This window comes from Paraburkholderia fungorum (genome assembly GCF_046027605.1).
Classification (GTDB): domain Bacteria; phylum Pseudomonadota; class Gammaproteobacteria; order Burkholderiales; family Burkholderiaceae; genus Paraburkholderia; species Paraburkholderia fungorum_F.
This window is the reverse complement of sequence record NZ_JAQQEF010000001.1, coordinates 690,190-773,681: the sequence shown is the minus strand read 5'-3', so window position 1 is coordinate 773,681 and position 83,492 is coordinate 690,190. Positions and strand designations below refer to the sequence as shown.

The following is an 83,492-nucleotide window of genomic DNA, read 5'->3' as shown; positions in this document are numbered from 1 at the left end:
TAGGACTGCGCTGGGGGAGCGCTGTAATACGGATCGTCTTCGAGCGGAAACGTCACTATCATGAAGCGGGGATTCCTTGATGAAAAAAGTCAGGCCGTGCTAGCCGGGCACACGCCTTAACCGGAAAACGGGGAAAATTCCGGGGTGAACGTGCGTTGCCGGAACGCTGCGCGCAGATCCAGCGAGTTATTGATCCAGCCCAATCAGGCCGAACACCGCGCCACCGCCGCCCAGATCCGCCTGAACGCCGTGCATCGTTGCGTAGCCCTCATCGACCATTCGCTCATTGAGCAATTCCCCGACACGCGACCGGACAGGACCCCTCGAGTCAGCTGCTTTCTCCTTTGTCGACTCAATACGCGCTTGCGCCGGATTACGGCATCCAAACAGGCTGATTATCCGCATTCGATTGACTGATGGCGATGGAGTTGGATCGTAAATTACAGGTTAATAACACGAAGAATAACCTGCCGTCCATTAAAACAGATATATATCGAGCTTGATTGCCCTGCATTTTTTAATGAGATAAAAATATTTAGAGCAATCATTCCACGACAAACCCGGCCGGGATGGCAACCTTGCTGAATCATTAATATTCATTAAAATCAATGCATTAAATCATCTCCAAATAGCTTGGGATGGAAGCAGAAAATAGCGTTCAAAGACACAAATTGACAATCACAGACAATTTTTAACCACACCAATCATTGACACAATATTTGCGAGTTGGTGATAATCCATCGCCTGAGAAACCTCGATGAAATTCGCGCAATAGAAGCGCGCAACATTAACCGATATATTTCGATTAATGTGACTATGTCTGCCCGGCCGCGCAACAAAGAGATCCACTGCGGCATTGCTGCACTGGGCGAATTAGCTGTATCGGCACGAATAAACGAAATACAAACACGCTATGACGATTTCGGCAGGCACTATTCGGCAATCCTGGGGCTACGCCTAGGAAGCAAGAGCGGCTAGTCAGTGCACTAGAGCGTGTTGGGCACTTTGGATAATCGGTCCAACATGCACGTGCATGAGGATGGCGAAGACGATGAAGTGCAGGCCTGCCAAGGTTTCAGGCAGGCGCTTTCGCATGTGGATGCAACGTGCGTCCATCCTGGATAACCGCGCTGGGCTGGGCTGACGCTTTTGCGCCGCGCGCAGCATCGAACGCAAATCGTTGACCGTCGCCTCGAAGCAACCTGCGTTCAGCCATCGTTGCGTTTGCTGGTAGACCAGTTCCCACAGCGAAATTTACGCTGCTGAAGCGATATCACGCCGGAACGGCTGACAATTCCGAAGGCGCGTATTTCGAGGTCGCAAGGACTTCGGCGGGAACGGGAACGTGCGCGCGCCGCACCAACGCGCCGCTGCGGAACATCAGCAGATCGCCCGGCTCGCAGGCGGTCCAGACTTCATCGGTGAGCGGCGTGGTAGCGATCACCGCCGTGCGATCGGCCGGCGTGCCACGCTCGGAGAAATCCACCGTCAGGTCACCGTCGACGAGACGCGCGCTCGAAAACGGCCAGTGACGTATCACGTACGACAACCGCGTCGAGCAATACGCGAATTGCGCTTTGCCGTTCGAGAGCACGAAGTTGAAAATGCCATACGGGTTCAGCGTGCGCGTCGCCTGTTCGATCACGTCGAAGGCGGCGTCGATGTCGTCCACGTCCGCGTCCGCCTGAGTGGCGAAATGCGCGTAGAGGCGATTCATGATGAAGCAGAATGCCGCTTCGCTATCGGTCGTGCCGACCGGTGCATACGGACCGGCCTCGGGTTCGCCGAGCGGTTGCAGGTCGCCGTTATGCGCGAACACCCATTGCTGGCCGCGCAGCTCGCGCATGAACGGGTGGCAGTTCTCCACGCGTGCGCCGCCTTGCGTGGCCTTGCGAATATGCGCGACGACATTGCGCGACTTGATCGGATAGCTCTTCAGAAACTGCGCCACCGGCGACTGATACGCGGGCTTTTCATCGACGAACACGCGGCACGCGCGATCTTCGTAGAACGCCACGCCCCAGCCGTCGACATGATGGTCGGTGAGCCCGCCACGTGCGGCAAACCCCGTCAGCGAGAAACTGACGTCGGTGGGTTCGGCGCAGCTGAGGGCGAGCAATTGGCACATGTTCGCAGACTAGCGTGTTTCCAGCGCCGCCGTTATAGCGAATCATGCTTTGCAAATCACCTGCGCATGCACCCGCGCACGGGCTCCCGAAAAACCTCACCTTTGCGCGCGGCCGCCCTGCTTGCCGTGTTTAGCTCGCCAGCTTACGGAACGTTTCCAGCACCGCTTCGCCCTTGAACGGCTTGACGATCCAGCCTTTCACGCCGGCCGCCTTGCCACGCTCTTTCATCGCCGGGCTGCTCTCGGTCGTCAGCATGATCACGTTGACGCTCGTGTTCGCGAGTTCGCCGCGGATCTTCTCGACCATCGTCAGGCCGTCCATGTTCGGCATGTTGACGTCGCTGATCACCAGCTTGATGCCGGGGCTGGCCTTCAGCTTGGCGAGGCCGTCCTTGCCGTCTACAGCCGTGTCGACGTCCAGACCGTTCTTCTTCAGAAAGCCGGCCACTTCGTCGCGCACCGTGCTCGAATCATCCACCACGAGAATTTTCGACATGTTTTTTCCTATGACAACATTCAGAACAGATCCAGTTCACCCGCTTCGACCATTGCGCCGACGTCGTCGTTGACTTCCTTGAAGTCCTCCGGCGACCAGCTCAGGCTGAACACGAAACGTTGATACAACTTGACCGAGCGGCCCGAATGCGGGTCCGTCAGCGAGTACATGAAACACAGCTGCGGATTGCCGCTGCCGAACGAGATGTACTTATGCTTGTGATTCACCAGCAGCGGCACCTGCACCTGGCTGCGCAGCGATGCATCCGCGTCGCCGACATAGCGGTTCCTGAACGAACCCCAAATCAGATTCGTCACTTCGCCAAGCACGCTATTCAGATCGCGGAAGTCCGCTTCGCCGTCCTTCGGCTGGTCGATCATCTGGTAACGGTCGAGCAAGTCGAGAATCGGCGCTTCTTCGGCCTGCATCATCATGTAGCCGCGGCACCACGCGCTTTCCAGCGGAATCAGGCTTAACACCTCGCCGAAGATGATCCGGTCACGCACGATATAAGGCGTGTCGCTCGTGATGGTCAGGTCTTTGAAGACGTCGCCGAGAATCGCCTGGGTCAGGTCGGAGATGCCGCGCACCAGCGCGTTCGGGTAATCCAGGCTGAAGATGTATTCGTCGATCACCCGGCGCAACGGCGCCATATCGTGCGCGACGTAGGCGGCACAGATCACGCGGCGCAGGCTCTCCGGCAAACTGTCGACGCCCGGATCGCGGTCCCGCCGCATGATGATCGGCAGCTCGGGACGCACCGCGTTGATCCTGATCGCGATCTCGGCGCTGGCCTCAGGCGAGCCGCCGTAACCTTCCGCGAACAGCACCGCGCCCAGATCGATATTCGAGCGCAATACCGACTGCAAGCGGTTCTTGCCAACTTTCACACCGACCAGATTGTTCTCGTCGCAGAAGCGCTTCAATGCGTCTTTATGTATCGGACAATCGTCCAGCACCAGCACCTTGCTGACCGGCTTATTGATGTTCATGTCGCGTCCCCGCTCTTTGCGGATATCAATTCGATGATCAAAACAACTCAAGCTCACCGCTGGTTTCTTCGACAACACTCGTGTCCGCCACGAAGTCGATCGGCGCGTGGGCGCAGACGCAAACCGTCGCGGCGAGTTGCACCGAGCCGTTAAGCGTGACCGAATACGACGATAGAAACGCCGGCTTCAATTCCCGCAGATGCGGCAGGCAACGCGCGCTCAGCACATAAGGCGTCGACATGCCGAGGTCCGGAAAATAACGCAGCAGTTCCTGATTCATCGCGCCGCTGCACAGATTGCAGATTTCCAGAAAGACTTCCTGAAACGGCTGCTCGTTGGCCTCTTTCAGATAGTAGTTGCGAGTGTTGTCGGTTTCGTCGAAGTGAAGGATCAGCAGCATTCTGAACACGATCGACGAGATGGTCAGCACGACCACCTGAGTGTCCTTCGTTGCGCCCAGGCCGGCTTCGTCGAGCGGCACGATCTCGCAGGTATCGGCACCATTCATCGGCAAACGCGCCTGCGCCGCCTTGCGAAAAATGCGATCGAAGCTGTCCTTCGCGTTGCCCGAGATCACGCCGGCACCTGGTGCAGTTTCGCCTGAAACTGATTGGCCAGCGACTCGACCGTGGCAAGCGACGCCGCGATCATCTTGCCGCCCGCCTGAATGTCCTGGAACGTGGAGGTCGTGGTCAGATCGTTGCGGTGCAGGCTGTCGCGATAGCTCTTCGACAATTCCTCGGACCGCGCCGCAAGCGCCCGGACCTCGCTTGCCACCACCGCGAAACCGCGTCCGGCCGATCCGGCGCGCGCGGCTTCGATCGACGCATTCAGCGAAACGATCACCACATGCCGAACGATCGAGGACAGCTCCTGATTCTTCGCGTGCATGTCGTGGTTCTGCGTCATCAGCGAGATCATCTGCTCGTGCCAACGCTCGAAGGTTGCGCCGAGACCTTTCAGGCGCGCGGCTTCGCCGGCGATCTGATGCGCCTGATACGCCCACTGGTCTTTATCGTCGGTCGCTGCTTTCAGCGTTGCGCGAAGCTCGTCAAGACTGGTCGATTGCTGCATCAGTTCTTCGCGCAATTGCGTGGCCAATGCTTCCATATCTTGCGCGGCCTGTTCGCGTTCGCGGATCGCTTCATCCTGCTCGGCGCGTTCCTCCGACAACGCCTTGATCCTGGCATCGGCATCGGCGCGCAGGCGCGCCGTCAGCTTCGCGCTACGCAGCTTGTGCGCGACAAACGCCAGCAACGCGGTCACCGTACTGCCTGCCACTGCAGCGAATACATACTGTTGAATCACAACCCACCCTTCCTAAGTCCGTCGACTCGCGTTCAATCCGCCATCGCGTCGAGTTGCAGTTCGCCGCGATGGCTAGATTCGCCGCGCGCTTGCGCACCCAGCGTATCGACAGCGACGCTATCCGGCAGGCAGACGATCACCTGGAACTGGCGGAACGATGCGCCCTTGTGATCGTCGGTGAAGCGCAGTTCGATGTGGCCGTGCTCGCGCTTGAGGAATTCGTGCACGGCGTCCATGCCGACGCCGCGGCCCGATACCTCCGTGACCGTGGCGGCCGTCGAGAAGCTCGGCCGGAAAATGAATTCGGCGATGGCTTCGTCGCTCAGGTGCTCGCCGCTGCCGATCCAGCCGCGCTCGAGCGCAATGCCGCGAATCCGTTTGAGCGCGAGGCCGCGGCCGTCGTCGCTGAGCGTGATCTGCAGCGCACCGCTGTCGACGCCCACTTCGATATCGATCGCGCCGGCCGGCGTCTTGCCGTATACGCTGCGCTCCTCGGCAGTCTCGATGCCGTGATCCATCGAATTGCGCAGCAGATGCATGAACACGTTGTTCAGCATGGCACCCGTCTGGCCACGCAGACGATAGCCGTTGTCGTCAATGCGCACCGTCGGCGCCGGCTTGCCCAACTCCTGCGCGAGCGAAGGTAGCGAGTCCAGCACGCCGGACAGCGCATCGCGCACGCTTTCGCTACCGAGGGCGCGCAAGGTTTGGCGCATGGCATCGCGCATCGCCTGCAAATCGTGGAGTTCGCCTGCGTTGGTCTTATCCAGCATGTTCAAGGTCTGCTGAATCTGTTTCTTCTCGACCATGACGTAGCGGCTCGCATTGCCGGCGTTGTTCGCGCCGCCTTTGCTCTTGCGGCCGAGGCTTTGCTCGTTGATGTTCGCGTAGCTCTCGATCGCCTCGCGCACGCGCGTCAGTTCCTGCATCAGGTGTTCCTGATCCCACGAGCGGTCCGCGTCCGGCTGGCGCAGTTCGTGATAGCTCTGTTCGGTTTCGTGGACGACGTTCGTCAGATGCGCGAGATTGTAGGTCCGCGCATTGCCCTTGATGGTGTGCATGTTGCGGAACAGCTCGGCGATCGCCGCGTGATCCGCTTCCGAATGCTTGCGAATGATCCGCTCGTTCTCGCTGACAAAGCCCGCTGAGCTTTCGATGAAGTGATGGAACTTCTCCTCGCTCACCGCGAGAATCTCGCCGATCATGTCGAGACGGCGGCGCTGTTCGCTGGCTTGCGCGGCGAGCTTGCGCAGTTCGGTGACGTCGCGCACGCACAGCATCAAACGCACGATGACGTCGTTCTCGTCGGTGATCGCCGACCAGCTGAGGTCGAGAATCTTCACGCGGCCATCGGGCATGCGCTTCGAAATTTCGCCGACCAGCAAATGCTGATTGAACGCGAAGTTGATGCAGTCTTCGCCGAGGCACGCGTGCGCGGCTGCATCGACTTGCGAGAGCTCGTCCGAGCCGAGATCGGTATCCGAGAACACCAGGTCCATCAAACCGCGCCCGGCAATGTCTTTCGTTTCGAAGATGTCTTGCAGATACGCCGAATACTCCGAGTGAATCACGGCGCCGTCGATCACCGTCAGAATCCCTTGCTGCATGTTCTGCAACATCGCCTGAATGTCGGCGGTCTTCTGCTTGAGTTGCGCCGAGCTTTCCTGGATCTTTTCGATCATGCCGTTGAAGGCGACGATCGAATGGCCGATCTCATCGAGCCGGCCCACCGGCACACGGCGCGTGAAATCCTGGCTCGATGCGATCTCGCTCATCATGGCTTGCATGCGGCTGAGCGGGCGAGTGATCTGACGGTAGAGCAGGGAGCCGAACGAAGTCAGCAGAATAATCGCGATACCGGTGACGATCGCGATGGCCGTCGTGGTGGTGGCGAGCGTGGCGTTGAGTGTGCTGATCGCTTCGTCTTTCTGGCGATTCTTTTCGACGCGCAGGGTTTCGACGATACCTTCGAGTTCGTCGCGATACTGTGCGACGTTGGCGAACAGATACGCCTGGGCGAGTTCGTTCTTGCCGTCGGCTTTCATTTTCGCCGTCTCGGTGATCGCCGAGAAGTAGTTCTCGAGGCTGTCTTTGGCCTGGGACACGAGACCTTCCTGCGCGTGGCTCGCGGCATCCTTGGCTTGCAGTGCGAGGCCTTGCTGCAGCAGGTCTTTTTTCTTCTTCAGTTCGTCTTGTGCCTGGGCGACCATATTGGCGTCCGGTGCGTAGACGAGGGTCATGGTGGCGAGTTGCACGTCCTTGACCTGCGAGACGAGATCGGCCGAAGCGAGCGCGCTAGGGACGACGCCCTCGGTCACTTTACGCACTTCGGCTGCGCTTGCGCGCGTCTGATACATGGCGTAGCCGCCGATCGCCGACAAGGCGACGAACATTAAAACCACGAGTAATGTGATGCGCTGACGGATAGTCATGTGAACCCCCCGAGGGTCTGGCCTTCGCGTCAGCTCTCGATCGGAGCAGCGCGTTTTTTACGAAATCCAAATCAACCTTACAGCGCTGCCGAGTATTGCTGAAGGATATTACTAAGCGATGACTACACGGTTTTTCGCCACGCCCGTGGGGTTAACTATTCCGCTAAAGTTTTTGATTTTGATGTCGTTAACTGACGCTCTTTGATTTGCGTGCTGCAATACGCCGCGCTTTTACAAAAGCGTGCGGTGTGCTGGCACACACCGCAAAATGGACGGCAAACGCATGGCGTTAGAAGTGTCAGCGGATCGAGGGCAAATGCTTCGACGTCTCACGCAGAGTGCCGCCTTGATTTCTTCGCCACAGCGCTGGGTGTCATTGGGGAAAGTGCTCGACGTGAATTTCGCCGCGCCGGCCGAGATACTGCACCTGGCGTCCCGCGATCCAGACGAAATAACCCACGCATCCCGCCGCCATCGTTCGGCGCACGAACTCCGGATATTTGACCGCTCCGCTTTGTGCGCCGCGCACGGCCTGATTAACTGCATCCGCATCGAATGCGTCGGCGATAGCGGCCTCCGCGATCGGCAAAGCGATCGAATATGTCTCGCCTCCGGACGCATAGTAAGCGTGCTCGCCGCGCCGGTAATCGGTGAAATACGATTCAATGCCAGTCTCACCGAGCGCGCGGACGATCGAGCCGAAATCGATCGAACCGGCGTGCGAGCGTTGCGCGCAGTCTTCAGCAATGCGGCGGCTTGCCTCGTTCAGGTTTGCGGACATGTCTATCTCCAACAGGGTTGCGTATTTACTCGACGGGAACGGCCTTCAGACCATGGACGGCGACGATGTCTTTCATCACGCCGACAAGCGTCGCCTTGACCGAGGCGGGCAGGTGGCCGAAAAACTCTTCATCGTTTTGATCGGCCAGTTGCGCCAGTTCGGGCACGAGCTTCTTGCCTGCCGCGCTCAACGCCACAACGTGATTGCGGCGGTCTTCTTCGACAGTCGCGCGTTCGAGGAGCGCTTTGGCCTCGATGCGCGCCAGCAGTTTTGATACGGCGCCTTTGCTCATGCCGGTGCGCGCGGCCAATGCCGTGGCGGATGTCGGGCCGGAACCGTAAATTTCACGGAGCAGCACCCACTCGGAAACCGTCACGCCATGCGCCTCTACTTTCATCTGGAAACCATGCGACACGTGATTCGACACGAAGCGCAACCAGTAGCCGACATGTGCTTCGAGGTCGCTCACCGGTTTCTTGCGAGATGGGCTAGCGACGTTGTCTTTATGGCGGGAACTGGGCATCGAAGGATGGGTATCTGATGAGCGTTGATCGAATATTAGTTTCCTAGGAAACCAATGTCAAGCTCGTCATAAACTTGATCGGGGAAGGCCCGGGCGCGGGCTCCCGAATTCCCTCACCTTAGAGGTCAAAGTGCGCAGACAGGTGGCGATATTTTCACCTCGCCGGCTCCTGAATATTCTCACCTATGGATTTTTGCGTGCTTCTTTGAAGGCTGTTTGAATGGTGCTTCGCGGTCGGCTGCCAAGAGGAGGATTTCCTGGAAATCCTCACCGTTTTTCAGGTGCGGGTTCAACACGGCAGTTGCTCACCTCCTGGAAGCGCTCACCTTTTGTGAGTGATCTCCTGGAACGCCTCACCTTAAATGTCTTGGATGCTTCCACGGTGCTGCTCGGCTATTGGAATAACTCACCTTCGGGCAGTGTGATGTGTTGCCAATGACGCAGCTCACCTTTAATTGATTTAACGGCATCTCCTGGAATCGCTCACCTTTAGCCGTGGTGATGTTATTTCCTGGAATTCCTCACCGTTTGAGCGAGACAGCGCCATCTCCTGGAATTCCTCACGGTTGAGTGAGACAGCACCATCTCCTGGAATTCCTCACCGTTGAGTGAGATAGCGCCATCTCCTGGAATCGCTCACCTTTGGCCGTGGTGATGTCATTTCCTGGAATTCCTCACCGTTTATCACCTGCCACATGAAGCGAGGTGGCGCCGTCTCCTGGAATTCCTCACCGTTCTGGGAATCGCCCACGTTTTGACTCGACGGTTGCGCAAGACGGTTGACGTCAGTCACGCGTCCCGTTTTCCGTTTGCCCCTTATTCTCCGCACGGCACCGATGTTTGTTAACTCCCACCGAAGAAGATGTTGCATTGCGGATCGGTGCTGCACGGCTTCGTATGTTTCCAGCCGCTCTGCATTTTAGTGTCCGGCATGCCGCCGTATGCCTGCGTCCCGGTGTCGGACGGCGAGGCCGCGGGCTGAGTCGCTGCGTTTTCCTGTGAGTTGGGTTGCTGAGGCTCCGGCATGTTTTGCGAATGCGCGAAGCCGGCCATGACAAGCAGTCCGGCGGCAGAAGCCGCCATTAGTCGTGTTTTCACTTTTAGCTCCTTGATTCAGGGTGGATTTTTCACTCGTGCGAATAGTTAGCCGCATGCCCGGAAGTCAAACAACAGAGATACGGGATTTTCGAACGCGCGAAGGCGCGCTTCGGTCTACGGCCGAATTGCCCGAAGCCAAAGTTTTAGGTCGTGATGAGCATGCGGAGAGCAGTGCGCCGAGCCGAGGTCCCGGGGCGCAAGATGGCGTGCGAACTGGCAGTGTCAACGGATTTTGTGGACCCTACGACACGTAATAATCGCCCTGCAAATACGTGTTATAGCGCGCGGGATGCCGAAGCGGTAGCGAATCTTTTCAACGGGTACCAGCCACGCACCCGCAAGCGGCTTTCTACGCCAGGCCCAGCGCTAATTGCGCCAGATCAGAACTTCACTTTCAATTGAAAGCCGATCGTGAATGGAAGATTGTCCGAGGGGATCGGCGGAATCACAATAAAGTTGGCCCCTACACGCTTGTATTCGAGCATTACGATCGGCGCGACGACCGGTCCGATCGTATGGTTGTGCCCCAGACCCCAGTTGCCGTAGTTATAGCCCGAGATGATCCCGCCGATCGCCGCGATCCGCACGATGCCCCAATGCGCGAACTCAGGCGCCCAGACGGCGCCGCCGTAGTACGAGGGCCGCCGCAGTGAGTTGCGAAAGCCGCCGCCGGTCACCGCCCATTGATTGTTGAGCCAGCATTCGACGCCAAGGCCGGGATTGAACTCGTTGAAATGGGTATTTGGGTCAGGATTGATGTGATACGAGCCAAGCATGGCGTCGACCCATACGCCGCCATCGCACCAGTTGCCCGCGTGCGCCGCGGAGGCCGCAGCCAGGCTCGCGACAAGCGCGACGACCGTGTGTCGAATCTTTTTCTTTAGCTGCCGAAAATGCATGTGTTCTCCGTCACCGGTCGAGCGCCGGTGTCATCCACGTTCTGAGTATTCTTGCTTGCCGTCCGTCGCGCACTGTACCTCAACCCGCACAGGCCATGTTGAGGACACGCTCGGGCGCGCGGGCACAGGACGTGCCCTGCGGGCTGGAAATCAGAACAATAACGGAGAACCCATGGCGGAACGGTGAACACGCGACAAGCGTCTACCTTTTAATGTTCGTGAAAGGTCAGAGGCCGAGGTCGGACAGACCCGGATGATCGTCGGGACGGCGGCCGAGCGGCCAATGATAAAGACGGTCGGCCTCGCGGATCGGCAGATCGTTGATGCTGGCATGACGGTGCGCCATCAGTCCATGCTCGTCGAACTCCCAATTTTCGTTGCCGTAGGACCGGAACCAGTTGTTCGAATCGTCGTGCCATTCGTAGGCAAACCGAACGGCGATACGGTTGTCCGTGAATGCCCAAAGTTCCTTGATCAGGCGGTAGTCGAGCTCTCTCGCCCATTTGCGGCGCAGCAGTCCGACGATCTCGGCGCGTCCATGCGTGAATTCGGCACGGTTGCGCCACACGCTATCCGGCGTATAGGCGAGCGACACGCGCTCGGGGTCACGGGTATTCCAGCCGTCTTCCGCGGCGCGCACTTTCTGGATCGCGGTTTCGCGCGTGAATGGGGGCAGCGGTGGGCGGGTTTCGATCGGGTCAGCCATGGTGGTTCCTCAGTCAGGTTGTGGTGCGCCGGGATGGCGGTCGTTTGCTCGGGGATCTGCTTGCAGTTTTGCGGGCGGGTTTGGGTGCGCGTTTGGGTGTGACTTTGGGTGATTCGCTTGCGGTTTCCGTGTCGAGCAAGGCTTCGGCGGCGGCCTGCGCGTCGAGCGCGGCGTCGGCCTCGCCGCTCACCAGCGCCACGGCGATGGCACCGTCGAGCAGGATTAGCCATTGGCGCGACAGGCGCGCGGCGCGGCGGGCGTCGATGCCCGATTCGGCCGCGTATTCCTCGCACCGGGTTCGCACGAACGCAAGCAGGCGTTCCTTGTGTTCACGCGCGACGATCCGGATCGGATCCTCCGCGGAAGCGATTTCACCGGCCGCATTCAGAAACGCGCAACCATGAAAGTCCTCCGACGCAAACCATCCGCGCAGCACGTCAAACATGCCGAGCAGGTGGCTGCGCGCAGTCTTGCCGTGTTGCAGCGTGCCCGCGATAAACCAGTTCATCCAGCGTTCGTCGCGCCGCTCCAACGCGGCAGCGACCAGCGCGTCTTTCGATTCGAAATGCGTGTAGAAGCTTTTGCGCGCGGTGCCGGATTCCTTGACGATCGCGTCGACACCGGTTGCATGGATGCCGCCGGCGTAGATCAACGCTTCCGCGGCATCGAGCAGCCTTTCACGCGCGCTGCCTGACGCAGCCAATTCAGGTGGGTTTCGAGTAGCCATATGCGAAGGGTAGAACGATCATTCTCCTTCGTCAAGTTTTTGTGCGCGCCGGCGGATTGGTATGCTTACTGCTATCGTGGTGGCGATTCATCAAATGGAACGAATCTCATGAATCGCTCTACCTTCCGCGCAACGTTGGTACGCACACTGCTCAGCGCAACGCTGTTGACGGTAATGGCCTGTACGCCTGTGCAAGTACTCACGCACACAGTCAGCCAGAACGAAGCGCGCGTGCCGGTTGGGCGCTACGACCTCGATCGGGACCATTGCAGCATCACCTTCGACATCGATCATTTCAAGTATTCGCGCTTTACCATGCGTTTCGACCGCAAGCAGGGCCAGCTCGACTGGAACGAAGGCGGTCTGGACAAGAGCAGCGCGACGATCACGATCGACGCCGCAAGCATCGACACGAATGTGCCGCTGCTCGACAAGATGGTGAAAAGCGCGAGCATGCTGGACGTGGAGCGCTATCCGGAGGTGCGCTTCACCAGCACGCGCTTTGAGCGCACCGGCGAGTCGCGTGGCACGTTGACCGGCGACCTGGCGATTCACGGCGTCACGCAACCTGTCACGCTCGACGTGACGTTCAACGGTTTCGCGCCCGATCCGCTCACGAAAAAAGACACGCTCGGTTTTTCCGCGGACGGTCATTTCAGCCGCGCGAAGTTCGGTTTGGCGACGTGGTATCCGGCTGTCGGCGACGATATTCATGTGCGCGTCCAGGCCGAGTTCGTTAAAACGCCCGCAGGCGCGTGAGCACGATGCGGGCGTTGTGTTTAAGGCGTTTCATTTTCAGCGGCGGCACTCAAGTGCGCCGCTTTTTTCACTCATTCAACTCAAGCAGCAGTCCAGTCGAGAATCACCTTGCCGCTCTCGCCTGAGAGCATTGTGGCAAACGCTTCCTGATAATCGTCGACCTTGAAATGATGCGTGAGGATCGGCGACAAGTCCAAACCGCTCTGCAGCATCGCGACCATCTTGTACCAGGTCTCGAACATCTCGCGGCCGTAAATGCCCTTGATTTCGAGGCCTTTGAAAATGACCTGGGTCCAGTCGATCGCGGTCTGCGCGGGCGGAATGCCGAGCAGCGCAATCTTGCCGCCATGGTTCATCGCTTCCAGCATGCTGGTGAAGGCACTTGGCACACCGGACATTTCCAGTCCGACGTCGAAACCTTCAGCCATGTGCAAATCGGCCATCACGTCGCGCAATGATTCACGCGAGACGTTCACGGCACGCGTCGCTCCCATCTTGCGCGCGAGTTCGAGGCGATAGTCGTTGACGTCGGTAATCACCACATTGCGTGCGCCGACGTGTTTCGCGATCGCCACCGCCATGATGCCGATTGGCCCGGCACCGGTGATCAGCACATCTTCGCCGACCAGGTTGAATGACAGCGCGGTATGCGTGGCGTTGCCGAACGGATCGAAGATCGCGGCGAGATCGTCGGAGATTTCAGGCGGAATCTTGAACGCGTTGAACGCGGGAATCACGAGGTATTCGGCGAACGCGCCTTCACGATTCACACCGACGCCCACCGTATTGCGGCACAAATGCCGGCGCCCTGCACGACAGTTGCGACAAAAACCGCAGGTGATGTGCCCTTCGCCCGACACGCGATCGCCAATCGCAAAGCCGCGCACCTCCTGGCCCATTTCAACGATTTCGCCAACGTATTCGTGGCCGACGTGCATCGGCACCGGAATCGTTTTTTGCGCCCAGTCGTCCCATTTCCAGATGTGGATATCGGTGCCGCAAATCGCCGTGCGCGTGATGCGGATCATCACGTCGTTGTGCCCGACTTCGGGCTTCTTCACATCCGTCAGCGTGAGGCCCGGTGCGCGTTCGAGTTTTGCCAATGCTTTCATGTGCGCCTCTCGTTTTAGATCACACCGAGTTGACGGCCGATACGCGCGAATGCGTCGACGGCCCGGTCGATTTGTTCGGGCGTGTGCGCGGCGCTCATTTGCGTGCGGATTCGCGCGCGGCCTTTTGGCACAACCGGAAACGAGAAGCCGATCACGTACACGCCTTCTTTCAGCAACGCGTCAGCCATGTTCGATGCGAGTTGCGCGTCGCCGAGCATGACCGGAATGATCGGGTGTTCGCCAGGCACGAGCGAGAAGCCGAGCGCGCTCATCGCGCTACGGAAATGCGCGCCGTTTTCGCGCACGCGCGCGCGCAGTTGCGCGCCTTCGTCGCTTGCGAGCAGTTCGAGTACTTTCAGCGACGCGGCAGCGATGCTCGGCGTCAGCGTGTTCGAGAACAGATAAGGACGCGAGCGCTGGCGCAGCAAATCGACCACTTCCTGGCGCGCGGCGACGTAGCCGCCCGATGCGCCGCCGAGTGCTTTGCCAAGCGTACCCGTGATGATGTCAACGCGCGACAGCACACCGCAATGTTCCGGCGTGCCGCGTCCGTGTTCACCGACAAAGCCGACCGCGTGCGAATCGTCGACCATCACCAGCGCGCCATAGCGGTCGGCGAGATCGCAAATGCCTGCGAGGTTGGCAATGATGCCGTCCATCGAGAACACGCCGTCAGTTGCGATCAGCTTGAACCGCGCGCCCGCGGCCTCGGCTTCTTTCAGTTTCGCTTCCAGATCGGCGAGATCGTTGTTCTTGTAGCGAAAGCGCTTCGCCTTCGAAAGCCTCACGCCGTCGATGATGCTCGCGTGGTTCAGTTCGTCGCTGATGATGGCGTCGTTTTCGTCGAGCAGGGTTTCGAACAGACCGCCGTTCGCATCGAAACAACTGGAGTAAAGGATGCAGTCGTCAGTTTGCAGGAATGCGGCGAGCGCTTTTTCGAGGTCTTTGTGCACGGTTTGCGTGCCGCAAATGAAGCGCACCGACGCCATGCCGAAGCCGTCGTGATCCAGGCCTTGCTTCGCGGCCTCGATCAGCCGTTCGTCGTTAGCAAGACCGAGATAGTTGTTCGCACAGAAATTGAGCACTTCCGTGCCGTTCGCGAGACGCACGTCAGCCGACTGCGGGCTGGCGATCACGCGCTCGTTCTTGTAGAAACCGTCGGCGCGGATCTGCTCGAGAGTGCCGCGCAGATGGGCGAGGTAAAGGTCACGCATGAACCAGACTCCTGAAAGGGGGTGCGCCCACAGGCGACATGCCCGGTGCTTGCGGCATGTTCGACGTCGAGGCGGCCTGTTATAGTCGGCTGTCAGTTTTATCGGATATTTTCGTTTTTCCGAACTAAAATCCGGTATGTCGAACAACTCTAAACGATAGGTCAGTAAATGGCAAGTTCGGGAATCCGCCGCGCAGCAGCCAATGCGGCACCCACGTCAGGTACCGGCACGGTCCCGGCGACCGCTGCGCCGCCTCGTGTCGGCGAGCAGATTCAGCGTCTGCGCGCCGAACGGCGCATGACGCTCGACGACCTGTCGCGCGCGGCGGGTGTGTCGAAATCCATGCTCTCGGAAATCGAACGCGACAAGGCTAATCCGACGATCGCGGTCGCCTGGCGTTTGACGAACGCGCTTGGCGTCAGTCTCGATTCGCTGTTCGCGCCACAAAAGGCGCCGGAGGCGATTGCCGTCTCCGGTCCGCACGACATCCCGACTTTGAGTGGGCACGAGGCGAAGTATCAGCTGCGCGTGTGGGGGCCGATCGAGCTGGCCGGCAAATTCGAGTGGTACGAGCTGACGCTGCAAGCGGGCGGGGCGCTAGTGTCGAACGCGCACGAACCCGGCACGCGAGAGCATCTGACCGTGTTGCAGGGATCAATCGAGATCGAGGCGGCCGGCACGACGAAGCGGCTCAAGGCCGCGGACACCGCGCGCTACGTCGCCGACGAGCCGCACGCCATCCGCAACGCCGGCAAGGGCGAAGCGAAAGCGCTGCTGGTGGTGATTCACGGCTGAGTTGCAGGCGCACCATTGCTGGCTGTTGGCGGTTTTGGGCTGAATTGTCCGTTCGGCCGAGGTTGCGCGAGACACTGTATATTTGTACAGTACAGGGTATCGACTGGAGCCGATGATGAACGACCTGACCACCGAACAAGCCGAGCATGCTCTGGCCGCGCTGCGCTATCAAACCGCGGCGCGCGATCTTGAACACATCGTGCGCAATATCGCTGCACGCTACATCGTCCAGCAGGTGCCACTCTCGTGGCGGCTGCTACATGCCATCGAAGCCGAAGCATTGGCGGATCTTGGGTTTGCCAGCCGGCACGACGCGATCATGCTCGGGCTGTTCCAGCGGCCGTCCGACCTGCCGTATCCGGAAACGGACGAGGCGGTGAACTTCGGCACCTCCACCGCGCTGCCGGCGGTGTTCGCGTTTGCCGTCTCGGCCTATGAAGAGGCGGCACGCCGCGCCGCACGACCTTCGTCTAAAGCTGCTCCGCTAAAGCATGCGCGGGCGTGGGGCGACTGACTTAGACGCTGTACTTTCATCGGTTGCCACCTACAATAGGCGCAACTAACGGAAGAATAGCGTATGTCACCTCCTCATCTGTCCGACCCGGTGCCGCGTCCCGCCCCATCAACCGATCTCTTCGATCAGGAACGCGAAGACTGGCGTCGCGATCCGCAAATCGCATTCGACGCGTGGCTTGCCAAGCAGCATTTCAGGCGCTCTTCCGCTGAAGTCTATCAAGCGCAGTGGGGGCTTTTCCTCGACTGGCTTGCCGTTCGTCAAAAGAGCCTGGTCACGGTCGATACGCAAACCATCGCTGAATTCGCGGGCGGCCTTGCAATCCGAAAACCGCAACGCGTCAGGTATTTGCGGCTCATTGAACGCGTGCTTGACCATGTGCGCGAAATTGAATCAGCGTCGACCAATCCAGCCCGCTTCATTGCTCAGGATGGCGAAGCAGCATGGCGAAATGCACGCGATAACGAGCCGACCGGTTTTCTCAACCATGCCGAACGAGCCGCGCTCATTGCGCATCTGTTTTCTCCGTTGCCGGTCTTGTCCATGGCGCAACGCTGGAGAGAGCGGCGCGACCGTGCTTTGATCGCCGTGTTTCTGGGCGGCGGACTCAAGACGGGCGAAGCTGCCACGCTTACGGTTAGTTGCGTGAATGCCGGCTCACCGTGGGTCACGATCGAGTCCGCGAATCCCATGCTGATGCGGCGTACCCGGCTCGCGCCCTTCGCGGCGGCCATTCTCGATGCCTGGCTCGCCGAACGGCGCCTGTCCGAGCTAGCCGGCAATCTGGTGTTTCCCGCTTCGCCGTCCGGGCGCCCCATGCACAAGGCCACCATGCTGCGCGCCGTCGACGCGTTGATCGATGCGGCGGGAATTGCCGCCTCGCGTACCTCACGCGCCAGTCCGCAAACGCTGCGCAACACCTTTGCGGCCGATCTGTTCGAGAGCGGGGTAGAAGCAGAACTGGTCGGGCAATGGCTGGGATTTGTACAGGCAGTGTCGGCCAACCGTTTGTATCGGGCGTGGCAGAATTGGATGGATCACCAGGATTCGCCCGTCATCGACGAACCCGATCCAGCCGCACCGCCCTTACCCACACCTAGGCGGGACGGGCGTTTGACGAGATAAGGGTGATTCGGTAAGCCCTGCAAGTCCTCACCTTTGAGGTCCCGAATTTCCTCACCTTTGGCGATTTCTCCACTATTGCACCGCGTCGGCAATCATGCCGATGCGGTAATCGAACCACTTGATAAAAACCGGCTAACCGCCTCCAGCCTTGATTCGCCGGGGCCTGAAGAGTGATCACATTCTGGGCACTGCAGTTCGAAGCGGTGATCCACTTGCGATAGCTCCGGCTCACCTTCCTCACATTTTGGGCAGCGCAGCGGCAACGCGACATGGCCATCCGCTGCGGTGCCGATCACGGTCAGTTCATCGGTTGTGAGCCTGCCCGCTTCGACCAACGAACACAGCAGGCTTGCGATCGCGGGGTCGATGCCTTGTTGGCCACGCAGCCTGGCGACTTCTTTCGTCAAAACGTCCACTTCGTCCGATTGCTCGCGCAGTTGCGCGTCGAGCCGGTCTCCGCGCGCCTTGGCGGCGGCGATCTGCTGGATAAACTCGAATTCCTTCCGGCTTGCGTCACGCACGCCCGACTGATAGGTGGCCGCCATGCTGCGTAACGAATCGAGTTCGACCAGCATCGGCTTCACACGCCGCTCGGCTTCGGCTACGGCGTCCTTGATCTGTTGCGCGTAATGTTCTGTGCTGTGGCGCAATTCGACATGAAGTGCATCAATTCGGTCGCGAAGCGCCGCATTGGTTGCCTGTTCGGTGTCAAGACGTTGACGCAGCGTCTCGTTCTCGCTGTCGAGTCGGCGTGCCGTTGCCTGCAAGCCTTCCTGGTGAGCGGTCCCGTGTGTGGTGGTGCTGGATAGCTCCGTTTCGAGCGCGCGGACGCGCTCCCACGCGGCTTCAGCTTTCAGTTCGCTGCGCCTGATCGCTTCTTCCGACATGCTGTGGCGAATTTCCGCTTCTCGTGCGCGTTGCTCGGCGGCGGCGACTTGAGCGCGAATTTCCTCGCGTTCGTCATCCAGGGTCGAGCGAGCATGCATGACGGCGTCTTCAAAGAGTGCGCCCAATAACTCTCCGGCGCGATCTTCCAGTGCTTTAGGTATCGCGCCGGCCCCTACTTTGACGCGCGACACCGTTCTGAGGCGTTCCCAGAAATGGTCGATGTCCTTCGGTATGTCGCTTGCGCTGCCTGTCTGGGTCAGATCGCGAACAGCCGCCATGGACGGACGGATCCCCAAGTCAAAGAAAAGCCGCTTGCAAGCATGCAATGACAATTCCTGCCGCCGCGCTCCGCCGGCTCTCAGCGATTCAAGCTCATCACGGATGGCTTGCCGTTCCTGATCCAGATTCATGTAGACCTCGATGTTGCTCGAATTGGATTAATCATAACAATTTACGTATTGTTCGATACATATTTGTGTGAGGAGCGTGTGGTTTGACGAGTTGGGCCGTTTTAGGGTTACTAGTACCACACCAGATCCGAACCTGTGGGCTTTGTCCGTGAAACAAAACGAAGATTAGCCAATAAGCTGTTGTAAATAAAGAGATTTCGAAGGTTTTGTTCTGATCGCTCACTGTTTCACGAACGTGTCGTAGGGACGATGTGGTTGGAAAGTTCTTGTCCGAAGGACACGCGGGGAAATGCTAGAGAGTAATAAAAGTAAACACCTTTGAACCCATGTTAAAAACGTTAACGCCACGGCAAACCCTTGCCTGGATGGCGTTTCAGCCCGGTAAGGTGAAGCTTTGCGGGAGAGGTGGTGAGATCTTGCGGGACTGTCGAGTGATGAGGTTCGGGGGCCTCGGTGAGCGGGTCCGGGACAGAACGTGAGTGGGTTCAGGAGCCGCCCCAAAAGTGTGGTTTGGCTAGAGGTGAGATTTTGCGGGACCCGAACGTCCGGGATCGCACGGCAGCTCTCAAAAATCGGTTCAGTGCCCGCCCGCCCGCAAGGTGAGCGCTTTCGGGACCCATGCGAACCCCAGATTTTGGCCTTATTTGGGCCTCGTAAACCCCATTGGTGAGTCAAGACGGGAGAAAACGCGAACCGAAGGTGAGACTTTTCGGGGACGAGACATCATTTTTGCCTCATTTCTGGGCAAACAGACGCTTAAGGTGAGTGTTTGCGGGAGCCGGGTTGGAATTTCGCCTGAGATTCCATTCCTCCCATTGCAGAACTTCTGGACCACCTTCCACGAAAGGTGAGCGAATTCGGGAGACCTGGGACGGAGCGATCATCGGCTCCTCAAATTGCCTGTTTTGGGCTAAAGGTGAGGATTTTCGGGAGTGTTTTGGGAGCCTCGAGATCGTTAAGGTGAGGAAATACAGGACCAAAATCGCTTCGATAGGGCGGAAAAGCCCTACGGACGCTGTCAGAGCAATTCCTGTTTCGCGCTTGCTGAGATCTTAAGGTGAGGTTTTTCGGGGCTCATCGAGTTGGGCCCGAAAATGCCGGATTTCACGGAAAACCCGTTAAAGGTGAGAATTTACGGGAGATATACTCCACAGCTCGACTCGAGGCACTGCTGTAACCCAATGAAATCGTTGAAGTATTTTCGTGCGCTGCGCAAAGGTGAGGTTTTTCGGGGACCGTTTTGAAGCCTTCGCAAACTTCCTCAAGGCTCATTGGTGAGGTTTTTCGGGAGCGTTTATCGGTGCGTTTTTAGACTTCCAGGTCTGGAGGCCGCGTCGTTCCAAGCGCTCGGCTAACGTTAAGGTGAGCTTTTTCGGGGGGAGTGCGTCGCGTTCGAATCACTCTTGCGAGAATGAGGTATCTGTTTGCCGCGTTCAGCGCCCTTTGCTTGAGACGGCACGCGCAGCGATTGCCGCGCTTACCCGCGTAGCGGAGGCCCACGGGGCCGCCACTGACGGGTGCGCAGCCCTCTTCCCCTTCCCTATCCATTGAAATGGGCCAAGGCGCGTTCACACCGCTGACGTTCACACGACCGACTAGTGCGGGTGCACCGGCTTGCAACGTGCGCGCGTCCAAAATCAACGAGAATTTTTTGAGGTGAGAAGATTCGGGATCGCTTGGCGTGCGTTCACTGCTAGTCGGAAAACGGTGCGTATTTCGGGAGGCCGCGACCTGCAAGGACGCCCCGAACCTGGCGTGAAACAGATGAGGTGAGGTTTTTCGGGAGCTGCTCGAGGTGAGTCGCGCGTCGTAAACTCACTTCACCGGGAACGGTGAGACTCGCGCTATAGACGTGTATCACCACAGCCGGTATGCTCTCGCCAAATCCCTCCTCGACCAGACGCATGGCCACGAAGCGCGCGAAGAAGACCGATGTAGTCAGCCCGAGTTCAGCCGAATTGCGCAAGGCCGTCGAGGCGATTGCCATCCAGCCCAAGAGCGGCAAGATCACGCTCCTCACCCGCAAGCTATTCAACGTGCTGCTCGCGGTTGCTCAGCAAGCGGACGAGTCCGGCGACACTTATCGGGCCTTGCTGTCGGACATCGTCGCCAATTCGGCGTTCGATTCGAACGACACGGCGCTCGTCAAGGAGCATCTGCGGCGCATGGTGTCGGTGCAGGTCGAATGGAGTACCGGTACATCCAGTCAGAAGCCAGGCCGCAAGTGGGGTATTTCGACGCTGATTGCCGACGCGGAAATTCTCGAAGACCCGACTACGCGCCGCGTCTGGGTGGAGTTCTCGTTTGCGCCGAAGATCAAGAAGAAGCTGCTCGATCCGGTCCAGTATGCACGCCTGAGTTTGCAGTTCCAAAGCCAGTTGCGTAGTAGCGCGGGTCTTGCGCTTTACGAGATTTGCGTTCGCTATCTGACCAATCCGAGCCATCTTACGATGCGGGAAACGTGGGAATGGTGGCGTCCTATCCTCTCCGGCACGCCGGATACGGAAGCGGGCGACGAGGCGAAACGCGAGTACAAGTACTTCAAACGCGATTATCTGCGCCCGGCCATCGCCGAGGTGAATGCTGTCACCAACATCTTCGTCGAGTTGATTGAGCACCGGGAAGGGCGGCGTGTGGCCGAGATCCAGTTCCGCGTGACCGAGCGCAAACAGCCCATGCTTGCACTCGACGAACACCCGAACGTGTTCGACAGCACGCTGGTTGACCGGATGGTGAAGATCGGTATTCCGCTGAAGGAAGCGCAAACGCTGTACGCCGATAGTGAAGAAAATCGGATTCGCGCAGCGCTGCAGATGACCGAGCAACGCATGCGCAGCACGTCGTTGCCGGCCGTGCGCAGTGCGCCCGCGCTATTCAAGGATGCGTTGAAGAAAGGCTATGCGCCGCCGGTCGAAGCGCTGCCGTCCGGCAGCGGTGGCAAGGCCGCCGTGGCCGCGCCGGCAGACGATCTGAAAGCGCGTCTGCTCGGCGAGTATTCGGCGTATCGCCGCAAGGAAGCGCGCGAGCTCTACGACGAGCAAGGTGAGTCTGAACGGGAGATCGCGCGGAAGTCGTTTGAGGAAGATCAGCTGCCGGATCTCGGCACTCACATGCGAGATGATTGGCGCCGCCGTGGGCTGGATTCGAAGATCGTTGAAACGGCGTTCTTCGATTGGCTGGCTCGCAAAACATGGGGCGAACCCACAGATGGCGACTTGCTCGCCTTCACGCTGAGCCAATCGCGCGCGGCATAATCGCCAAGAAAAACGGCGGCCACTCTCGTGCGCCGCCGACTCTTTTCTGCCTGATACTTCCCTCTGTTACTTCAGCATCTTTTCAATCTGCCGAAGAATGTCGTCACGTTTTTCGCGCGTGAGGCCCTTCAGGCGCAGTTCGATTCGATCGTCTCCATACGATTTGAGATCGCCGACTGCGACACCGCCAAGCTTGATTTCCAAACGTTGCGCATAGCGCTGCCGTCCCGCCGACTTGGTGCTTTCCTGGGCGCTTGCCCTGCCCTTCACGATGTCCGCGACCTGTCGCGTGCTCAGGTCGTCCGAGAGAATCTTGTTGATCAGGCGCAGCGTCGCGTCAGCGCCGCGGGCGGTGTGATAACGGCCTACCTGATACGCCATGTTCGAGCCAAAGCGGTCGGGCCTTGCGACCATCTCATGCATCACCGCTTCGGGAAGCTTCGCAATCGACAAGGCGACCGCGACGGTCGACTCGTCTAGCCCGAGATGTTCGGCAAGCTCCTTCTGGCTCTGGAAATGTCGATCGTCGAGAAAGCGTTTCCAGACGACTGCGTTATCGAACACCGTCTGCGAGTCGCGCTGGACGTTGAGGTCGTAACCGAGCTTATAGCTTTGGATGCCGATCGGCAGATCGATGACAATCGCCTTCACCGATTCCTTGTTCGCTTCTTTCAGCGCTCGCACACGCCGGCCGCCGTCGCTGACGAAGTAGGTGCCAGGATTGTCGTAATCGGGGATGACGTGAATCGCTTGCTGCTGTCCCTGCTTCGCGAGATTGACGGCAAGCTCGGCAATCGATGACTTCAGATAGAAATGGCGTGGATTGAACGGGCTCGGCTTGATCGTCTTGAGCGCGAGCTCGATAACTTGGCCCGGCCGGTATGCGTGCTCGATCCGCCACATACGGTAAGCCGCCGACTCATTGGCGTTATCAGCGGTTTCGACTTCCGCGATGTCGGGCGACATGACCGGCTGGAGGGTGCGGCCCGGTGCATCGCCAGTCGGAGTGCCATTCTTGACCAAACCATCAATCGCATTCAAACGATCGAGGGCGGTTCGCTTTTCGCTGCTGGTCGTATCAGGACGTGCTTGAAAGCCTTTGGCGAATTGGGAGGGTTTCATTCAGGGTCCTTTATGCGCATAAATTCAGGGGAGCAGGGCGGCGATCTCGTTGGCGCACGCCCGTACTTCGATGGCGGCGAGCTTGGCGCCGCGATCGTTCATCTGAAGCACTGTCTGCCCTAACGCCATTGCCTGCTTATAGGCTTCGCGCGTCGGGATCTGGGTTTTGAGCAGTGGGAAACCGAGCTCTTCCAACGCGCGCTTCAGTTCGCGCGTCAGCATCCGTTTCTCTTCGGTCTTATTCAGCAGAAAGACTGCGCGCAGGTCCTCGTTCATCACTTGAGCTTGCTGAACGAGCTTCACTAGTCCGACGCTCGACCAGTAATCGGCGGGTGACGACGAGGTCGGCATAATCGCGACGCTCGCCGCGAGCAAGACGACGCCGGATACTTTCTCGGTGATGGAAGGGGGGCAGTCGACGACGATGATGTCGTAGTCCGCCACGAACTTCTTGATCTCGCGATGGATCTGGCTGCCGGCTTCGGAGAGATTGACGACCGGAAAGGGGATACCGGTTTCGCCGTCTGAAGATGCGCTGGCCCAGTGGACTAGCGTATTTTGACCATCTGCGTCTACGACAAGGACGCGCTTGCCTTTCTCATGGAATGCAGCGCCGAGGTGCATCGCGATTGTGCTCTTCCCGACCCCACCCTTCTGCTGAGTTACCGCGATGATTTCTGCTGCCAAACTTCACCTCCTCTTTTTAGACGCAAATGGATTTTACCTGGATGAATTCGCATTTCAATCGTTTTTGTGTAAACGCGAGAAAAATTAGCCATTCGGGTTAGGTTTATGCGCATAAAGGGTGTGGGCGGTGGGGAGGTCCGGCGTAGTGGCTGCGATGCAGCTATGAGCGGTGACAGATTTTGGCTGTGGCCGCAAGATCTTGGGCCCGATGGGGAATATCGGAAACGATTGAGGTGGTCACTCAAACGAAGGTGAAGCGACGCTAAGCGCTCGGAATAGCGGGGGCGTCATTTTGGACTTGGCGCTTCTCTCGGAGTGTCACGCGCTCCGCTTTTGCGTGGCTAGACCGTTTGGCGTGACCTGCGTCTTCCGATCGCGCTTGCGCTCACGAGGCTTTCGTGGGCGTTTGCCTTTATGCGCATAAACCCATCAAGCCGTAGTCTCAGAGCGAGTCGTCTCGGCCGCCGGATTTGACTTCAGCAGACGGCGTTACATGATCCCGGCGGCACGGCACGGCACGGCACGGCACGGCACGGCACGGCACGGCACGGCACGGCACGGCACGGCACGGCACGGCACGGCACGGCACGGCACGGCACGGCACGGCACGGCACGGAGCACGGCTCCGGGACTTGCGAAGGCGAAGGCGAAGGCGCCCGAAGCAAAACGCTTATGTGTCCAGCGGCAAACCACACAACCACACAGTATGGGTCGAGGCCGTTCCGCAGCGTGACGCGCCCCGTCCTAAGCGAGGCGACCCCATCGACCCGCAGCCGCTTTATGCGCATAAACCGGACGCCCCCGTTTCCGAGAGCCAATGCCCCTTCCCAACACCAAACGAAATCGGACCGCCCGGCCCCGCCACGCCCAGTCCATGCGCCCACCGAACGCCCAGCACCCGTTAAAATCCCGGCCAAACCTCGTCCTGCAATCCACCCAACCAACGCCTTCCAACAACCATGATCACGATCTACCACAACCCCCGTTGTTCCAAATCGCGAGCCGCTTGCGACCTGATCGCTAGCACCTACAACACTGCAAACGAAGCGACGGAAATCGTCGAATACCTGAAGCAGCCGCTCACCGTCGCGCAGTTAAAGCAACTCAACGCCCAGCTAGGCTGCACAGTCCGCGAGATGATGCGAGACACCGAGGCCGAATACAAAGTACTCGAACTGTCGGACACCACGCTGAGCGACGCTCAGTTATACGAAGCATTGGTAAAGCATCCCGTTCTCCTGCAACGTCCGATCGTCGTGCGAAACGGGCGAGCCGTCATTGGCCGCCCGCCGGAAAATGTCGAAGCGCTATTCGCTTAAGCGTCGAAACATCGCGGCTCCAGTGCCTGAATGCCTTAAGCCTTCTCAGGCAACGCAGCGTCCTTCGTCACAATCCTCGTCGGGATGATGCGAAGTTCGCTAAACGTGTCAGCAATACGTTGTTGCTCCGCAAGTACATTCGCGTCGACGGGTTTGTAGATGTGCGCGTAGTGCCGCAAACCCGCTTCGATTACGCCTGCGTCGAGCCCTTGAATCGGCGCGAGCTGAGCGGCTGCTTCGCTGTAGTGGCCGCGGACCCATGCTCCCTCTTTACCCACCTCATCCATCGTGATCGCGAGCACGTCACCGTTCTGCTGCGCAAACGGCCGTGCGCTCAGGAAGAACTGATGGTGACTCACGATACCTTCGGCGTCGGCAAGCAAGCGGGCATTCGACTGGCGTTTTGCCGCCTCGAGGAACGGATCCCAGATCGCCCATGCATCGATCGCGCCGCGTTCGAAGGCCGCGCGCGCATCGGCGGGCGCCAGAAAAACGGGCTGGATGTCGCTGTACTTCACGCCATTCTTCTGCAACGCGGCGACCAGGAACCAGTGAACATCCGATCCTTTGTTAAAAGCGATTTTCTTGCCCTTCAGATCGGCCAGCGTTTTGATCGGCGCATCCTGATGGACGAGGATGCCTTCGGCATGCGGCGTCGGAATTTCATAAGCGGTGTAGACGAAGTTCGCGCCGGCAGCCTGGGCGAACACCGGTGGCGCCTCGCCGACATAGCCGAAGTCGATCGCGCCGACATTCAATCCTTCGAGCAACTGCGGCCCGGCGGGAAATTCAGTCCATTTAACCGTGATGCCGAGCGGCGCGAGCCGCTTTTCAAGCGTGCCGTGCGCCTTCAGCAGCACAAGCGTGTTGGCCGCTTTCTGATAGCCGATGCGAAATTCCTTCGCGTGGGCGTCCGCGGCGAAGACAGACGTGGAGACAACGGGCAAGGCCGCAGCGGCCAGCGTGGCGCCCACGCCGGCGATAAACGCGCGGCGCTTGAGCAGCGGATGATGGGACATAAAAGTGCTCGTTAAAAAGACGGACGCGAAACGGACCGATTGGCTCCGACAATAATTCGTCTGCAAGCCTGGACGAACCGATAAATTTGCATAAGCAAATCACGCCGACGTGCCCGGGACATAGCAGCGCTCGCTCGCTGCATGTCAGGCTGCGTGAAGGCGCTGCGTCCCGCTACAATCCGTCATCCGCGCGCAGTCGCGGCTGCGTCAATCGAAAAAAGGGACATCGTGCATCTGACGACAACACTCGCGCCGTGGTCATCCCACGACACTCAACTGATTTTGTCGTGCGCGCTCGGGCTCGCACTGATCATCATTTTCATCAGCGTTCTGAAGCTCGCGCCGTTTCTGTCGATTCTGGTCGGCACGTTCGCGGCGGGATTTTCGGCCGGTCTGCCGCTGGAAGCGGTAGCCAGCGCGTTCAGCAAAGGCGCCGGGGCGTTACTCGGCGACGTCGGCATCATCATCGCGCTCGGCGCGATGCTCGGTGCGCTGATGGCCGAATCGGGCGCCGCCGACCGGCTCGTCTCGACCATCCTCAAACATTCCACGCCACGCACGCTGCCGTGGATGATGGCGCTGGTGGCGATCATCGTCGGGTTGCCGCTCTTCTTCGAGGTGGGTCTGGTGATGATGGTGCCGATCATCTTCGTGATGGCGCGCCGCTCGCAGCAGCCGATCTTGCGGATTGCGATTCCCGCGCTCGCCGGCATGACCACACTGCATGCGCTGTTGCCGCCGCACCCGGGTCCGCTGATCGCGGTCAGCGCGCTGCACGCCGATCTCGGCCTGACGCTCGGTCTCGGTTTGATCGTCGCGATTCCGGCGGTCATTCTCGCGGGCCCGGTCTACGGCATCTGGTTGTCGAAACGGATGCACGTGGTCGAGCCCGAAGAAATGGGCAAGCTTTTCACCGCGCCGCAGAGCACTGGCGAGCCGCCGAGTTTCGCGATCTCGCTCAGCACGATCCTGTTGCCGGTCGTGTTGATGCTGGGCCGCACGGTTGCCAAGCTTCTGCTTCAACCCGAGACTTTCCTGTTCAACGCACTCAATTTCCTGGGTGAACCGTTGGTCGCACTCGGCCTCACTGTGCTGTTCGCGGTCGTGGCGCTGGGCTGGTCGCGCGGCATGGCGCGTGACCGGGTCGGCGGCATTTTGCGCAAGAGCTTGCCGCCGATCGCCGCGCTGCTGCTGACCATCGGCGCAGGCGGTGGACTCAAGCAGGCGCTCGTGGTGGCCGGTATCAGTACGACGATCGGCAAGATCGCCGTGGGTGCGCACATGCCCTTGATTTTGCTGGCGTGGCTGATCGCTGTCGCGTTGCGCCAGGCCACCGGTTCCGCGACGGTCGCGACCACCACCACCGCCGGTATCGTTGCGCCGGTCGTCGCGGGTCTCAGCGCGACGCACAATTCGCTGATGGCGCTCGCTATCGGCGCCGGTTCCGTGTTCTTCTGCCACGTGAACGATGCGGGCTTCTGGATGGTGCGCGAATACTTCGGCCTGCAATTGAAGCAGACGGTTCTGGTCTGGTCGGTGCTGCAGACCATCGTCTCTGTCGTCGGCCTTGCATTGACATTCGTGCTGTGGACCGTGCTGACCTGAGCCCGGCGTAGGGATCGCAGGCGGTGGCAGGAATTGACGCTCCGCTGTCCATTCCGTATGGCCTTCCCCGCTTACACTGCTTCGGCATACCGAGGGTGCAATCCAGCCCCTCGCTCCCCTGTCAACGCGGAGCCATCATGCTTGAACTGAGACCGTCCTGCGAAGGTTGCGGCAAATCACTGCCGCCGAACGCGTCCGACGCGATGATCTGCACGTACGAATGCACGTTCTGTGAAGTGTGTGCGCTCAGCATGCTGCGCAATGTGTGTCCGAACTGCGGCGGCAACTTCCAGCATCGGCCAATCCGCACACGCGCGCAGTTGGCCAAACATCCGGCGCGTACCGAACCGCATCCCGTTTCCATCGATGAACCATCGCACGCAAGTTTCTTCGAGCGTTACCGGAACACGCCGCCTGCCGAACGTTAAACGAGCCCTTAGATGAAGGCGGTGGTCAATACGGCCGCCGTTTTATAGCCCGCGAGGCTGCAAATTCGACGCACCGCTCAAACCCAATACCGTCTCACTCCTCGCGGTCGTCCATTCCCGGCGTCGCAATCCCGCTGACCGTGTGCGCAGCCACGCGCAACAGGCGGATCTGTTTGCGGTAATTGCGGCAGCCGCTGCAAATCGGCAGATGCAGCCGGATCGCCACCCATTCGCCGGTCGTCAAAGGGCGGTCGAGCGCGTCCGATAACAGACGCGTGATGTTCTTACATTTCCCCATTCGCATCCTCTCTTGACAGGCCCTTTTCGCTCAGGCAAGTGCGCAAGCGCAGCCGTGCGCGGTAAATCAGCACGCTGCAGTGATTGGCGGTCATTTGCAGTTCGGCGCAGATCGCTTCGGTTTCGAGATCGAGAAATTCGCGCATCATGAACACGCGCCCAATGTGCTCGGGCAGATGTTCCAGGCACATCTCGAACAAGGTCCAGAATTGCTGCTGACGCAAGGCGGTTTCCGGTGCCGGCCAAGGTTGCGGCTTGGTCTCGCGCGACCAGTGGCCGTTGTCCTTGAAGAGTTCGCGATCGAGCAGCGTTTCGCCGTCGATTTCGGATTCGAGCGCCGACAGGTTCACAGTGCGCTGCCGGGCGCGCAACGTGTCGACGAGCTTGTGCCGCAGGATGCCGAACACCCACGTCTTATGCTCCGATTGCGCGGCAAACCGGTCGGCTTGTGTCCAGGCAGCGGCCAAAGCCTCCTGGACCGCGTCTTCGGCGGCGGCGGCATCGCGCAGTTGCAAACGGGCAAAGCGCAACAGGTCGCGCCGCAGCTGCGTCAGATAGACGGGATCGTCGAGCGCCGGCCCGCTTACTTGCGCCATGTCAGGCTCCCTCGCCGCGATCGGGGTTGTCGCAGGTTTTCTCCTGAATCGTTGTAGTTCATAAGCAAATGGGTATCTTCGCGCGGTTCCTGGGCGTGTGCGCCATTCTCCCGCACGTTCCTGCGCAAGCGAATCGGTATTGAACATGTGGCCGCCAGCAAAGGATGACCTGACGACCTTAGTCGTGCCGCAACGGGTTTTATGACAACCACACAAACTGCAAAAAACATTATTGCGAAAAATGAAATCAGGCCTGCGGCGGGGAATTTTGAACAAAGGCGCAGCGCCAGGCATGCCGCCGACCATGTCGCGGTTCACCGAAAACGGCATGTCCCGATTATTTCAATACTTGAAAAAATATCTTCTAGTCTTCGGTGTTTTTAGGCGGGCGCTGGATCGCTATTCTTCACTCCATTGATCACCCAGATCGCGAACCAAACGCCAAAGAGGAGTAGCACCATGAAACGCATTCTTTCCGCCCTGATCGCTTCCGTCGCTCTGTTTGCCGCAGCTTCGGGCGTAGCCCAGGCTGCTGCACCGGCGCAATGCAACGGCCCGGCATCATATTGCAACGTGTTCTTCGGCAACTGATCGTCGGAGTGACTTGCCGGGTTATATGCCCGGCTCCAGTTTGTTGACGAGAATGTTCTCGAAGTCCAAAGGGGCGCCAATCAAGGCGCCCTTTTTGCATTTGCTCCAAACCGTTCGACGTGCGTGCAACACCTCCGCGGAACATGGCCGCAGGCCTGCTCCATCGGCGTTCGAGCGGGATCAGATAGAAAGCGGTACGCAATACGCGGCACTCCGAAGCAACACCCGCGCCCGGCACGTAAATGCGTCTAATGCTCACTCTTCTAACGTGTTACAGTGAGCCAACAGCTTGCAGTTCCCCTGCGCGTCTTACGCAGCTTCTCAGGCATCAGCCTCTCATCACAGCGCCCTGAATCGAACGGGGTCCTTTCCTTCTACTCTTGCTTTGCGATGTCATCGGCGCGGCCGGCCAGAGGCGGCCGCTGTCTACGCACATCGTCGACCTACACCTTGTTTTTCGCTGGCACGCCGCGACTCGCCGGCGTCAAGCCGTACCCACAGCGACGCTTCAAGCGAGATCCTTCACCGGAGACGACCACCATGAGCAATACGATCAGAAGCTACCGGGGCCTTGAGATTTACCCGCTGGTATATCCGCACCAGCCGCGTTCTCCCGATGGCGCCCGCCACTACGACTCCGGCTTCGACGCCGCAGTGCGAATCTGCCGGCGCGGCACCGACGACACCTTGACCAGCAGCCGCGTGTTCCGCGTGCCGAGCCGTTCGCCATTCGGCGCGGCAGGCGACGCGCGAATTGCCTCAGCCAGTTACGCGGAGCGGGTGATCGACGGCATGGTTGCCGGCGAGTCGATCGCCGGACTCTGATGCGAGCACCGATGGCAAGCCATGTTTCCAGGCGCTCGCTGGGCGCGCATTCCCCGCCGCTCACCGGCCGCGCGAACTATCAGGTCGCGGTGTCGTCGCGCCGCACATCCAGCGGAACGGTGCCCACACTGAAAGTGACCCGTTTGAGCGACGAACGCGTGATTTACCCCTTTCAGGGCCACGCGGACATGCCGTTTTTTGAGAATGCCGATGCTGCTCAGCTGTTCGCCGAAACATATGGCTGGCAGCTGGTGGACGGGGACATCGCCGTCCCGGAGGCATAAGAAAGACGCGTGTGACGTGTAGTCGACGAACACGCGGCTCCCCCGCCACCCAGCCGTGGCGTCACGTGAAATTGCTGCGCCGCCGCGAATCACACGGCCCGGCATCAACGCCAGCCGCTACGGGCGATCAGATTTTCCCGCCGCCGTCGATGCCATTTCCCTGGCGCCACACTGCCTTGCCCCGTTCGGATAGCTCGCCGCTGCTATGGACCGCGTCCGCTTCGGTGCCGTCGACAGCCATTTCGCCGCCAGCTTGCTCCTGCGACCGCTGCTTTTGCTTCTTTCGTGCGGCCACGGCTTCGTCGTGCGACTTCCCTGCATAGTTCTGAGTCATTGCGATACTCCGTGAAGTAGGTGAAAAAACGCCCGTTTGCCTCAAAACGTCCTAAGCCGGAAGCATGCTTGATTGACAAGGCAAAAGTACCAGTTATCCACAAGGTTATTCAGTGAATCTGTGGATAACTTTGGGCGCGATCGGGTTATCCACTGGCAGCGACAGGAGCCACGGGTCATGCACCGCCCGCGGATGGCGTTTTTCTACCCGCCGCCGCCATCGCGAGCAGCTTTTGCCTATGATGGACAGTTCGTACCCTTCCGCGCGTCAAGCGCCTCATCTCAAGGAAACGAATCATGGCCCATCACATCGCAGTGGTTGTCGGCAGCCTGCGCCGCGAGTCGTTTAATCGCCAGTTGGCGCAAGCTGTGATTTCACTCGCCCCCGCGGACTTCACGTTCGAATTCATCGATATCGGTGCGTTGCCGCTCTACTGTCAGGACTATGACGCCGACTATCCCGAAGTCGCCAGACAACTGAAACAGCGCATCGAAGCCGCCGACGGCCTGCTATTCGTCACACCCGAATACAACCGCTCGATGCCGGGTGTCCTGAAGAACGCGATCGACTGGGCTTCGCGCCCGTGGGGCACCAATTCGTGGGCCAGGAAGCCCGGCGCGGTGATCGGCACCTCGGTCGGCGCCACCGGCACGGCGCTCGCTCAGCAGCATCTGCGCAATGTGCTGGCCTACCTCGACGTCCCCACGCTCGGCCAGCCTGAAGTGTTCATCAAGCACGACCCTGCGGTGATCAACGAGAAAGGCGAGATCGTGAATGACGGCATCCGTAAGTTCCTGCAGACGTTCGTCGACCGCTACGTCGCGTGGGTGAAACTGAATGCCGCGGCCTGACGGCGGCTTCGCGAAAGCCTGAATCTCCAAGTCCCTTAAGCGCCAAGCCAACATTGAAGCGCCGATATTGCCGCTAACTCACGGCACCGTCGGCGCTGGCACCGCGTCGGCCTAGACGTGGTGATGCCCGGTTACCCGTTCCCAGCCGTGACGTACGGCGAGCTTGAAGCGCTCCCACGTGCTGTCCGGCGAGGTGGTTTCCCAATGACGCCGGGCTTCCGGCTCGACGTCGTCCCATGGCCTGTCGCGATAACGCTCATCTTGAGCAATCTCGGCGCCGTAGCGATACGCCGGCACGTAATCTTCATAGCGCGCGTTCTCGGTCGAATATTGCTCGTCGTAATGGGCGCGGAAATCCTCTTCGTATTCCAGATACTCGTTCGGCATCTGACCGCCTAAGCCCGCGGTCGGCTGCCCCGCTTCGGAAACGACTTCCGACGGCTGCAAGATCGCGCCCGAACCAGGCATCGAACCGGCAGCGATCGCGCTGCGTCCCGCGTCGCCGACCAGCGGGTCGATGACTGGCTCGTTGACTGGGTCGCGCACCGGCCGCTCAGCCAGCGGCGGCGGGACAAACGGCTCGGCGTCGGTGCCCATGAGCGGCGCCGGATAAAGTGGCTCGGCCGGGGTTGCGGGCCGGGCCGTCGAAGCGGGCGTCCTTGCACCAGGCATGGCAACGCCCGCTGCCGCCGCGCTCGAGGTATGCGGCGTACCGGGCGTCACTGCGCCGATGCCGAGTTCGTCGAGGATCGAATGATCGCGACTCGCTTCCGGCTGCGTGTCCCAATCGGACGAGCGCTCGCCGATGTCGGTCGCGCCCAGCCTCGTCAAGGTGTTGCGAGCAAGTTCCGCGTGCGACTCGCTGGCCGCGCTGACGCACACCAGCACCGCGCCCAGGCGCACGGCTTCCGCGTAGCGTGCCGTTTCCGGGGCTCGGGAGCCGGTCGAAAACAGGCTCGAGAGAAAGCGTTCGATATTGGCGAGCACGCCGGAACCGGCAACCTCATCGGTTGCGGAGCCGACGGAGGGTTCCGGATTCGCCTGCAACTCGATCGTTTCGCGTGCAAAACCGGTCTGTACAAGCGTGTCGCGCGCGGCTTCCGCGTGGGAATAGGTGTCGAATAAACCAATCACAGTGTGTCGCATGGCTGTCTCCCGACGTATTTGATTGGAACGGCCGGCGCGACCACGCGCGGGCCTCCTTCCGCAAATACGCCGCAACGATCATGCCGGGCCGGCTGGACGCGCCCGCACGCCCGTTGGCACTTGTCTGAGCAGATCGGACCGCGCAAGCGCGCGGCGCCGTGCCGCCGCGCTTTTACAATCGGTGGTAAATCGCTAGCGAAAGGCGGCGAGCCTGAAGCCGCAGGCTTTAGTCGGCGGGATGGGTTGCCGCGGCCGGATCCGCGCCGGTCTGCGCGAGGTCGCGCTGGATTGCTTGCAAGAGTTTTTCCAGCAATGCGATATCGAAGGGTTTGGACAGCACTCGCACGTCCACATGCCGCGCGCGGTCGAGTTCCTCCGCGTAGCCGGTGACCAGAATGACCGGCAGTTTGGTGTCGAACGCCAGTACGGCTTCGGCCAGGTCGATGCCGTTCATCGTGCCGGGCATGTGAATGTCAGACAGCACCAGATCGAACGGCAGCGGCTCGCCGGTGCGCGCCTGCCTTGCGTGGGCGTCGTCGAACAGGCGCAGCGCGGTGTCGGCGTTGAACACGCACGTGACCTGGTGGCCCATCATCTGCAATAAAGCTTCCGTGCCCGCGGCGACCTCATCGTTGTCCTCGACCAGCAGAATGCGCAGGCCTTGCGGCGCGCTGCTTTCGTCGACGCCCGCTTCCACGGGCACATCCGCTTGGGGGGCGGCGGCGGCGCGCGGCAGATAAAGCCGCACCGAGGTGCCCGCGCCGATCGCGCTGTCGATCGCGGCAAGCCCGCCGGAGCGCTCGCAGAAGGCGAAAACCTGCGGCAGGCCGAGACCGGTGCCCATGCCCTTCGGCTTCGTCGTGAAAAGCGGTTCGAAGGCGCGCGCGAGGACCTCAGGCGGCATGCCGCCGCCGGTGTCTTCGAGCAAGAGTTGCACGAAGTCGCCGGTCAGTGGAAAGCCGTCCTCGCGGCGGAAGTTGAGATTGGCGGCGCGAACCGTGAAACGGCCGCCGTTCGGCATGGCGTCGCGCGCGTTCACGGCGACATTGATCAGCGCCAGTTCGAGCTCGGCGACGTCGACACGCATCGGCCAGATACCGGCGCCGATGTCCATCACCAGCGAAATTTTCGCGCCGAGCGACGCGCGCAGCAGTTCGCGGCACGCCGGCAGCCAGCGTTCGAGCGCCAGCGTCTCGCTGCGCAACGGCTGCTTGCGCGCCACGCCGAGCAATTGCCGGGTGAGCGACTGACCGCTCTTGAGCGCGCGCTCCATCGCCGACAATTCGCGGTCGAGTCCCGGCGTGCCGCGCCGCCGGACGATCTGCACGTTGGCGGAGACAATCATCAACAGGTTGTTGAAATCGTGGGCGACACTGCCGACCAGATTGCCGAGCGCCTCCATCTTGCGCGACTGACGATAGGCGGATTCGATCGAGCGCCGCATTGACGCCTCGGCCTGCCAGCGCTCCCACGCCTCTTCTTCGGCGCCCAGGCGCCGCAGCGACAGCCAGATCACACACCACAGCACGATGGACGGCGTGAACATGGACAGGATCAGCATGCTCAGGTGCCGGTACCACGCGGCCCAGATCGCCGAGGTGCGATAGCCGCACGACACGTACACCGGGTAGGCGCCGACACGCCGGAAGGCGAGGATCACATTCTCGCCGTCGAGGTCGGAATGCATTCGTACGACGCCGGCGCGCCGCCCTTGCGTCAGTGCTTCCGCCAGCGGCGAGTTCGGCGGCACCGCCACCGGCTCGCGCGGGCGGCGCGGATAGTGCGCGAGGACCGCGCCGTCGGTGCGCAGCAGGCTCATGGTCATCGGCGTGCTCGCGCCGCCGCCGAGCAGTTCCCGGTAGAACGCGTCGAAATAGCTGGGCCGCAGCGCGACGGAGACGACGCCGGCAAACGAGCCGTCGGCGGCGTGCCGCTCCACCCCCGTGTTGAACACCTGCTCGCCCACCACGTGTCCCGTCATCACCTTCGAGACATGTTCGAGGCCCTTGCCGTCGCGAATGCCGACGAAATCTTCGCGATCGGCGATCGACAGCGCCGGCACGGGATAGAAACGGCTGGTGGCGAGCAGATCGCCTTGCTGGCCGAAAATCGACACGGCCGCGACCTGAGGATAGCCGCCGCCCATGGTGCGCAGCTTCTCGTGAATCTCGCCTTCTTTTGCGCGAATGCCGTTGTCATCCAGACCTTGTGTCAGGTCGACGATGCGCGCGTCGAGCGTCTCGTTCATGTCGAACACTTTCAGTGCGTGTTCTTCCGCCACGCGCACGGTGCGCAGCGTGACGTCGGTCGCGTCGGCCATGCGCGCGTGCAGATCGCTGTACGCCATCGCTGCGACGTACACGCACGGCAGCACGATGGCCACGATCAGCAGGGCGATCAGCGTGATGCGCCGGACGTGGAAATTCTGTTCCGGCACGACGGGGAACAGCGCCTCGTCCTGACGGCTGGCGGAAAGGCGGCTCGCTTCGGGCGGGTCGAACCGGTTTGGGGTCATGGTCGATAGCGAGGATCGTTCGGGACGCAAGGGTCGGGTGTCGGCCTGATATCGGCCTCATACAAAAAGCATAGACATGCCGCGGCGGTACTCGTTACCGTGACCAATGATCGTCTCCGGATTTGTCTGCCGTCTAATAAGTGACAAATCGGGAAGCGCAAACGTACACAAAAGTGTAAATTCAAAAAAATATCCTCTGAATCTATCAAAAAATGTTCCTAAATAACGTTTAACAGGAAATTATTTTTAGTTAGAGTGAATATGGCGGGTTGCCTTTCCGCCGTTTTACTTCGAGAATCGATGTCATCACAAAAAATGTATCCGCCATGTTCGGATACATCTGCCGCGAGGGCAGCCAGACGACGCGCACAACGCGTAACGGAGGGCGCTCGCGTGGAAAACGCGCGCGGCAAGGGGACCAAGCCCGATCCATGAAGCCGCGCGGATTGATCTTCGGGGTAGGCTTCGAACATGCTGGTCATAGCCATCGTTCACCGTGCTCGCACGCATCCCTGCGTGCCTATGAGTGCTGTCAAAAGCGGTTCCATCAAAAGTGCCTCACTGCAGGCACTCCCCGCTCGTTTGCAAGCTTCATTCTCGCAAGCCTCAGTTCGCGTTGCCGCGAGCCGACAGACCGCGCGCTAAAGAAATCGCCGCTACCCACCGTTAACGCGCCAGAGCTTATTCCGCTTACCGACCCGCCCATGCCTTTGCCTATTGTGATCGCCGACGATTCATTGCTTGCCCGCAAGGTGCTCACCAAGGCATTGCCGCCGGACTGGGAGGTCGACGTGTCCTATGCCGCGAACGGGCGCGAAGCGCTCGTTCTGTATCGCGAAGGCAAAGCCTCGGTGATGTTCCTCGATCTGACGATGCCGGACATGACCGGCTACCAGGTGCTGGAAGCCTTGCAGCATGAGGACCTGAACACCTTCGTCATCGTCGTCTCCGCCGATGTTCAGCCAATGGCCCAGTCGCGCGTGCGCGCGCTCGGCGCCGCTGCCTTCATCGCCAAGCCCGTGACGCCCGAGGCGCTACTACCCATCCTCAAGGAGTACGGGTTGTATGTCTGAGCCAGTTCTCACCGAAGACCAGCGCGACGCGCTGCAAGAGGTCGCCAATCTGGCGATGGGCCAGGCCGCGACGCGTCTCGCGGGCCTGCTCGACGCATTCATCGAATTGTCGGTGCCGCGCGTGAAGGTGGTGGCAGTGAGCGAGGCGGCTGAGGCGCTGCGCCAGATGACCGGGATCGAAGACACGGTGAGCGCGGTGCGCCAGGGCTTTCGTTCCGACATCAAGGGCGAAGCGCTGGTGATCTGCCGCAGCGACAGCGTCGATCAGTTGTGTTCGCTTGTCAGCGATCCGTACTCGCGCTCGACCTATGAAGCGGTGAGCCAGAAAGAACTCGTGTTCGACGTCGCGAACGTGCTGACGGGTGCGTGTGTCTCGTGCATTCTCGACCAGCTCGGCCGCACGCCGGTCTTCTCCGCGCCGGGCCTGCTCGGCCAGGCGCTGACACTCGACGAAGTGTTCCAGCCCGGCGTGCTGCAATGGGAAGTCGCCTTGCTGGTGGAAGTCAATTTCGCGCTCGAGGATCAGAGCTTCCGCGCGCACCTTGTGATGCTGATGGCCGAAGAGTCGATTCGCCACATGAGCGCGGCGCTCGACGAGCTGTTGTCCAGCCTATGAATATGCCTGTGAATATGTCTGTCGATATGCCTGTGAAGTCGTTGAGCGATCTGGTTGTCGAACGCGTCGGTTTCGGTATCTTCGTGCTCGATCGCGATATGAATGTGCTCATGTGGAACCGCTTCATGCAGGATCACAGCGGCTTGTCGCCGGACCAGGTGGTGGGCAAATCGCTCTTCACGCACTTTCCGGAAGTGCCGCGCGTGTGGCTGGCGCGCAAGATTGAAAGCGTGTTTCAGCTCGGCAGTTTCGCATTCAGTTCGTGGGAGCAGCGCCCGTATCTCTTCAAATTCGATCACGACCGGCCGATTACCGGCGGTGTCGATTTCATGCAGCAGGACTGTACGTTCATGCCGCTCATGCGCGATCGTGAAGTGGTGGCCGTGTGTGTGACCATCTCCGACGTGACGCATGTCAGCATCATGCAGCGAGAACGTGAAGAGGCAGTCGCCAAGCTGCAGGAATATGCGGACCGGGATGGTCTGACGGGCATTGCCAATCGCCGTTTCTTCGAAGCGCGTTTGCGCGATGAGTACACGCGCTGGCAGCGTTACGGCGGCGAGTTGTCCGTGCTGCTGTTCGACCTCGATCACTTCAAGAAGATCAACGACCAGTTCGGCCACGGCGTCGGCGATACGGTGTTGCGCGTGATGGCGCAGCGGGTCGCCGGCGTGGTGCGGGCGCAGGACACCTTCGGGCGTTTCGGTGGCGAGGAGTTTGCGTTGCTGCTGCCCTGTACGCCACTCGAAGACGCGATGCGGGTCGCCGAAAAGATCCGCTGCACGATCGCCGATACGCCTGTCGAAGTGCAGGGCACGAGCGTGCCGGTGACCGCGAGCGTGGGGGGAGCGGCGGCACGCGTGGGCGTGCCGGCGTACGACGTGCTGATCAATGAAGCCGACGCGGCGCTGTATAGCGCCAAGCGGCAGGGACGCAACCGCTCGGTGGCGTTTATCTGAGCCTTCCGGCCCCCTATTCGCCGCCCAACAGCGGCATCTCACAAAGATTGTTATACTTTTCGCCGTTTCCGGCATCCCTGCCGGGTGTTTCGCGCGTGTCCGCGCGCGCGGGCCGCCTGCCCTGCGGGTAGGCATTAAAACTTCTTGAACGCCTTTCAGCGGGCGCCTCCAGCGGAGATCGTCTTGGCTGTTTCCAATCTTGTCGTGGACGATACAGAAATCGACGCCGCAGCCGCCACGTCCGGCAGCTCGTTTTATCTCGCGATGCGGATCCTGCCGGCCGCGCAGCGCGATGCGATGTATCAGGTCTACGCTTTCTGCCGCGCTGTCGACGATATCGCCGACAGCGACGACCTGCCACGCGCCGAACGCGCCGCCGCGCTCGAGCGCTGGCGTGCCGACATCGACGCGTGCTACGCCGGCGCACCGCGCGCTTCCTTGCGCGCGCTGACGCGACACATTCATACGTTCCATCTGCAACGCGAAGACTTCCACGCGATGATCGACGGCATGGCGATGGACGCCGCCGCCGACATCTGCGCGCCCGACGAAGCCATGCTCGACCTGTATTGCGACCGTGTCGCGAGTGCGGCGGGCCGCCTGTCGGTGAGGATATTCGGGATGCAGGAGGAGCCGGGCCGTTTGCTCGCGCACCATCTGGGCCGCGCGCTGCAACTGACCAACATCCTGCGCGATATCGACGAAGACGCCGGCATCAATCGCTGCTACCTGCCGCACGAGTTGCTGGCGCGCGAAGGCATCGCGGTGACGAGCCCGACGCAGATCGCTGACGATCCGTCTTTGCCGCGCGTCTGCGCCACGCTCGCCGAGCGCGCGAGGCAGCATTTCGCCGCCTCCGACGCGATCATGGACCGCGAGCCGCGCAACCACGTGCGTGCGCCGCGCATCATGTCGGGCGTGTATCGCGTGCTGCTCGACCGCACGCTCGACCGCGGTTTCGACATTCCGCGTACGAAGGTCAGCAAGCCGAAGCTGCGCATGCTGTGGATCGTCGCGCGTTACGCGCTCTTCTGAGCTGATGCAAAAGCTCGTCCATGTGATCGGCGCCGGTCTCGCCGGCCTCGCCGCCGCGGTGCAATTGCAGCGGCGCGGTGCACAAGTCGTGTTGCATGAGGCGGCCGAGCAGGCCGGTGGCCGTTGCCGTTCGTATTACGATTCGAAGCTCGGCGTGACCATCGACAGCGGCAATCACAGGGTGCTGTCCGGCAATTTCGCGACGCTTAACTATCTGCGGGCGGTCGGCGCTGCCGACGAGTTGATCGGCCCGGCCCAGCCCGAGTATCCGTTCGTGGATCTGGCGACGCGGGCACGCTGGACCGTGCGCCTGTCGCCGGGCCGCTTGCCCTGGTGGATCTTCGACCCGAACGCGCGCGTGCCGAACACCGGGCCGACCCACTATCTGACGCTCGTGCCGCTGCTGTTCGCCAAGCCCGGGCGCAGTGTGGCGCAGACCCTGCGCTGCAATGGCCCGCTATGGGACCGCCTGCTGCGGCCGCTGTTTCTCGCGATGCTCAATATCGAGCCGCGTGAAGCCTCGGCGGAACTCACGGGCGCCATGGTCAGGGAGGCGCTCGTCGCCGGCGGTCTGGCGTGCCGGCCACTGGTACCGCGCAACGGCCTGAGTAGCGCCTTTGTCGATCCGGCGCTGCGGCTATTGCAGCATGGCGGCGCGGCCATCCGGCTCGGTTCGCGCCTGACGGACCTCGTATTTGCCGACACCGGTCGTGTCTCGGCGCTGAATTTCGCGGACGAAAGCATCGCGATCGATGCCAATCAGGCCGTGGTGCTCGCGGTGCCGCCGGATGTTGCACAGACGCTCGTGCCCGGTTTGCGCTCGCCGAGCCGCTTCGCGGCGATCGCCAACGTGCATTTCGCGATCGAGCCGCCGTTCGGGATGGCGCCGGTCACGGGGCTGCTCAACGCGACGGCCGATTGGCTGTTCGCCTTCGAGGGCCGCGTGTCGGTCACGATCAACGCCGCCGAACGCCTGCTCGACACACCGCATGAAGCGCTCGCGAAAACCATCTGGGCCGAAGTGGCCCAGGCCGTCAATTTGCCGGCCGAGCCGATGCCGGCCTGGCAGGTCGTGATGGAAAAGCGCGCGACGTTTGCCGCCTTGCCGGACCAGGAAACACTGCGTCCCGGCACGCGCACTCGCTGGAACAATTTGATGCTCGCGGGCGACTGGACGGCTACCGGCCTGCCCGCGACGATCGAAGGCGCGATTCGCTCCGGCCAGAAGGCCGCGGACACGCTGCTGAATCAACCGATGGAACGCCGATGAACGATTTATCTCAAGCCCAGCCACTGGACGCCGTCCTGCCTGAATTCGCCGATGCCGCGCTGAATGCGTCGAAGGCTGCGCCCGTCGCCGTGCCGCACGCTTCCGCTGAGCCGCTCGATGCCGCGATCACACGCGCCACCGACGCGATCCTCGCCGCGCAGAAGCCGGACGGCCACTGGGTCTACGAACTCGAAGCCGACGCGACGATTCCCGCGGAATACGTCCTGCTGGTCCACTATCTCGGCGAAACGCCGAACGTGGAACTGGAGCAGAAGATCGCCCGCTATCTGCGCCGCATCCAGTTGCCCGGCGGCGGCTGGCCGCTCTTCACCGACGGCGCGATCGACGTCAGCGCCAGCGTGAAGGCGTACTTCGCGCTGAAAATGATCGGCGACTCGCCCGATGCCGAGCACATGATCCGCGCGCGCGAAGCGATTCTGGCGGACGGCGGCGCGGAAACCGTGAACGTGTTCACGCGGATTCTGCTCGCGCTGTTCGGCGTGGTGTCATGGCGCGCCGTGCCGATGATGCCCGTGGAAATCATGCTGTTGCCCCAATGGTTCCCGTTCCATCTGTCGAAGGTGTCGTATTGGGCGCGCACCGTGATCGTGCCGTTGCTGGTGCTGAACGCGAAGCGGCCGGTGGCGCGCAATCCCCGCCGCGTGCGTATCGACGAGCTGTTCCGCGCCGCACCGGTCAACACCGGCATGCGTGATCGGGCGCCGCATCAGCACCTCGGCTGGTTCCGCTTTTTCCGTGGTGTCGACGTCGTGTTGCGCACCATCGACGGCCTGTTTCCGAAGACGACGCGCGAACGCTCGATGCGCGAGGCGGTGAAGTTCGTCGACGAACGGCTGAACGGCGAAGACGGCCTCGGCGCGATTTTCCCGGCCATGGCCAACTCGGTGATGATGTACGACGTGCTCGGCTATCCGGCCGATCATCCGAATCGCGCGATTGCCCGTCAGTCGATCGAAAAGCTGCTCGTCGTCAAGGACGACGAAGCCTATTGCCAACCGTGTCTGTCGCCGGTGTGGGATACCTCGCTGGTGGCGCACGCGTTGATCGAGACCGGCGAAGCGCATGCTGAGCAAGCGGCCGAACGCGGGCTCGCGTGGCTGCGTCCGCTGCAGATTCTCGACGTGCGCGGCGACTGGATCTCACGCCGTCCGAACGTGCGTCCCGGCGGCTGGGCGTTCCAGTACAACAACGCGCACTATCCGGACGTCGACGATACGGCCGTGGTCGTGATGGCGATGCAACGCTCGGCGGCGCTAACGCAATCGGATGTCGATCGCGAAGCCATTGCGCGGGCGCGCGAATGGGTGGTCGGCATGCAAAGCAGCGACGGCGGCTGGGGCGCGTTCGAACCGGAAAACACCCAGTACTACCTCAACAACATTCCGTTCTCCGATCACGGTGCGTTGCTCGATCCGCCGACCGCGGACGTGTCGGGCCGTTGCCTGTCGATGCTCGCGCAACTCGGCGAATTGCCGCGAGGCAGCGAGCCGGCGCAACGTGCGTTCGACTACATGCTGAAGGAACAGGAATCGGACGGCAGCTGGTACGGCCGCTGGGGCCTGAACTACATCTACGGCACGTGGACGGCGCTGTGTTCGCTGAACGCCGCCGGTCTGCCGCATGACGACCCCCGTATGAAACGCGCCGCGCAGTGGCTCCTGTCGATCCAGAATCAGGACGGCGGCTGGGGCGAGGGCGGCGAGAGCTACAAGCTCGATTACCGCGGCTACGAGCGTGCGCCGAGCACGGCTTCGCAAACCGCATGGGCGCTGATGGGCCTGATGGCGGCGGGCGAGGTCGATCACGAGGCGGTCGCGCGCGGCGTCGAGTATTTGCAGCGCGAACAGCGCGAGCACGGCCTGTGGGACGAAACGCGCTTCACGGCAACCGGTTTCCCGCGTGTGTTCTATCTGCGTTACCACGGTTATCGCAAGTTCTTCCCGCTGTGGGCGCTGGCGCGCTTCCGTCATCTGAAACGCAACGGGCTGACGCGCGTCGCGGTCGGAATGTAACGGATGGCGTTTTCGACAACACCGTCAGCCAACGGCGGCTGCAGCACCTTGCCGGTGATCGTGGTGACGGGTATGGCGTTCGAAGCGCGCATCGCCCGCGGCAAGGGTGTTGAAGTGGTCTACGCGGCGCGCGCCGATCTGCTGGAGCGGGCGTTGAGCGCCGCGGTCGCGCGTGGTTGTGCGGGGATCGTCAGTTTCGGAACGGCCGGTGGTTTGGCGCCTGACCTGGAGCCGGGCACGTTGATCGTTGCTGAGGCCGTCGAGGGGCCGTTTGGACGGCTCGAGACCGATCGGCCATGGGCTGACAGGCTCGCCGCCGCGCTTGTCACTGGGCCGCTGGCGGCGCGTCTGCGGCGCGGCCTGATGGCTGCCGTCACCACGCCTTTGGTCAGCGCCGACGACAAGCGCGCGCTGCATCGCTCGAGCGGCGCTTTGGCGGTCGATATGGAATCGCATATTGCCGGCGCGACGGCCGCCGCGCATGGTCTGCCGTTCGCGGTGTGCCGCGCGATTGTCGATCCGGCCTGGCGGACGTTGCCTTCCGCTGCCACCGCCGGCTTGCGTGACGATGGCACCACGGCGCTGGGGCCGATTTTGCGGGAGTTGCTGCGGCAACCGTCACAGCTCGGGGCGCTGCTTCAGGTCGCCGTCGATGCGCGCGCGGCGCGGACCTCGCTGGTGCAGGCACGGCATGCGATGGAGGAGGCTAGGGTTTTGCAGATGGGGGTTGGCTGATTGTTTTTGCCGCTGTCGGCGTGGTGCTCGGCGGCGCCGATTTGGGCTTTTCTTGAACTGGTTCTTTGGCCTTTCCTTGTTTTCTTATTGGTCTATTAGCGTCGCCCCTGTGCGGGGCGGCACCTACTTTTCTTTGCCGGCCGCAAAGAAAAAGTAGGCAAAAGAAAGCGGCTCACACCGCCAGCTCATAAGTGGGTCCCCCGCACAGTCACCGTAGTGGCGCATCTGGAATCCGTGCCCTCGCACATTCAGCGTGAGTGACACAGCCGTCATTCTTCCAGCGACGCTTCGCGCGCCGAAGCGCTCTTCATAAACCCCCCGTTTGAGGCGCTCTTCGGCGACCCGTGCGGCTTTGCTGCGCCGGGTCGTCTCGTCTCGTCTCGTCCAAGACCCCTCTTGCGTCGCGGGAACGGCTTCCTGCGGTTTCTTGTTCGCCGGCGCGGTTTGCGGGATGGCGATTTGAAACAGCGTGATGCTCACTGACGAGTCGGGCCATCTGTGGAAATGAGAAGGTGCTCATGCTATGTCCAGTGAACGCAAAGGGTAAGAGGGCGATCGGAGACGCTGCATCGCTCGCACGGTGACAATCCGGGTACCCCTGCGCGTGGCTGAGCTTGCTGTACGTTCTCGGTTCAACCCCATCCCTTGATTGTTCATTTGTCGCGAAAAGGCATTTCGGTGGGAGCGAATCTTATCTGTCTCCGTATCCGCTAGAGTTAGGCATTTGAAAGGCGACGCATACGCGATAAAGTGTGTGCGGGCGCCGTCCCGCAGGTCGAGAAACGGCGATTCAGTGAAGGCAAAGCCATCGGCCGATGTCAAAGCAAGAAGTGGTTTCACGCGTCTTGCGACCAACCCACTACGAGGCAACTATGAGAATCGCTGGCGCGCAGTTCTTCGACGCAATGCGTGCGTCCATCCAGCTGGAGAAACAACAGGAGAAGGACAAGAACGCAGCGGCCGGTCCAAAGGGCGCAAATGGTTCGGGCGAGGCTGATGTCGCCCACGACGGAATTACCGCCGAGGACCTGGAGAAATCGACGCTGATGGGTATGCTTTTTCCGGTGCCCCCGGCTGATGGCACCGATAAGACTGAGCATCCGCCCACTGCTGCGCAGGCTGCCGATGGCGCTGTTCCGAAGCCTGGGAACAGCGTCGACATTTACGTCTGAGCGGGCAGAGACTGCTGGACGCCAGAAACTGCATATGTCGTGAGGACGGACCGGCCTTCTTCAGGGCCGGGGCCATCCATCCGCGGCCTCACCGCTTCGTATGCTAATTTCCCAGCCCGCTCTTCGAGGCCACCCGGCAGCTTGAGGCTTGCCGCATGTCCGACCCACACCCCTTATTGTGTCGCCGGAACGACTTCCTGCGGTTTCTTGTCCGTGGGCGCGGTTTGCGGAGATGGCGTCGGTGTAGTGACGCCCGAGGCGGCAGCAGGCGCCGCCGCCGGTGCGTTCGGCGTTCCGCCCGGATCAGTGTAGTTCGGTACGCCTGCCGGGCCGCCCGTGGTGCTTCCCGAGGCGGCGTTCGGGGCCTGCGGGGCGTCGCCCGGGTCCGTGTAGTTCGGCACGCCTGCGGGGGCGCCCGTGGCGCTCCCAGATGCCGCGTTCGGCGCTTGCGCTGCGTCGCCCGGGTCCGCGTAGTTCGGCAAGGCCGCCGGGGCGCCTGCGGCGGGGGCGGCTGCGCCGGACTCGCCGCCCTCGTCGTCGTAGTTCGGCAGCGGCGCGGCGTTGTCGCCCGTGCCACGCAAACGCGCGCGGCGCTGCTGGCTATAGGCGTCGCGTACGAACGAATACTTGTCGAGCGCGGCCTGTTGCAGCAGGTCGGATGCGCCCAGCAAGTCGGAGCGCGTACTCACGAAATGCAACACGTACAACGGATTGCGTGTCGCCGGCTCGATGTAGTTCAGCGGGTTGAATTTCACGTCCACGATCAGACCCATGCTGTCACGCACCGTGCTCGGGCCGAATAGCGGCAAGACGAGGTAGGGGCCCGACGGCACGCCCCAGTGCCCCAGCGTCAGGCCGAAGTCCTGATGATGCTTCGGCAGACCGGCCGGCGTCGCCCAATCGAGCAGGCCGCCAAGTCCGAAGGTCGAGTTGAACGCGAAGCGCACGATGTCTTCGGTGGCGTCCGTGATCTTCAACTGCAACAGGTTGTTGGCGGCGTTGCTCAGGTCGCCCAGATTCGAAAAGAAGTTGCTCACAGCGGTGCGCAAGGGCTGCGGCGTCACCTTCTGGTAACCCTTGGCGACCGGCACGGCGACGTAGCGGTCCAGACCGTCGTTGAAATTGAAAATTACGCGGTTCGCCGGTTCGAACGGGTCGCCCGGCTTGCGGTCGGGGCCGGTCGCGCAGCCGGACATCAGACCGGTGGCGGCCAGCGCCAGCACGGTGGTTCGCAGCTTCATGCTTATATTCCTTTGTGCTTCGCGCGACGTGGGCGCGGCTTGCCCATCAGCACGGGTTGGAACACCACCGCGCCGATCAGCGTACAAAACAACGAGAGTGCCAGCAAGCGTCCCATGCTCGACGTGCCCGGATGGTGCGACAGCCAGAGGCTGCCGAACGCCGTCGCCGTGGTCGCCGCGCTGAACAGCACGGCATGCGTGAGGCTCGACTGCAACAGGCCAGTCTGCCCGTTGCGCCACGCCATCACGAAGTAAATCTTGAATGCTACGCCGACGCCGAGCATCAGCGGCAGCGCAATGATGTTCGCGAAGTTCAGCGGCATGCCGAACACCACGCACAACTCCAACGTCACCAGCGCCGACACCAGCAGCGGCACCAGCGTGCGCAGCATGTCGCCGACGCGCCGCAGTGCGATCCACAGCAAAACCGCGATCGACAGCAACGCATAGCCGGCGGCCTGCAGGAACGCCTTGATGATCGTGTCCGCGGAATGCAGGATCGAAATCGGGCCGCCGATCGCGTCCGGTTCGGCTTTCTTCACGGCGTGCGCGAAGCGGGCGAGCGTCGCGTCGTCGTTCGGATCGGTGCCGGCCTTGACCTTCGGCGCGATGTCGACCAGTGCGCGGCCGTCCTTCGAGAGCCAGCTCGTGGAGATCTCCTTGGGCAGGTTCTCGCGCGTGATCTCGGTGGGTTGCAGCAGATCCGCCAGTTGCTTCAGCGCGATGCGCAGCGGCTCGGACAGCGCGGTTTCGGCCCGGTCGCGCGTGGCGGCGTCGGCGGCGGCCAGCTTTTGCAGCGTGGTGGACAGGTGCTTGGCTTCGGCGGCGCCGGGGCCCGGGTGGTCGTCGGCGGCGAGCGAGAGCTGGTTCGACGCGCGTTTGAGCGCGGCGACCCGCACCGCGTCCGTGGCTTGAGGCGAGGGCTGCTGCTGCAGCGCGGGCAACAATTGCTGCGCCGCGCTCGCAATCAGCATCAGCTTTTGCTGCTGCTCGGCCGGAACGAAGCTGTCCAGCGTGGTCACGCGGCCGACTTCCGGCAGCGTGCGCAGATGCGCGGCCTTCTGGTCCGCGTCAGCAAGCGTGGGCGCCAGCACATGCACGTTGTTGACCGCCGCTTCCGGCGAATCCTTCAGCGACAGCAGCGTCGCCATGGATTCCGTGTGCGGATCCTTCAGATGCAGCGGGTTGAAGTCGAAGCGCAGATGCGTGAGCAACGGTGTGGCGCCGATCACGAGGATCAGCGTGCCGATCAGCACGGGCTTGCGGTGATGATCGAGGAAGTCGTCGACGGGGGCGAGTTGCTTGAAGCCGGGCGAAGCGGCCTCGCCGGGCGGATTGAAGATTTTCAGCAGCGCCGGCAGCAGCGTCATGTTGGTGAGGTACGCGACGAACATGCCGACGCCGGCGATCTCGCCCAATTCCGACACGCCGCGGTAAGCCGTCGGCAGGAACGAGAAGAAGCTCAGCGCGACCGCCACGGCAGCGAGCGTCAGCGGCACGCCGATGCTGTGCGCGGTATGCACGAGCGCGGCGGAAAGACGGTCGTCGCGATGACGTTCCTCACGATATTTGACGCCGAACTGCACGCCGAAATCGACCCCGAGCCCGACGAACAGCACCATGAAGGCGACCGAAATCATGTTGAGCGCGCCGACCAGCAGCAGGCCGAGCGCCGCGGTGATCGCGAGCCCGACGAACAGCGTGATGAAGACCGCGAGGATCATGCGGCCCGAACGCAGCGCCAGCCACAGAATGACCAGCACGACGATGAAGGTGCCGATGCCGTTGAGCACGGCGCCGTCCTTGACCGATGCGAATTCTTCGTCGGCGAGCGGCTGTTCGCCGGTCAGGCGGACCGTGGCGCCATAACGCGTATCGAGATGCAGCGCGGCGGCGGTGTCGCGGATCGATTTCGAGGCGGTCGCGCCCGGCTCCAGCGCGTCGTAGTTCACCACCGGCTGCACCGTGACGAACGCGCGCGCCGGCTCCGTGGCGGCGCTTTTGTCGACCAGCGCGCGCCACGAGAATGCCGCCGGCCGGCCGGCCAGCACCTGGTCGAGCGTGGTTGCGCTTTGCGACAGCAAATGGCTCATGTCGGCCAGCTTCACCTGACCCAGTTGCAGCGGCAGCAACAGGCTCGTGGTGAGCGTGCCGGCGAGCCCGGTCAGGCTCGGATCGTGCGCGAGGGCATTGACGAGCGGGCGGGACTGGACGAGCTGCGAGGTGGTTGAGAGGACCTCATCGGTTGCTGGGAACAGCAGACCATTGTGTTCGAAGAACGGACCGCCGGCGGGCTGCGAGACCGCGACAAACTCCTTCGGATCGGCTTTGAGCGCGGCCGTCAGGGCATTGGCGGCGGCGTCGGCAAACTCCGGGGCGCGGGCTTCGACCACCACCAGCACGGTTTGACCGCGGTCCGGGAAGGCCTCGTCCATCGCATTTTCAAGCGAGGACCATTGTTTGTCGGTCTCGATGAGCTTGCTGATATCGGTGTTGATCTTGAAGTTATGGGCGACATAGAATCCGCTCAAAACGGCGAGCACGAGCGACAGAGCGATAATCCGTGACGGATGACGCACCGAATAGGCGACGAGACGGACGATAGATGACTTCAGCATGTAGGCGGAGAGGGCCTTATCACGGATGGTGTTTTCGACGAAAGTGCACAAGTATACAGAGCCGGAGCGGTTCGGCTCCATTTCGGTAGCAAGGACGGCTCCCGGACGGTGCACATGGGGCGGGAACGCATTATCGGTATACTTGGTCTATCCTGCTTTCGCCACGGGCTTGCGAGCCCGCCGGCGCTTACTTCTTGGGGTTTTGGCAAGCGTATGAAACGTTATCTGTCTGCTTTTCTGGCTGCGGCCGTAGTGTCCACTGCGGCTTATGCGCAAAGCGCGCCCGATGCGATGGTGAAGAGTGCCGTCGAAGGCACGGTTGCCGCGATGAAGGCTGATCCGCAGGCGCGTGGCGGCGATATGGCGAAGATCACCGAGCTGGTTCAGACGCGCTTTGTGCCGGCTACCGATTTTCAGCGGACCACGCGGATCGCGGTTGGCAAGGCCTGGAGCACGGCAACGCCCGAGCAGCAGAAGCAGCTGTACGAGCAGTTTACGTTGCTGCTGGTGCGCACGTATGCGGCATCGCTGTCGCAGTTGCGCGATCAGGATGTGAAATTCAAATTCTTGCCGGTCAGCGTGCCTGCCGGTGCCAGTGATCTGGTCGTGCAGTCGCACGTGATCAGCAACGGCGGAGACGATGCCATTGGTTACCGGCTGACCAAGGGCCCCAACGGTTGGAAGATTTACGACATCAACATGATGGGCGCCTGGCTGATTCAGGTTTATCAGACGCAGTTCGCCGATCAGCTTTCCAAGGGCGGCGTTGATGGGCTGATCAAGTTCCTGACGGCGCATAACGCACGAAGCGCTGGCTGACGTCAGGCAAAAGATTCACGCACAAAGAAAAAAGCGCGGTGGCAATCAGGCCACCGCGCTTTTTTTGCAAAACCTGCACATCATCGGGCGGATGGAATGGCTAAAACCACCCTAAGCCATCCCAAGCCGCCCTAAGCAAACTTAGTGTGCCGAAGCGGAGGCTGCCGTCTGCACCTTCTTGCCCTTGCCCGCACGCCCAATCTCTTCGAGCTTGATCTCGACGTGCCGCGAGAACACGTACTCGGCCGGACGCTGCTTATCCAAAGCAATATCCTTGACGAAAGCGCCGGACGTCTTCGGACCGCGCAGGCTAACCTTCAACGCCTTCAGCGGATGCGCAACCGTATCCATCACGGCCGTTGCTTCGAAACCGCAGTGCACCATGCAGTCCGCGCACTTTTCGTAGTTACCCGTGCCGTACTTTTCCCACTCCGTGGTTTCCATCAATTCCTTGAAGGTCTTCACGTAGCCTTCGCCGACGAGGTAGCACGGCTTCTGCCAGCCGAACACGGTACGCGCCGGGTTGCCCCAAGGCGTGCACTCGTAGGTCTGATTGCCGGCGAGGAAGTCGAGGAACATGCCCGACTGGCTGAACGACCAGTTCTTGCCGTTGTTGCCGCGCTTGAAGATCTCGCGGAACAGGTGCTTGGTCTTGTCGCGGTTCAGGAAGTGCTGCTGATCCGGCGCGCGTTCATACGCATAACCCGGCGAGACGGTGATGCCGTCCACGCCCATCGGGCCCAGCGTGTCGAAGAATGCGGCGACGCGTTCCGGCACGGCGTCGTTGAACAGCGTGCAGTTGATGTTCACGCGGAACCCACGGCGCTTCGCTTCCTTGATCGCGGCCACTGCCTTGACGTACACGCCTTCCTGCGACACGGAGTGATCGTGCGCCTGTTCGTCGCCGTCCAGGTGAACCGACCAGACGAAATACGGATTCGGCTCGTAGTCGTCCATTTTCTTTTCCATCAGCAGCGCGTTCGTGCACAGGTACACGAACTTCTTGCGCGCGATGATGCCCTTCACGATCTGCGGCATTTCCTTGTGCAGCAGCGGCTCGCCGCCGGCAATGGAAACAACCGGTGCACCGCATTCGTCGACTGCGCCAAGGCATTCCTCGAGCGACAGACGCTGATTCAGGATGGGATCCGGATAATCGATCTTGCCGCAGCCATTGCAGGCGAGATTGCAGCGGAACAGCGGCTCCAGCATCAACGCGAGCGGGTAGCGTTTGTTACCGGAGAGATGCTGACGCATGATGTATGCGCCGACCCGGACTTTCTGTAGCAGCGGAATAGACAAGACGTCCTCCTTAAACTTCGCGTGCAGCGAGTGGTTGCATCAGTTTCGATGGCAACTTGAATTCGACTTTCTCTTCACGGCCCGCCATCGTCGTGACATCGACGGGTCCCAATGCGCGCAGCGCATCAATTACGTTCTTCACCATTTCTTCCGGTGCCGAAGCACCGGCTGTGATGCCGACGGTCTGCACATTCGCAAACCACTCCGGCTTCACTTCCGAACCGTCGGCGACGAGATAGCTCGCCACGCCGGTTTCGCTGCCGATCTCGCGCAGCCGGTTCGAGTTCGAACTATTGGTTGCGCCTACCACCAACAGCACGTCGACCTCTTTGCTCAGTTCGCGCACCGCCGCCTGGCGGTTTTGCGTGGCATAGCAGATGTCGCGCGTGTCGGGACCGACGATGTCGGTAAAGCGGCGCAGCAAGGCATCGATAATGCCACGTGTGTCGTCGACCGACAGCGTGGTCTGTGTGACGTACGCGAGCGGCGTATCGTGCGGCAGGTCCAGATGCGCGACTTCGGCCTCGCTTTGCACCAGCAGCACCTTGCCCGGAATCTGGCCGACCGTGCCTTCCACTTCCGGATGGCCGGCGTGGCCGATCAGAATCAGCGTACGGCCCGCGGCCACATATTGGCGCCCTTGCACGTGGACCTTGGTCACGAGCGGGCAGGTCGCGTCGAGCACGTCGAGGCCGCGCTGTTCCGCGTCGCGCTCGACGGTCTGCGCGACACCGTGGGCGCTGAAAATCGCCACGGCGCCTTGCGGTACCTCGTCGAGTTCCTCGACAAAGCGCGCGCCTTTCTGGCGCAAATTGTCCACCACGTGGCGATTGTGAACAATCTCGTGGCGAACATACACGGGTGCCCCGTGTTGCTGTAACGCGCGATCGACAATCTCAATGGCGCGTACAACACCCGCGCAAAAGCCGCGGGGTTGAGCAAGGATGACTCGCATAAATTGGCGAACTCCGACTGACGCGGGTTTCGAAGAAGCCGGTAATTCTGACTTTATCGCCGCGATCATCTATCTAGTTGACGTCTTGAGCCCCGGCGATGAGCCGGTACAGCAAAACCAAACGCGCATTCTAACGCTATCAGGCCGGCTTTGCTTCGAGGCCCCGCCAAGGTGTTGGGCAGGCGCCGCGCCATGGGTCCGGCGTCCGGCGCCCTGTGCATGGCATAACCGGCAATCATTACACGCTGCAGCGGTTTGGCGGAACCCTTAAACTACGTGGTCCTGCGGCGCATGTTGGCGGCCGCATTACAGAATGGTTTCGAGGCTCGCTGGATGGACGTCGATCAATACGAAAATTTTCCGGTCGCGAGCGTGTTGCTGCCGAAGGCGCTGCGCACGCCAATCGACATTATCTATCAGGTTGTTCGCACCGCTGCCGACATCGCCGATGAAGGCGACTGGAGTCCGGCCGAGCGCCACGCCCGCCTCGCCGACTTCCGCGCCGGCCTCGACGCGATAGCGGAGCGGCGCGCGGCGCCGGTGCATCCGCTGCTGTTCGGCAAACTCGCCGGTGTGATCGCGCAGTATAAACTGCCGCTCGCACCGTTCTACGATCTGCTCCATGGCTGCGGGCAGGACATCGACACCACCCGTTACGCGGATCGGACCGCTTTGCTCGACTATTGCCGTCACTCGGCAAGCCCGATCGGCCAGCTGATGCTGCATCTGGTAGGCGCTGCCACGCCGCAGAATCTCGCCGACGCCGAAGCGATCTGCACGGCCTCGCAACTGATCAGCTTCTGGCAGGACGTGTCTGCGGACTGGAAAAAAAATCGCCTGTATCTGCCGTTGGCGGATCTGCGGCGCTTCAACGTGACCGAGGCGCAGATCGCCAAGGGCGTCGTCGACGATGCATGGACGAAGCTGATGGCCTACGAAATTTCGTTTGTGCGGGCCACGCTGGTACGCGGCGCGCCGCTCGCGTTGCGGATTCCCGGGCGGCTCGGTATCGAGCTGTGTGGCGCCATCCACGGTGGCCTGCGCATCCTCGAGCGGATCGAAAAGGCCGGCTATGACGTGTTTCGCGAGCGGCCGGTGCTGAACACGTTTGACTGGTGCATCGTCGCGGTGCGCACTTTGGTGATGCGCCTGTCGCGGCGGGTCGGCGTGGAAGCGGGTTCACTCGAGGGTAATGCTTAATGGCGGGCTTAATGGCGGCGGTTCTATTTCTTCTTTCGGGTCTTTCGCTGCTGATCTGGGGTGTGTTGCTGTTGGCGCGGGGCGGTTTCTGGCGGACGCGTCCCGCTGCGCCGCTGACGCTCGAACCGCGTGAAACCTGGCCGGCGGTTGCCGCCGTGGTGCCGGCGCGCAATGAGGTCGATGTGATCGCGCAGGCGGTCACCACCTTGCTCGAGCAGGACTATGCGGGCGAATTCCACGTCATCGTCGTGGATGACCACAGCACCGACGGCACCGCCGACGCCGCTCGCGCGGCCGCGTTGCAACTGCAATGCCCCGATCGCCTGACGGTGTTGAGCGCGAAGCCGCTGCCGCCGGGCTGGTCCGGCAAGGTGTGGGCGCAGTCGCAAGGTATCGAAGCGGTGCGCACGCTCGGGCTGCGCGCCGATTTTCTGCTTCTGACCGACGCCGACATCGGCCACCCCGCTGACGCCGTCGCGCAACTCGTCGCCCGGGCTGATGCGGAAAAGCGCGATCTCGTCTCGCTGATGGTGCGCTTGCGCTGCGACTCGTTCTGGGAAAAGGCGCTGATTCCGGCCTTCGTGTTCTTCTTCGCCAAGCTGTATCCGTTCACGTGGGTCAACAACCCGCGCAACCGCACGGCGGCGGCGGCGGGCGGCTGCATGCTGGTGCGGCGCAGCGCGCTGGAAGAAGCGGGCGGCATCGAGTCGATCCGCGCCGAGCTGATCGACGATTGCAGCCTTGCCGCGCGGATCAAGCATCGTGGCACGGGGCGTCATCCGATCCGTCTGGATGTGGCGGCGCGCAGCGTGTCGTTGCGTCCTTACGATAGCTGGCGCGATATCTGGAACATGATCGCGCGCACGGCCTTTACGCAGTTGCATTATTCGCCGCTGCTGCTGGCAGGCACGCTGCTGGGCATGACGATCATTTATCTGATGCCACCGGTGGCCGCGCTGGTGCTCGGTCCGCTGGGCTGGCCCGCGTGGCTCGCGTGGGCGCTCATGTGCTGCGCTTATGCGCCGATGCTCAGCTATTACCGCCGTTCGCCCCTTTGGGCCCCATTTTTGCCGCTGGTGGCGTTGTTCTATGTCGGCGCGACGTTTGCGTCGGCGGTGCGCTACTGGCGCGGCAAGGGTGGGCAATGGAAGGCGCGTGTGCAGGCGCCGGTGCAGGAGCGCTGAAACACGCGCTCAAGGATTTGTCGGACGAAAAAAACGGCGCTCTCAGGCGCCGTTTTTTTATCCCGACCGTTTGTATGTCAGCCCTTGGTGAGCATCATGTACATCTGGATCACCATGTCGGGCGAAAACGTGAACGGCACCCAGCCGTGGCCGGTGTGGCGCATGACCAGCAGACGGTCGCCGTTCGACTGTTTCTGCACGGCCATGACAGGATTTTTGGTCGACACGAAGCGCCAGCCCGGCGAGATGCCCGGCGGCGGTTCCGGGGTCATCGAGGCCCGCGCGTTCGCCAATTCCTCGATCAGTTGGCCGATCTGCTCAGCACGCAGCGCGACCGTCTGGCCGCCGATCGTCATCGTGATCTCGTTTTGCGCAGGGCGGTTGATTTCGAGCGTGGGCTGCGATTGGGCGGCCGGTTCCTCGCTGCTGGGTGCAGGTGCTGACGCCGCCGCTTCTACCGCGGTTGTGGCTGCCGCTGGTTCAGGCGCAAGGTCTTCTGCTTTCGATTGGGACGAGACGTGATTTGCCGCCGGCGCTCCCTGCGCTGCCGCCTCTGCGTGTGTCTCGGGGATGTTTTCGGCCTGCGGGGCCACGACAGCCTGGATGAGCTGATCGACGCCCACTTCCAGCGCGCCGAGCTGTTCGTGAAGATTCATGCGAGGTTTCTCTGGTAAGACCCGCGATTTTACCTGCTACGCGCGGGCTTTTACCTGCCGCAAACACGGTGACGTTGTAACAAAGTGCGTGCAGGTCGCGTCGGGTTGGGCGGCTAGGGCTGTGCGGTCCCACCCACGCGGCTCGATTTACGCGCGGCCGCCCGATTGACATGCTCGCGTCAGGGCTTCAAATACCCGGCTTGCCGGAACCAGTCGAGCGCGTCGCTCAAGCCCTCGCGATAGGGCCGCGCGCGATAGCCTAGCTCGCGCTCCGCTTTCGCCGATGTGAAGTACATCTTGTTCTTCGACATCCTCAACGCGTCGACAGTGAGGAATGGTTCGCGCTTCGTGAACTTCGCAACCGCTTCGGCGCCAATGGCCAGCGGGTAAAGCGGCCCACGCGGCAAACTCAGCGTGGGTGCCTTGCGGCCGGTCAGCGCGGCGATATCCGCGAGCATTTGCTGCAGCGGCAGATTTTCGCCGCCGAGAATGTAGCGTTCACCGATCTTGCCGCGTTCGAGCGCGAGAAAATGCCCGGCGGCCACATCGTCCACATGCACGAGGTTCAGCCCCGTATCCACGAACGCGGGAATCTTGCCGAGCGCCGCCTCGACGATGATGCGGCCGGTCGGCGTCGGCTTGACGTCGCGTGGGCCGATAGGTGTGGACGGATTGACGATCACGGCAGGCAGGCCGTCCTCGGCGATCATCCGCTCCACCGCGCGCTCGGCCAGCACCTTGCTGCGCTTGTACACGCCGATCGCCTGGTCGGCTTTGAGCGGCGAGGTTTCATCGGCGGACTGGCCGGAACTGGTGACCTTCAGCGTGGCCACGCTGCTCGTGTAGACGATACGTTCGACCCCTTCCTTCAACGCCGCGCGCATGGTCGCCTCGGTGCCTTCGAGATTCGAGCGCTCGATTTCGCTCGGGTCCGGCGCCCACAGCCGATAGTCGGCGGCCACGTGCAGCAGATAGCGCACGCCGCGCAGCGCGTTGCGCATCGACGCTTCGTCGCGCATATCGCCCACGACGATTTCCGCGTCCAGCGCTTCGACGTTTTTGCGCGGACTGGTGGCGCGCACCAGCACGCGCACTTTGAAACCCTTCTGTTGCGCGATGCGCGCCACCGACGAGCCGACGAAGCCGGATGCGCCGGTCACGAGCACGAGATCGCGATTCTGTTCGGTCATTCTGATTGATTCCCTGCGTGACAGTCGACGGATTGTACGTGGCGCGCGTGCCGCGTGCCGCGCAGGGTGCTTCGAGCGCGTGGGCGAGCTCGGACGAGCTCATGCGCCGCCGAGCAATCTTGCCGCGACGCGACTAGAATGCCGGCTTGAAAGAATTTTGCGTTGAGAGGACGGCATGGCTCCGGATCTGGATCTACGGATCGAAACATACTACGTACGCGTGCGTGGCACGGTGCAGGGCGTGGGCTTTCGCCACGCTACGGTACGCCAGGCGCACGCGCTCGGTATCAAGGGATGGGTGGCGAATCTCGACGACGGTTCCGTCGAAGCCATGTTGCAGGGCTCGGCCAACCAGGTCGACCGGATGCTGTCGTGGCTGCGTCACGGGCCGCCGGCGGCGCGCGTGACCGAAGTGGCCGGCGAAGAGCGCGCGACCGAAAAGCGCTTCGAGCGTTTCGAGCAACACTGAGCGCGGGGACTTCGTGCAGGGCAAGACAAAGGCGGCGCGCCATCACATCGATAGCGCGCCGTTTTGTCGTTGGTGTGTCTCGCGTATCCGGCTTGCGGCCCGATAAGGCAAACCGCGTACCGCTTAGCGCTTTAGCGCGCCACCAGCAGGCTCTCCGCGAAGCCCCATTGATCCTCGATCCACTGATGGCTGCACACAAAGCCGGCGTCGTCGGCGATTGCGGGCATCTCGTCCGCACGATATTTGTGGCTGCTCTCGGTCCAGATCGTTTCGCCTGCCTTGAGCGAGACCGTCAACTGCGCGGCGCCCACGCGCGCGGTGAGATCGCGCTTCGCACGCAGATGCATTTCGATGCTGCGCGCGTCCGGATTGAAGCGGGCGATGTGCTCGAACGCATCGAGCGGAAAGTCGCCGTCGAGCTCGCGATTGATGCGCGCCAGCAAATTCAGATTGAACGCTGCCGTGACGCCGATCGAATCGTCGTAGGCGGCCACGAGCACCGGGGTCGGCTTGATCAGGTCCGTGCCGAGCAACAGTGCATCGCCGGGCGCGATCATATTGCGGATATCGCGCAGAAACCGCGTCGCAGCGAGTCTGCCGAAATTACCGATCGTACTGCCAAGAAACAGTACAAGGAGCCGCTCGTCCGACGCGCGGTTCTTGCTTACTTCGGCCAGTCCGGCGAGGTAATCGCGTTCATAACCGACGATCGAAATCCGCTCGATGTCGCCGAGTTCGCGTCTGCACAACTGCAACGCGCTGCGCGAAATTTCAATCGGACAGTAAGAAGTAGGGCGCTTTTTACACAGCGCTTCCAGAATGCGCCGCGTTTTGCGGCCGCTGCCGCTGCCCAGTTCGGCGACGGTCACGTCATGCGGCAGATGCGCGACGATGTCCGCCGCGTGCTTTGTCAGCAGACGTTCCTCGGCGCGTGTCACGCCGTATTCGGGCAGCACGGTGATCACTTCGAACAGCGCGGAGCCGACTTCGTCATACAGATACTTCGAGGGCAGTTCTTTCTGAGGCGTGTGTGTGAGTCCGGCGCGTACGTCGGCGGCGAAGGTGGCGCGCAGTAGATCGGGCGATGCGTCGTGCGAGAGGGCTGGCTGGGTCATGCTGGCTCCAGTAGTCACATTCGATGAGCAGGATTGCTGGCCGGGTGGCGGCAGGCGCACTGAAGCGCAGGTGATGCATGCCGCGGGAAGGAAAGGCGGGCCCGGTCCGCGTGGACTGCCTTGCCGGCCCGGCTGATTGAGATTGCCGATGACGCTTGCAAATGACGCTGCAATGGCGGTTGCGACGGATGTCCAGGATGTCCTGAATGACGTTGCAAACGGTGTCGCCAGACTTCGTAGCAAGATTCGCGCTTGAGCATCTGTGCGGGGAGTGGCGGGCGTTGCTGCAGCGGCTTTGCCCGTCGCGCGTGAAGTTATGTTCTAGTGCATCGGCGCGCGATGCGCACGGAATAAATTGCTGCTTGCTAACAAACCAGCGACGAACCGGCGACGCTCCATCAGGCACGTTTGCTCCGGAACCCGTCTAGAATGCCCGCTTGCATCGCCTGTCGAAGATAAAAAACGCAGCGCTTGATCTACGCTGCCTGCTTGTGAGACTTCACTTCCAATGACAACAACTCGAGGCGCGCAGCCGCATGTTGCGCCGCACACACTTGCTTCCGCGTCAGTATCAGTATCGGCTCACACGCCTGCGCCGCATGCCAAAACGATTGCGTCACGGGCCGCGTAATGAATCAGTATGACCCAAAGCGCGGCATCGCGTTGTCCGTCGGCGCGTCGGCGATGTTCGCATTACTGTCCGCTTACGCCAAGCTGCTTGCGCCGTTGAGCGGGCTCGACATTTTCGCGTGGCGGGTCGTGTGGACCGTGCCGGGCGCACTCCTGCTGATCCTGTTGCGCAAACGCCTGCCGATTCTGCGGCAACTTCTTTACCGCATGGTGACGCAACCGAAGCTCGGTGTGGCGATGATTGTCAGCGCGGCATTGCTTGGCGTGCAACTGTGGGTGTTTCTCTGGGCACCGCTGCATGGACGCATGCTTGAAGTCTCGCTCGGCTATTTTCTGCTGCCGCTGGTGATGGTGCTGGTGGGACGCTTTTACTATCACGAGCGCCTCGATGGTCTGCAGTGGCTAGCCGTTATCTGCGCTGCGTTGGGCGTCGCGCATGAACTGTGGATGACAGGTGCGTTTTCATGGCCGACCTTGCTCGTCGCGCTTGGTTATCCGCCGTACTTCGTGCTGCGGCGCAAGATCAACCAGGACTCTCTGGCGATGCTCACGGTGGAAATGGCGCTGCTGCTGCTGCCGGCGGCCGTGTTTATCGTCATCGGCGGTTCGCTGACGGTGATTGGCGACCGTGTCGACATGTGGTGTTTGCTGTTGCCGGGACTCGGCGCGCTCAGCACCGTTGCGCTGGCTTCGTATCTGAAGGCGAGCCGTTTATTGCCGATCGCGTTGTTCGGCATTCTCGGCTATGTCGAACCGGTGTTGCTGGTGTTTGTGTCGATCACGTTGCTTGGTGAGGTGCTGAGCGCGGCGCAGTTAGCCACGTATATTCCTATCTGGATTGCGGTCTCGCTGACGGCGTTGCATGGCGTGCGGCTCGTTCGGCTCGCGGCGCGTTGAGCCGTGGTGGCCGAGACACGGCGGCCAGTTGAGTTGAGACGGTTGATTGAGTTGGGGATGGCGGTAGAGTCAAGATTGATTGCGTCGGGATGGCGGGTTGAGTTGAGCGTAGGACACGCGAATCCTGCGCCCCTGTTGGTTCACCGATGCGCCGCCGCGCTGTCCGCATTGATCCGCGTCGCGCCGACTTGTGCCTCGATCGCCTCACGCAGCGCGGGCCGCCAGCCAAAACCAAACAACGCCTCGGCGAGGACGAACAGCGGCCCGATCAGCAGACCGATCACATCGTCGACAAAGGCCGGCTTGCGATGTTCGTATGCCACGTGGCCAATGAACTGAAAGACCCAGCCGATCACAAAGAGGCCAAGACCCGAGCCGAGCCAGGTGAGCGTGGCTTGCGCGGCCAGCCATTGTCCACATGCGACGCACAGCACCGACACCACGGCCATCATCACACCGAGCGGCACGTCGAGCACGAGGTAGTAGAGGGTCGCCGCGGCGAACAGCACCCACGCGGGCGATAAGGTCAACGGCAAGCCAGCCACGCTGAAAGCGGGCCGGCTCGATAACACGGCCAGCGCCAGCACGATCATCGGAATGCCGATGAAATGCGTGGCGATATTGCGCCGGTCGCGATGATAGGCCGCGTATTGCGTAAGCTGTTGCGTCAGCGTTCTCATGGATGCCGCTCCTCCGTCAAAGTCAGCATAATCGCGGGCAGCGGAATTTGAAACCATCGGGTAGCCGACAATCCGACACGGATGCCGTCCTATGAGTGCGAGTTTTTCATCGAATGAGCTTGGCGCGTTGCTGGAGCGCAGCGCGTGGTTTCGCTCGGCGCCCGCTGCCATGCAGGCGCAGCTGATCGAAGCGGGGCGTGTCGAACGTCTCGCGGCCGGTGAACGGCTCTTCACGCGCGGCGATTCCGACGACGGCCTCTATTGCGTGCTCGACGGTCTCGTGAGAATCGGCGCGGCGAGTTCGACCGGCAAGGAAGCGTTGCTCGCGATCATCGAGCCCGTGAACTGGTTCGGCGAGATCGCGCTGTTCGATAACCGCCCGCGAACCCATGATGCGTGTGCCGAACGCGATTCCGAGCTGTTTCATGTGCCGCGCGCCGCGCTTGCCGCGCTGCTCGAACGCACGCCCGAGTATTGGCATGCGTTCGGTTTGCTGCTGACGCAGAAGTTGCGCCTCGCTTTCGATGCCATCGAGGAGGCCGCTTTGCTTCCCGCCGCGCAGCGCGTGGCGCGCCGCTTGTTGTTGATGGCGGGCGGGTACGGCGAACCCGGTGCATTGCGGCGTGTACTCAAAGTGCCGCAGGAGGATCTGGCAATGATGCTGGCGTTGTCGCGGCAAACGATCAATCAGGTGCTCAAGCAGTTCGAAGCGCAGGGCGCGTTGAAGCTGGGCTATGCGGAAATAGAAATCGCCGACGCGCAAAAGCTCAGTGCACTAGCCGATCTGAATCCGGCGGCGGATTGATCGAACTGAATGCCCAGCAAGCCACGAAAAAGATGCAAGTATGTCCGATTCGCGTGCCGCGCGATGCGACATCTTTATAAGCATTTTACGGCGCAGCCCTGTTTCTTTGGCGATTCGCTACACCAAGCCCGGTAAGGTCGAGACACCCCCGGTCAGGAAGCGAACATATGCATGGAAATAGCGCTCTGGATGGTGTGCAATCACAACGAAACCTTCGCCTGAAAGTCAGCCTGAAGGCGATGCTGACAGCGATCGCCTTCTCGCTGTCCGTGGCATCGCAAGCCGCTGAGGCACAGTCGGCATTGGCCGTACAAACGCCGATTGCCGCGAGCGACGCAACGTCTGACAGTGGCTTGCCGGCGCTCAGTGATATCACCGCCTTATTGCGCGCACAGTTTCGCGTTACGCCGACGGAATCGATGAAGATCGCACGCGCGGTGCTGATCGAAGCAGACCGCCACGCCATCTCGCCGATCTTGTTACTTGCCGTGATGTCGGTCGAGTCGAGCTTCGATCGCTACGCGGTCAGCATTGCCGGCGCACGAGGACTCATGCAGATCTTGCCTGCCGCGCATCCGCAATTGATTGCGGGCACCGACTTGTCCGATCCGGCAATCAATGTGCGAATCGGCTCGACCATTTTGCGCGACTACCTCGATGAGAGCGGCGGCGATCTCGACGCCGCGCTGCTTCGGTACAGCGGCGGCGGCCGCGGTTACGCGCGGCGTGTCGTGCTGCGGATGCAGCGGCTGGACGCAAGCTTGCGCCACGAATGATCAACTGATTCGTGGCGCAAGCTTGTTCCGCTTCTTCCTTGCGTTAGTTCATCGCTCCAGCAAACTCGGCGCGCAGGTCCTGCAATCTGTCGCGCGCGGTGCTCAGGCGATCGACGAGCTGTGCCGACGCGCGCGTGATCGGCATACGCGTTTCGTCGGTCATCGAATGATCGAACGCCAGCATCGCCTTGATCGCGGACGGGTTGGGCGCGGCGAACAGCAAACGCAGTACGGGTAGCAAACTGGCGAACAGATTGCGTGCGTCCATGTCGTGTGCGTGCCGGATCAGTTCCTGTACCGCGACCAGCAGATCCGCGCAGACATGTGCGCTTGCCAGAATGCCGCCCGTGCCGCCGTGGTTCAGGCAGTCGTCGAGGGCTTCGTCGGTGCCGCACAGCACGTTGACCGGCAGGCCGCGCAGCTTCTCGAAGTGTTCCTTCACGCATTCCTTGATCGCGACGACGTTGTTGTGGTGTTCGACCAGGCGCGCGACCGTGTCCGGCTCAATGGTTACGCCGATCCGATGCGGCACGTTGTACAAAACGATAGGCCGCTCGGTGGCGAGCGCGGCCTGTTCGAAATGCCACTGCACGCCGGCCTGATCCGGACATACGTACGACGGAGGCGAGACCAGATAACCCGCGCAGTCCCAGCGTTCATAGCGCTGGATATCCTGCAGGACGTCGCGCGTATTCGAGCCGCCGACGCCGATCAGCATCGGCAGGCGGGAGCCGATCACATCGGTCAGCGCCTGCAATACGGTGAGACGCTCGGATTCCTGTAATAAAGCGGCTTCGCCCGTTGTGCTCAAGGCGACAAAACCGCTGATCTCCGTGCGCAGATAGTAGTCCGCGAGGCGCTGTAACGCCTCGACGTCGACTTCGCCATTGCGCAACGGCGTGACGATGGGCAACCAGATGCCTGAGAACATGATTAGCGCGCCTTTGCGACGGCTTGGCGGCGCTTCAGAGGTCCGATAAGTGCTGCGGGGAGTGTCGAGATGAGGGTATGCAGTGTGAAATCGAGGTCGTCGAGCGCGATGTCGAGTTGCACGCGCACTTCCTCACGATCGGCTTCCGTGCTGACGACATACACGCCGAGCGGAGAATGAAGCAGTGTGCGTAACTGGGTGCCTGGAAGATCGTGGGGCGGGTGGGGCAAGACGACCTGCAGGCGGGCGCGGGCCGCGGGGAAGGGAATGACGTTGTTGCGTTGGACCGGCGGCGCGCTGAGCGGCTGCGTTTCGAAACTGTCGATTGATTGCGTGAGAGCCATTTGATGCGGCGTTCGGTGACGCCATGGTTGATCAAGACACTTCGAGATTAGACGCCTACGGGTAAACGCAGTGCAAAAATTGTGGTGTCTGCTGAAAAAATCATGCGGACTAGACGGCTCGTTCGAATTGATCGCCGGCGCCGTGCGGGCAAATGAACTTTGCGCGGGCTTCGACCAGGTGCGTACGGCGCCGCCCATAAAAAAAGGCGAGTCGTGAGACTCGCCCTCCCTGAACGGCAGTTCGGCTTCGATTAACTACGCATGCGCGGCCGGTGTTTGCCGAGAACCGATCACGTGTTATTGCGTTTTCGTCGTGTCGGTCTTTGCGCCGTCGGCTTTTACCGGGGCATTGCTGGCCTCTTTCGCGCTCTCCGTTTTGGTCTTGCCTGCGCTTGCTTCGACAGCGGTCTTTTTAGTGGCTTTGTGCATCTTCGCCGTGTGAGCGGCGGACGTCTTTTTCACATGCGCCTTCGCGGTGGCCTTGGTCGGCGCTTTTGTCGTTGCCGCGTTGTTGTCCGCGGCGCCGGTTTGCACGGCGGTGCTCGCTTTCAGATTCGCTTGACCGGCGGGTTGCGTTTGCGCCGGTTGCACGGCCGTCGGCGCTGCGGTTTGTGCGAAAGCGGTCGACACGACGAGAGCGGAAGCGAGAGCAGCGAAAAGCGTCTTCATGGTGTAACTCCTGGTTTGACCGGTTATTTCTTGTGTCGCGGCTGAAATGTTTCAGCGCTGCCGGTTTAACGTTGGCCGGAAGACAACAGTTGACGATGCTCTGGTGACAAAACGTAACGGCGGATACATATTGGACTTCTGAATAACTCGAGAGCGACGGCAAGATGATGTGCGGCGGCGTCAGCAGTGTTGAACCGCTGACGCGTTGCGTTGCGATGTTGGCTCGCCCGCCCGAATACCTCTGATGAAGCTATTGAAACGGATTCTGCACGACGCCGGGCTTCGCGTCCGGCTCGTCCTTCAGCTTCGCCGGCAAATTGGTTTGCGCCTGCAATGCGGCCACCACCGCATCGATCGCTTCCTTCAGTGCCAGCGCCGCCTTCAGTCCGCGCTGATCCTGAGTCAGTTCCAGCGTTCCGTTCAGCACCACGCGCGTGGTGCCATTGCTGACGATGAGTGCATCGCCCTGGATGTTGAGCACGTCGTCATCGTTCGAATAGGGTTTAAACACCTTTTAGTCCTCCCGGTCGCTGATCTTTGAGGTTCTCCGGAATACCCGGAAAACGGATACCCGAGGCCGCCTCGAGTTCGTGAATCGTCCTGATGTCATAGCGGTTGGTCGAGACGTTGTCCACCATGACCGCAAACGCCATCTGCCGGGACGGCACATAGACCACCTTGAACAATTGCGTCGGCACGAAGACGCGCGTCGGTCCGATGGTCTGCAACTGCTGGCCGCTGAAGATCGGTCCGGTGACGACATAGGTATCGTCGTACGACATCGCGATCCGGCGCACTGACGTTTCGATGCGCGCCCACAAGCGCTGATTGTTCTCGCGATTCTGTGGCACGACGTTCGCCAGCGAAAACGATTGTGCCATCGCTTCCTGATTCCAGCGATTGCCCGCCGGGCTCATATGCCCGCGATCGAAGCCGCTGCGTTTATAGTCGGCGAGCGTTGCGCCTTCGCCGTCGGGCAAACGCGCATCTTCGAAGAATTTGTTGGTGCGCACCATGTCTTTGGCGGCTTCGATATGGTCACGCGTCAGATGCTCGGCGGACCACAACGGACCGTGCGTGACACCCGAATGCAGCACCGCGAAATCGCTATAGCAAAGCATGCGCGCTTTCGGTGCCATCTTCTGATTGGTCAGAACCGGCCATTGCGCGTTCGGGGTGAACTGGGTGCAGGAAGGCGCCGCGTTTGCGTGAGCGGCAACAGCGAACAACAGACAGGCAAGCCACTTCTTCATGTGTCAGTCAGTCGAGGGATCGGGGGCGCAAGTATAGCGTCGCGAGCGCGCATCGAGCGAGGCGCACGCAGGAAAACACGGGCAAAAGAAAGTGGATTTTGTGCGGTGTGCGGTGATGAAATGATGCGAGCGCAGGAAGCGCACGGCGCACGGAAAGAAATCAAAAAAACGCCACACAAAAAAAACGGGCCGCTTTGCAGCGACCCTAATGCGTGGAATTCGAACTCTACGCATGCAAACTTAAGGCCGGCTTAAATGCGCAACGCAAAATGTGGAGAGCGTGTGATGACGATCAAACGCACGACCGTGCGACTGATGAGTAAAAACTTCACCGGCGAAAAAAGTGCAGGAACCTAATTGCCGAATACGCTGTTCTCGGCGCGCACATTCTGGCGGTCGACGGCTTGCAAGCGCCAGAAGCCACTGGCCGGTGCGCGCGTGGGCAAGGCGGTCCACGCTGCGGCGCCTTGCGCCGCGCTGACGCGTTGTTTCCGATCGACGTGCAAGCCGCGTAGTGTGCAGAGCGGCGCATCAGTGCTCGGCGCACAGAGCGTCGTCACACCATTGTCATCGCGCAACTCGCCCCATGGGGGGAGATCGATCCCTTGATGCGCTTCTCTCGACCACCTGTGTTCTTCGGTGTCGAGCCATAGCACAGCGTAATCGTGGCTGACGGTGGGATCGGAACCGTTGATAAGGATGGTTAGGCGCATGGGAGTTCCGTACAAATTGCGAAGTCTCGATCTACCAGTCTAGGCTGCAACGCGTGTTATGCAAGGCAAAAGGTATGACGATCGGGCACGAAAAAAACTAACGCACCGTGAATACGGCGTTACGATAGCCGCGTCTATCAGACCTTCGCGGAGGCGCGCCATGCTGCGTCGATTTCTGCAACTCACGATGCTGGCGGGATGCCTCGGCGCAGCCACGCTGAGTGCCGCGGCAGACAACGTCACCTTCGCCACGCCCAAACCGATCGTCTATGTGTCCGACTTCGATCTCGATGTGGCCAACGTGACGCCCGACAGTGGACCCGGCCAACGCGCGCGCCGTCTGCGCGGTTTGCTGCCGAGTGGTCCAGGACCGTTGGGGCACGATTCGAATCCGCAGGACCACGCCAGGGACATCGTCAACGAAATGGCGGAGGCGCTGACGGCGGATCTGCAAAAAGGCGGCGTCGATGCGCGCCGCAGCGCGCCGGGGCAACCGCTGGCGGCAACGGGCTGGCAAGTGCGCGGTGTGTTTCTGAGTGTCGACGACGGCAATCGTCTAAGGCGTGCCATGGTGGGTTTCGGCACGGGCCAGAACGATATTCAGGTGGCGGTGTCGTGCGACAGCCTAGGCGCGGCGGATTTGCCGCCGCTGTATCAGGCGGTTGAAGAGGCGGACAGCAAGCCTAAGCCGGGCGCGGCGATCAAACTCAATCCGTATGTAATCGCGGCCAAGTTCGTCATGGCGAGCGGCGACGAAAAAAAGACGATCAAGAAAACCGCTCAGGAGATTTCGGATTCGGTGCTTGCGAAGCTGCACGGGGTGACGCCGTGATTCTGCTTCGTGCGGGGTGATATGCCTGCGGTGCCAGCGCAGGCATACACATACACACACGCCGCCGCAAACATCCGGCAAAGCGAACCGTTCAAGCCAGATCCAACGTACCCGTCAAATCGCCGAGCGGCGCCAACCCATTCTGCGCGAACGCCCGATCGCGCGCCACCACGCCATCCAGCGGTGTCAAGCCGTGCACGCGGCTGATCAAGCGAAGAATCGAATTCGTGTCATACACCGTATGATCGACGTACCCTTTCTTCGCCAACGGCGAAATCACCAAGGCCGGAATCCGCGACCCTGGTCCCCAGCGATCACCCTTTGGCGGCGAGACCGGATCCCACCAGCCACCGTTTTCGTCCACGGTCACGACCACGACGGTGTTGGCCCATTGCGGGCTGCGCTGAATATGCTCGATCACCTTCGCGATGTGCCGGTCGCCGGATGCGACGTCCGCATACCCCGCGTGCATATTCAGATCGCCTTGCGGCTTGTAGAACGCGACGGCGGGCAAACGCCCCGCATCGATATCGGCAATCAGCCGATTGGTCGATGCGTCGTCACCCAGGCCCGCGTCGCGCAGATACTTGCGCCGCGCCGCGGTGCCGGGCGCGTAGTTGGTGAAGTAGTTGAACGGTTGATGGTGGTATTGGAAGTCGGGCACCGCGCCCGTGTCCAGATGCTCCAACGCGTATTGCCACGCGCCGCTGTACCACGCCCAGTCGACACCCTTGTCCGTTAGACGGTCGCCGATCGTCGCGTAATTTTGCGGCGGCAGCACACGCGGATTCGACAGGTCGGCGAACGCCGGATTGCCGCCTTCGGCCGGGCGCACATTACTTGGCTGATACGGCGGCGCCATTGTGTTGACGGCGTAGCCGTCGGCGGTAAACGCGCCGTCGTTGACGAATTTCGGCGGACCACCGAGCGCGGACGCCGGCGAGTCGGTCGCCTGCTTCAGGCGCGTGCCGGTCAGATCGTCTCCTTCGACGACCGAGACCATCTTCTTCGCCGGACTGTTCTGGATGTCGGGATAGAACGGCGCTTGCGCCGAGATCAGGAAGATGTGGTTCAGCCAGGAACCGCCGAAGGCCGCCATGAAGAAGTTGTCGCACAGCGTGTATTGCTGCGCGAGACTCCACAGACGCAGCGAATCGGCGGAATTCCGGTAATGCCCCATCACGAGGCCGCCGGAATCGCCCCATGCGGCGAACTGGTTGTTGCGCCCGGCGTTGATCTGCATCTGGTTCTGATAGAACCGATGCACGAGATCGCGCGTGATCACGCCGTTCGGCAGCGGCGCGCCTTGCGCGTCGGTGATATGGAACGGCCCGTTACGCAGGTTGCCGATATCTTTCTCACCGATCATGTAGCGCTTGCCGTCCACCTCCTGCGCTTGCGGCACGAGGCCGCCCCAGATTGCCGGCAGGCGCGGCAACGGCGTCTTGCCGTCGCGATCGAGTTGCAGATAACGCTCGGCGCTCACCGCATCGAGTGGATGCTGGACGCCGGGAAAGTTGCCGTACAGGTTCGCGAAGCTGCGGTTCTCGGCGTAGATCACCACGATGTGCTTGACCTGGTCGTGTAGCGCGGCGTCGAGCCGCAGGTCGGCGGCGCTGCGCGGCACCATGTCGCCTGCGGCACTCTGCTCGGTTTTGCAACCGGCCAGTGCGATTCCGAGGCCCACCGCCGCAAGTCCGGTCAGGACGCGGCGGCGCTCGGGGTCTTCGGGGGCATTGTCGGAGTTTGGCGGCAGGGCGGAGTCGTTGTCTGTCATCGGTAGGTTTCGAAGTTAGCGTGACGGGCAGTCTGGTTGCCGCTCGGGGCGGCGAGTGCGCGGCACCGGGTTCAGATACGAAGTGACCAGCAAGCCTGGCGAAGCTAAGGTAAGCGTCGCTTCACGCGCCAGCTGTTGTGCGTTGCGTCAACGGCAAGCAGAAGCCAATGCCTGGCGTCGACGGGATGGCGGCGCTGTGTTGCGTAACCGTCGACGGTTAATTCGAGTTCGTCGAACGTGCGCCGATGGCAGGTGGCGTGCGCGCCGGAGCCGTCCGCGAATTCGACGACCGCCGCCACGGCGTGAGCCGGCTCGGGGAGGTCTGCGATATGCACTGCGCAGCCCGGATAAAGATGCGAGTCGGCAACCTGGATCTGGATGGATTCGGACATGGGTGTGGTCTCCGGACGCCTGGCGGTGGCCAAAGCACGGCAATGAGACCTTGCGCGATGGACCGGATCAAAGAATAGCACCGCGCGGAACGGAAATGACAGCTGCGTGCTCCGCGTTCGCGGGATAAAAATGCGAGCAGAGTTGAAGGCCATTGTCTCGGCAGACATGGATTTCGATGGTCATAGTCCGGAGGACGAAGATTGCTGCTCCTTTCCGATCCAAGGGGCAATAGGGTACGGCGAGCCTGCTTCGCAGGTTCACAACGCCTTGCGATAAACCACGAAGCCCGACTGTTCCGCGACCTTGTCGTACAGCTTCATCGCCGTGTGATTCGTCTCATGCGTTTGCCAGTAGACGCGCTGCAACCCGTCCGCTTTTGCCCGCGCATACACCGCTTCAATCAGCGCCCGGCCGACCCCCTTGCCGCGCGCGGCGTCCAGCGTGTAGAGATCCTGCAAATAGCAGATCGGCGCCACCATGGTGGTGTGACGGTGATAAAGGAAGTGCACAAGGCCGAGCAACTGGCCGTTGCGTTCAGCGACCATCGCGTGCATTGGCTCGTAGGCATCGAAGAACCGCCCCCATGTGACTTGTGTGATCTCACGCGGCAATGCCGTTTCGCCCGAGCGGCCGTAGAACGCGTTATAGGCATCCCACAGTGGCAGCCAGGCGTCGAAGTCGGCGGCCGTGACGGGGCGGATATGAATCGCATCGGACATGGGTGTGGTTCCTTATGGGGTTATCGTTGCGGGTGAACGGTGACGCCGAAACCGTCAGCATAAGGAATTTGCAGCGCCATTGTTAGCGCCACAATGCGACCAGAATTTGGAACCACGAATCTGGACTACGGCCTCTAGATGTCGAATGAATGTTCACGCGAACAAGCTGGCACACGCCGCTGAAGCAGGCACGTTTGTACGAAGACAAGGAACCCTAAACCGCTTCCGCCCTGAGCCAACGCGCGAGCATGACATCGTCGTCCGTCTCCAGCGCTTGCGCGACCCGGCGCCCGACTGCCGCGCCGAATTTATAGCCGTGGCCAGAACATGCCGACACCACCAGCGTGTTGCCGAAGCGCTTCGAAAAGAAGCGTTTATCCGCCGTGAACGTGTAGGCACAAGTTTTTACTTCGGTGACCGCATATTCGTCGATTCGCGTGAACGGCGGTGCAAACAGCCGACGCAGGCTATCGCCTTCTCCAGGTGCCGCCACGCGATTCGCATCGGGATCAGGCGCGCGCGATTTGAGCGCGCCCGCGCCGAACTTCAGACCAACGCCGTCGATGGGCGGCAGCACGTAGCCGTCGCTATCACCACCAATATCGACGATGGCAGGCGCATTCGACCACGCCTCCTCCAGATCCGCCGGCGGCTCCATATAGGCAACCACGTTGCGATAAGTCACCAGGTTTTCGGCGAGCGCGGGAAACAGTTGCAGCGTCCACGCACCGGCAGTCACCACGAGCCGGTCGGCGCGAATGATCGTGTCGTCTTCGATCCGCACGGAGGCCGCGTGCGGATCCACCGCGAGCACCTTGGTGTGCGTGCGAATCTCCGCGCCGCGCATCTTGAGCCACGCTTTCATGTCGCGCGCAATGCGTTCGCTAAACAGTACGCCCCCATCGTGATCCAGGTAGGCGTAGCGAAACGTGGCCGGGTCGAGAAACGGATAACGCTCGGCCGCTTCGCGCGGATCGAGCCGTTCATATTCGAATTGCATCCGGTCGAGGCCGGCGCGGAATAGCTCGGCGCCATCATCTGCGCATTGCGAAATGCCAAGCACTCCGCAGTTCGCATAGTGGGAGACGCCCAGGTCATTCCACACCAGATCCCAACTATCGAATGCCTCGACGATGCTGCGTGCGTAGCCGTCGGCATCGCCATACGCGCGCCGGATCATGCGATGCCGGTCGCCCGAGGCGGCGAGTGGATTCGGAATCGAGCCCTGCTCGATCAGCGTGATGTCGTGCCCCAGCTTCACGAGCGACCACGCCGTGCTCAAACCGGCGATACCCGCGCCTACGATTGTCACCCGCATGCCATCTTCCCCCGAGTCGATGTATCCGGGTCAGAGTCTAGCAGCGGGAAAAATAAAGCGGTGCGCGATTCAGGTGCATCGGCACACGCGCGAGCCGGTCGATTCAATGTGGTGCCAGCCAGGCAGTGGTCTCCGCGCGCCGCCGTATCAGTGTTTGTGCTCCGCCGGATGGCGCAGCTTGTCGCGTACTTTCTTCGCGGCGAACAGGGGCACGTAATCGAACACACGCGCTTCGTGCCGGTAGTCGGCCAATGTATCCGCATACATCTTGGAGACCGTTTCCGTGGGCGTATCGGTTTCCTCTGCGATGCTTTTCACCAGTTCGTCGACGTTAGGCTCGGGTTGGGACATGAATATCTCCGGGACAGCGGGTGGATAGGTGGGCTGCCACGCGGCTTGCGAAAAACGGGCGCACGACAGGAATTTCATTACAGGATGCGATTGGCCGCGACGCCAATTGAATCGGTCTATCGCACGATCCTTTTCACAGAGATTTTTGTGTTGCATTGCCGCAAGCGTCCGCACCGCGTGGTAAAGCGGGAAATCAATGGGTGCGGCTTACTTCGCTGATCAGGCGTTTGCACCGAAATGCGGCTTGAACGCATCCGTCCAGCCTCGGCGAACGTACTACGTTTTATTACCGCCCGTTCGATGCCACCGTCGTGTGCCGTTTCGTTTGAGCCGGACAGCGCACCCACCGCATCCGATCGTGCCCTTTCAGCATATAAACCGCACAGCCATTTGAACGAGGCCCCCATGCCGCCACTTGCCGCCGCCGTGATTGCCTTGATCGGACTCGTCGTGATTTTCAGCGCCGTGTGGGCTTGGCAATTGAAGAGTGAGAACGCCGGCATGGTCGACCCGGTTTGGGCCTATTCGCTCGGCTTGGTGGCGGTGCTCTATGCCGTGCTCGGCACCGGCGATCCGGTGTCGCGCGCATTGACCGCGCTGGGCGGCCTGATCTGGGGCGTGCGGCTCGGCACGCATCTGTGGAAACGCAATTACGGCAAGCCCGAAGACGCGCGCTATCGCCGCTTCCGGGAACAATGGGGCGACAACGCAGGCACCAGGATGTTCTGGTTTTTCCAGCTGCAAGTCGTGATTTCGATGCTGCTGTCGCCCGCTTTCCTCGTGCCGTCGTACCGGAGCACGCCAGCGCCAATCGGCTGGATCGTGCTGGCTATCGCGCTGTGGATCGTCTCGGTAGTCGGCGAAGGCCTCGCGGATCGGCAACTCAAACGCTTCGCGCAAAACCCGGCCCATCACGACAGCGTGTGCCGCGTCGGCTTGTGGCGCTATTCACGGCATCCGAATTATTTCTTCGAATGCGTGCATTGGCTGGCGTACATCGCGCTGTCGTTCGGCACGCCGTGGGGATGGTTCACCTTGTTGCCGCCGGTGTTGATGGCGTTTCTGCTGCTGAAGCTCTCCGGCATTCCGCTGCTCGAAGAAAGCATGGCGAAACGACGCGCCGGTTACGCCGAATATATGCGAACCACCAGCGCGCTGATTCCGTGGCCGCCGCGGCATTGAGATGAAGACGACCAGGTCACGGCGTGAGCGAATGTTCAAGAAAGCCCCGATAGAACGCTAGGGAGTCACCCTCATGAGCCTTTCCACCACCGACCATACGATGCCGCCTCCATCGCCCGCCGACCCCCGCGATGGCTGGCTGATCCAAAGCTGCGAACGCGGCTGGCTGCCCGACAGCCTGATCCGTTTCGGCATGCGTCAACTGATGCGCCAGCGTTTGCGCGACGAAGCGATCGACAACGGCGAGTTGCGCGCGCAACGGCTCAACCGTCTGCTGGACGACTTGCGCGCGAGTCCGATCGCCATTGAAACGCAGGCTGCCAACACGCAGCACTATGAGGTGCCGGCGTCGTTCTTTCATGCGCATCTCGGACCGCATCTGAAGTACTCGTGCTGCTTGTACCCGACCGGCAACGAAACGCTCGCGCAAGCCGAAGCGGCGATGCTCGAGCGCTATGCCGAACGCGCGGAACTCGTCGACGGTCAGCGGATTCTCGATCTCGGTTGCGGGTGGGGCTCATTGTCGTTGTGGCTGGCGGCGCATTATCCGCGCGCGCAGATCGTCGCGCTGTCGAATTCGCATGGGCAGCGCGCGTTTATCGAGGCGCGTGCGGCGGAGTTCGGTTTGCGTAATCTCTCGGTGGTCACGGGCAATGTCGTCGATTTCGAATTAGATGAAGCGCAGCTTGGCGATGGTTTCGATCGCGTGGTCTCGATCGAGATGTTCGAGCATATGAAGAACTACGGCCTGCTGCTCGCAAAGATTTCGCGTTGGATGCGCGACGAGGCGAAGCTGTTCGTGCACATCTTCGTGCATCGCACGCTTGCGTATCACTTTCAGGTGCAGGATGGCAGCGACTGGATGTCGAAATACTTTTTCACGGGCGGCACGATGCCGTCCGAAGCGCTCCTGCTGAACTTCCAGGACGATCTGCGGATGGAGCGTCAATGGTGGGTGAGCGGCACGCATTACGCGCGCACGGCGAATCATTGGCTCGCGGCGCTCGATGCGGCGCGTGGCCAGGTCATGCCGATGCTGGTCGATACGTATGGCGCGCGGGATGCGGCTGTCTGGTTTCAGAGGTGGCGCATGTTCTATATGGCCGTGGCCGAGTTGTTCGGCTATGCGGAGGGAAACGAGTGGGGTGTGGGGCACTATCGGTTTGTTAAGCGCTAAAGCACTGGCGGGCGTCGCTTCACAGGCGGGCGGCGTCGGGTGATGCGGTTGACCGGGCGTCGTTCGCGGGGTAAACGTTGCTTTATCCCGCAGAAACCTGAAACCCGAAACCTGATCCGCACCACGGTATGACCACAAGCAAACCCATTGCACTCGATCGGCTATTGCATGACATTCGCGCCTGCACCGTGTGCGCGCCGGTGCTGCCGCATGCGCCGCGGCCGGTCGTGGTCGCGTCGGCTGACTCGCGCATTCTGATCATCGGCCAGGCGCCGGGTGCGCGCGTGCATGCTTCGGGCATTCCATGGAGCGATGCGAGTGGCGCGCGTTTGCGCAATTGGCTCGGCGTCTCCGACGAGCTCTTCTACGACGCCTCCAAATTTGCGATCGTGCCGATGGGCTTCTGCTTTCCCGGCAGAGGCGCGAGCGGCGACTTGCCGCCGCGGCCCGAGTGCGCCGCGCATTGGCATCAGGCCTTGCTCGCCCAGTTGCGCGAAGTGCGGCTCACGTTGCTGATCGGCCAATACGCGCAGCGTTATGGTCTCGGTGACGCATATGGACCGACGCTCACCGATACGCTGCTGCGTTGGCGGGAATATGGCCCGAGCGTGGTGCCCCTTCCGCATCCCTCGCCACGCAATATCGCGTGGTTCAAGCGCAATCCGTGGTTCGAAGCGGAGGTGTTGCCGGCGTTGCAGACGCGGGTGACGACGGCGCTCAAAGCATGATTCGTCACGCGCGGTCAAAATAAACGGCAACACACTAAACACACTATTAAGCGACCGGCGGAATAAACCGGCACACTAAGGCGTTAGCTTCATATCGTCGGCGAGAGCAGATATCGCATCGGCATGGCGGACTTTTCAAACAGCTTTCGCAGGAACGCATTTGCAGACCAAACGACTCATGAACACGCACGCCGATTCCCTGACCGATTCGACCGGCACGCCGGTGCCGTCGCGCTATACCCGCACGGCAATCACGCTGCACTGGCTGATCGCGCTGCTGATGATCGTCAATGTCGTGCTCGGGTTGACGGCCGAATCATGGCCCGACGACTGGGTGCGTCCGGTGGTCGATACCCACAAGTCGATCGGCATCACGGTGCTCGGTCTCGCGCTGCTGCGCATCTTGTGGCGCGTGTCGCACAAGCCGCCGCCGCTGCCGCGTGAGTTTCCGTCGTGGGAAAAAATCGCCGCTCATGTTGCCCATTTCCTGTTGTATCTGCTGATGATTGCGTTGCCGCTCTCCGGCTGGTTGCACGATTCCGCCTGGAAAGATGCGGCCACGCATCCCATGCATCTGTTCAACCTGTTTCCCTGGCCGCGGATTGGCTATGTGATGCATCTCGACCCGGTACTCAAGGAGACCCTGCACGATCGCTTCGGCGCCTTGCATACGTGGCTCGGCTACGTGCTGTATGCGTTGCTGGCCATGCATATTGGCGGCGCGTTGAAGCATCAATGGATCGATCGCAAGTCGGTTCTGAAACGCATGGTGCCGTGAGCACCGCCACGCTATTTTCCATTTGAAAACCGCACCATCGACGGGCTCGGCAGTCATTTTGAAGAACACTCTGGAACAGGCGCTCGCCCTCGCGTCGCCGCGCATACTGCCGCGTCCCACTACGCTGCTGAGCACGCTGATTCATTTCAGCGTAGTCGTGCTGTGGTTGCTGCTGTTCGCTCGCGCCTTCTTTCTGCAAGGTGTGGTGGCGTGGTCGACGGGGATTGCGTACGTCGTGTACGACACCTTGCTGCTCGCGTTCGTCACGTGGAAAACGCTGCCGCTGATGCGGCCCACGGCGCCGCTCGAGCCCGACTTCGATTCCCGCCGCTTGCCGGACATGGGTGTGATCGTCGCGTCGCATAACGAGGCGACGGTGTTGCCCGTGACGCTCGCCGCGCTGCTGCGCCAGACACATGGCCCGGCGCAAATCGTGATCGCCGACGACGGTTCCACCGATGCCACCCACGCGCTGCTCACTGAGCGCTTCGGCTTGACCGCCGCAGCCGACGGTGTGCTGAGCGCGCCGAGTTCGCTTTACCCGAATCTGTACTGGCTGCGCGTGCCACATGGCGGCAAGGCCCGTGCGTTGAACGCGGCGATCACGGTCATGACCACGGACACCGTGATGACCGTCGACGCCGACACGCTGCTCGACGATGACGCCACCTACGCGATGCGCGCCGCCTTCGCGAGCGAGCCGAAGCTGGTCGCGGCGGCCGGCATTCTGACGCCTGTGTGCGGCAAATCGGTATCGGGCCGCGTGTTCCAGTGGTTCCAGACTTACGAATACATGCGTAACTTCATCGCCCGTTTTGCGTGGATGCGCGCCGACAGTCTGCTGCTGATTTCAGGCGCGTTCGCGTCGTTCAAGCGCGACGCGTTGGTCGACGTGGGTGGCTTCGATCCGCAGTGCCTGGTCGAAGACTACGAGCTGATTCACCGGCTGCGCCGCTATTCGGTCGACCATGGTCTCGACTGGGACGTGCGCGTGGTGGGCGATGCGCATGCGCATACCGACGCGCCGGACAACCTCGGCAGCTTCCTGCGGCAGCGCCGCCGCTGGTTCGCCGGCTTCCTGCAAACGCAGTACTGGAATCGCGACATGACCGGCAACCCACGCTACGGCACGATGGGCATGCTGATGTTGCCGGTCAAGGCCATCGATACGATGCAACCGATCTACGGGCTCACCGCCTTCGCGCTGCTGCTCGGCTTTCTGTTCGGCGGGCATGGCGCGATCGTGGTGTCGATTTTCAGCGTGATCTTCATCAAAACGGCGATCGACCTCGCGTTTTATCTGTGGTGTATCCATCTCTACCGCCGCTGGACCGGCGAGCGCACCGGCTCCAGTCTGTGGATGGCCGTGCTCGCGGCAATCGCCGAGCCGTTCACGTTCCAGTTGGTGCGTCATGTCGGAGCGCTGCTCGGCTGGCTGCATTTCCTGCGTGGCGGACGCTCGTGGGGCGTGCAACGCCGCTCCGGCCTCGTGACGCACGACGAAACCTAGCCGCCGCCCAGCTGTTTGAGACTGGCCGGCAGGCGCAATTGCGTCCATGTGCGGTATATCAAGGCAGCGTTGCTGGCGGCGAAACCATACCGCTTCGGGTTCGAGTAGACTGTACGACGATGTCGGCCTGCGAATTGCAGGCCGATCACCTTCTATCCGCTCGTGCACGGAGGCACCACGTATGCATGCTGTTCCCCCGCTCGAACAAGACACCGTCGATGCGCCGGTCGATGCGTCGGCTGCTCATGCAGCCGCTCATTTAGTCACTCAGGCTGACTCCCCAGCCACAGGGAACGCCCACACGCCGGATAAAGACGCCAACGGCGCCCCGGTGCGCGATCTGCGCCGTGTAGGTATTCACCCTGATTACTGGTATCCGCTCGCGTGGTCGCATGAAGTGAAACGGGGCAAGACGCATGGTGTGACGTTCGCGGGTGAGCCGATCGTGTTGGCGCGTACCGAGTCGGGCAAGGTGTTCGCGCTCGAAGATCGTTGCGCGCATCGTCAGGTGCCTTTGCATCAGGGCGTGGTGGACGGCGAGTCGATCCGCTGCGGCTATCACGGCTGGACCTACGACTGCTCGGGCACGTGCATCGACGTGCCGTATCTGGGCCGCGATCGTCTGCCGAACGGCGTGCGTTCTTATCCGTGCCGTGAAGTCGAAGGGCTGATTTTCGTGTTTCCCGGCAATGCCGAGTTGGCCGACGAACGGCCGCTGCCCGCATTCGGCTCCGTCTCCGACAAGAAGTACAAGACGCGCCGTTTCGGCCGTCCGGTGAATTGCCACTATTCGTTCATGCACGAGAACCTGATGGATATGAACCATCAGTTCCTGCATCGCCGGCAGATGGGGCAGATGCGCGCGCGCTCGTTGGGGCGGCGGCGCGGCGAAGGCTGGGTCGAAGTCGATTACACGTTTGCACGCATGGCCGGCCAGCAGCCGATCGGCGAAGCGATCGTGTTCGGCCAGAGCCGCAAGACCGGCGGCGACAACGACAAGGACGTGATGACGATCCGCACCGAGTATCCGTATCAGACGCTGCAGATCCGCACGTCCGATCAGACGCTGGTGATGGATTTGTGGATCGTCTACGTGCCGCTCGATCGCGAGCAGCGCACGAACCGCACCTTTGGCCTGCTGTCGATTCGCAAACCGGGCATTCCCGGCGTGCTGAATCTCGCGTGGCCACTGCTCGTGTGGTTCACCGAACGCATTTTCAAGGAAGACCGCGAGATCGTCGAAGCCGAACAGCGCGCGCACGATTCGCAAGGCGCGGACTGGAATCACGAGGTGTTTCCGGTCATCAACGAACTACGCAGTTTGCTGCGCGAGAGCGGTTCGCCGGATCAGGTGGTGGGCGCCGGCACCGGCGGCGCCGCGGTGATCCGCTTCTGGGATTCGCGCCACGGCAATCCCTTGTCGCATACCTGATAGTCGAGTTTTTTGGCGCCGTGCGGGACCGTACAATCGTCGGCGACGATGAGCGGCGAGCCGGCGGCGCCGGCTATAACAATACGCGTCAGGCAGAGGCAGGCTCATCGATCGGGAAAGCCAAAAATCATAATGAATCGCCTGAGGGGTCCATTCGATGAGTACAGAACTGCATTCAGTGATGCCGGTTGTCGTGTTCTTTGTGGGCCTCGCCATCATGGCGGTGGCGCTTGTGAAGGGCGGCCCCAAACAGCCGCCGCCGCTCGCGTCGATCAACGAGCCTTTCAAGTCCGTCGACACTTCCGATTTACCTCCGCTTGAACGCTACATCGCACGCGATAATGCAGAGCTCGCGTATCGGCGCTACGCGAGCCGGATAACGCAGGCGCGGGGCAGCGCCGTGCTGATTCACGGTTCGTCGGCGAGTGGCGTGAGCCTGCATACCTTGGCGAAGGCGCTCGCCGCGGCCGGTTACGACGTCTACGTGCCCGACATGCGCGGGCATGGCGAATCGGGTAAGAAAGGCACGATCGCGTATATCGGCCAGCTTGAAGATGACCTGAGCGACTTTCTCGACGCGGTGCAGCTGGCTGGACCGCGCACGCTGGTCGGTTTTTCGGCGGGCGGCGGCTTCGCGCTGCGGTTCGCGGGGGATGCGCGGCAGCTGGCATTCGACCGCTATGTGCTGCTTGCGCCGTTCATTCATCAGAACGCGCCGACAACGCCCCCTTCAGTCGGCGGGTGGGTGAATATCGGGTTGCCACGCGTGATTGTGCTGGTGATCCTCAACAAGCTGCGCATTACGCTTTTCAATCATCTGCCGACCGTGGCCTACGCACTGTCACCCGAGGCGGCGGCCAAGCTCACGCCGCAGTACTCGTACAACCTGATGCAGAACTTTCGTCCGCATGAGGATTACCGGGCGGATATCCGTGCGACGCGGCAGCCGGTTGAAGTGCTGGTCGGCGCGGATGACGAGGCGTTTCACGCCGGGAAATTTGCTGGGGTCTTTGCGGAAGCAGGGCGTGTGGTACCGGTCACGATCGTGCCCGGCGTGGCGCATATCGCGTTGACGCTCGATGCCGCCGCCGTCGCCGCGATTGTAGCGGCGGTGTCTGAGCATGCCGGCGAGGTGGCTTTTTTCGTAGGTGGACTTTCCACCCGGTGGGGAATTAATGCATCTCCACCCAGTAGGGAATTCGGGCCGATCGAGCAGCGATAATGGCATCTAACACACGCAGGTTTGCGGCATTCGAGATGCGCCGGCCTCCGACCCGTGTACCATTTCGCTTTTTCCGATCTTTAAGAACACCCCGTGACTACGCAACACATCCCCACCGCATCCCGTAAATCCCTCACTCTGCTGCAATTGCTGGGCCTCATCGGCGCCGCCGGACTGATCGCAGCCATCGTACTGAACCAGTTCGTCTGATCCCCGCTACAAAGCTCTAGCGTCAAGCATCCAACCTTGGGCCGGCGCTTGCCGCCGGCTACATCGATATTCCGATTTGCCATGTACAAGAAGGGCGTAGCGGTAGAAATCCAGTTTTCGCCCGAGCGACTCAACGACGGCGCCGGCGATCCGTACTGGATCGATTTGACGCGGGTTGAAGCGCAACGGCTGCTGGAAAGCCTGCAGGCACGTCTGGCTGAAAGCAGCGTAGGCACCGCCGCGCCCTTGGTGGTGAGCCTCGATGAGACGCCGGCGTCGCAAGCAGTCTCTGCGTCGCATGCGTCAGAAGAAAGCGCAGCCTCGGCGGACGACTTCAAACAATGGGTCTGCGTGATCTGCGGCTGGATCTACGACGAAGCTGCCGGCTTGCCGGAAGAGGGTATTGCGCCTGGCACCCGCTGGGCCGATGTCTCGGCCGACTGGCGCTGCCCATTGTGCGACGTGGGCAAGGAAGATTTTGCGTTGGTCGAGTTTTAAGCTCGACCAACCGTTCAAACGGTTCGAACCGTCATAACGGTTCCCGCGGCCCGGCTAGACGCCGGGCCACACAGCGGCTTTAACCCGCCCCTTCCGGAAAATCCGCGCCGACCGTTGTGGCTTCCCAGCCGTCGAAGTCGCCGCGCATGAAGTCCAGCTTCTTGCGCGCCAGTTCGAGCGCGGTCTTGCCGAGCAGCAAGCGCAGTGGCGGGTTGTCCGACAGCGCGGCATCGATGATGGCTTGCGCGGCGCGCACCGGATCGCCCGCCTGTTTGCCGCTGCGCGCTTCGGTCTGCTTGCGGCGCTCGCCGGCGGTGGCCGCATAGGCGTCGATCACGGTTGCCGACTGCTTGATCGACGGCCCTGCCCAGTTCGTGCGGAATGGGCCAGGCTCGACGATCAATACGTCGATGCCGAGCGGCTTCACTTCCGTTGCGAGCGATTCGGACAAGCCTTCCACGGCGTACTTGGTGGCGTGGTAGTAGCCGGTCGCGGCGAAACTCGTAATGCCGCCAATCGACGACACGTTCACAATCAACCCGCTGTGCTGCTCGCGCATGATCGGCAGCACGGCCTTTGTCAAGTCGACGAGACCGAACACGTTGGTCTCGAACATCGCGCGGACTTCGTCGTCCTCGCCTTCTTCGATCGCGGCCAGATAGCCGTAACCCGCGTTATTGACGAGCGCGTCGATGCGGCCGAAACGCTGTTTGGCTTGCGTGACCACGTCTTCGATCTGCGCGCGGTTCGTTACGTCGAGCGGCAGAACCAGTGCGCGATCGCCGTGTCCTTCGGCGATATCTTTTACCTTCGACGGGTCGCGGGCGGTGACTACCGCGCGCCACCCGCGCTCCAGCACCAGCTTTGCCAATTCGCGGCCGAAGCCGGTGGAACAGCCGGTAATCAGCCAGACGGGGTTGTCTCGATTCATCATTTGGGAAACTCCTGTTGATGGGTCAAATGGCCTGTGAAAACGCCACGCGGCGAAGAGGTGCAAGGCATCCGCAGGTGCGTTACGGCTGCTTGCGTTTGGAATGAACGTTTAATTGTAGTCGCAGCGCGGCAGCTTCGCTTTGCAGCGCTTCGACGAACGCGCCGGCCAGCGGATGGCGCGGACGATGCTCCGGATGAATCACGCTCACGCGAAACGGTAACGACACGGCGAGCGGCCGGATATGCAGATTGCGGCCCGCGAAATCCAACGCGGTAAGCGGATTGACGATGGCCACGCCGAGGCCCTGCCGCACGAAACCGCACACAGAGACGGCGGTGGGCGTCTCGATCATCTGGCGGCGCGCGATGCCCGCTCGTGCGAAAGTTTCGTCGATCAGAATCCGGTACGGATCGTTCGACGACAGGCTAACGAAAGGCTGATTCGCGAAGTCCTTCAGTTCGATCACGCGCTTCGCGAGCAGCGGATGCCCATCGGGCAGCACGCAGACTTCATCCACTTCGAGCAATGGCGTCAGACGCGTGCCGGCCGGCGGCGCGCCGTGCTCGGTCAAGCCGAGGTCGTAGCGCTGCGCGGTCAGCCATTCTTCGAGAAAGGGCGACTCCTGCGTCGCAATCGAGAGGCTGACGCCGGGCTGTGCATCGTGGAAGCGTCTCGATGCGCCCGGCAGGATCGAATGTGAGAACGCGGGCAACGCGATGACGGAAAGCTGGCCGCCCTGAAACTCGCGCAGGCTTGCCGCCGTGGATGCCACCCGTTCGAGCCCGGTATACGCGCGCTTGATTTCGTCGAACAGGGTCAACGCGGATAGGGTGGGACGCAGCCGGCCATGCACGCGTTCGAACAACGCAAAGCCGATGCTCTGTTCCATGCGCGCCAGTTCGCGGCTTACCGTGGGCTGCGAGGTGAAGAGCATCTCGGCCGCTTTGGTGACGCTGCCTGCTGTCATCAAGGCGCGGAAGACTTCGATATGTCGATGTGTGAGCGCCATGACGCCTATATCAGGAATGAATAGATCATCGAAGTATAGGTATTTTACTGAATGACCGGTTTTCAGCATGATGCTGCTCACACCCTTGCTTCGATATAAAGAACCGCAACTCGTGACCTCATTCAATCCACAACAACTCGTCGAACTCGCGCGGCAGCACGGCACGCCCCTTTGGGTCTACAACGCCGACGTTATCCGCCAACGCATCACCGAGTTACGCAGCTTCGATGTGATTCGCTATGCGCAGAAGGCGTGTTCGAACGTGCACATCCTGAAGCTGATGCGAGACGCAGGCGTAATGGTCGATGCGGTGTCTTTGGGCGAAATCACCCGAAGTCTCGCGGCGGGCTTCACGCCGCAGGGCGATCCCGAAGGCGTGGTCTTCACAGCGGATCTCGTCGATCACGCGACGCTGGCCGCCGTGATCGAGCATCGCGTCACAGTCAACGCCGGTTCGCTCGATATGCTCGAGCGCGTCGGGCAGCAGGCGCCTGAAGGGCATCGTGTGTGGCTGCGGATCAATCCCGGTTTCGGCCACGGACACAGCAACAAGACCAACACGGGCGGCGAACATAGCAAGCACGGCATCTGGCTCGACGACGTGCCGCTGGCAATAGCGATGGTGCGGCGCTACGGTCTGAAGCTGGTCGGATTGCACATGCATATCGGCTCCGGCGTCGATTACGCGCATCTGTCGCGCGTGTGCGATGCGATGGTCGAAGCCGTGCAAGGCCTAGGCCACGATATCGAAGCGATTTCCGCGGGCGGCGGTTTGTCGGTGCCGTATAGCGAAGGCGAAGCGCGGATCGACGTCGAGCATTATTTTCGTCTTTGGGATACGGCGCGCAAGCAGATCGAAGCGCATCTCGGACATCGCGTCAGGCTCGAAATCGAACCGGGGCGCTTTCTGGTCGCCGAAGCGGGTGTGCTGGTGGCCGAGGTGCACGCACTGAACCGGCGGCCGAGCCAGCAGTTCGCTTTAGTCGATGCGGGCTTCAATGACCTGGTGCGGCCATCGCTTTACGGCAGTCATCATGAGATGACGGTGGTGAAGGGCAATGGCATGCCGAGCGAAGCGCCAGTGGGCTCGTTCGCGGTGGCCGGCCCGTTGTGCGAGGCGGGCGATGTGTTCACGCAGGCGGCGGGCGGGGTCGTCACGAGTCGTTCCATGCATACGCCGGATGTAGGGGACTTCGTCGTGTTTCACGACGCGGGGGCGTACGGTGCGTCAATGTCATCGAACTACAACAGCCGGCCGTTGGCGCCTGAGGTGCTGCTGGAAGACGGCAACGCTCGCTTGATCCGGCGTAGGCAGACCATCGACGAGTTAATCGCGCTGGAAACGCTGGGCTGACCAGCACGTCGATAGCCGTATAGCTGGCGTTGCAGCGTAGAGCGCGGCGGCTGGCTCAACTCGCTCGCTCGTTGGTTGCGATGTTCCGTCGACACCGCATGAACCTGGCGTTATCGCGCCCTTACCGTGCGCGCGTACGACGCAATCATCGTCGCGAGTTCCTGTGCGGCAGGCGTGACGGGAATCGCCGCGCGCTGCAACAGACACACGTTCTGTTCGACGGCGCGCTCGCGCACATTGATTGACGTCAGCGTGCTCGCAAACGGCCCACGTTTCGCGACGACCGACGCCTCCAGCGACAGGCAATCCGTCGCGCCAACCAGATACAGCGTCTCGTACAAACCTTCCACCGTCGCGATGATTCTGGGCGGCGGCAAGCCGTGGCTCTCGAACAGATGGTTCAGACGGTTAACCTGCGGATCGCCGGTGAGGTTCGGCGAGGGCGTCGCCACCCATGTGCAATCGACGAGTTCGGCAAGCGACGTCGCTCCCGCTTTCGGATGACCGCGACGGCAGACGATCACCGGATCGGACGGATAGAGCGGCGTGACGGACAGATCGGCCGTGTCGGTGTGCTTCGAGACCAGCGCGACAGCGAAATCGAGCGTGCCTTCGCGAATCCACGAAATCATCATCCGCGAGGTGCCGGTGCGCAAATGCACCGCGACCCGCTCGAAGCGCGCGCGGAATTCCGTCAGCACCGGCGCGAACGCGTCGAGGAGCGGCTCGGTGGTCATGCCGAACGTGACCTCGCCCGCGTAGTCGCCGCGCAATTGCTGCACTTCCTGCTCCGCGCGCTCGCATTCGCCGAGAATCGCGCTGGCGCGCTGCAATAGCCGCTGGCCGAGCGCGGTCAACGCGATCCCGCGGTTCGTGCGGGTGAACAAAGTCGCGCCCAGCATCGATTCGAGGTTCTGCAACTGCTGCGTGACGCCGCTCTGCGCGATG

The 83,492-nt window shown here is 61.5% G+C and carries 83 protein-coding genes and 1 pseudogene (1 of these 84 running past the window's edge); 37 read left to right on the top strand and 47 right to left on the bottom strand.

Annotated features, from left to right (window positions below; genetic code table 11):
* Positions 1-1,102 precede the first annotated feature (1,102 nt).
* From PQR53_RS03370 to PQR53_RS03310, 13 genes and pseudogenes are all read right to left on the bottom strand, one after another.
* A pseudogene (locus PQR53_RS03370) lies at positions 1,103-1,245 on the bottom strand (IS5/IS1182 family transposase); the annotation flags it as partial.
* 28 nt (positions 1,246-1,273) lie between these two features.
* Complete coding sequence (locus tag PQR53_RS03365; RefSeq protein WP_408451129.1) at positions 1,274-2,128, bottom strand: class II glutamine amidotransferase; 855 nt, start codon at positions 2,126-2,128, stop codon at positions 1,274-1,276.
* 130 nt (positions 2,129-2,258) lie between these two features.
* Positions 2,259-2,624 (bottom strand): response regulator, encoded by a 366-nt coding sequence (locus PQR53_RS03360; RefSeq protein WP_179739790.1) that lies wholly within the window; start codon positions 2,622-2,624, stop codon positions 2,259-2,261.
* A 20-nt stretch (positions 2,625-2,644) separates the two neighbouring features.
* Positions 2,645-3,616: a chemotaxis protein CheX gene (locus PQR53_RS03355; protein ID WP_408451128.1), complete on the bottom strand. Its 972-nt coding sequence runs from the start codon at positions 3,614-3,616 to the stop codon at positions 2,645-2,647.
* 37 nt (positions 3,617-3,653) lie between these two features.
* Positions 3,654-4,193: a hypothetical protein gene (locus tag PQR53_RS03350; protein ID WP_408451127.1), complete on the bottom strand. Its 540-nt coding sequence runs from the start codon at positions 4,191-4,193 to the stop codon at positions 3,654-3,656.
* Entirely contained in the window at positions 4,190-4,924 is a 735-nt protein-coding gene (locus PQR53_RS03345; RefSeq protein ID WP_408451126.1) for a methyl-accepting chemotaxis protein, read from the bottom strand. The genes PQR53_RS03350 and PQR53_RS03345 overlap by 4 nt, the downstream gene beginning before the upstream one ends.
* A 32-nt stretch (positions 4,925-4,956) precedes the next feature.
* The gene (locus tag PQR53_RS03340) at positions 4,957-7,356 is read right to left on the bottom strand and encodes a HAMP domain-containing protein (protein WP_408451125.1); all 2,400 of its coding nucleotides are present in this window, start codon (positions 7,354-7,356) and stop codon (positions 4,957-4,959) included.
* Positions 7,357-7,729: 373 nt separating this feature from the next.
* Positions 7,730-8,137, bottom strand: coding sequence for a DUF1398 domain-containing protein (locus PQR53_RS03335; protein WP_408451124.1), 408 nt, complete (start codon positions 8,135-8,137; stop codon positions 7,730-7,732).
* A gap of 25 nt (positions 8,138-8,162) precedes the next feature.
* On the bottom strand, positions 8,163-8,606 hold the full coding sequence (locus PQR53_RS03330) for a MarR family winged helix-turn-helix transcriptional regulator (protein WP_408451123.1): 444 nt from the start codon (positions 8,604-8,606) through the stop codon (positions 8,163-8,165).
* A gap of 897 nt (positions 8,607-9,503) precedes the next feature.
* Entirely contained in the window at positions 9,504-9,758 is a 255-nt protein-coding gene (locus tag PQR53_RS03325; RefSeq protein ID WP_408451122.1) for a hypothetical protein, read from the bottom strand.
* A 380-nt stretch (positions 9,759-10,138) separates the two neighbouring features.
* Positions 10,139-10,657 (bottom strand): hypothetical protein, encoded by a 519-nt coding sequence (locus tag PQR53_RS03320; RefSeq protein WP_408451121.1) that lies wholly within the window; start codon positions 10,655-10,657, stop codon positions 10,139-10,141.
* Positions 10,658-10,883: 226 nt separating this feature from the next.
* A complete protein-coding gene (locus PQR53_RS03315) occupies positions 10,884-11,363 on the bottom strand; it encodes a nuclear transport factor 2 family protein (RefSeq protein WP_408451120.1) in 480 nt (159 codons plus the stop codon).
* 13 nt (positions 11,364-11,376) lie between these two features.
* A complete protein-coding gene (locus PQR53_RS03310) occupies positions 11,377-12,090 on the bottom strand; it encodes a TetR/AcrR family transcriptional regulator (RefSeq protein ID WP_408451119.1) in 714 nt (237 codons plus the stop codon).
* A gap of 108 nt (positions 12,091-12,198) precedes the next feature.
* On the opposite strand from PQR53_RS03310, the gene PQR53_RS03305 reads away from it, so the two are divergent.
* Positions 12,199-12,849 carry a YceI family protein gene (locus PQR53_RS03305; RefSeq protein WP_408451118.1) on the top strand — a complete coding sequence of 217 codons (651 nt, stop codon included), beginning with the start codon at positions 12,199-12,201 and terminating at the stop codon, positions 12,847-12,849.
* Between the two features lie 80 nt (positions 12,850-12,929).
* Here PQR53_RS03305 and tdh read toward each other — a convergent pair whose 3' ends face one another.
* Positions 12,930-13,961: an L-threonine 3-dehydrogenase gene (gene tdh, locus PQR53_RS03300; RefSeq protein ID WP_028195988.1), complete on the bottom strand. Its 1,032-nt coding sequence runs from the start codon at positions 13,959-13,961 to the stop codon at positions 12,930-12,932.
* Positions 13,962-13,975: 14 nt separating this feature from the next.
* Positions 13,976-15,175 (bottom strand): glycine C-acetyltransferase, encoded by a 1,200-nt coding sequence (locus tag PQR53_RS03295; protein ID WP_408451117.1) that lies wholly within the window; start codon positions 15,173-15,175, stop codon positions 13,976-13,978.
* A gap of 168 nt (positions 15,176-15,343) precedes the next feature.
* Between PQR53_RS03295 and PQR53_RS03290 the strand changes: the two genes are divergently transcribed.
* From PQR53_RS03290 to PQR53_RS03280, 3 genes are all read left to right on the top strand, one after another.
* Positions 15,344-15,970 (top strand): helix-turn-helix domain-containing protein, encoded by a 627-nt coding sequence (locus tag PQR53_RS03290; protein ID WP_408451116.1) that lies wholly within the window; start codon positions 15,344-15,346, stop codon positions 15,968-15,970.
* Between the two features lie 115 nt (positions 15,971-16,085).
* Entirely contained in the window at positions 16,086-16,484 is a 399-nt protein-coding gene (locus PQR53_RS03285) for a DUF2471 family protein (protein ID WP_408451115.1), read from the top strand.
* 63 nt (positions 16,485-16,547) lie between these two features.
* Entirely contained in the window at positions 16,548-17,609 is a 1,062-nt protein-coding gene (locus PQR53_RS03280; protein ID WP_408451114.1) for a tyrosine-type recombinase/integrase, read from the top strand.
* Positions 17,610-17,701: 92 nt separating this feature from the next.
* On the opposite strand, the gene PQR53_RS03275 is transcribed toward PQR53_RS03280, so the two are convergent.
* Positions 17,702-18,907, bottom strand: a complete 1,206-nt coding sequence (locus tag PQR53_RS03275; RefSeq protein WP_408451113.1) for a DNA-binding protein — start codon at positions 18,905-18,907, stop codon at positions 17,702-17,704.
* A 1,904-nt stretch (positions 18,908-20,811) separates the two neighbouring features.
* On the opposite strand from PQR53_RS03275, the gene PQR53_RS03270 reads away from it, so the two are divergent.
* Positions 20,812-22,161, top strand: coding sequence for a replication initiation protein (locus PQR53_RS03270; protein WP_323045013.1), 1,350 nt, complete (start codon positions 20,812-20,814; stop codon positions 22,159-22,161).
* 66 nt (positions 22,162-22,227) lie between these two features.
* Here PQR53_RS03270 and PQR53_RS03265 read toward each other — a convergent pair whose 3' ends face one another.
* Both PQR53_RS03265 and parA read right to left on the bottom strand, forming a co-directional pair.
* Positions 22,228-23,283, bottom strand: coding sequence for a ParB/RepB/Spo0J family partition protein (locus PQR53_RS03265; protein WP_408451112.1), 1,056 nt, complete (start codon positions 23,281-23,283; stop codon positions 22,228-22,230).
* A 24-nt stretch (positions 23,284-23,307) separates the two neighbouring features.
* Entirely contained in the window at positions 23,308-23,970 is a 663-nt protein-coding gene (parA, locus tag PQR53_RS03260) for a ParA family partition ATPase (protein ID WP_054034704.1), read from the bottom strand.
* A gap of 959 nt (positions 23,971-24,929) precedes the next feature.
* Between parA and arsC the strand changes: the two genes are divergently transcribed.
* Positions 24,930-25,289, top strand: coding sequence for an arsenate reductase (glutaredoxin) (arsC, locus tag PQR53_RS03255; protein WP_408451111.1), 360 nt, complete (start codon positions 24,930-24,932; stop codon positions 25,287-25,289).
* Between the two features lie 35 nt (positions 25,290-25,324).
* Here the strand turns inward: arsC and PQR53_RS03250 are convergent, their stop codons facing one another.
* Positions 25,325-26,308, bottom strand: coding sequence for a sulfonate ABC transporter substrate-binding protein (locus PQR53_RS03250; RefSeq protein ID WP_408451110.1), 984 nt, complete (start codon positions 26,306-26,308; stop codon positions 25,325-25,327).
* Positions 26,309-26,536: 228 nt separating this feature from the next.
* Here PQR53_RS03250 and PQR53_RS03245 point away from each other — a divergent pair, with 228 nt between their 5' ends.
* Positions 26,537-27,913 (top strand): GntT/GntP/DsdX family permease, encoded by a 1,377-nt coding sequence (locus tag PQR53_RS03245; protein ID WP_408451109.1) that lies wholly within the window; start codon positions 26,537-26,539, stop codon positions 27,911-27,913.
* Between the two features lie 137 nt (positions 27,914-28,050).
* Entirely contained in the window at positions 28,051-28,341 is a 291-nt protein-coding gene (locus tag PQR53_RS03240) for a DUF1272 domain-containing protein (protein WP_408451108.1), read from the top strand.
* Between the two features lie 94 nt (positions 28,342-28,435).
* Here PQR53_RS03240 and PQR53_RS03235 read toward each other — a convergent pair whose 3' ends face one another.
* Together PQR53_RS03235 and PQR53_RS03230 are read right to left on the bottom strand one after the other, a co-directional pair.
* Entirely contained in the window at positions 28,436-28,645 is a 210-nt protein-coding gene (locus PQR53_RS03235) for a zf-HC2 domain-containing protein (RefSeq protein WP_408451107.1), read from the bottom strand.
* Positions 28,626-29,234 carry an RNA polymerase factor sigma-70 gene (locus tag PQR53_RS03230; protein ID WP_408451171.1) on the bottom strand — a complete coding sequence of 203 codons (609 nt, stop codon included), beginning with the start codon at positions 29,232-29,234 and terminating at the stop codon, positions 28,626-28,628. The genes PQR53_RS03235 and PQR53_RS03230 overlap by 20 nt, the downstream gene beginning before the upstream one ends.
* A 459-nt stretch (positions 29,235-29,693) precedes the next feature.
* On the opposite strand from PQR53_RS03230, the gene PQR53_RS03225 reads away from it, so the two are divergent.
* The 3 genes from PQR53_RS03225 to PQR53_RS03215 all read left to right on the top strand — a co-directional run bounded on the left by PQR53_RS03225 (position 29,694) and on the right by PQR53_RS03215 (position 30,934).
* Complete coding sequence (locus PQR53_RS03225; protein ID WP_408451106.1) at positions 29,694-29,825, top strand: hypothetical protein; 132 nt, start codon at positions 29,694-29,696, stop codon at positions 29,823-29,825.
* A gap of 540 nt (positions 29,826-30,365) precedes the next feature.
* On the top strand, positions 30,366-30,650 hold the full coding sequence (locus PQR53_RS03220) for a hypothetical protein (RefSeq protein ID WP_179739894.1): 285 nt from the start codon (positions 30,366-30,368) through the stop codon (positions 30,648-30,650).
* Positions 30,651-30,661: 11 nt separating this feature from the next.
* On the top strand, positions 30,662-30,934 hold the full coding sequence (locus PQR53_RS03215; RefSeq protein WP_408451105.1) for a DUF6723 family protein: 273 nt from the start codon (positions 30,662-30,664) through the stop codon (positions 30,932-30,934).
* 127 nt (positions 30,935-31,061) lie between these two features.
* On the opposite strand, the gene PQR53_RS03210 is transcribed toward PQR53_RS03215, so the two are convergent.
* Entirely contained in the window at positions 31,062-31,268 is a 207-nt protein-coding gene (locus PQR53_RS03210) for a hypothetical protein (RefSeq protein WP_408451104.1), read from the bottom strand.
* 296 nt (positions 31,269-31,564) lie between these two features.
* On the opposite strand from PQR53_RS03210, the gene PQR53_RS03205 reads away from it, so the two are divergent.
* On the top strand, positions 31,565-32,119 hold the full coding sequence (locus tag PQR53_RS03205; RefSeq protein ID WP_408451103.1) for an NADPH-dependent FMN reductase: 555 nt from the start codon (positions 31,565-31,567) through the stop codon (positions 32,117-32,119).
* A 111-nt stretch (positions 32,120-32,230) separates the two neighbouring features.
* On the opposite strand, the gene PQR53_RS03200 is transcribed toward PQR53_RS03205, so the two are convergent.
* Complete coding sequence (locus PQR53_RS03200) at positions 32,231-33,265, bottom strand: hypothetical protein (RefSeq protein ID WP_408451102.1); 1,035 nt, start codon at positions 33,263-33,265, stop codon at positions 32,231-32,233.
* 226 nt (positions 33,266-33,491) lie between these two features.
* Positions 33,492-35,780 (bottom strand): hybrid sensor histidine kinase/response regulator family protein, encoded by a 2,289-nt coding sequence (locus PQR53_RS03195; protein ID WP_408451101.1) that lies wholly within the window; start codon positions 35,778-35,780, stop codon positions 33,492-33,494.
* A gap of 704 nt (positions 35,781-36,484) precedes the next feature.
* Here PQR53_RS03195 and PQR53_RS03190 point away from each other — a divergent pair.
* The 7 genes from PQR53_RS03190 to PQR53_RS03160 all read left to right on the top strand — a co-directional run bounded on the left by PQR53_RS03190 (position 36,485) and on the right by PQR53_RS03160 (position 43,501).
* A complete protein-coding gene (locus PQR53_RS03190; protein ID WP_408451100.1) occupies positions 36,485-36,853 on the top strand; it encodes a response regulator in 369 nt (122 codons plus the stop codon).
* Positions 36,846-37,469, top strand: a complete 624-nt coding sequence (locus PQR53_RS03185) for a chemotaxis protein CheC (RefSeq protein ID WP_408451099.1) — start codon at positions 36,846-36,848, stop codon at positions 37,467-37,469. Before PQR53_RS03190 ends, PQR53_RS03185 begins: the two co-directional genes overlap by 8 nt.
* A gap of 14 nt (positions 37,470-37,483) precedes the next feature.
* The gene (locus tag PQR53_RS03180; RefSeq protein WP_408451170.1) at positions 37,484-38,428 is read left to right on the top strand and encodes a sensor domain-containing diguanylate cyclase; all 945 of its coding nucleotides are present in this window, start codon (positions 37,484-37,486) and stop codon (positions 38,426-38,428) included.
* A 183-nt stretch (positions 38,429-38,611) separates the two neighbouring features.
* On the top strand, positions 38,612-39,463 hold the full coding sequence (gene hpnD, locus PQR53_RS03175; protein WP_408451098.1) for a presqualene diphosphate synthase HpnD: 852 nt from the start codon (positions 38,612-38,614) through the stop codon (positions 39,461-39,463).
* A 4-nt stretch (positions 39,464-39,467) separates the two neighbouring features.
* Positions 39,468-40,733 carry a hydroxysqualene dehydroxylase HpnE gene (gene hpnE / locus PQR53_RS03170; RefSeq protein WP_408451097.1) on the top strand — a complete coding sequence of 422 codons (1,266 nt, stop codon included), beginning with the start codon at positions 39,468-39,470 and terminating at the stop codon, positions 40,731-40,733.
* A complete protein-coding gene (shc, locus tag PQR53_RS03165) occupies positions 40,730-42,766 on the top strand; it encodes a squalene--hopene cyclase (RefSeq protein WP_408451096.1) in 2,037 nt (678 codons plus the stop codon). Before hpnE ends, shc begins: the two co-directional genes overlap by 4 nt.
* A gap of 3 nt (positions 42,767-42,769) precedes the next feature.
* Positions 42,770-43,501 (top strand): phosphorylase, encoded by a 732-nt coding sequence (locus PQR53_RS03160; protein WP_408451095.1) that lies wholly within the window; start codon positions 42,770-42,772, stop codon positions 43,499-43,501.
* A gap of 123 nt (positions 43,502-43,624) precedes the next feature.
* On the opposite strand, the gene PQR53_RS03155 is transcribed toward PQR53_RS03160, so the two are convergent.
* Positions 43,625-43,981, bottom strand: coding sequence for a hypothetical protein (locus PQR53_RS03155; RefSeq protein ID WP_408451094.1), 357 nt, complete (start codon positions 43,979-43,981; stop codon positions 43,625-43,627).
* A 392-nt stretch (positions 43,982-44,373) separates the two neighbouring features.
* On the opposite strand from PQR53_RS03155, the gene PQR53_RS03150 reads away from it, so the two are divergent.
* Entirely contained in the window at positions 44,374-44,673 is a 300-nt protein-coding gene (locus tag PQR53_RS03150) for a hypothetical protein (RefSeq protein ID WP_408451093.1), read from the top strand.
* A 173-nt stretch (positions 44,674-44,846) separates the two neighbouring features.
* Here the strand turns inward: PQR53_RS03150 and PQR53_RS03145 are convergent, their stop codons facing one another.
* Both PQR53_RS03145 and hpnN read right to left on the bottom strand, forming a co-directional pair.
* Positions 44,847-45,914 (bottom strand): MlaA family lipoprotein, encoded by a 1,068-nt coding sequence (locus tag PQR53_RS03145; protein WP_408451092.1) that lies wholly within the window; start codon positions 45,912-45,914, stop codon positions 44,847-44,849.
* Between the two features lie 2 nt (positions 45,915-45,916).
* Positions 45,917-48,532, bottom strand: a complete 2,616-nt coding sequence (gene hpnN, locus PQR53_RS03140) for a hopanoid transporter HpnN (protein WP_408451091.1) — start codon at positions 48,530-48,532, stop codon at positions 45,917-45,919.
* 213 nt (positions 48,533-48,745) lie between these two features.
* On the opposite strand from hpnN, the gene PQR53_RS03135 reads away from it, so the two are divergent.
* Complete coding sequence (locus PQR53_RS03135; protein ID WP_408451090.1) at positions 48,746-49,351, top strand: MlaC/ttg2D family ABC transporter substrate-binding protein; 606 nt, start codon at positions 48,746-48,748, stop codon at positions 49,349-49,351.
* A gap of 141 nt (positions 49,352-49,492) precedes the next feature.
* Here PQR53_RS03135 and hpnH read toward each other — a convergent pair whose 3' ends face one another.
* Positions 49,493-50,653: an adenosyl-hopene transferase HpnH gene (hpnH, locus tag PQR53_RS03130; RefSeq protein ID WP_179739922.1), complete on the bottom strand. Its 1,161-nt coding sequence runs from the start codon at positions 50,651-50,653 to the stop codon at positions 49,493-49,495.
* A 10-nt stretch (positions 50,654-50,663) separates the two neighbouring features.
* The gene (gene ispH, locus PQR53_RS03125) at positions 50,664-51,608 is read right to left on the bottom strand and encodes a 4-hydroxy-3-methylbut-2-enyl diphosphate reductase (RefSeq protein ID WP_408451089.1); all 945 of its coding nucleotides are present in this window, start codon (positions 51,606-51,608) and stop codon (positions 50,664-50,666) included.
* Positions 51,609-51,941: 333 nt separating this feature from the next.
* Here ispH and hpnC point away from each other — a divergent pair, with 333 nt between their 5' ends.
* Together hpnC and PQR53_RS03115 are read left to right on the top strand one after the other, a co-directional pair.
* A complete protein-coding gene (gene hpnC / locus PQR53_RS03120; RefSeq protein ID WP_408451088.1) occupies positions 51,942-52,808 on the top strand; it encodes a squalene synthase HpnC in 867 nt (288 codons plus the stop codon).
* A gap of 11 nt (positions 52,809-52,819) precedes the next feature.
* The gene (locus PQR53_RS03115) at positions 52,820-53,992 is read left to right on the top strand and encodes a glycosyltransferase (protein ID WP_408451087.1); all 1,173 of its coding nucleotides are present in this window, start codon (positions 52,820-52,822) and stop codon (positions 53,990-53,992) included.
* A 77-nt stretch (positions 53,993-54,069) separates the two neighbouring features.
* On the opposite strand, the gene PQR53_RS03110 is transcribed toward PQR53_RS03115, so the two are convergent.
* Together PQR53_RS03110 and hpnA are read right to left on the bottom strand one after the other, a co-directional pair.
* Positions 54,070-54,648 carry a hypothetical protein gene (locus PQR53_RS03110; RefSeq protein WP_408451086.1) on the bottom strand — a complete coding sequence of 193 codons (579 nt, stop codon included), beginning with the start codon at positions 54,646-54,648 and terminating at the stop codon, positions 54,070-54,072.
* Between the two features lie 179 nt (positions 54,649-54,827).
* Positions 54,828-55,838 (bottom strand): hopanoid-associated sugar epimerase, encoded by a 1,011-nt coding sequence (gene hpnA, locus PQR53_RS03105; RefSeq protein ID WP_408451085.1) that lies wholly within the window; start codon positions 55,836-55,838, stop codon positions 54,828-54,830.
* 175 nt (positions 55,839-56,013) lie between these two features.
* Between hpnA and PQR53_RS03100 the strand changes: the two genes are divergently transcribed.
* Positions 56,014-56,307 (top strand): acylphosphatase, encoded by a 294-nt coding sequence (locus tag PQR53_RS03100; RefSeq protein ID WP_179739934.1) that lies wholly within the window; start codon positions 56,014-56,016, stop codon positions 56,305-56,307.
* 131 nt (positions 56,308-56,438) lie between these two features.
* On the opposite strand, the gene egtD is transcribed toward PQR53_RS03100, so the two are convergent.
* Positions 56,439-57,422 (bottom strand): L-histidine N(alpha)-methyltransferase, encoded by a 984-nt coding sequence (egtD, locus tag PQR53_RS03095; RefSeq protein ID WP_408451084.1) that lies wholly within the window; start codon positions 57,420-57,422, stop codon positions 56,439-56,441.
* Positions 57,423-58,052: 630 nt separating this feature from the next.
* Here egtD and rarD point away from each other — a divergent pair.
* Positions 58,053-58,949: an EamA family transporter RarD gene (gene rarD, locus PQR53_RS03090; RefSeq protein ID WP_408451083.1), complete on the top strand. Its 897-nt coding sequence runs from the start codon at positions 58,053-58,055 to the stop codon at positions 58,947-58,949.
* Positions 58,950-59,089: 140 nt separating this feature from the next.
* On the opposite strand, the gene PQR53_RS03085 is transcribed toward rarD, so the two are convergent.
* Positions 59,090-59,629 (bottom strand): Mpo1 family 2-hydroxy fatty acid dioxygenase, encoded by a 540-nt coding sequence (locus PQR53_RS03085; protein ID WP_408451082.1) that lies wholly within the window; start codon positions 59,627-59,629, stop codon positions 59,090-59,092.
* A 91-nt stretch (positions 59,630-59,720) separates the two neighbouring features.
* Between PQR53_RS03085 and PQR53_RS03080 the strand changes: the two genes are divergently transcribed.
* On the top strand, positions 59,721-60,434 hold the full coding sequence (locus tag PQR53_RS03080; protein WP_408451081.1) for a Crp/Fnr family transcriptional regulator: 714 nt from the start codon (positions 59,721-59,723) through the stop codon (positions 60,432-60,434).
* A gap of 194 nt (positions 60,435-60,628) precedes the next feature.
* On the top strand, positions 60,629-61,210 hold the full coding sequence (locus PQR53_RS03075) for a lytic transglycosylase domain-containing protein (RefSeq protein ID WP_408451080.1): 582 nt from the start codon (positions 60,629-60,631) through the stop codon (positions 61,208-61,210).
* A 43-nt stretch (positions 61,211-61,253) separates the two neighbouring features.
* Here the strand turns inward: PQR53_RS03075 and PQR53_RS03070 are convergent, their stop codons facing one another.
* From PQR53_RS03070 to PQR53_RS03045, 6 genes are all read right to left on the bottom strand, one after another.
* Entirely contained in the window at positions 61,254-62,141 is an 888-nt protein-coding gene (locus tag PQR53_RS03070; protein WP_408451079.1) for a 4-hydroxy-tetrahydrodipicolinate synthase family protein, read from the bottom strand.
* Positions 62,142-62,143: 2 nt separating this feature from the next.
* A complete protein-coding gene (locus tag PQR53_RS03065) occupies positions 62,144-62,485 on the bottom strand; it encodes a hypothetical protein (RefSeq protein ID WP_408340071.1) in 342 nt (113 codons plus the stop codon).
* Positions 62,486-62,782: 297 nt separating this feature from the next.
* On the bottom strand, positions 62,783-63,154 hold the full coding sequence (locus PQR53_RS03060) for a hypothetical protein (protein WP_408451078.1): 372 nt from the start codon (positions 63,152-63,154) through the stop codon (positions 62,783-62,785).
* A gap of 250 nt (positions 63,155-63,404) precedes the next feature.
* The gene (locus tag PQR53_RS03055; protein WP_408451077.1) at positions 63,405-63,665 is read right to left on the bottom strand and encodes a hypothetical protein; all 261 of its coding nucleotides are present in this window, start codon (positions 63,663-63,665) and stop codon (positions 63,405-63,407) included.
* Positions 63,658-64,407, bottom strand: coding sequence for a DNA/RNA non-specific endonuclease (locus tag PQR53_RS03050; protein WP_408451076.1), 750 nt, complete (start codon positions 64,405-64,407; stop codon positions 63,658-63,660). The genes PQR53_RS03055 and PQR53_RS03050 overlap by 8 nt, the downstream gene beginning before the upstream one ends.
* A gap of 353 nt (positions 64,408-64,760) precedes the next feature.
* On the bottom strand, positions 64,761-65,120 hold the full coding sequence (locus tag PQR53_RS03045; RefSeq protein ID WP_323045811.1) for a DUF3564 domain-containing protein: 360 nt from the start codon (positions 65,118-65,120) through the stop codon (positions 64,761-64,763).
* Positions 65,121-65,280: 160 nt separating this feature from the next.
* On the opposite strand from PQR53_RS03045, the gene PQR53_RS03040 reads away from it, so the two are divergent.
* Positions 65,281-65,952, top strand: coding sequence for a DUF4410 domain-containing protein (locus PQR53_RS03040; RefSeq protein WP_408451075.1), 672 nt, complete (start codon positions 65,281-65,283; stop codon positions 65,950-65,952).
* Positions 65,953-66,043: 91 nt separating this feature from the next.
* On the opposite strand, the gene PQR53_RS03035 is transcribed toward PQR53_RS03040, so the two are convergent.
* The 5 genes from PQR53_RS03035 to PQR53_RS03015 all read right to left on the bottom strand — a co-directional run bounded on the left by PQR53_RS03035 (position 66,044) and on the right by PQR53_RS03015 (position 70,510).
* Complete coding sequence (locus tag PQR53_RS03035; protein ID WP_408451074.1) at positions 66,044-67,729, bottom strand: acid phosphatase; 1,686 nt, start codon at positions 67,727-67,729, stop codon at positions 66,044-66,046.
* A gap of 104 nt (positions 67,730-67,833) precedes the next feature.
* Positions 67,834-68,121: a hypothetical protein gene (locus PQR53_RS03030; RefSeq protein ID WP_408451073.1), complete on the bottom strand. Its 288-nt coding sequence runs from the start codon at positions 68,119-68,121 to the stop codon at positions 67,834-67,836.
* A 258-nt stretch (positions 68,122-68,379) separates the two neighbouring features.
* On the bottom strand, positions 68,380-68,841 hold the full coding sequence (locus tag PQR53_RS03025) for a GNAT family N-acetyltransferase (protein ID WP_408451072.1): 462 nt from the start codon (positions 68,839-68,841) through the stop codon (positions 68,380-68,382).
* A gap of 214 nt (positions 68,842-69,055) precedes the next feature.
* Positions 69,056-70,159: an NAD(P)/FAD-dependent oxidoreductase gene (locus tag PQR53_RS03020; protein WP_408451071.1), complete on the bottom strand. Its 1,104-nt coding sequence runs from the start codon at positions 70,157-70,159 to the stop codon at positions 69,056-69,058.
* A 147-nt stretch (positions 70,160-70,306) separates the two neighbouring features.
* Positions 70,307-70,510, bottom strand: a complete 204-nt coding sequence (locus tag PQR53_RS03015) for a DUF3562 domain-containing protein (protein WP_408451070.1) — start codon at positions 70,508-70,510, stop codon at positions 70,307-70,309.
* 405 nt (positions 70,511-70,915) lie between these two features.
* Here PQR53_RS03015 and PQR53_RS03010 point away from each other — a divergent pair, with 405 nt between their 5' ends.
* The 8 genes from PQR53_RS03010 (at position 70,916) to PQR53_RS02975 (ending at position 79,247) form a co-directional block, all read left to right on the top strand.
* Positions 70,916-71,692, top strand: coding sequence for a DUF1295 domain-containing protein (locus PQR53_RS03010; protein WP_408451069.1), 777 nt, complete (start codon positions 70,916-70,918; stop codon positions 71,690-71,692).
* Positions 71,693-71,765: 73 nt separating this feature from the next.
* Positions 71,766-72,869 (top strand): SAM-dependent methyltransferase, encoded by a 1,104-nt coding sequence (locus PQR53_RS03005; RefSeq protein ID WP_408451068.1) that lies wholly within the window; start codon positions 71,766-71,768, stop codon positions 72,867-72,869.
* 128 nt (positions 72,870-72,997) lie between these two features.
* On the top strand, positions 72,998-73,597 hold the full coding sequence (locus PQR53_RS03000) for a uracil-DNA glycosylase family protein (protein ID WP_408451067.1): 600 nt from the start codon (positions 72,998-73,000) through the stop codon (positions 73,595-73,597).
* A 178-nt stretch (positions 73,598-73,775) separates the two neighbouring features.
* Positions 73,776-74,375, top strand: a complete 600-nt coding sequence (locus PQR53_RS02995) for a cytochrome b (RefSeq protein WP_408451066.1) — start codon at positions 73,776-73,778, stop codon at positions 74,373-74,375.
* 58 nt (positions 74,376-74,433) lie between these two features.
* Positions 74,434-75,885 carry a glycosyltransferase family 2 protein gene (locus tag PQR53_RS02990; RefSeq protein ID WP_408451065.1) on the top strand — a complete coding sequence of 484 codons (1,452 nt, stop codon included), beginning with the start codon at positions 74,434-74,436 and terminating at the stop codon, positions 75,883-75,885.
* Positions 75,886-76,066: 181 nt separating this feature from the next.
* Complete coding sequence (locus PQR53_RS02985; protein WP_408451064.1) at positions 76,067-77,317, top strand: Rieske 2Fe-2S domain-containing protein; 1,251 nt, start codon at positions 76,067-76,069, stop codon at positions 77,315-77,317.
* A gap of 157 nt (positions 77,318-77,474) precedes the next feature.
* A complete protein-coding gene (locus PQR53_RS02980; protein WP_408451063.1) occupies positions 77,475-78,539 on the top strand; it encodes an alpha/beta hydrolase in 1,065 nt (354 codons plus the stop codon).
* A gap of 291 nt (positions 78,540-78,830) precedes the next feature.
* A complete protein-coding gene (locus PQR53_RS02975) occupies positions 78,831-79,247 on the top strand; it encodes a rubredoxin (protein WP_408451062.1) in 417 nt (138 codons plus the stop codon).
* Between the two features lie 79 nt (positions 79,248-79,326).
* On the opposite strand, the gene PQR53_RS02970 is transcribed toward PQR53_RS02975, so the two are convergent.
* Both PQR53_RS02970 and PQR53_RS02965 read right to left on the bottom strand, forming a co-directional pair.
* Positions 79,327-80,181: an oxidoreductase gene (locus PQR53_RS02970; protein WP_408451061.1), complete on the bottom strand. Its 855-nt coding sequence runs from the start codon at positions 80,179-80,181 to the stop codon at positions 79,327-79,329.
* 79 nt (positions 80,182-80,260) lie between these two features.
* A complete protein-coding gene (locus PQR53_RS02965) occupies positions 80,261-81,190 on the bottom strand; it encodes a LysR family transcriptional regulator (RefSeq protein WP_408451060.1) in 930 nt (309 codons plus the stop codon).
* A 67-nt stretch (positions 81,191-81,257) separates the two neighbouring features.
* Here PQR53_RS02965 and lysA point away from each other — a divergent pair, with 67 nt between their 5' ends.
* Positions 81,258-82,544 (top strand): diaminopimelate decarboxylase, encoded by a 1,287-nt coding sequence (lysA, locus tag PQR53_RS02960; protein WP_408451059.1) that lies wholly within the window; start codon positions 81,258-81,260, stop codon positions 82,542-82,544.
* Between the two features lie 110 nt (positions 82,545-82,654).
* On the opposite strand, the gene PQR53_RS02955 is transcribed toward lysA, so the two are convergent.
* Positions 82,655-83,492, bottom strand: partial view of a LysR substrate-binding domain-containing protein gene (locus PQR53_RS02955; protein ID WP_408451058.1) — the 3' portion only. Its footprint extends 83 nt past the window's final position; 838 of the gene's 921 nt are visible here — the last part of the coding sequence; its start codon lies beyond the right edge, outside the window; it ends in the stop codon at positions 82,655-82,657.

Excerpts from the sequence above, each read along its gene's own strand:
- PQR53_RS03365 (WP_408451129.1), bottom strand. The coding sequence starts at position 2,128 with ATGTGCCAATTGCTCGCCCTCAGCTGCGCCGAACCCACCGACGTCAGT.
- PQR53_RS03360 (WP_179739790.1), bottom strand. The coding sequence starts at position 2,624 with ATGTCGAAAATTCTCGTGGTGGATGATTCGAGCACGGTGCGCGACGAA.
- PQR53_RS03355 (WP_408451128.1), bottom strand. The coding sequence starts at position 3,616 with ATGAACATCAATAAGCCGGTCAGCAAGGTGCTGGTGCTGGACGATTGT.
- PQR53_RS03340 (WP_408451125.1), bottom strand. The coding sequence starts at position 7,356 with ATGACTATCCGTCAGCGCATCACATTACTCGTGGTTTTAATGTTCGTC.
- PQR53_RS03335 (WP_408451124.1), bottom strand. The coding sequence starts at position 8,137 with ATGTCCGCAAACCTGAACGAGGCAAGCCGCCGCATTGCTGAAGACTGC.
- PQR53_RS03320 (WP_408451121.1), bottom strand. The coding sequence starts at position 10,657 with ATGCATTTTCGGCAGCTAAAGAAAAAGATTCGACACACGGTCGTCGCG.
- PQR53_RS03315 (WP_408451120.1), bottom strand. The coding sequence starts at position 11,363 with ATGGCTGACCCGATCGAAACCCGCCCACCGCTGCCCCCATTCACGCGC.
- PQR53_RS03310 (WP_408451119.1), bottom strand. The coding sequence starts at position 12,090 with ATGGCTACTCGAAACCCACCTGAATTGGCTGCGTCAGGCAGCGCGCGT.
- PQR53_RS03305 (WP_408451118.1), top strand. The coding sequence starts at position 12,199 with ATGAATCGCTCTACCTTCCGCGCAACGTTGGTACGCACACTGCTCAGC.
- tdh (WP_028195988.1), bottom strand. The coding sequence starts at position 13,961 with ATGAAAGCATTGGCAAAACTCGAACGCGCACCGGGCCTCACGCTGACG.
- PQR53_RS03295 (WP_408451117.1), bottom strand. The coding sequence starts at position 15,175 with ATGCGTGACCTTTACCTCGCCCATCTGCGCGGCACTCTCGAGCAGATC.
- PQR53_RS03290 (WP_408451116.1), top strand. The coding sequence starts at position 15,344 with ATGGCAAGTTCGGGAATCCGCCGCGCAGCAGCCAATGCGGCACCCACG.
- PQR53_RS03285 (WP_408451115.1), top strand. The coding sequence starts at position 16,086 with ATGAACGACCTGACCACCGAACAAGCCGAGCATGCTCTGGCCGCGCTG.
- PQR53_RS03280 (WP_408451114.1), top strand. The coding sequence starts at position 16,548 with ATGTCACCTCCTCATCTGTCCGACCCGGTGCCGCGTCCCGCCCCATCA.
- PQR53_RS03275 (WP_408451113.1), bottom strand. The coding sequence starts at position 18,907 with ATGAATCTGGATCAGGAACGGCAAGCCATCCGTGATGAGCTTGAATCG.
- PQR53_RS03270 (WP_323045013.1), top strand. The coding sequence starts at position 20,812 with ATGGCCACGAAGCGCGCGAAGAAGACCGATGTAGTCAGCCCGAGTTCA.
- PQR53_RS03265 (WP_408451112.1), bottom strand. The coding sequence starts at position 23,283 with ATGAAACCCTCCCAATTCGCCAAAGGCTTTCAAGCACGTCCTGATACG.
- arsC (WP_408451111.1), top strand. The coding sequence starts at position 24,930 with ATGATCACGATCTACCACAACCCCCGTTGTTCCAAATCGCGAGCCGCT.
- PQR53_RS03250 (WP_408451110.1), bottom strand. The coding sequence starts at position 26,308 with ATGTCCCATCATCCGCTGCTCAAGCGCCGCGCGTTTATCGCCGGCGTG.
- PQR53_RS03240 (WP_408451108.1), top strand. The coding sequence starts at position 28,051 with ATGCTTGAACTGAGACCGTCCTGCGAAGGTTGCGGCAAATCACTGCCG.
- PQR53_RS03235 (WP_408451107.1), bottom strand. The coding sequence starts at position 28,645 with ATGCGAATGGGGAAATGTAAGAACATCACGCGTCTGTTATCGGACGCG.
- PQR53_RS03230 (WP_408451171.1), bottom strand. The coding sequence starts at position 29,234 with ATGGCGCAAGTAAGCGGGCCGGCGCTCGACGATCCCGTCTATCTGACG.
- PQR53_RS03225 (WP_408451106.1), top strand. The coding sequence starts at position 29,694 with ATGAAACGCATTCTTTCCGCCCTGATCGCTTCCGTCGCTCTGTTTGCC.
- PQR53_RS03220 (WP_179739894.1), top strand. The coding sequence starts at position 30,366 with ATGAGCAATACGATCAGAAGCTACCGGGGCCTTGAGATTTACCCGCTG.
- PQR53_RS03215 (WP_408451105.1), top strand. The coding sequence starts at position 30,662 with ATGGCAAGCCATGTTTCCAGGCGCTCGCTGGGCGCGCATTCCCCGCCG.
- PQR53_RS03210 (WP_408451104.1), bottom strand. The coding sequence starts at position 31,268 with ATGACTCAGAACTATGCAGGGAAGTCGCACGACGAAGCCGTGGCCGCA.
- PQR53_RS03205 (WP_408451103.1), top strand. The coding sequence starts at position 31,565 with ATGGCCCATCACATCGCAGTGGTTGTCGGCAGCCTGCGCCGCGAGTCG.
- PQR53_RS03200 (WP_408451102.1), bottom strand. The coding sequence starts at position 33,265 with ATGCGACACACTGTGATTGGTTTATTCGACACCTATTCCCACGCGGAA.
- PQR53_RS03195 (WP_408451101.1), bottom strand. The coding sequence starts at position 35,780 with ATGACCCCAAACCGGTTCGACCCGCCCGAAGCGAGCCGCCTTTCCGCC.
- PQR53_RS03190 (WP_408451100.1), top strand. The coding sequence starts at position 36,485 with ATGCCTTTGCCTATTGTGATCGCCGACGATTCATTGCTTGCCCGCAAG.
- PQR53_RS03185 (WP_408451099.1), top strand. The coding sequence starts at position 36,846 with ATGTCTGAGCCAGTTCTCACCGAAGACCAGCGCGACGCGCTGCAAGAG.
- PQR53_RS03180 (WP_408451170.1), top strand. The coding sequence starts at position 37,484 with ATGTCTGTCGATATGCCTGTGAAGTCGTTGAGCGATCTGGTTGTCGAA.
- hpnE (WP_408451097.1), top strand. The coding sequence starts at position 39,468 with ATGCAAAAGCTCGTCCATGTGATCGGCGCCGGTCTCGCCGGCCTCGCC.
- shc (WP_408451096.1), top strand. The coding sequence starts at position 40,730 with ATGAACGATTTATCTCAAGCCCAGCCACTGGACGCCGTCCTGCCTGAA.
- PQR53_RS03160 (WP_408451095.1), top strand. The coding sequence starts at position 42,770 with ATGGCGTTTTCGACAACACCGTCAGCCAACGGCGGCTGCAGCACCTTG.
- PQR53_RS03150 (WP_408451093.1), top strand. The coding sequence starts at position 44,374 with ATGAGAATCGCTGGCGCGCAGTTCTTCGACGCAATGCGTGCGTCCATC.
- PQR53_RS03145 (WP_408451092.1), bottom strand. The coding sequence starts at position 45,914 with ATGAAGCTGCGAACCACCGTGCTGGCGCTGGCCGCCACCGGTCTGATG.
- hpnN (WP_408451091.1), bottom strand. The coding sequence starts at position 48,532 with ATGCTGAAGTCATCTATCGTCCGTCTCGTCGCCTATTCGGTGCGTCAT.
- PQR53_RS03135 (WP_408451090.1), top strand. The coding sequence starts at position 48,746 with ATGAAACGTTATCTGTCTGCTTTTCTGGCTGCGGCCGTAGTGTCCACT.
- ispH (WP_408451089.1), bottom strand. The coding sequence starts at position 51,608 with ATGCGAGTCATCCTTGCTCAACCCCGCGGCTTTTGCGCGGGTGTTGTA.
- hpnC (WP_408451088.1), top strand. The coding sequence starts at position 51,942 with ATGGACGTCGATCAATACGAAAATTTTCCGGTCGCGAGCGTGTTGCTG.
- PQR53_RS03115 (WP_408451087.1), top strand. The coding sequence starts at position 52,820 with ATGGCGGCGGTTCTATTTCTTCTTTCGGGTCTTTCGCTGCTGATCTGG.
- PQR53_RS03110 (WP_408451086.1), bottom strand. The coding sequence starts at position 54,648 with ATGAATCTTCACGAACAGCTCGGCGCGCTGGAAGTGGGCGTCGATCAG.
- hpnA (WP_408451085.1), bottom strand. The coding sequence starts at position 55,838 with ATGACCGAACAGAATCGCGATCTCGTGCTCGTGACCGGCGCATCCGGC.
- PQR53_RS03100 (WP_179739934.1), top strand. The coding sequence starts at position 56,014 with ATGGCTCCGGATCTGGATCTACGGATCGAAACATACTACGTACGCGTG.
- egtD (WP_408451084.1), bottom strand. The coding sequence starts at position 57,422 with ATGACCCAGCCAGCCCTCTCGCACGACGCATCGCCCGATCTACTGCGC.
- rarD (WP_408451083.1), top strand. The coding sequence starts at position 58,053 with ATGAATCAGTATGACCCAAAGCGCGGCATCGCGTTGTCCGTCGGCGCG.
- PQR53_RS03085 (WP_408451082.1), bottom strand. The coding sequence starts at position 59,629 with ATGAGAACGCTGACGCAACAGCTTACGCAATACGCGGCCTATCATCGC.
- PQR53_RS03080 (WP_408451081.1), top strand. The coding sequence starts at position 59,721 with ATGAGTGCGAGTTTTTCATCGAATGAGCTTGGCGCGTTGCTGGAGCGC.
- PQR53_RS03070 (WP_408451079.1), bottom strand. The coding sequence starts at position 62,141 with ATGTTCTCAGGCATCTGGTTGCCCATCGTCACGCCGTTGCGCAATGGC.
- PQR53_RS03065 (WP_408340071.1), bottom strand. The coding sequence starts at position 62,485 with ATGGCTCTCACGCAATCAATCGACAGTTTCGAAACGCAGCCGCTCAGC.
- PQR53_RS03060 (WP_408451078.1), bottom strand. The coding sequence starts at position 63,154 with ATGAAGACGCTTTTCGCTGCTCTCGCTTCCGCTCTCGTCGTGTCGACC.
- PQR53_RS03050 (WP_408451076.1), bottom strand. The coding sequence starts at position 64,407 with ATGAAGAAGTGGCTTGCCTGTCTGTTGTTCGCTGTTGCCGCTCACGCA.
- PQR53_RS03045 (WP_323045811.1), bottom strand. The coding sequence starts at position 65,120 with ATGCGCCTAACCATCCTTATCAACGGTTCCGATCCCACCGTCAGCCAC.
- PQR53_RS03040 (WP_408451075.1), top strand. The coding sequence starts at position 65,281 with ATGCTGCGTCGATTTCTGCAACTCACGATGCTGGCGGGATGCCTCGGC.
- PQR53_RS03035 (WP_408451074.1), bottom strand. The coding sequence starts at position 67,729 with ATGACAGACAACGACTCCGCCCTGCCGCCAAACTCCGACAATGCCCCC.
- PQR53_RS03030 (WP_408451073.1), bottom strand. The coding sequence starts at position 68,121 with ATGTCCGAATCCATCCAGATCCAGGTTGCCGACTCGCATCTTTATCCG.
- PQR53_RS03025 (WP_408451072.1), bottom strand. The coding sequence starts at position 68,841 with ATGTCCGATGCGATTCATATCCGCCCCGTCACGGCCGCCGACTTCGAC.
- PQR53_RS03020 (WP_408451071.1), bottom strand. The coding sequence starts at position 70,159 with ATGCGGGTGACAATCGTAGGCGCGGGTATCGCCGGTTTGAGCACGGCG.
- PQR53_RS03015 (WP_408451070.1), bottom strand. The coding sequence starts at position 70,510 with ATGTCCCAACCCGAGCCTAACGTCGACGAACTGGTGAAAAGCATCGCA.
- PQR53_RS03010 (WP_408451069.1), top strand. The coding sequence starts at position 70,916 with ATGCCGCCACTTGCCGCCGCCGTGATTGCCTTGATCGGACTCGTCGTG.
- PQR53_RS03005 (WP_408451068.1), top strand. The coding sequence starts at position 71,766 with ATGAGCCTTTCCACCACCGACCATACGATGCCGCCTCCATCGCCCGCC.
- PQR53_RS03000 (WP_408451067.1), top strand. The coding sequence starts at position 72,998 with ATGACCACAAGCAAACCCATTGCACTCGATCGGCTATTGCATGACATT.
- PQR53_RS02995 (WP_408451066.1), top strand. The coding sequence starts at position 73,776 with ATGAACACGCACGCCGATTCCCTGACCGATTCGACCGGCACGCCGGTG.
- PQR53_RS02985 (WP_408451064.1), top strand. The coding sequence starts at position 76,067 with ATGCATGCTGTTCCCCCGCTCGAACAAGACACCGTCGATGCGCCGGTC.
- PQR53_RS02980 (WP_408451063.1), top strand. The coding sequence starts at position 77,475 with ATGAGTACAGAACTGCATTCAGTGATGCCGGTTGTCGTGTTCTTTGTG.
- PQR53_RS02975 (WP_408451062.1), top strand. The coding sequence starts at position 78,831 with ATGTACAAGAAGGGCGTAGCGGTAGAAATCCAGTTTTCGCCCGAGCGA.
- PQR53_RS02970 (WP_408451061.1), bottom strand. The coding sequence starts at position 80,181 with ATGATGAATCGAGACAACCCCGTCTGGCTGATTACCGGCTGTTCCACC.
- PQR53_RS02965 (WP_408451060.1), bottom strand. The coding sequence starts at position 81,190 with ATGGCGCTCACACATCGACATATCGAAGTCTTCCGCGCCTTGATGACA.
- lysA (WP_408451059.1), top strand. The coding sequence starts at position 81,258 with ATGATGCTGCTCACACCCTTGCTTCGATATAAAGAACCGCAACTCGTG.